General features: G+C 58.6%; 88 protein-coding genes, 3 tRNA genes and 1 other RNA gene (1 of these 92 running past the window's edge). 31 read left to right on the forward strand and 61 right to left on the reverse strand.

Features of this window, described 5'->3' with window-relative positions; genetic code table 11:
• Positions 1-330 precede the first annotated feature (330 nt).
• Entirely contained in the window at positions 331-1,914 is a 1,584-nt protein-coding gene (locus LCH64_RS26030; RefSeq protein ID WP_027610807.1) for a peptide chain release factor 3, read from the reverse strand.
• Between the two features lie 358 nt (positions 1,915-2,272).
• On the opposite strand from LCH64_RS26030, the gene LCH64_RS26035 reads away from it, so the two are divergent.
• From LCH64_RS26035 to LCH64_RS26055, 5 genes are all read left to right on the forward strand, one after another.
• Positions 2,273-2,962: an ABC transporter permease gene (locus LCH64_RS26035; RefSeq protein WP_177327464.1), complete on the forward strand. Its 690-nt coding sequence runs from the start codon at positions 2,273-2,275 to the stop codon at positions 2,960-2,962.
• 21 nt (positions 2,963-2,983) lie between these two features.
• Positions 2,984-3,877, forward strand: coding sequence for a glycine betaine ABC transporter substrate-binding protein (locus LCH64_RS26040; RefSeq protein ID WP_003221596.1), 894 nt, complete (start codon positions 2,984-2,986; stop codon positions 3,875-3,877).
• Between the two features lie 12 nt (positions 3,878-3,889).
• A complete protein-coding gene (locus LCH64_RS26045) occupies positions 3,890-4,543 on the forward strand; it encodes an ABC transporter permease (protein ID WP_007965673.1) in 654 nt (217 codons plus the stop codon).
• Positions 4,540-5,697, forward strand: coding sequence for an ABC transporter ATP-binding protein (locus tag LCH64_RS26050; RefSeq protein WP_003221591.1), 1,158 nt, complete (start codon positions 4,540-4,542; stop codon positions 5,695-5,697). The genes LCH64_RS26045 and LCH64_RS26050 overlap by 4 nt, the downstream gene beginning before the upstream one ends.
• Before the next feature lie 653 nt (positions 5,698-6,350).
• Positions 6,351-7,514, forward strand: a complete 1,164-nt coding sequence (locus LCH64_RS26055; RefSeq protein WP_003221589.1) for a type III PLP-dependent enzyme — start codon at positions 6,351-6,353, stop codon at positions 7,512-7,514.
• Between the two features lie 42 nt (positions 7,515-7,556).
• Here the strand turns inward: LCH64_RS26055 and LCH64_RS26060 are convergent, their stop codons facing one another.
• Together LCH64_RS26060 and LCH64_RS26065 are read right to left on the reverse strand one after the other, a co-directional pair.
• Complete coding sequence (locus LCH64_RS26060) at positions 7,557-8,471, reverse strand: hypothetical protein (protein ID WP_226501723.1); 915 nt, start codon at positions 8,469-8,471, stop codon at positions 7,557-7,559.
• A gap of 15 nt (positions 8,472-8,486) precedes the next feature.
• Positions 8,487-10,703: an alpha-xenorhabdolysin family binary toxin subunit A gene (locus LCH64_RS26065; RefSeq protein ID WP_226501724.1), complete on the reverse strand. Its 2,217-nt coding sequence runs from the start codon at positions 10,701-10,703 to the stop codon at positions 8,487-8,489.
• Positions 10,704-11,010: 307 nt separating this feature from the next.
• On the opposite strand from LCH64_RS26065, the gene LCH64_RS26070 reads away from it, so the two are divergent.
• Together LCH64_RS26070 and LCH64_RS26075 are read left to right on the forward strand one after the other, a co-directional pair.
• Entirely contained in the window at positions 11,011-12,075 is a 1,065-nt protein-coding gene (locus tag LCH64_RS26070; RefSeq protein WP_226501725.1) for an alpha-xenorhabdolysin family binary toxin subunit A, read from the forward strand.
• A gap of 30 nt (positions 12,076-12,105) precedes the next feature.
• Complete coding sequence (locus LCH64_RS26075) at positions 12,106-13,107, forward strand: alpha-xenorhabdolysin family binary toxin subunit B (protein WP_226501726.1); 1,002 nt, start codon at positions 12,106-12,108, stop codon at positions 13,105-13,107.
• A gap of 17 nt (positions 13,108-13,124) precedes the next feature.
• On the opposite strand, the gene LCH64_RS26080 is transcribed toward LCH64_RS26075, so the two are convergent.
• Entirely contained in the window at positions 13,125-13,901 is a 777-nt protein-coding gene (locus tag LCH64_RS26080) for a tetratricopeptide repeat protein (protein WP_226501727.1), read from the reverse strand.
• Positions 13,898-14,578: a Fe2+-dependent dioxygenase gene (locus LCH64_RS26085; RefSeq protein ID WP_226501728.1), complete on the reverse strand. Its 681-nt coding sequence runs from the start codon at positions 14,576-14,578 to the stop codon at positions 13,898-13,900. The genes LCH64_RS26080 and LCH64_RS26085 overlap by 4 nt, the downstream gene beginning before the upstream one ends.
• Before the next feature lie 207 nt (positions 14,579-14,785).
• On the opposite strand from LCH64_RS26085, the gene LCH64_RS26090 reads away from it, so the two are divergent.
• Positions 14,786-17,044 carry a TonB-dependent siderophore receptor gene (locus LCH64_RS26090; RefSeq protein ID WP_201135818.1) on the forward strand — a complete coding sequence of 753 codons (2,259 nt, stop codon included), beginning with the start codon at positions 14,786-14,788 and terminating at the stop codon, positions 17,042-17,044.
• Positions 17,045-17,296: 252 nt separating this feature from the next.
• Positions 17,297-19,825 carry a sulfite reductase flavoprotein subunit alpha gene (locus LCH64_RS26095; protein ID WP_226501729.1) on the forward strand — a complete coding sequence of 843 codons (2,529 nt, stop codon included), beginning with the start codon at positions 17,297-17,299 and terminating at the stop codon, positions 19,823-19,825.
• A 117-nt stretch (positions 19,826-19,942) separates the two neighbouring features.
• Here LCH64_RS26095 and LCH64_RS26100 read toward each other — a convergent pair whose 3' ends face one another.
• The 4 genes from LCH64_RS26100 to ptsP form a co-directional block, all read right to left on the reverse strand.
• The gene (locus LCH64_RS26100; RefSeq protein WP_226501730.1) at positions 19,943-21,484 is read right to left on the reverse strand and encodes an alkaline phosphatase D family protein; all 1,542 of its coding nucleotides are present in this window, start codon (positions 21,482-21,484) and stop codon (positions 19,943-19,945) included.
• Positions 21,485-21,655: 171 nt separating this feature from the next.
• A complete protein-coding gene (locus tag LCH64_RS26105; RefSeq protein WP_226501731.1) occupies positions 21,656-23,389 on the reverse strand; it encodes a PTS fructose-like transporter subunit IIB in 1,734 nt (577 codons plus the stop codon).
• An 11-nt stretch (positions 23,390-23,400) separates the two neighbouring features.
• Positions 23,401-24,342: a 1-phosphofructokinase gene (gene pfkB, locus LCH64_RS26110; RefSeq protein WP_226501732.1), complete on the reverse strand. Its 942-nt coding sequence runs from the start codon at positions 24,340-24,342 to the stop codon at positions 23,401-23,403.
• The gene (gene ptsP / locus LCH64_RS26115) at positions 24,342-27,203 is read right to left on the reverse strand and encodes a phosphoenolpyruvate--protein phosphotransferase (protein WP_226501733.1); all 2,862 of its coding nucleotides are present in this window, start codon (positions 27,201-27,203) and stop codon (positions 24,342-24,344) included. Before ptsP ends, pfkB begins: the two co-directional genes overlap by 1 nt.
• 306 nt (positions 27,204-27,509) lie before the next feature.
• Between ptsP and cra the strand changes: the two genes are divergently transcribed.
• Both cra and LCH64_RS26125 read left to right on the forward strand, forming a co-directional pair.
• On the forward strand, positions 27,510-28,505 hold the full coding sequence (cra, locus tag LCH64_RS26120; RefSeq protein ID WP_226501734.1) for a catabolite repressor/activator: 996 nt from the start codon (positions 27,510-27,512) through the stop codon (positions 28,503-28,505).
• Between the two features lie 3 nt (positions 28,506-28,508).
• Positions 28,509-29,285 carry a TatD family hydrolase gene (locus LCH64_RS26125; protein ID WP_226501735.1) on the forward strand — a complete coding sequence of 259 codons (777 nt, stop codon included), beginning with the start codon at positions 28,509-28,511 and terminating at the stop codon, positions 29,283-29,285.
• Here LCH64_RS26125 and LCH64_RS26130 read toward each other — a convergent pair whose 3' ends face one another.
• The 5 genes from LCH64_RS26130 to LCH64_RS26150 all read right to left on the reverse strand — a co-directional run bounded on the left by LCH64_RS26130 (position 29,286) and on the right by LCH64_RS26150 (position 35,773).
• Entirely contained in the window at positions 29,286-29,675 is a 390-nt protein-coding gene (locus tag LCH64_RS26130) for a hypothetical protein (RefSeq protein ID WP_135294939.1), read from the reverse strand.
• A gap of 158 nt (positions 29,676-29,833) precedes the next feature.
• Positions 29,834-31,864 (reverse strand): methyl-accepting chemotaxis protein, encoded by a 2,031-nt coding sequence (locus tag LCH64_RS26135; protein WP_226501736.1) that lies wholly within the window; start codon positions 31,862-31,864, stop codon positions 29,834-29,836.
• A 261-nt stretch (positions 31,865-32,125) separates the two neighbouring features.
• On the reverse strand, positions 32,126-32,965 hold the full coding sequence (ampE, locus tag LCH64_RS26140) for a regulatory signaling modulator protein AmpE (protein WP_103486509.1): 840 nt from the start codon (positions 32,963-32,965) through the stop codon (positions 32,126-32,128).
• On the reverse strand, positions 32,962-33,522 hold the full coding sequence (ampD, locus tag LCH64_RS26145) for a 1,6-anhydro-N-acetylmuramyl-L-alanine amidase AmpD (protein ID WP_201135826.1): 561 nt from the start codon (positions 33,520-33,522) through the stop codon (positions 32,962-32,964). The genes ampE and ampD overlap by 4 nt, the downstream gene beginning before the upstream one ends.
• Positions 33,523-33,586: 64 nt before the next feature.
• Positions 33,587-35,773, reverse strand: coding sequence for a DUF1631 domain-containing protein (locus tag LCH64_RS26150; RefSeq protein WP_226501737.1), 2,187 nt, complete (start codon positions 35,771-35,773; stop codon positions 33,587-33,589).
• Between the two features lie 293 nt (positions 35,774-36,066).
• Between LCH64_RS26150 and nadC the strand changes: the two genes are divergently transcribed.
• Positions 36,067-36,915 carry a carboxylating nicotinate-nucleotide diphosphorylase gene (gene nadC / locus LCH64_RS26155; RefSeq protein WP_003221558.1) on the forward strand — a complete coding sequence of 283 codons (849 nt, stop codon included), beginning with the start codon at positions 36,067-36,069 and terminating at the stop codon, positions 36,913-36,915.
• A 51-nt stretch (positions 36,916-36,966) separates the two neighbouring features.
• Here the strand turns inward: nadC and LCH64_RS26160 are convergent, their stop codons facing one another.
• From LCH64_RS26160 to rlmE, 17 genes are all read right to left on the reverse strand, one after another.
• Positions 36,967-37,266: a DUF6388 family protein gene (locus LCH64_RS26160; protein ID WP_003221556.1), complete on the reverse strand. Its 300-nt coding sequence runs from the start codon at positions 37,264-37,266 to the stop codon at positions 36,967-36,969.
• 225 nt (positions 37,267-37,491) lie between these two features.
• A tRNA-Thr gene (locus LCH64_RS26165) sits at positions 37,492-37,567 on the reverse strand.
• A gap of 139 nt (positions 37,568-37,706) precedes the next feature.
• The gene (gene pnp / locus LCH64_RS26170; protein WP_003221554.1) at positions 37,707-39,812 is read right to left on the reverse strand and encodes a polyribonucleotide nucleotidyltransferase; all 2,106 of its coding nucleotides are present in this window, start codon (positions 39,810-39,812) and stop codon (positions 37,707-37,709) included.
• A 193-nt stretch (positions 39,813-40,005) separates the two neighbouring features.
• Positions 40,006-40,275, reverse strand: a complete 270-nt coding sequence (gene rpsO / locus LCH64_RS26175) for a 30S ribosomal protein S15 (RefSeq protein ID WP_003221553.1) — start codon at positions 40,273-40,275, stop codon at positions 40,006-40,008.
• A 115-nt stretch (positions 40,276-40,390) separates the two neighbouring features.
• On the reverse strand, positions 40,391-41,308 hold the full coding sequence (gene truB, locus LCH64_RS26180; RefSeq protein ID WP_226501738.1) for a tRNA pseudouridine(55) synthase TruB: 918 nt from the start codon (positions 41,306-41,308) through the stop codon (positions 40,391-40,393).
• Positions 41,309-41,312: 4 nt separating this feature from the next.
• Complete coding sequence (gene rbfA, locus LCH64_RS26185; RefSeq protein ID WP_003221549.1) at positions 41,313-41,711, reverse strand: 30S ribosome-binding factor RbfA; 399 nt, start codon at positions 41,709-41,711, stop codon at positions 41,313-41,315.
• Positions 41,712-41,871: 160 nt separating this feature from the next.
• Positions 41,872-44,391 carry a translation initiation factor IF-2 gene (gene infB, locus LCH64_RS26190; RefSeq protein WP_003221547.1) on the reverse strand — a complete coding sequence of 840 codons (2,520 nt, stop codon included), beginning with the start codon at positions 44,389-44,391 and terminating at the stop codon, positions 41,872-41,874.
• A 27-nt stretch (positions 44,392-44,418) separates the two neighbouring features.
• The gene (gene nusA, locus LCH64_RS26195; protein WP_003221546.1) at positions 44,419-45,900 is read right to left on the reverse strand and encodes a transcription termination factor NusA; all 1,482 of its coding nucleotides are present in this window, start codon (positions 45,898-45,900) and stop codon (positions 44,419-44,421) included.
• A 47-nt stretch (positions 45,901-45,947) separates the two neighbouring features.
• The gene (rimP, locus tag LCH64_RS26200) at positions 45,948-46,406 is read right to left on the reverse strand and encodes a ribosome maturation factor RimP (RefSeq protein ID WP_007973115.1); all 459 of its coding nucleotides are present in this window, start codon (positions 46,404-46,406) and stop codon (positions 45,948-45,950) included.
• 138 nt (positions 46,407-46,544) lie between these two features.
• Positions 46,545-46,621 (reverse strand) — tRNA-Met (locus LCH64_RS26205).
• Positions 46,622-46,718: 97 nt separating this feature from the next.
• A tRNA-Leu gene (locus tag LCH64_RS26210) sits at positions 46,719-46,804 on the reverse strand.
• A gap of 22 nt (positions 46,805-46,826) precedes the next feature.
• Positions 46,827-47,213: a preprotein translocase subunit SecG gene (gene secG, locus LCH64_RS26215; protein WP_045122288.1), complete on the reverse strand. Its 387-nt coding sequence runs from the start codon at positions 47,211-47,213 to the stop codon at positions 46,827-46,829.
• A 4-nt stretch (positions 47,214-47,217) separates the two neighbouring features.
• The gene (tpiA, locus tag LCH64_RS26220) at positions 47,218-47,973 is read right to left on the reverse strand and encodes a triose-phosphate isomerase (RefSeq protein ID WP_226501739.1); all 756 of its coding nucleotides are present in this window, start codon (positions 47,971-47,973) and stop codon (positions 47,218-47,220) included.
• 65 nt (positions 47,974-48,038) lie between these two features.
• Positions 48,039-49,376 carry a phosphoglucosamine mutase gene (gene glmM / locus LCH64_RS26225; protein ID WP_226501740.1) on the reverse strand — a complete coding sequence of 446 codons (1,338 nt, stop codon included), beginning with the start codon at positions 49,374-49,376 and terminating at the stop codon, positions 48,039-48,041.
• 16 nt (positions 49,377-49,392) lie between these two features.
• Positions 49,393-50,244 (reverse strand): dihydropteroate synthase, encoded by an 852-nt coding sequence (gene folP, locus LCH64_RS26230; protein ID WP_045122287.1) that lies wholly within the window; start codon positions 50,242-50,244, stop codon positions 49,393-49,395.
• 8 nt (positions 50,245-50,252) lie between these two features.
• Positions 50,253-52,160, reverse strand: a complete 1,908-nt coding sequence (gene ftsH, locus LCH64_RS26235; RefSeq protein WP_027610779.1) for an ATP-dependent zinc metalloprotease FtsH — start codon at positions 52,158-52,160, stop codon at positions 50,253-50,255.
• Between the two features lie 202 nt (positions 52,161-52,362).
• Positions 52,363-52,992, reverse strand: coding sequence for a 23S rRNA (uridine(2552)-2'-O)-methyltransferase RlmE (gene rlmE / locus LCH64_RS26240; protein ID WP_003221536.1), 630 nt, complete (start codon positions 52,990-52,992; stop codon positions 52,363-52,365).
• 101 nt (positions 52,993-53,093) lie between these two features.
• Between rlmE and LCH64_RS26245 the strand changes: the two genes are divergently transcribed.
• Positions 53,094-53,402 (forward strand): YhbY family RNA-binding protein, encoded by a 309-nt coding sequence (locus LCH64_RS26245; protein WP_003221534.1) that lies wholly within the window; start codon positions 53,094-53,096, stop codon positions 53,400-53,402.
• A gap of 9 nt (positions 53,403-53,411) precedes the next feature.
• On the opposite strand, the gene LCH64_RS26250 is transcribed toward LCH64_RS26245, so the two are convergent.
• From LCH64_RS26250 to grpE, 8 genes are all read right to left on the reverse strand, one after another.
• Positions 53,412-53,816: a hypothetical protein gene (locus LCH64_RS26250; protein WP_003221532.1), complete on the reverse strand. Its 405-nt coding sequence runs from the start codon at positions 53,814-53,816 to the stop codon at positions 53,412-53,414.
• A 28-nt stretch (positions 53,817-53,844) separates the two neighbouring features.
• Positions 53,845-54,321 (reverse strand): transcription elongation factor GreA, encoded by a 477-nt coding sequence (greA, locus tag LCH64_RS26255; protein ID WP_003221530.1) that lies wholly within the window; start codon positions 54,319-54,321, stop codon positions 53,845-53,847.
• Entirely contained in the window at positions 54,318-57,539 is a 3,222-nt protein-coding gene (carB, locus tag LCH64_RS26260; RefSeq protein ID WP_007961429.1) for a carbamoyl-phosphate synthase large subunit, read from the reverse strand. Before carB ends, greA begins: the two co-directional genes overlap by 4 nt.
• A gap of 126 nt (positions 57,540-57,665) precedes the next feature.
• Positions 57,666-58,802, reverse strand: a complete 1,137-nt coding sequence (gene carA, locus LCH64_RS26265) for a glutamine-hydrolyzing carbamoyl-phosphate synthase small subunit (RefSeq protein ID WP_003221524.1) — start codon at positions 58,800-58,802, stop codon at positions 57,666-57,668.
• Between the two features lie 257 nt (positions 58,803-59,059).
• Positions 59,060-59,866, reverse strand: a complete 807-nt coding sequence (gene dapB, locus LCH64_RS26270) for a 4-hydroxy-tetrahydrodipicolinate reductase (RefSeq protein WP_003221523.1) — start codon at positions 59,864-59,866, stop codon at positions 59,060-59,062.
• 9 nt (positions 59,867-59,875) lie between these two features.
• Positions 59,876-61,000 carry a molecular chaperone DnaJ gene (gene dnaJ / locus LCH64_RS26275; protein ID WP_003221522.1) on the reverse strand — a complete coding sequence of 375 codons (1,125 nt, stop codon included), beginning with the start codon at positions 60,998-61,000 and terminating at the stop codon, positions 59,876-59,878.
• Between the two features lie 297 nt (positions 61,001-61,297).
• The gene (dnaK, locus tag LCH64_RS26280) at positions 61,298-63,214 is read right to left on the reverse strand and encodes a molecular chaperone DnaK (protein ID WP_003221521.1); all 1,917 of its coding nucleotides are present in this window, start codon (positions 63,212-63,214) and stop codon (positions 61,298-61,300) included.
• Positions 63,215-63,316: 102 nt separating this feature from the next.
• A complete protein-coding gene (gene grpE / locus LCH64_RS26285) occupies positions 63,317-63,883 on the reverse strand; it encodes a nucleotide exchange factor GrpE (RefSeq protein ID WP_007961425.1) in 567 nt (188 codons plus the stop codon).
• A 240-nt stretch (positions 63,884-64,123) separates the two neighbouring features.
• Here grpE and recN point away from each other — a divergent pair, with 240 nt between their 5' ends.
• Positions 64,124-65,797 carry a DNA repair protein RecN gene (gene recN / locus LCH64_RS26290; protein ID WP_226501741.1) on the forward strand — a complete coding sequence of 558 codons (1,674 nt, stop codon included), beginning with the start codon at positions 64,124-64,126 and terminating at the stop codon, positions 65,795-65,797.
• A gap of 75 nt (positions 65,798-65,872) precedes the next feature.
• Here recN and fur read toward each other — a convergent pair whose 3' ends face one another.
• Entirely contained in the window at positions 65,873-66,277 is a 405-nt protein-coding gene (gene fur, locus LCH64_RS26295) for a ferric iron uptake transcriptional regulator (RefSeq protein WP_003221515.1), read from the reverse strand.
• A gap of 97 nt (positions 66,278-66,374) precedes the next feature.
• Between fur and LCH64_RS26300 the strand changes: the two genes are divergently transcribed.
• Entirely contained in the window at positions 66,375-66,902 is a 528-nt protein-coding gene (locus LCH64_RS26300; RefSeq protein WP_003221514.1) for an outer membrane protein assembly factor BamE, read from the forward strand.
• A 61-nt stretch (positions 66,903-66,963) separates the two neighbouring features.
• Here LCH64_RS26300 and LCH64_RS26305 read toward each other — a convergent pair whose 3' ends face one another.
• From LCH64_RS26305 to LCH64_RS26315, 3 genes are read right to left on the reverse strand one after another with little or no spacing between them, the layout of a single operon-like run.
• Positions 66,964-67,278 carry an RnfH family protein gene (locus tag LCH64_RS26305; RefSeq protein WP_226501742.1) on the reverse strand — a complete coding sequence of 105 codons (315 nt, stop codon included), beginning with the start codon at positions 67,276-67,278 and terminating at the stop codon, positions 66,964-66,966.
• The gene (locus LCH64_RS26310; RefSeq protein ID WP_003221509.1) at positions 67,271-67,705 is read right to left on the reverse strand and encodes a type II toxin-antitoxin system RatA family toxin; all 435 of its coding nucleotides are present in this window, start codon (positions 67,703-67,705) and stop codon (positions 67,271-67,273) included. Before LCH64_RS26310 ends, LCH64_RS26305 begins: the two co-directional genes overlap by 8 nt.
• Positions 67,706-67,712: 7 nt before the next feature.
• Positions 67,713-69,116 carry a sodium-dependent transporter gene (locus LCH64_RS26315; RefSeq protein WP_226501743.1) on the reverse strand — a complete coding sequence of 468 codons (1,404 nt, stop codon included), beginning with the start codon at positions 69,114-69,116 and terminating at the stop codon, positions 67,713-67,715.
• Between the two features lie 119 nt (positions 69,117-69,235).
• Here LCH64_RS26315 and smpB point away from each other — a divergent pair, with 119 nt between their 5' ends.
• Positions 69,236-69,718: an SsrA-binding protein SmpB gene (gene smpB, locus LCH64_RS26320; protein WP_003221505.1), complete on the forward strand. Its 483-nt coding sequence runs from the start codon at positions 69,236-69,238 to the stop codon at positions 69,716-69,718.
• A gap of 144 nt (positions 69,719-69,862) precedes the next feature.
• Here smpB and LCH64_RS26325 read toward each other — a convergent pair whose 3' ends face one another.
• A complete protein-coding gene (locus LCH64_RS26325) occupies positions 69,863-70,630 on the reverse strand; it encodes a GntR family transcriptional regulator (protein WP_045122286.1) in 768 nt (255 codons plus the stop codon).
• 261 nt (positions 70,631-70,891) lie between these two features.
• On the opposite strand from LCH64_RS26325, the gene LCH64_RS26330 reads away from it, so the two are divergent.
• The 10 genes from LCH64_RS26330 (at position 70,892) to LCH64_RS26375 (ending at position 84,920) form a co-directional block, all read left to right on the forward strand.
• A complete protein-coding gene (locus LCH64_RS26330; RefSeq protein WP_103484338.1) occupies positions 70,892-72,586 on the forward strand; it encodes a lactate permease LctP family transporter in 1,695 nt (564 codons plus the stop codon).
• Positions 72,587-72,747: 161 nt separating this feature from the next.
• A complete protein-coding gene (locus LCH64_RS26335) occupies positions 72,748-73,572 on the forward strand; it encodes a (Fe-S)-binding protein (protein ID WP_226501744.1) in 825 nt (274 codons plus the stop codon).
• Positions 73,569-75,023 (forward strand): LutB/LldF family L-lactate oxidation iron-sulfur protein, encoded by a 1,455-nt coding sequence (locus LCH64_RS26340; protein WP_003221499.1) that lies wholly within the window; start codon positions 73,569-73,571, stop codon positions 75,021-75,023. The genes LCH64_RS26335 and LCH64_RS26340 overlap by 4 nt, the downstream gene beginning before the upstream one ends.
• On the forward strand, positions 75,023-75,694 hold the full coding sequence (locus LCH64_RS26345; protein WP_226501745.1) for a lactate utilization protein: 672 nt from the start codon (positions 75,023-75,025) through the stop codon (positions 75,692-75,694). The genes LCH64_RS26340 and LCH64_RS26345 overlap by 1 nt, the downstream gene beginning before the upstream one ends.
• Entirely contained in the window at positions 75,691-78,501 is a 2,811-nt protein-coding gene (locus tag LCH64_RS26350; RefSeq protein WP_226501746.1) for an FAD-binding and (Fe-S)-binding domain-containing protein, read from the forward strand. The genes LCH64_RS26345 and LCH64_RS26350 overlap by 4 nt, the downstream gene beginning before the upstream one ends.
• 129 nt (positions 78,502-78,630) lie before the next feature.
• Complete coding sequence (locus LCH64_RS26355) at positions 78,631-78,909, forward strand: hypothetical protein (RefSeq protein WP_103484340.1); 279 nt, start codon at positions 78,631-78,633, stop codon at positions 78,907-78,909.
• Positions 78,910-79,005: 96 nt separating this feature from the next.
• Positions 79,006-79,395: a transfer-messenger RNA gene (gene ssrA, locus LCH64_RS26360) on the forward strand.
• Between the two features lie 444 nt (positions 79,396-79,839).
• Positions 79,840-80,763 carry a DUF4007 family protein gene (locus LCH64_RS26365; RefSeq protein WP_097090464.1) on the forward strand — a complete coding sequence of 308 codons (924 nt, stop codon included), beginning with the start codon at positions 79,840-79,842 and terminating at the stop codon, positions 80,761-80,763.
• Entirely contained in the window at positions 80,723-84,085 is a 3,363-nt protein-coding gene (locus LCH64_RS26370; protein WP_226501747.1) for an ATP-binding protein, read from the forward strand. The genes LCH64_RS26365 and LCH64_RS26370 overlap by 41 nt, the downstream gene beginning before the upstream one ends.
• Positions 84,078-84,920, forward strand: a complete 843-nt coding sequence (locus LCH64_RS26375) for a phosphoadenosine phosphosulfate reductase family protein (protein ID WP_097090462.1) — start codon at positions 84,078-84,080, stop codon at positions 84,918-84,920. Before LCH64_RS26370 ends, LCH64_RS26375 begins: the two co-directional genes overlap by 8 nt.
• Before the next feature lie 370 nt (positions 84,921-85,290).
• Here LCH64_RS26375 and LCH64_RS26380 read toward each other — a convergent pair whose 3' ends face one another.
• The 7 genes from LCH64_RS26380 to LCH64_RS26410 form a co-directional block, all read right to left on the reverse strand.
• On the reverse strand, positions 85,291-85,671 hold the full coding sequence (locus LCH64_RS26380) for a nucleoside 2-deoxyribosyltransferase domain-containing protein (RefSeq protein WP_226501748.1): 381 nt from the start codon (positions 85,669-85,671) through the stop codon (positions 85,291-85,293).
• Positions 85,655-86,347 (reverse strand): hypothetical protein, encoded by a 693-nt coding sequence (locus LCH64_RS26385; protein ID WP_097090461.1) that lies wholly within the window; start codon positions 86,345-86,347, stop codon positions 85,655-85,657. The genes LCH64_RS26380 and LCH64_RS26385 overlap by 17 nt, the downstream gene beginning before the upstream one ends.
• Positions 86,337-91,766, reverse strand: coding sequence for an FtsK/SpoIIIE domain-containing protein (locus tag LCH64_RS26390; protein WP_226501749.1), 5,430 nt, complete (start codon positions 91,764-91,766; stop codon positions 86,337-86,339). Before LCH64_RS26390 ends, LCH64_RS26385 begins: the two co-directional genes overlap by 11 nt.
• Positions 91,760-93,313, reverse strand: a complete 1,554-nt coding sequence (locus tag LCH64_RS26395) for a hypothetical protein (protein ID WP_226501750.1) — start codon at positions 93,311-93,313, stop codon at positions 91,760-91,762. Before LCH64_RS26395 ends, LCH64_RS26390 begins: the two co-directional genes overlap by 7 nt.
• Entirely contained in the window at positions 93,310-95,385 is a 2,076-nt protein-coding gene (locus tag LCH64_RS26400; protein ID WP_226501751.1) for an AAA family ATPase, read from the reverse strand. Before LCH64_RS26400 ends, LCH64_RS26395 begins: the two co-directional genes overlap by 4 nt.
• 692 nt (positions 95,386-96,077) lie before the next feature.
• A complete protein-coding gene (locus LCH64_RS26405) occupies positions 96,078-96,707 on the reverse strand; it encodes a hypothetical protein (RefSeq protein ID WP_226501752.1) in 630 nt (209 codons plus the stop codon).
• 81 nt (positions 96,708-96,788) lie between these two features.
• On the reverse strand, positions 96,789-97,829 hold the full coding sequence (locus LCH64_RS26410) for a DMT family transporter (RefSeq protein WP_226501753.1): 1,041 nt from the start codon (positions 97,827-97,829) through the stop codon (positions 96,789-96,791).
• A gap of 205 nt (positions 97,830-98,034) precedes the next feature.
• Between LCH64_RS26410 and LCH64_RS26415 the strand changes: the two genes are divergently transcribed.
• Together LCH64_RS26415 and LCH64_RS26420 are read left to right on the forward strand one after the other, a co-directional pair.
• Positions 98,035-98,469 carry a hypothetical protein gene (locus LCH64_RS26415; RefSeq protein WP_226501754.1) on the forward strand — a complete coding sequence of 145 codons (435 nt, stop codon included), beginning with the start codon at positions 98,035-98,037 and terminating at the stop codon, positions 98,467-98,469.
• A 95-nt stretch (positions 98,470-98,564) separates the two neighbouring features.
• Positions 98,565-99,971 (forward strand): DUF2252 domain-containing protein, encoded by a 1,407-nt coding sequence (locus tag LCH64_RS26420; RefSeq protein ID WP_226501755.1) that lies wholly within the window; start codon positions 98,565-98,567, stop codon positions 99,969-99,971.
• Positions 99,972-100,061: 90 nt separating this feature from the next.
• Here the strand turns inward: LCH64_RS26420 and LCH64_RS26425 are convergent, their stop codons facing one another.
• Positions 100,062-100,634 carry a GNAT family N-acetyltransferase gene (locus LCH64_RS26425; RefSeq protein WP_226501756.1) on the reverse strand — a complete coding sequence of 191 codons (573 nt, stop codon included), beginning with the start codon at positions 100,632-100,634 and terminating at the stop codon, positions 100,062-100,064.
• 142 nt (positions 100,635-100,776) lie between these two features.
• Between LCH64_RS26425 and rimJ the strand changes: the two genes are divergently transcribed.
• Entirely contained in the window at positions 100,777-101,364 is a 588-nt protein-coding gene (gene rimJ, locus LCH64_RS26430) for a ribosomal protein S5-alanine N-acetyltransferase (protein WP_103484355.1), read from the forward strand.
• Between the two features lie 30 nt (positions 101,365-101,394).
• On the forward strand, positions 101,395-102,873 hold the full coding sequence (locus LCH64_RS26435) for a glycosyltransferase family 39 protein (protein ID WP_226501757.1): 1,479 nt from the start codon (positions 101,395-101,397) through the stop codon (positions 102,871-102,873).
• Positions 102,874-102,949: 76 nt separating this feature from the next.
• Here the strand turns inward: LCH64_RS26435 and LCH64_RS26440 are convergent, their stop codons facing one another.
• Entirely contained in the window at positions 102,950-103,618 is a 669-nt protein-coding gene (locus LCH64_RS26440; RefSeq protein WP_226501758.1) for a histidine phosphatase family protein, read from the reverse strand.
• 255 nt (positions 103,619-103,873) lie between these two features.
• Here LCH64_RS26440 and LCH64_RS26445 point away from each other — a divergent pair, with 255 nt between their 5' ends.
• Positions 103,874-105,793, forward strand: coding sequence for a methyl-accepting chemotaxis protein (locus tag LCH64_RS26445; RefSeq protein ID WP_226501759.1), 1,920 nt, complete (start codon positions 103,874-103,876; stop codon positions 105,791-105,793).
• Positions 105,794-105,946: 153 nt separating this feature from the next.
• On the opposite strand, the gene LCH64_RS26450 is transcribed toward LCH64_RS26445, so the two are convergent.
• The 8 genes from LCH64_RS26450 to LCH64_RS26485 form a co-directional block, all read right to left on the reverse strand.
• Positions 105,947-106,372: a type II toxin-antitoxin system VapC family toxin gene (locus LCH64_RS26450; RefSeq protein ID WP_226501760.1), complete on the reverse strand. Its 426-nt coding sequence runs from the start codon at positions 106,370-106,372 to the stop codon at positions 105,947-105,949.
• Complete coding sequence (locus LCH64_RS26455) at positions 106,369-106,614, reverse strand: hypothetical protein (protein ID WP_003221476.1); 246 nt, start codon at positions 106,612-106,614, stop codon at positions 106,369-106,371. The genes LCH64_RS26450 and LCH64_RS26455 overlap by 4 nt, the downstream gene beginning before the upstream one ends.
• Positions 106,615-107,019: 405 nt before the next feature.
• The gene (locus tag LCH64_RS26460) at positions 107,020-108,393 is read right to left on the reverse strand and encodes a DUF1329 domain-containing protein (RefSeq protein WP_103485474.1); all 1,374 of its coding nucleotides are present in this window, start codon (positions 108,391-108,393) and stop codon (positions 107,020-107,022) included.
• Between the two features lie 164 nt (positions 108,394-108,557).
• Entirely contained in the window at positions 108,558-110,516 is a 1,959-nt protein-coding gene (locus LCH64_RS26465; protein WP_226501761.1) for a DUF1302 domain-containing protein, read from the reverse strand.
• Between the two features lie 48 nt (positions 110,517-110,564).
• Entirely contained in the window at positions 110,565-111,854 is a 1,290-nt protein-coding gene (locus LCH64_RS26470) for a phospholipase (protein ID WP_226501762.1), read from the reverse strand.
• 232 nt (positions 111,855-112,086) lie between these two features.
• On the reverse strand, positions 112,087-113,655 hold the full coding sequence (locus LCH64_RS26475) for an FGGY-family carbohydrate kinase (protein ID WP_226501763.1): 1,569 nt from the start codon (positions 113,653-113,655) through the stop codon (positions 112,087-112,089).
• 20 nt (positions 113,656-113,675) lie between these two features.
• Positions 113,676-115,271 (reverse strand): glycerol-3-phosphate dehydrogenase/oxidase, encoded by a 1,596-nt coding sequence (locus LCH64_RS26480; protein ID WP_226501764.1) that lies wholly within the window; start codon positions 115,269-115,271, stop codon positions 113,676-113,678.
• A gap of 5 nt (positions 115,272-115,276) precedes the next feature.
• A protein-coding gene (locus LCH64_RS26485) for an FAD-binding oxidoreductase (RefSeq protein WP_226501765.1) crosses the window boundary here: on the reverse strand, positions 115,277-115,343 show its end. Its footprint extends 1,529 nt past the window's final position; only the last 67 of its 1,596 coding nucleotides appear in the window; its start codon lies off the right edge, out of view; it ends in the stop codon at positions 115,277-115,279.

Genomic DNA, 115,343 nt, shown 5'->3' on the forward strand with positions numbered 1-115,343 from the left:
GAGCGCAGCGACCGTTTGGCGCAGCCAAACACAGCGAGAGGAGGTGCAGCGAAGCAAACCGGAGGCGCTGCCCCCGGATCGGTCCCGCAGCGAAGGAACCCCGAGCCCCAGCGAGCGGGCCGAACGCAGGAGCAAGCCTTTTTGGTTACTTTTTCGGCGTCTGGAAAAAGTGACCCGCCGTAAGGGCGGAACCCTAATCCGCCATCACCGAAAAACGGATATACACCCAAACCACCCGAAGCCTGGTCGGCCCGAAGGCCGCCAAGACAAAGCCCAAAAAAAGCCCCCAAGGCCTACACCTCAGGGGCTCCAGACAACTCAGCTCAACGCTTAATGATGCTCACGCGTCGCACGGAATTTCACATCCGGCCACCGCTCTTCCATCAACGCCAGGTTAACCCGCGTCGGCGCCAGATAGGTCAGGTGCCCACCGCCATCCAATGCCAGGTTCTCCACAGCCTTGTTGGAAAACTCCTCAAGCTTCTTCTTGTCACTGCATTCAATCCAGCGCGCGGAATACACAGTGATCGGCTCATAAGAGCACTCAACCTTGTATTCCTCCTTCAAGCGGCTGGCGACCACATCAAACTGCAGCACACCCACGGCGCCAAGAATGATGTCGTTGCTGCGCTCCGGGAAGAACACCTGCGTCGCGCCCTCTTCAGCCAGCTGTTGCAGGCCCTGACGCAACTGCTTGGACTTCAACGGATCACGCAAACGCACACGACGGAACAGTTCCGGGGCGAAGTGCGGGATGCCGGTGAAACCGAGGACTTCACCTTCGCTGAAGGTGTCGCCGATCTGGATGGTGCCGTGGTTATGCAGACCGATGATGTCGCCGGCGTACGCCTCTTCCAGCTGTTCACGCTCGGAGGAGAAGAACGTCAGGGCGTCGCCGATGCGCACGTCCTTGCCGGTACGCACGTGGCGCATCTTCATGCCTTTCTCGTACTTGCCGGAGCAGATACGCATGAAGGCGATGCGGTCACGGTGTTTCGGGTCCATGTTCGCCTGGATCTTGAAGATGAAGCCCGAGAACTTCTCTTCCACCGGCTCGACGGTGCGCTCGTTGGCGACACGGGCCAGCGGACGCGGGGCCCAGTCAACGACGGCGTCGAGCACGTGGTCGACCCCGAAGTTGCCCAATGCAGTACCGAAGAACACCGGGGTCAGTTGACCGTCGAGGAACTCCTGCTGGTTGAACTCGTGGCAGGCGCCCTGCACCAGCTCCAGTTGTTCGAGGAAGCGATCGTACTCGTCGCCCAGGTGCGCGCGCGCCTCGTCGGAGTCGAGTTTCTCGATGATCTTGGTTTCGGTGCGTTCGTGACCGTGACCGGCGGTGTAGACAATGATGTAGTCGTCGGCGAGGTGATAAACGCCCTTAAAGTCGCGGTAGCAACCGATCGGCCAGGTGATCGGCGCAGCCTTGATCTTCAGAACGGCTTCGATCTCGTCGAGCAGTTCGATCGGGTCGCGGATGTCACGGTCGAGTTTGTTGATGAAGCTGACGATCGGCGTGTCACGCAGACGGCAGACGTCCATCAGCGCGATGGTCCGTGGCTCAACGCCTTTACCGCCGTCGAGCACCATCAGCGCCGAGTCGACCGCCGTCAGGGTGCGGTAGGTGTCTTCGGAGAAGTCTTCGTGGCCCGGGGTGTCGAGCAGGTTGATCATGTGTTCGCGATACGGGAACTGCATGACCGACGTGGTAATGGAAATACCCCGTTGCTTCTCCATCTCCATCCAGTCGGATGTCGCATGGCGATCGGATTTACGGGATTTCACCGTGCCGGCCACTGCAATCGCCTTGCCCATCAACAGGAGCTTTTCGGTGATCGTGGTTTTACCGGCATCGGGGTGGGAAATAATGGCGAAAGTGCGGCGTTTCGCGACTTCGGCGGCCTGGTTGGTCATGGGAAATCGCCTGGCGGTGATTCAAAAAAGGGCCGCGATTATAGCCCAACTCGATGCAATAACCGAACCGTTGAGCACATTAAGGGTGGCCAAATGCTGCCCCGGATGGGAACCTTTTAAAGCACGGAGACGTCCATCCCCTGTTACGACATTTCGTCAGGGGCTGAAAAATCAGCAAGTTAGCCTGACGAGGCTGCGCTCATGGCTCGCTTTCAGGCCGCTTTTTGCCGGTGCTGAGGGAGCTGCTTCTCGCGAACGTTTATTTCCCGGCAGCCAGGCATGGCATGCCACTCGGGACGGCGTTCGCCGACTATAAAAAAGGAGTCCGCCTGTGGCTATCCGCTATGGCAAAGGGCTGATGGGAGGTGCGGTGGTTATCGCGCTCCTGGCCCTGCTGGTCCACTGGATCGGCATCAACACGATCGAACATTACCGCGACGATTTGTTGTTTTACCTGCAAGCTCATCTGATTCTCGTCCTCGCTTCAATGCTGGCCGCCCTTGTCGTGGGCATCCCCGCCGGTATCTTCCTCAGTCGCCCGACCATGGTCGGCCGCGCTGAACGCTTCATGCAGATCTTCAATATCGGCAACACCGTGCCACCGCTGGCCGTACTGGCGATTGCCCTGGGGATTCTCGGCATCGGCAGTGGCCCGGCAATCTTCGCTTTGTTCCTCGCCTCTCTGTTGCCGATTGTGCGCAACACCTACGAAGGCCTGAAAAACGTCCAGGGTTCGCTGAAAGAAGCCGCCGTCGGCATCGGCATGACCCCGCGTCAGGTGCTGTGGAAAGTTGAATTGCCCAACGCCGTGCCGATCATCATCGGTGGCGTGCGCGTGGCACTGGCGATCAACGTCGGCACCGCGCCGCTGGCATTCCTGATCGGCGCCAACAGCCTCGGCAGCCTGATCTTTCCCGGCATCGCCCTGAACAATCAGCCGCAACTGCTGCTCGGCGCCGCGTGCACCGCGCTGCTGGCCCTGCTGCTCGATGGCGTGGTCACCCTCGCCAGCCGTCTCTGGCTGGAACGCGGTTTGCGCCCGTCTTAAGGCTCTTGCGAAGGAATATTTATGAAACGATTTAGCTTGATCTTGAGCTGCCTCCTGCTGTTTGCAGGATTGGCCCAAGCCGCCGAAAAACCGGTAATTCGCCTCGGCGCCCGGGTGTTCACCGAGCAGACCCTGCTCGCGGAAATCACCGCGCAATACCTGCGCAGCAAAGGCTACGACGCGCAGATCACCGGCGGTCTGGGCAGCAACCTCGCCCGCAGCGCTCACGAAAGCGGGCAACTGGACATGCTCTGGGAATACACCGGCGTGTCGCTGGTGGCCTACAACCATGTCACCGAAAAACTCGACAGCGAACAGTCCTACGCCCGGGTCAAAGAACTCGACGCGAAAAAAGGCCTGGTCTGGCTGACCCCGTCGAAATTCAGCAACACCTACGCCCTCGCCCTGCCGAAAAAAGTCGCCGAGGAGTACCCGCAGATCAACACCATCAGCGACCTGAACAAGGTGCTGCGCGATGAAGCCAAGACCAATCACCTGGTGGCGCTGGACACCGAGTTTGCCAACCGCTCCGACGGTCTCGACGGCATGGTCAAGCTCTACGACATGAACCTCACCCGCAACAACATCCGCCAGATGGACGCGGGGCTGGTCTACACCGCGCTGCGCAACGGCCAGGTGTTTGCCGGTCTGGTCTACACCACCGACGGTCGCCTGAATGCCTTCGGCCTGAAGTTGCTGGAAGACGACAAGCACTACTTCCCCGACTACACCGCCGCGCCGGTGGTGCGTCAGGCCTACCTCGATGCGCACCCGCAACTGGCCGAGCAACTCAAGCCGCTGGCAGAACTGTTCGATGACGAAACCATGCGCCAGCTCAACGCGCGGGTCGACGTCGATCACGAAAGCCCATCGAAAGTGGCCGCCGACTTTCTGCGCCAGCACCCACTCAACTAAGGAGGAAAAGTCATGGAATTTCTGAACGCCTTTTCCCACCTCGACTGGCAGCAGGTGATGCACCTGACCTGGCAGCACATCACCCTGGTCGGCATCGCCGTGACACTGGCGATCCTCATTGGTGTGCCGCTGGGCATTCTGATGACGCGCTTCCCGAGCCTCGCCGGTCCCTTGCAGGCCAGCGCCACGGTGCTGCTGACCGTGCCGTCGATTGCGCTGTTCGGTCTGCTGCTGCCGTTCTACTCCAAGTTCGGCCAGGGCCTTGGGCCGATGCCGGCGATCACCGCGGTGTTCCTTTATTCACTGCTACCGATCATGCGCAACACCTACCTCGCCCTGACCGGCGTCGAGCCAGGCATCCGTGAAGCCGCACGCGGTATCGGCATGACCTTCGGCCAGCGCCTGCGCATGGTCGAGTTGCCGATTGCGGTGCCGGTGATCCTCGCCGGGGTGCGCACTGCGGTGGTGATGAACATCGGTGTGATGACCATCGCCGCGACCATCGGCGCCGGTGGCCTTGGCGTGCTGATCCTCGCCTCCATCAGCCGCAGCGACATGTCGATGCTGATCGTCGGCGCGCTGCTGGTCAGTCTTCTGGCGATCTTCGCCGACCTTCTCCTGCAGTGGCTGCAACGTACGCTGACTCCAAAAGGACTCCTCAAATGATCGAACTTCAAAACCTCAGCAAGACCTTCCAGAGCAACGGCAAAGATGTCAAAGCCGTGGACTCGGTGAGCCTGACCGTCAATGAAGGCGAAATCTGTGTGTTCCTCGGGCCATCTGGTTGCGGCAAAAGCACCACGCTGAAAATGATCAACCGCCTGATCAAGCCGACCTCGGGCAAGATCCTGATCAACGGCGAAGACACCACCGACCTCGACGAAGTGACCCTGCGCCGCAACATCGGCTACGTGATCCAGCAGATCGGCCTGTTCCCCAACATGACCATCGAAGAGAACATCGTCGTGGTACCGAAACTGCTCGGCTGGGACAAACAGAAATGCCACGACCGCGCCCGCGAACTGATGAGCATGATCAAACTGGAACCCAAACAGTATCTGCACCGCTATCCGCGTGAACTGTCCGGTGGCCAGCAACAGCGCATCGGTGTGATCCGCGCATTGGCCGCTGATGCGCCGCTGTTGCTGATGGACGAGCCGTTCGGTGCGGTCGACCCGATCAACCGCGAGATGATCCAGAACGAGTTTTTCGAGATGCAGCGGGCGCTGAACAAGACCGTGATCATGGTCAGCCACGACATCGACGAAGCGATCAAGCTCGGTGACAAGATCGCGATTTTCCGCGCCGGCAAACTGCTGCAGATCGACCATCCGGACACCCTGCTCGCGCACCCGGCGGACGACTTTGTCAGCAACTTCGTTGGCCAGGACAGCACCCTCAAGCGTCTGCTGCTGGTGAAGGCTGAAGACGCAGCGGACAACGCGCCATCGGTCAGTCCGGAAACCCCGGTGGCCGATGCGCTGGAATTGATGGACGAGCATGACCGCCGCTACGTGGTGGTCACCTGTGCCGAGAACAAGGCGCTGGGTTACGTCCGTCGTCGCGACCTGCACCGCCAGACCGGCACCTGCGCGCAGTATCTGCGCGAGTTCAACGCCACCGCGGCGTACGACGAGCATCTGCGCATCCTGCTGTCGCGCATGTACGAGTTCAACCGTTCGTGGCTGCCGGTGATGGATGCCGAGCGGGTGTTCCTGGGAGAGGTGACGCAGGAGTCGATTGCGGCTTACCTGAGTTCGGGGCGTTCGCGCGGGATGAAGACCAATATCGTCTCGCCGGCTGAGGCCGTGGTCGCCTGATCGATTAAAAGGTCGCACATCTAACCTGTGGCGAGGGAGCTTGCTCCCGCTGGGTCGCGCAGCGGCCCCTCTTTTCAAAAAAAGCGGGGGACTGCTTCGCAGTCCAGCGGGAGCAAGCTCCCTCGCCACAGTTTTTTCTTGTTTGCAAAGGCTGGAAAAAAATATCAACACCGAGGTGGGTTCTGGTACTGCAAAACCTTCCGTCACACCGATCAAAATCCCTCTCAACCCGCCCTCTCGCCGCCAACGTCGCCGATGTTGCGCCTATCGTACTTACCCACGACTTAGCCGACAAAAGCATCGAACGTGCAGGTATTTTTAACACATGAAAATTCTCGGGGAACATCTGTCCGTCATCTCGGTCGGCTACAAAGAGTGATATCCGCGACGCACGTCAGAAGCGTGCAAAAACGCGACATTTTTAGTTGATCTCAGGCCCCTCACGCCCTAAAGTTCGCGCCGAACGTCCATGCTGGAAACGATCCATCCGGCTCAAGTACTGACGACGAGACAGCAAGGCCAAGGGCAGTTACGCCCGTGGCCTTTTTGCTTTCGGCGACATGCCTTGGGAAGTAGGCGAACCAAAGTGGGGATACGGAGGACGTTCATTTACACCCATGTTTTTACCCGTTTGCCCATAGGAGCACTCCAGCATGTCGATCCAGGTCGAAGACTATTTCGCGCGCGAAACCTTTCAGAAAATGAAGGCGTTCGCCGACAAACAGGAAACCCCGTTCGTGGTGATCGACACCGCGATGATCAGCCAGGCCTACGATGACCTGCGCGCCGGTTTCGAATTCGCCAAGGTCTACTACGCGGTCAAGGCCAACCCGGCCGTCGAGATCATCGACCTGCTCAAAGAGAAAGGCTCGAGCTTCGACATCGCCTCCATCTATGAGCTGGACAAAGTGCTGAGCCGTGGCGTCAGCCCGGACCAGATCAGCTACGGCAACACCATCAAGAAATCCAAGGACATCCGCTACTTCTTCGAGAAGGGCGTGCGCCTGTACGCCACCGACTCCGAAGCCGACCTGCGCAACATCGCCAAGGCCGCGCCGGGTTCGAAAGTCTATGTGCGTATCCTCACCGAAGGCTCGACCACCGCTGACTGGCCACTGTCGCGCAAGTTCGGCTGCCAGACCGACATGGCCATGGACCTGCTGATCCTCGCCCGTGACCTGGGCCTTGTGCCTTACGGCATCTCGTTCCACGTGGGCTCGCAGCAGCGTGATATCAGCGTCTGGGACGCGGCCATCGCCAAGGTCAAAGTGATCTTCGAACGCCTGAAAGAAGAAGACGGCATTCATCTGAAGCTGATCAACATGGGCGGCGGCTTCCCGGCCAACTACATCACCCGCACCAACAGCCTGGAAACCTACGCCGAAGAAATCATCCGTTTCCTCAAGGAAGACTTCGGTGACGATCTGCCGGAAATCATTCTGGAACCGGGCCGTTCGCTGATTGCCAACGCCGGTATTCTGGTCAGCGAAGTGGTACTGGTTGCGCGTAAATCCCGCACCGCCGTCGAGCGCTGGGTGTATACCGATGTGGGCAAGTTCTCCGGCCTGATCGAAACCATGGACGAAGCGATCAAGTTCCCGATCTGGACCGAGAAGAAAGGCGAGATGGAAGAAGTGGTCATCGCCGGCCCAACCTGCGACAGCGCCGACATCATGTACGAGAACTACAAGTACGGCCTGCCGCTGAACCTGGCCATCGGTGATCGCCTGTACTGGCTGTCGACCGGTGCGTACACCACCAGCTACAGCGCCGTCGAATTCAATGGCTTCCCGCCGCTGAAATCGTTCTACGTGTAATCGACACCTCAGAATAAAAAAGGCCCATTGAATGGGCCTTTTTTATTTTTTCAGCCAGTTTTCGAAGTGCGTCAACATCTGCAAAATCTCATCAGCGCCTTCCAGAGCCGATTCGATCTTGAAATTCAGCAGCCCCATGGTGGTCATATTTTCGGTTTGTGTGAGGGCAGTGCCCAAGCCTCTCGCACGCTCAGATACGTTTCTGAGGAACACGCCCATCTGAATATTCAGCGGTACGAACTCATTGAAGAGCTTAGCAATATCGGCCTGATACTCGGCAGCCCTGATCGTGGGGTCTGAAGAAGAGTAAGCAATGTCCCAGGGAGGCGTTGTCGCAGAATTCCTGAACAACTCTTGCGCGACAGTCGGTTGTGGATGACAGGCACACGACTGCCAACCCATTATCTTGATAAATGCCGCGTTCAATCCAAATGATGCCTCGCCCAGCATGTCAATCTGGCCCTCAATCGGATTGATTACTCCGCTCAAGCTCCAGAAACAATTACCCAACTGGTGAACCAATCCTCTGGGGCTGGTAGGTGGAGACCTTCCCCAGTCCGTCGAGCGATACAGACTGTAACTTGTTACGTCAACCTGACTGACAGGTGCGCGTTTCGATGTTCTCTGTGTTATTTCCAAAGATTCACGTCCAAACGTATCCAGGTCACTCAAATACCGACTGGTCAAACTCCGCAGGTCTCTAATTCGCTCCCAGCTCTCTTGTAGATACTGTTCATAAAAGTTAACGCGGTTCAGGCGCGTATCCCAGGACAGTTCTGCGCGTTGATGGCCACTTTTTCGTCGCGCCTCAAATACAACTGGCGTGTTGTCGTAGGTCGGTATCAACAGACCCAGCCAACGGACATACCGATTCAGCACCTCGCGCTGCGGCGCCGAAAACTCATAACTCACTGAATTCATATTTCCTGTGCAGGAAGTGGGCGAGCGATCGCCCACTTCCTCACCTCCTTGTTATTGGGAAATGGATTTCAGAACGTTTACGGCTTCGGCAATCCGGGCAATTGCAGAGTCTGCCCGGCCGTCCACCGGCACCGAAGTGTCCTGGGTAAACTCAGTAGAGAGCAGATCAAAGTAGTTGATCAGGCTGGCAAACTCATTGGCGTACTTCGAACGTTCGTCGTCCTGCTCGTCCAGCGTAGTGACCAGTTCAATACGCCCAACAATCCGAGTGCCATCGTTGAGGTGCTTTCGCAACTGAGCGCGCATTTCAGCTGCTTTGTCGCTGAGTCGACGGTACGCAGCCAGCATGTTGAGATAAGAAATCGCCTCACCAATACCAGAAATCAATTTTTTCAGGGTATCAATAGCTAACATGGCGATTTGAACTTGCGGAGGCGCCAGACCCAACGCCTTCAGATTTTCAAGCGATAACTGGGCTTCCTGGCCAATTTTTTCGATACCCGCCTTGGTGATCAGATCAATCGCATCGGAAATAGACTTTATCTCAGCAGTGAAGGCTGCAATTTTCTCTTCGGATTGGGTCTTGAGTTCCTCGTTACTGACACGCTCTTCTTCCAGCTTGACGATCCACTCCGCCGACGCCTTGCGGTCATAGACTGCGCCAATGCTCTTGTGGATACTTTTCAAGTCTCGAGTTTGCGCAGAGACTTTAGCGAAAATATCTTTCAGCTCCACCTCCATGTCCTCGCGCACCTCTTCCGCATCCTCCGGAGAACTCAATTCTTCCTGATAGGATTTTAAATTCCTCTCGGACAGCACCAGACTGATGCTTAGTCTCTGCGCCTTGTCGCGCAATTCAAAAGTTTCCTTGTTCAACGCCAGTGCCACACCGTTCATGGCCCCGACAGTGCCGGGCATGTAATCGAACTGCTCAAAGAGCATTTGCGCAGTAGTGCTCAGTTGCTGCACGGACGCATTGTGTTCGCGCAGTTTTTGCATATTGAACGCTGGTTCTGCAGCATTGATCGAAAAATTTTGCATTGCAGCTCTACTCCGAATCGCGACATTATTGTTTTGGTATTCTTTATCGGCTTCCGCAAACACCGCCAACAACTGATCGGCCTTGGATTGTATTTGCTCCCACGGAGCGATGATTTGAACTATCTGACGCTTGAAAGCGCGCAACGATACGGACTCGTCGATTTCATTGACTTTAATAATGGAGGCAACGACATAATCACCGAGCGCGTTCCAAACCAGCATGAGGTTTTGGGTTGCTACATCGGCCTCGATCGCAACGTAACTAAGGTTTTGCAGATCATCACGAACTTTATTCAGCGAACTCAGCGTCTGGTTCTTGCTGGCCATTTTTTGATTATCGGCCTGCTGCAGTTGCTTCAACGCATTACGTTCACGGCGTATTTTTTCAGCTTTGACACCCTGATAGATAGCCATGACCAGTCCACCAATGTTAAGACCCGCCGCATCTCTGATCGCATCTTGAACCAACTTTTCATATTGTTTGTTCAGCTCATCAATCTCAGCGGAACGCTGATCCATTTGACCTTGCAACTCTTTGATATCGGACGCGTACGTATTCCTGGAAACGAACTCCAGTCGCAGCTTGATTTCCGGCAGAACAGACTCTCGCATATCGGTGCCGAAACGATCCAGTTCCCCGCGTACGTGTTCGGCTTTTTGATGACAAAGCCTGATTGCTGACAGCAAGTCATTCAAATAACTTCGAATATCGGCGATATCGCCAGGGGCAAGATCAAGATCTGGTAGCCCTGGCATTTGCCGTTGAAGTTTCAGATATTGTTCAACCGTAGTAATATCATGCTCTTCCAGATATTTAGAAGCCCTCAGATCGTTATACACTTCAACAATGGCATCACCCGTTCCGATGATGCTGCCAGCAAATATCTTCAGATCATTTCCCGTCAGCATTATTTTCTCGCGCAGAGGCGACCAGCGTCGAGCATGCTGATAGGTCGTGGTAAAAGTTCGCAAAAAATCCCGAGCAGTGCGTCCCACACCACCGTCATCACCGGAGCCATAGTTAAGATAGGCAATGACGTCGTCCAATTGAATCGGCAGGGACAAGCCTAGCGCCTCATACCTCCTCAAATTGTTTATTTGCTCTTTGGTCACATGGAGACCGGTGTCCCGATTGTATTCTTCGCCCTCACCCAACGAAGCGTTCACAAAAAGCAATGGGGCTTTTGCGGCGGCCTCAACCATCTTGTCATTTAAATTCTGTTCCATCGGAGACTCCTTGTCTTCTTCGGATATTAATATTGATTATTCACTTACAGCGTTGGCGCGCTCATCCGGAGCGCAATCAAATCAACGCCACCCCTCAACTTAGATCGACAAAAGCAGCGCATGCAACCAATCAAATATTAAAACTAAATACACAAACATCGTCTTGCGACAGACAACCAGCCACCCATGCAAAAAATTACAAAAAACGACAAATCATAACCAACAACAAGTCACAATCAATACATGTACTCAACAGCGAATCCGGATTTAACCTAAGGACTCAAACAACACTTCAAAGGAATTGAAAGTGCAACCCATCTCAAAACCGCTCATCACCAAAGATGACATTCGAAAAATAAAAAACTACATTTCCGCCGCCAAGGCATTGCCGCGCGATATCGAAGATGTCGAAAGGCAATTGAAAACAAAACGCACCGGCATCATCGGTCTGGAGTTAACCGACATTGTCGAACTCAATCACACGATGATTAACAATGCCAATTCCTGGACAGATATCGAATATTCGATGAGGCGCGTGGCCGGTAGCCTCGCTACCTTTTCGGAAGACCTGGAAAGTTTCGGTCAGGACATTATCGACGCGATCGTGACCATGCCGGGCTACATCAACTTCATTGGCACTATCGACTCGCTGAGTGAAGAAGAGATAAACAGTCTGCCGCCGCTGGAAATCGGTCGGGAAGAAAAGAACCGATTCGGTTCCATCCAGGAATCACTGGCGTTCATTGCACGGTCGATCGAGGACAAAAAGCTCAGCAGCCGGGACGTCAATGAGCGCCTGAAATACTTCAAGGCGGAGCTCAACGACAAGGTCGCCGTCAGAATTGGCGAAAAACTGAAACTGGCCGGCGATGCGCAAATCAACCGACAGCTTACCGAGTTGAATGCCGCCATTGATCTTGCCGAGCAGCGTATTGCCGAGAAGACCAGAGAGTCCAATGCTGATTTTTTCGACTACATCTTCGGCACCATCGTGGTTTACACCGGTGGCGGACCCGCCTGGCATCGGCACGTCAATCTGGAGCAGGCAATCCACTTGCGTCCGCTGATTGAGCAACGAGACTTGCTGGCCGAGCAGGTCAAGCAAAAAAACATTCTTGCCGGCACGCTCATGGAGTTTCAGTCGAGCTTGAGCAGTATGTCGATCTATGTCGAGGGCGCCGTCAATAGCACCTCACAACTTGAGCAGCTGTGGAGCGAAATTACTCAGTACATCAACGCCTCGCAAAACACAGTAATGGGCATGCATGAATTCCTGACCCTCAGAACTTTTGTCGCGAGTTTCAATGTTGTTCTCAAGAACTGGAAAACCGTTCAGAACAACTCGAACCTGCTTATCAGCGCTTTCGACTAACGCCATCCATCCAAGCGAGAATAATTTCCCATGACAACCATTGCTTACGCCCTGCCCGATCTTGGCCGCCTCAACGAAAGCCGCGAGGCGATTCGTTACCAGGCGATCATCGGCTCCGCCAATCTGTACATCAAAGCCCTGAGCGATGAATTGCTCAGCTTGAATACCGCCGTCAGCGATCTGGATCTCGTGGCTGCCAACGCCATCACCACGGCAATCTCTGCACTGGAGACAGACGAACTGAGCGAGAACCTGCAGGCCCTGGCCAGCCTCGGCGAGGCTGAATCCACCCCTCAGGCTGCAAACGCACGCAAGCTTTATTCGCAGGCTGTTACAGGACTGATCAGGCTGTGTATCGATCAAATAACCACGCTGCACTTGTCACTGCACAACGGTGTATTCGGTGTGCAGAGCATCGCCATCAGCAACAACCGTTTCCGACTCGAGGAACTGGCCACCGCCAAAGTCGATCTGGACCGTGAATACACCGCCGAGAAAATCCCGCTGGCTCAATTGAAAGACGATGAGGCGGTTCTGAATCTGGCCATTGCGGAGTTTGAAAAACTGACAGTCATCGACCGAATCAAACCGCTGTTCGAGCAACTCAAGGCGATGTTCAGCGGCAAACCCAAAAGCCCTGAAGCCCTGGCGTTGGAAGCTGGACTGCTCGTCGCCACCAAGTTTCTCGACGAAGGCAATGAGTTGATCAAATACAAGGACCTGCTCAGAGCGCGACAGATCCTGCAGACGCGCCTCGACCAGCGCGAGGAGCGTGTGGCCTCGCTGGCCAAACAGCTGCGGGACAACGATGACAAGAGCCGTCAGCTGACTGACACTCAGAAGGTTCTGCCCCACCGGCAAACCTATGTCAGCGAAACCGGCAAATTGACCGAAGCGCTGTCAGCGTTTCTCAGTGCTGTCACTGCTTCACCCAACGACAATATCCTGCTGCGCGGCGAGCGAGTGCTCGAGCACAGCCAGGCCCTGCGCAATTATCTGTATCCGCTGCAGGGACGCTGGTTGCGTGGCTGATTGATCGCGCCTGCCTTTCACGCCTGATGAAGGGCAGGCGCTCCGCCAGCGAGGACCGACAGACGCTGACGGTACGCCTCGCCCATGGCGCGCATCTGCGGATGCGCGGAGGTCAGCAGCGACTCGCTGCTGACCTGTAAGAATTTCACGTTGCCGATCACCAGGGCTTTCTCAAGCCATTGCAATGCGTCATCGAGGCGCCCTGCTTCCGCCAGGATCGCGGCATGACTGAACTGCCCACGAAAATCCCCGCCCTCGGCCGAACGTCGATACCAGTCGTGCGCTGCTGCCGGATCGGCCTGGCAGGCCTGGCCCTCTTCCAGATAACGTCCCAGCAGGTTCATCGATTTGGCGTGGCCGGCTTCGGCGGCGCGTTGATACAGCGCCAGCGCCTGAGCATGATCCACCGCCACACCACGCCCGGTCGCGAGCAGATTGGCCAGGTTGTACATCGCCCAGTCCAGGCCGGCATCCGCGGCCATTCGATAATGCTGCGCGGCAACCGCAGCATCCGCCACACAGCCCCAACCATGCTCATGGCAGCGACCGAGCATGTTGCGCGCCATTAAATGCCCCTGGCCGGCAGCGATAGCAAACCAGCGCAGCGCCAACGGTTGATCCTGAGCGATGCCACGGCCGTCGAGCAGGATCTGCCCGAGCAATGCCTGCGCTTCGACAATGCCCTGACCGGCCGCGAGCAGAATCGCCTGCGCGGCACGGGCCGGACTTTCTTCGAGCATGGCGCTGAGCTGTGCACCGTCGAGCACTTCCTCGCGCCGCAGTTGAAAACTCATACCTCGACCCAGCGCCGCAGCAGATTGTGATAGGTGCCGGTGAGGCGGATCAGCGACGGGTGATCGGGCATGTCTTGAGTCAACTGCTGGATCGCCCCGTCCATCTCGAACAGCAAGGCGCGCTGGCTGTCTTCGCGTACCAGACTTTGCGTCCAGAAGAACGACGCATAACGCGTACCGCGCGTGACGGCATTGACCTTGTGCAGGCTGGTGCCGGGGTACAGCACCATGTCGCCGGCAGGCAGTTTCACCCGCTGGGTGCCGAAGGTGTCCTGGATCTCCAGCTCGCCACCGTCGTAGTCCTCGGGCTCGCTGAAAAACAGCGTGGCCGAGAGATCGGTGCGCACCCGTTCGATGCTGCCCTGGGGCTGGCGTACAGCGTTGTCGATGTGAAAATCGAAACTGCCGCCCGCCGTGTAGCAGTTGAGTAACGGCGGAAATACTTTGTGCGGCAGCGCGGCAGACATGAACAGTGGGTTTTTCCACAGCCGTTCGAGCATCGCTGCGCCGATTTCTTTGGCCAGTGGGTGGCCTTCCGGCAATTGCAGATTGTGCTTGGCCTTGGCCGACTGATAACCGGCGGTGATCTTGCCATCAGCCCAATCCGCCTGCTCCAGCGCCTCGCGGATGCGCTGCACTTCGTCTTTGGCGAACAGGCCGGGAATGTGCAGCAGCATGACGAACGTACCTGATGGCAAAGGGGTGCCAATGGTATTGATTCTTATTGACCGTGTAAAACCCGTGTGACGAATGAATCGGCAAAAACCGTAAGGCCAAATTGTAAAGAATGTAAATTCGTCGCGAATAACAATATTTCGCAATTGATACGAATACCTGTTTACCCTATATTCCGCCGCCTCAAATCCTTGGGGAGGGGAATAAAAATGTCACGTCAACACGCACAATTGCCGGTCAGTTCACCACGTCTGCTGGCGTCGGCCATTGGTGTCGCCATTACTGCCGGCTCCGCTGGGCACATGGTATTTGCAGCCCAGCAAACCGATGAAAAAGCCTCTGGCAATGCGATTGCACTGGATGCCACCAGCGTTGTTGGCGAGCAGCAGGACACCTCCTACAAAACCGATGCATCGCAATCGAAGAAATACACTGCACCGCTGCGCGAAACGCCAAAAAGCGTGACCGTCATCCCGCAGCAGGTTATCCGTGACACCGGCGCCACCAGCCTGGTCGACGCGCTGCGTACGACGCCCGGCATCACCTTCGGTGCCGGCGAAGGCGGCAACCCGGCCGGTGACCGCCCAATCATTCGTGGCTTCAATGCCGAAAGCGACGTGTTCATCGACGGCATGCGCGACCCGGCCTCGCAAAGTCGCGAAATCTTCGACGTGGAATCGGTCGAAGTCAGCAAGGGCCCAGGCTCGGCCTTCACCGGCGCCGGCTCCACCGGTGGCAGCCTGAACCTGGTGAGCAAGACCGCCAAACTGGGCAGTTTCTACAACGGTGGTTTCACCTGGGGTTCAGACCAGACCAAACGCACCACGCTCGACCTGAACCAGCAGATGACCGACACCTCGGCCTTCCGCCTGAACCTGATGAAGCATGAAGCCAACGTTGCCGGACGTGATGGCGTGGACGTCAGCCGCTGGGGCGTGGCGCCGACCTTCTCGTTCGGCCTGGGTACCGACACCCGGGTAATCGTCGGTTACTATCACAACGAAACCGACGACATCCCGGACTACGGCATCCCGCTGACCTCCAGTTCGAATCGCAGCAAATACCACGTCGACAAACCGGCCAACGTCAACCGCGACAACTTCTACGGCCTCACCAGCCGTGACTATCGCCAGACCAGCGACGACAGCGGCACCTTCAAGATCGAACACGACCTGAACGATGACCTGACCGTCTCCAACAGCTTCCGCATGTCGCGCTCGACCTTGGACTACATCGTCAGCAACCCGGACGACAGCAAGGGTAACGTGGCCAACGGCAGTGTCTATCGTGGCGCCAAGAGCCGCAACTCGACGTCCAGCGGCTGGGTCAACCAGACCGACCTGAGCGCCAAATTCAACACGGCCGGCATCGAACACAGCCTGGTCACCGGGCTGGAGTTCTCCTATCAGGACACCCACAACCGGCCGTACGTCCTGACCTCGTCCGCCAGCGGCACCACGTGCAACGCTGCGCTGTTCCGCTCCGGCGACTGCACCAACCTGTACAAGCCCACCCCTGGGGATAACTGGGCGGGCAAAATCACTGACAGTGCCGCATACACCGATACCGACACCAAAACCGCAGCGGCCTACGTGTTCGACACCCTGAAGTTCAACGAGCAATGGTCGTTGAACCTGGGCCTGCGCTACGACAACTATCAGACCGAATCCAGCGGTTACAGCACCGGCGGGCGCGGCGCGGTAGCGGGCAACTTCTCTCGCGAGAACACCAGCGACCTGCTCAACTACCAGATCGGCGTGGTCTACAACCCGCTGCCTAATGGCAGTGTCTACGCGGCCTACTCCACCTCCAGCAACCCGGCCGGCGAAACCAGCGGCAACGGCAGCCTGGAACTGGCGGCGAACAACAGCGACCTGGACCCGGAAAAAAACCGCAACTACGAGATCGGCACCAAGTGGGACTTCTTCGGTGACGACCTGTCGCTGACCGCTGCGCTGTTCCGCACCGAGAAAACCAACGCACGCATCGACGATCCGGACGGCGCCACCACCCAGGTGCTCGACGGCGAGCAGGTCGTCAATGGTCTGGAACTGACCTACAGCGGCAAGCTGACACGCAACTGGAAAGTCTTCGGCGGCTACACCTACATGGACAGCGAAGTGGTCAAAACCACGCTGGCCGCCGACAAAGGCAACCACATGCCGAGCACACCGCGAAACAACTTCACGCTGTGGTCGACCTATGACCTGATCCCGGAAAAACTGACCATTGGCGGCGGCGCGACCTTCGTCGACTCGCAGTTCGGCAACGTCGCCAACTCGGTGGAGATCCCGTCCTACTGGCGCTACGACGCCATGGCCAGCTATGCACTGACCAAGAACGTCGACCTGCAACTCAACGTGCAGAACCTGACCGACAAGCGTTATTTCGACCAGGTGTTCCAGACCCACTACGCCCACGTGGCGGCGGGTCGGACAGCATTGCTGAGTGCCAACTTCCACTTCTGACCAACGCTGTAAGTGTGGGAGAACCTGTAGGAGTGAGCCTGCTCGCGATGAGGTCGTGTCTGCCAGCGAATGGATTGACTGATCCACCGCTATCGCGAGCAGGCTCACTCCTGCAAAGGTATGCGCCGCAAGATCATGGCCCCGTTCATTCCATTGAACGGGGCCTTTGTGCGTAAAGAAGAACGCTTCTCGACAACCCACGGCATAATGCGCGCCGTGATGATAATTTTTCGAACGAACAAGGCGAGCGACGTGTTGAAGAAAACCCTGTTCCAGTTGCACTGGTTTTTCGGCATCACTGCCGGGCTGGTGCTGGCCCTGATGGGCATTACCGGTGCCGCCTATTCGTTCCAGGACGAAATCCTGCGGGCGCTGAACCCGTCGGTGTTGCAGGTGGAAAAACAGGTCGCCGGCGTCCTGCCTCCAGTCGACCTGGTGGAACACATCGAAGCGACTTCCGGCAAGAAAGTCTCGATGCTCTGGGTCGAGACCGACAGCGGCAACGCCGCGCGCGTCTACTTCACCCCGCCCAAAGGCGAACGTCGTGGCGAGATGCGCTACTTCGATCCCTACACCGGCGAGTTCATGGGCGACGCGGTTGGCCAGGACTTCTTCGGCCTGATGCTGCAGCTGCACCGTTTCCTCGCCATGGGCGATACCGGACGCAACATCACCGGCGCCTGCACCCTGATCCTGTTGTTCTTCTGCCTGTCCGGGCTGTACCTGCGCTGGCCGCGACAGTGGAACAGCTGGCGCGTGTGGCTGACCCTCGACTGGAAGAAAAAGGGCCGCAGCTTCAACTGGGACCTGCACTCGGTGGCCGGCACCTGGTGTTTGCTGGTGTATCTGCTGCTGGCGTTGACCGGGTTGTCCTGGTCCTACGAGTGGTACAACAAGGGCCTGACCAAACTGCTTTCCGATGCGCCGCAAAACGAGCGCGTGCGCGGTGGTCGCGTCCCGGCGCCGGAAGGTCCGGCACCGACCGCCGATTACGCGGCGATGTGGAGCAGCATCTACAGCGCCGCCGGCCCGGGCCTGTCGGCCTACAACATCCGCATGCCGCCAGTGGCCGGGCAACCGGCGACCGTGTTCTATCTGCTCGACAGCTCGCCGCATGATCGCGCGCTGAACCAGATCACCCTCGACCCGGCCACCGGCGTGGTCAAACGCGTCGATCGCTACGCCGACAAGAGCTTCAATGCGCAGCTGTTGACCAGCATTTACGCGCTGCACGTCGGCAGCTATTTCGGCCTCGTCGGACGAATCATCGTCACCCTCGCCGCCGTGTGCATGCCGCTGTTTTTCATCACTGGCTGGCTGCTGTATCTGGATCGCCGACGCAAGAAAAAGCAGATTCAGGACGCGCGCAAAGGTCTTGAACAACCAACCGGCAATGCCCCTGGATGGCTGATCGGTTTTGCCAGCCAAAGTGGTTTTGCCGAACAACTGGCCTGGCAGACCGCCGGGCAACTGCAAGCCGCCGGGTTGCCGGTGAAGGTGCAGCCGCTGGCGAATGTCAGCGCAGAGGATCTGCGCGAGTCGAACCACGCGCTGTTCGTGGTCAGCACCTTCGGCGACGGCGAAGCACCGGACAGCGCGCGCGGTTTCGAGCGCAAAGTGCTGCGCGAAGCCACGACCCTCGACGGCCTGAATTATGCGGTGCTGGGCCTCGGCGACCGCCAGTATGCGCACTTCTGCGGCTTCGCCCGGCGCCTGCATCAGTGGCTAGGCGAACACGGCGGCAAGACCCTGTTCGCCCCGGTCGAAGTCGACAACGGCGATCCGTACGCCCTGCGTCACTGGCAGACTCAACTTGGCCTGATCACTGGTCAAGCGCCGGTCGACACCTGGCAAGCGCCGAGCTACGACAACTGGACACTGCTGCGCCGCGAACTGATGAACCCGGACAGCAGCGGTTCGCCGGTGTACCTGTTGGGCCTGAAGGCGCCGAGCACCAGCAGCTGGCTGGCCGGCGATCTGGTGGAAGTGTTGCCGCGCAACTGTGCGTGGGCGATTGAGCATTTCCTCGACGGCCTCGGCATTCGTGGCGAAACACCCGTGAAGATCAACGGCCTCGAAGAACCGCTGGAAGTCGCCCTCGCCAGCCGCCAGTTGCCGGAACATCGTGCGCATCTGGTCGGCCTGCATGCGCAGGCGCTGGTGGATGCGATGGTGCCGCTGGCGATGCGCGAATACTCGATCGCCTCGATTGCCGCCGACGGCGTGCTGGAACTGATCGTACGTCAGGAACAACACGCCGATGGCAGCCTGGGCATTGCTTCCGGCTGGCTGACCGAACACGCCCCGGTGGGCGGCGCCATCAGCCTGCGCGTGCGGCGCAACAGCGGGTTCCATCTGCCGAATGAACCGCTGCCGATGATTCTGCTGGGCAACGGCACCGGCCTCGCCGGGTTGCGCAGCCTGCTCAAGGCACGCATCGCCGACGGTCAGCAGCGCCACTGGCTGCTGTTTGGCGAGCGCAATCGCCAGCATGATTTCCTCTGCCGGGCGGAGCTGGAAGAGTGGTTGATCAATGGCGATCTGGCGCGCCTGGACCTGGCGTTTTCACGGGATCAGGCGCAGAAGATTTACGTTCAGGATCGCCTGCGCGAATCCGCTGACGAGCTGAAAAAGTGGCTGGCTGACGGTGCGGTGATCTACATCTGCGGCAGCCTGCAGGGTATGGCCTCTGGCGTCGATCAAGTGCTCAACGACGTGTTGGGTGCAGCCGAAGTCGAGCGCCTGATCGAACAGGGCCGTTACCGCCGCGACGTGTACTGACACCCATCATTCCCCTGTGGGAGCAGGCTTGCTCGCGAAGGCGCCGTGCCAGTCGATATCGACTTCGCTGACACACCGTCTTCGCGAGCAAGCCCGCTCCCACAGGTTCCGCAGCGTCTAGACGGGCTGCAACTTCTGCTCAAACACCGCCACCCCATTCAAATCCCGCAACACCACACTCATCTCCCCGCTCTGCCCTTCGATATTCACCTCGCCAAAGAACTGAAACCCGGCAAACGGTGAGGCGTTCTGCGTCGGCGGGGCCTTCTGGAATACCACTTCCGGGCCGAAGGTCTTGTCCAGCGGATTAGGCCCGAAACTCCCGGCATTCAGCGGCCCGGCGACAAACTCCCAGAACGGCTCGAAATCCTGAAACGCCGCACGGTCAGGGTGGTAGTGATGCGCCGCGCAGTAATGCACATCGGCGGTCAGAAACACGAAATTGCGTACCTGTTGCGCGCGCAGGAAACCCAGCAACTCAGCGACTTCCAGCTCACGTCCTTGCGCCGGGCCGGGATCGCCGTTGGCCACCGCCTCCCAGCGCGCCACGCCCGGGCTGACTTCACCGTCGGGCACACCGAGGCCGATCGGCATGTCGGCGGCGATCACCTTCCACTGCGCCTTGGAGTGCTTCAAGCCGCGCTTGAGCCAGTCCAGTTGTTCGCGCCCGAGGAACGGCTTGGCCGCGCCGAGGTTGTCGTCGTTAGCCCCGCGATAACTGCGCATGTCGAGCACGAACACGTCGAGCATCGGCCCGTAGCTGAGCTTGCGATAGATCCGTCCGCCGCCATCGGCCGCCTGCAAACGCATCGGCGAATATTCCAGCCAGGCCTTGCGCGCACGGCCGACCAGGGTGTGGATATCTTTTTCCTGATAGCGCTCGTCGAGTTGCTTGCCCGGCGACCAGTTGTTGACCACTTCGTGGTCGTCCCACTGCCAGATCTGCGGGACTTCGGCGTTGAAGCGGCGGATGTTTTCGTCCATCAGGTTGTAGCGATAGTTGCCGCGATAATCGTCGAGGGTCTGCGCGACTTTGCTCTTGGCTTCGGTGGTGAGGTTGCGCCAGATCCGCCCGCCTTCGGTGGTCAGTTGCGCCGGCACCGGGCCGTCGGCGTAGATCGTGTCGCCACTGTGGATAAAGAAGTCCGGCAAGCGCAGACGCATGGATTCGTAGATGCGCATGCCACCGATGTCCGGGTTGATGCCGAAGCCCTGGCCGACGGTGTCACCGCTCCACACAAAACGAATATTGCGCCTCGCCGTCGGTGCACTGCGCAAATGGCCGAGCCACGGCTCGCTGGCGACGCCGGTTTGTGCGTCCTTGAAATACACCCGATAGAAAATCGCCTGATCGGCGGGCAACCCGGTGAGTTCGACCCGGGCAGTAAAGTCGGTGCGCGCATCGGCCAGTGCCGAGACCAGCCGCCGTGGGTGGCGAAACTGGCTGCGAGTGTCCCACTCGACCACCATCCGCGCCGGGCGGTCGCTGCGGCTCCAGATCATCGCGCGGTCGCCCTGCAGGTCGCCGGACTGCACGCCGTCGGTGAGTTGTGGCCGATCCTTGACCGACGCGATCACTGCCGGCGCCAGCCCGGGCATCAGCAGCCCGGCGCCGACCACTTGCATGACCCGACGGCGCCCGAGGTTGAAATCGCTCATGCTGTTCTCCCTGAAAAAAGGAAAACTTAAGCACGCGATGATGAATCCGGCATGACAACACATCCCCCTGTGGGAGCGGGCTTGCTCGCGAAAGCGGTGTGTCAGTTAAAGAAATATCGACTGACACGACGCCTTCGCGAGCAAGCCCGCTCCCACAGGGGTGTTGCAGTGTCAGACGTTGACGGGTTCGACCGCCAGTTCCGCGGCTTCCGGGCGTTTGACCGTTGCGTAAACCACCGCCGTCAACAGACTCCCCGCGACAATCGCCAGCAGATACAGCAACGCATGATTGATCGCATTCGGGATCGCCAGCACAAACAAGCCACCGTGCGGCGCCATCAGTTTGCAGCCGAAGTACATCGACAACGCGCCAGTCAACGCACCACCGGCGATGCTCGCCGGAATCACTCGCAGCGGGTCTTTCGCGGCAAACGGAATCGCCCCTTCGGAGATGAAGCACAGCCCCAGCACCAGCGCCGCCTTACCGGCCTCGCGCTCGGTCTGGGCGAACTTGCGGCGGGCGATGAAGGTGGCGATGCCCAGGCCGATTGGCGGCACCATGCCGGCGGCCATGGTCGCGGCCATCGGCGCATAACTCTGCGAGGCCAGCAGGCCCACCGAGAACGCATACGCGGCTTTGTTGATCGGTCCGCCGAGGTCGACGCACATCATGCCGCCGAGCAACACCCCGAGCAGAATCGCGTTGGTGGTGCCCATGCTGTCGAGAAAATGTGTCAGCGCCGCAAGCATGCCGGCAACCGGTTTACCGACCACGTAGATCATCACCAGCCCGGTGAACAGGCTGGCGAACAACGGAATGATCAGAATCGGTTTCAACGCTTCAAGACTTTGCGGCAAGGCGACATAGCGACTGATGGCCTTGGCCGCATAACCGGCGATGAAACCGGCGACGATCCCGCCGATAAACCCGGCCCCCAGCGTACTGGCGAGCAAGCCACCAATCATCCCCGGCGCCAGACCTGGGCGGTCGGCGATCGAGTAGGCGATGTAACCGGCGAGCAGCGGCACCATCAGCTTGAACGCGGTCTCGCCGCCAATCTGCATCAGCGCCGCCGCCAGCGTGCCCTCTTCCTTGAACGCAGTGATGCCGAAGACGAACGACAGCGCGATCATCAGACCACCGGCCACCACCATCGGCAGCATGAACGAAACACCGGTCAGCAGGTGTTTGTAAACGCCGGTTTTCTCTTGCTTGGCCGGCGCCTTGCCGTCGCTCGCAGTGCTCTCCACCTGAGCTTCGGCAAGGGCTTTTTTCAGGGTCGCTTCGGATTGCTTCAAGGCAATCCCGGTGCCACAGCGATAGATTTTCTTGCCGGCAAAACGCTCGGTGGCGACTTCGATGTCCGCCGCCAGCAACACCACGTCAGCCTCGGCAATCGCCGTCGCGCTGAGCGGGGTTTTCGCGCCGACCGAACCCTGGGTTTCGACGTGCAATTCATAGCCCAGACGCTTGGCCGTTTGCTGCAACGCTTCGGCCGCCATGAAGGTGTGGGCGACGCCGGTCGGGCACGCGGTGATGGCGACGATGCGCGGCGCACGTGGCGCAGCGGCAACCGGGGCGGCATCGCTGGCGACGTAAACTTCAGACTCCTCAGCCCCTCGACGCAACACCGCTTCGACATCTTGCAGGGCTTGCGCCGGAGCGATGCGGAACACGCGCTTGCCGACGAAACGGCGCATGTCGATGTCACCGGTGACCACCAGCAACACCCACTCCGCCGCCGCAATGGTGGCGGCCGACAATTCGCGCTCGGGGTGCGCCGCATCGACCACTTCAACGCTGGTGCTCCAGCCCTGACGCTGGGCCGCTGCATCGAGCAGGCGGGCGCACAGCACACTGGTGACCATGCCGTTCGGGCAGGCCGTGACAATGGCTAATTTCATGACAAACCCTCTTATTGTTCTGTCAGGGGACGCACGCGTACGCCCTGTTCGAGCTGCGCCAGTTGCGCCGCATCGTTGATGCCGAAACCGATCTGCGTCACCGCCATCGCGGCAATCGCCGTTGCCGTGCGCAGGGTCTGCTCGGGAGTATCGGCACTGAGCAAACCGTGCAGCATGCCGGCCAGCAACGAGTCACCGGCACCCACCGTACTGGCGACCGTGACCTTCGGCGGCATGGCATGCAGCGCCGAGCCGACGCTGAACCAGTTCACCCCGTCGGCACCGTGGGAGATCACCACATGCTCGATACCTTTGGCGTGCAGGCACGCCGCCGCCTGAGCTTCGGCGGCGTGCGAGACCACATCACAATCGAGCGCATCGGCGAGTTCTTCGGTGTTCGGCTTGATCAGCCACGGGCGCGCTTCAATCGCCGCACGCAAGGCTTCACCGCTGCTGTCGAGGGCGACTTTCAGACCGAGACCGTTCAGACGTTCGATCAGTTCGCGCAACCACTGCGCGCTGACGCCACGCGGCAGACTGCCAGCGACCACCACCGCGTCATGCCCCGGGGCGATCTGCAGCAGACGCTCGAGCAACGCCTGCTGCGCCGCCGCGTCGACCACCGGTCCCGGCCCGTTAATGTCGGTGATGCGCCCGTCGTGCTCGGCGACCTTGATGTTGCTGCGCGTCTCCCCCGGCACGCGGATGAACGCGTCGACAAAACCGCGCTTGGCGAACAAAGTCTCGAAGGCTTGCAGATTGTCTTCGCCGAGAAAGCCGCTGACCGTCAGTTGATGCCCGAGGTCTGCGAGGACCTGAGCGACGTTCACACCTTTGCCGGCGGCGTGGGTGTGCATCTCGTCGCTGCGGTTGACCTGACCGGCCTCCAGGCGTGGCAGCTCGACCGTGAGGTCCAGCGCCGGGTTAAGGGTCAGGGTGAGAATCTTGGCCATTACAGGGCCTCCACTAATGCACGCACTTCGTTCGCGCTGCCCACGGTGAGGGCTTGTTGAGCAAGGGTTTGCGCTTGGGTCAGGCTCAGTTCGCGAATGCGCGCCTTGACCTCGGCGATGCTGCGGCCGGACACGCTCAGCTCATCGACGCCGAGGCCAACCAGCACCGGCACCGCCAGCGGATCTGCCGCCAGCTCGCCACACACGCCGACCCATTTGCCATGGGCATGCGCGGCGCGCACGGTGATGTCGATCAACTGCAGCACCGCCGGGTGCAGGCCGTCAGCCTGGGCCGAGAGGGTCGGGTGACCACGGTCGATGGCCAGGGTGTATTGCGTCAGGTCGTTGGTGCCGACACTGAAGAAGTCGACTTCCTTGGCCAGCACCGGCGCCAGCAATGCGGCGGACGGTACTTCAATCATGATCCCCAGTTGCAGATCGGCAACCGGGATTTCCAGGCGCAGGCGCTCGGTCATGTCGCGGGCCTGACGCCACTCTTCGACGCTGCCGACCATCGGGAACATGATCCGCAATGGACGGTTATCCGCCGAACGCAGCAAGGCGCGCAATTGCGCTTCCATGATCTGCGGACGCTGCAAGGTCAGGCGAATGCCGCGCACACCGAGGAACGGGTTCTCTTCCTTGGCGATCGGCCAATACGGCAATGGTTTGTCGCCGCCGACATCCAGCGTGCGCACTACCAGCGGCCGTCCGGCGAGGCCATCGAGAACGCGGCGGTATTCGGCTTCTTGAGTGGCTTCGTCTGGCGCTTGCGGGTGGGCCATGAAAATCAGTTCGGTGCGCAGCAGACCAATGCCTTCGGCGCCCTGCTCGACCGCAGCGCTGACCCCAGCGCTTTCGCCGATGTTGGCGAACACTTCCACGGCGTGGCCGTCAGTGGTGTGTGCCGGTTGATGGCGTTGTTCGGCGGCAGCCTTGAGACGTTGTTCGCGGGTATCGCGTTCTTCGGCGGCGCGTTGCAGGGTCGCGGCATCGGCGTCGACGTGCAGGCGACCGCGCTGGCCGTCGAGCAGCAACGGCGTGCCCGGTTCCAGCAGCAGCACCGCTGCGCCCGCACCGACCAGCGCCGGAATTCCGAGAGCACGGGCGACGATTGCACTGTGCGCGGTGGCGCCGCCGCGAGCGGTGAGAATCCCTGCAACTCGGGCCGGATCGAGCCGCGCCACGTCGGATGGGCCGACTTCGTCCATCACCAGAATGTACGGCTGCTCCGGCTCGTTCGGCGTCTGCACACCGCAAAGTTGCGCCAGCACCCGGCGCCCGATGTCACGCAGGTCTGCCGCCCGCTCGGCGAGCAACGCGTCCTGCAGCGATTCCTGTTGTTTGGCCGCTGCCTCAATCACCGCCATCCACGCTGCTTCAGCGCTTTCGCCTTGTTTGAGGCGGGTGTCGACTTCGTCGGTCAGTTCCGGGTCGTCGAGCATTTCCTGGTGGGTGATAAAGATCTCGCGGATGGCCTTGGCCTTGCTGCGTTCGATCAGGCCCTGGATGTCTCTGCGCACATCGCTCAGCGCTTGCTTGAGACGCTCGCGCTCGATGGCGGCGGACTCACCGCGCAACGGGTAATCGATAGCCTGCTGCACCTGAATGTGCGCCGGGCCGATGGCGATGCCCGGTGCGGCAGGGATCGCCTGCAACTGCGCGCCGGACGCTGGAGCGATCAGCACTTCGGCAATATCGGTGATGACTTCGCGTTGCTGGCTCACGGCCGGCAGCGGTTCGACTTCTTCGCCAAGGCCTTCTTCGATAGCGGCCAGCAGCGCCGGCAAGGCGTCGGCGGCGATGCTCGGCTCGGCGATGAACTCCAGCACCTGACCACGACGGGCGCCGAGACTCAGCAGCTTGCTCAGGCTTTTTACCGACACGGCGCTGTCCACGCTGTCGACGATGCGCATGCGGATTTCACCGTCGAAACTCTTCGCCAGTTGCGCAAGAATCTTCGCCGGACGTGCATGCAAACCGTGGGCGTTGGCCAGGGCAATACGCGCGCTCGGCCAATCGGCGGGCAGTTCGCCGCCGAGCACTTCGAGGACTTTGCGGCTGCTGGTGGCGCGGCCCAATTCATGACCGCGTCCTTCGATGAGCAGCGCGCACAAACGTTCGAGCAGCGCCTGATGCGCCTCACCCAGACTGGCCAGACAGAACAGACCGCTGAGCGGCTGCCCGAGGTAGCGCATCGGTTTGTCCGGGGTGACGAAGGCCAGGCCCGGACGTTTCACGGTTTGCTCGCTGTGCAGCCACCACAGGCCGTCACCCAGCGGCAGCGCTTCGACTTGCTGCAACACGCCGGCAAAACCATTGCTCACACAATCGGCCTGACGCAGCAGACGCGCGCCACGCCAGACCAGTTCTTCGAAATCGTCAGCCGACACGCCGAGGCCGATCATCTGCGCATCCAGCGCCAGTTCCTGTGGCGCGCCTTGCAGCAGTTTCAGCAGCGCTTCCGGCGAGCTGGCGCGACGCAGGGCCTGACCCAGATCGGTCTCGCCGAGGGCGCGGGTCAGCAGTTGCAGCAGGCGCAGGTGTTCGTCGGATTTGGCGGCGATGCCGATCGCCAGATAAACGATCTGGCCATCCCCCCAATCCACGCCCTCGGGAAACTGCATCAGCCGCACGCCGGTGGCGAATACCTGATCGCGGGTCTCCGGGGTGCCGTGGGGGATGGCGATACCCTGGCCGAGAAAGGTCGAGCCCTGGGCTTCCCGGGCCTGCAACCCAGCGAGGTAGCCATCGGCGACCAGGCCATCGGCCACCAGATGATGGGCAAGCAATTGCAGGGCGGCGGGTTTATCCACAGCCGATTGGCCCATGGATATCTGCTCTATAGTGAGCTCGAGCATGCGATCTCCTTTTTGGCACATGGATGCGCCAGGATATTGTTTTGAATGGTCACAGCTTAGGCGCTGGTCAGACTGCTTTTCAGCGGCAGTTTTGGCGGTTTCACGGCAGAACCGGCCAAAAGCGTCTAAAACGTAGAAAATACGCCTGCTGAAACGTTTAATCTAGATTGATCGGCACGTTACTCGATAATGTCTCATCCTTGAAGTCCAACTTGTCGGATGCGCTGCGACAATAGTCGTCTGCCCGAATCGGGTAGGATTGGCGAAAATGTCGCGGCAAGCTCGAAAAAACAAGGAAATCCCGGGTTGAAACTCAGTGATATCGCGCGGTTGGCCGGAGTGTCCGTGACCACCGCCAGCTACGTCATCAACGGCAAGGCCGAACAGCAACGCATCAGCAGCGCCACGGTCGAGCGCGTGCGTGCGGTCGTCGAAGAGCACGGCTTCACCCCCAACCCACAAGCGGCCGGGCTGCGCAGTCGGCACACGCGCACGTTGGGCTTTATTCTGCCGGATCTGGAAAACCCCAGTTACGCGCGGATCGCCAAACTGCTGGAGCAAGGTGCGCGGGCGCGTGGCTATCAGTTGCTGATCGCCAGCTCCGACGATGCGCCGGACAGCGAGCGCCAGTTGCTGCAACTGTTCAAGGCGCGCCGCTGCGATGCGCTGATCGTCGCCAGTTGCCTGCCGGCCGGTGACGACAGCTATCGCCAGTTGCAGGCCAAGGGCTTGCCGATCATCGCCATCGACCGGGTCATGGAACCCGAACACTTCTGCTCGGTGATCAGTGACGACCGCGAAGCCAGCCTGCACCTGACCCAGAGCCTGCTCGATCCGCAACCAAAACAGATCGTGCTGCTCGGTGCGCGTCCGGAGCTGAGCATCAGTCAGGAACGTGCGGCCGGCTTCAAGCAGGCACTGGTCGACTTCAAAGGCGAAGTGCTGATCGAGCACGCCGAGTCCTTCAGCCGTGAATGCGGCAAGCAATTGATGGAAGAACTCCTGCAACGTCTGGGGCATTTGCCGGATGCGCTGGTGACCACGTCCTACGTGCTGTTGCAGGGCGTGTTCGATGCGCTGCATGACTTCCCGCTCAAATCCCGCCCGCTACGTCTGGGCACCTTCGGTGATACGCAGTTGCTGGACTTCCTGCCGCTGCCGGTCAACGCCATGGCCCAGCAGCACCAGTTGATCGCCGACAAGGCGCTGGAACTGGCGCTGGCCGCCGTCGAGCAATCGGAATACAAGCCTGGCGTGCAGGCCATCGCCCGTACCTTCAAGCAGCGTATTCACCGGGACTGAGCCGTGGAGCTGATCGACAGCCACACCCACCTCGACTTCCCCGACTTCGACGCCGATCGCTCGGCGTTGCTCGCCGAAAGCCGCGCCCTCGGGGTGCGGCGGGTGGTGGTGCTGGGGGTTTATCAGGGCAATTGGCAACGGGTGTGGGATCTGGTGCAGCGCGATGCCGACCTGTACGCGGCATTCGGTCTGCATCCGGTGTATCTCGATCAGCATCAACCCGAAGATTTACGCACGCTCGGTGACTGGCTGACGCGGCTGCGCGGCCATCGACAACTGTGTGCGGTGGGCGAGATCGGTCTGGATTACTTCATCGAAACCCTCGACCGTGAACGCCAGCAGACGCTGTTCGAGGCGCAGCTGCAATTGGCGGCAGATTTTGAACTACCGGCGCTGATCCACGTGCGTCGCAGCCACGCAGCCGTAATCGCCACGCTCAAACGCTTCAAGCTCAAACGCGCCGGGATCATCCACGCCTTCGCCGGCAGCCGTGAAGAAGCTCGGGAATACATCAAGCTCGGTTTCAAACTGGGTCTGGGCGGCGCGCCGACCTGGCCGCAGGCGTTGCGCATGCATCGGGTCCTGGCGGATCTGCCGCTGGAGTCGATCGTGCTGGAAACCGACTCCCCGGACATGGCGCCGGCGATGTTTCCCGGAGTACGCAATACCCCCGCGCACTTGCCGGCGATCTGTGCGGCGCTCGCCGAGTTGATGAATATCAGTTCAGAACAACTGGCTGCCGCCAGCACCGCCAACAGTTGCGAAGTGTTCGGTTGGTAATCAGTCGCCGTGGGCCTTGGCCGCCTCGAGGATCAGGGTCATGTGCTGGCGATGATGAACAAAACGCAGCAGCGCGAAGTACACAAAAAGCACGATCAGTGATGCATTCAACTGTTCCGTCACGTTGAGCAGCCCGATCCATTCCATGACCAACGCCACCAGCAGCGCGGTGCACACCGTGACTGACGCGCTGAAGCGCAGCAATCCGAGAGAGTCGAGAGATTTGAAGCGTTTGATCTGCACCGGACAGCGCAACTCCAGGGTTTTCTGGCAGTGATTGCAGGTAAACGGTTCATTGATTGCGATGGCATTGAGTTGCCAGGGTTTAAGCACCTGCGTGGTCTGGCAATGAGCACAACGGCCCTGAACTCCCAGGGTTACAACGGACATTCGCGGCCTCCTCAGCGCAACTAACTGATCAGGGATACTGGCTCAATAATGACGAAAAGCCAGCCGCCGGAAGAAAACAGGAATTGGCTTACAAGCGTAAGCATCAAAGCATTACAAAATGTTCTGACATTACCGCCCTCGTAGGCATTCGCGCTCGATCAGACGCGGAACGCGCTGATCAGCTGTTTCAGTTCCACCACCTGCGCTGACAACGCCCGGCTGGCGTCCTCGGTCTGGTGCGCCCCCTGGGCCGTGCGCTCACCGGCGCGATTGATCTCGACGATGTTCTGATCGATGTCATGGGCCACCGCAGTCTGTTGCTCCACGGCAGCGGCGATCTGCTGGTTCTGATCGACGATCATGCCTACCGCACCGAGGATGTTTTCCAGCGCCTGCTGGACCTTTTCCGACTGCCCGACCGTGCCATTGGCCATCTGATGGCTAACGCCCATGACCTTCACCGCGGCGCCCACGCCGCCATGCAGCTTGCTGATCATCTGCTCGATTTCTTCGGTCGATTGCTGGGTGCGCTTGGCCAACGTTCGCACTTCATCCGCAACCACCGCGAAGCCACGGCCCTGCTCTCCGGCGCGGGCCGCTTCGATGGCGGCGTTGAGTGCCAGCAGGTTGGTCTGCTCGGCGATGCTCTTGATCACTTCCAGGACGCGACTGATCGACTGGCTGTCGCTGGCTAGCTGGTTGATCACCAGCACCGATTGATCGATCTCGCTGGCCAGCGCGGCAATGCTGCCCTGCTGCGACGCTACCAGTGTGCGACCGCTGACGGTTTCGTCGTTGACGCTGTGCGCGCTGCTCACCGCTGCCGCCGCGCTGCGTGCAACTTCCAGCGAGGTCGCCGACATCTGATTCATCGCAGTCGCCACTTGCTCGATCTGCGTGCGCTGCCCGGCCACCGCCTGATTACTTTGCGCAGACACGTTTTCCACCTGTCCGGCCTGACGCTCGACCTCTGCCACGGTGTGCCCGACCCGCTCGATCAGGTCATGGATCTTCCTCACGGTGCCGTTGAACACCTCACCCAACTCGCCCAGTTCATCACGGCTGTTGGCCTTGAAATTGACCGTCATGTCACCGGCCGCGACCTTGTCCATCATCGCGCCCAGGCGCTTGAGCGTGGTGCGGGTCGAGGCGTAGAACCCGCCATAGAGATAGAAAATCAGCACGAACACCACCGACAGCGCCACCGCCTGCAACACCATGTGCGTGCGATTTTGCGCCAGGCGTTGCTGCAATTGCGTATCGAGGAATTTCAGGGTCGCTTCGTTGAGCTGGTAGGTTTGATTCATCAGCCCGGTGACTTGGTCATAAAACGTCAGCCACGGCGTATCAAGGGATTCGGCCACCACGACTTTCGCTTCAAACAGCTCGCTGGCCTGCTTGAGCGAGGTTTTGCTGCTGTCGGCCGGCGCGCTGAGGCTTGCGCGTGCGGCTTTGCTGGAGTCGAGGGCATCGGCCAGTTTCAGCGCGTATTCGGCCTGGAGCTTTTCGATCTGCGCCAGCAACTCGTCGAAACGGGCGCTCGACGAACTGTTGAGAAAGCCCTGCCCCAGCGAATACGAACCGATGGCCCGGCCTTCGCCAAGCGTCTGAGTCACGGCCGGGGTGATGTTGGTGAGCAACTCGCTGAGCTGGCGGATGTCGCTCTGGTTGTCGCGGCTCAGACCAGCCTGACTGGCGATGATCTGGCTGAAAATCTGCGCGTTGCCGAGCAGCTTGCCAATCATTGCGCTTTTGCTTTGCAGGGAGCTTTCCGCCTGTTGAGCCTTGAACGCGCTGATCATTTCATCGCGTTTGCCGTCGAACACCTTGATCTGCTCAGGATCGTCAGTCATCGCCTGCAGACCTTGCAGGCGCGCCAGCACGGTTTGCTCCAGGCTGCCGATCTGCGACTCAAGATTGTCGGCCTTGCCGGACTGACCGAGGGTGACGTTGATCTGCACCAGATTGTTCAGGGTTTCCAGATCCCGGCGCAGGGTCAGGCTGCTGCCCAGCAGGTCGAGGCTCTGCAATTCGACCCGGGTGCCCTGGAATTCGCGAAAGGAATCGCGCACCAGATAGAAATTGGTCACCAGCATCGGAACCAGGAACAGCACGCTGATCAGACTGAACTTCATGCCGAAGCTCAGGCGGTTCATCAGCGAGACGGCGGGATAGAGCAAGCTCTTCACTGGAAGTCTCCCTTGGCTTTTCTTGTTTTTATTGGCAGGCGCGGGGCGACAGCAGATAGCCACTATCGGGCGCTGTCTCTGTATAGCTCAAATCGAGGGGAGGTTTTGTAACTTAAGGTTAACGACTACGCTGCGCCGGTCACTGACCTGTGGCGAGGGGATTTATCCCCGATGGGCTGCGGAGCGGCCCTAATGGTTCTGGGGCTGCTTCGCAGCCCGTCGGGGATAAATCCCCTCACCACACTGAGTTTTACTAAAGACTCAGTGAATCAACACTGTCCACAAGGCAAACCCGGCATACCACAACACCGCCGCGCGCAGCAGCAGTTCCCACAGGCAATCGAGGGTGTTGATGCCTTCCGGTCCGACCACCGGCGGCGGGATCTCGCCGGCTGCGAGCCCGACCTTGTTGATCAGTTGCGCGGCGCTGATGTTCCAGTTCAGCAGTTCGTGCAACATCACCCGGCTGACCGCAACAAAGTTGCCGACCAGGGCAAAACTGGCGGCGAGCAAGCGCACCGGCACCCAGTCGAAGGCATGACGTAACTGGCCGGCACGTTCGGCGAGGGCTGGGTTCTGGCTGTTTTCTTCAGCCAATGCGAGCAGCCGATAAGCCAGCGCCGCCACCGGACCGAGCACGAAATACCAGAAGATCACCGCGAAGAAACTTTGATACGCCTGCCACAACAGATGGCCCTGTACCTGATCCAGCAATTGCTCACCGCTGTCGGCACAGATATCCAGATCACGCTTGGCCACATGCGCGGCGGCTTGCAGGTCTTCGCGACGCCAGGCGTCACGAAACGGCCCGAGACCGCCGAGCAGATCACCGCGCCCCAGCGCGTAAATCACCACCAGCAAATGCACCGGCAGCGCCAGCAAGCCGTAAGCGACGGGTTCCAGTACCACCAGCAACAAGGCAAGCAGCGCCACCGGCAGCAACACCAGAATTGTCAGCACCAGCCATGGCCGCTTGGCCAGGCGCTCACTGGCTTCGAGTTTGTGCAGTTCGCGGATCCATCCGCCATCGCGTTGAACCCGATGGCGCAGGGCCGAGAATTTCTCGATCCAGACCGCCAGCAGTAACACCAGAAAACTCATTGTCCTTCCTCTTGTGCCAGGGCTGCGCGGTAACGCGCCCAGTCGAATGCCGGGCCAGGATCGGTCTTGCGCCCGGGTGCGATGTCGCTGTGCCCGCAGATACGGGCGCCGGTGATAGCCGGAAATGCTGTTTGCAGCTGACGTGTCAGCGTGATCAACGCCTGATACTGCGCATCGGTAAAGGGCAGATCATCAGTGCCTTCGAGTTCGATGCCCACGGAAAAATCGTTACAGGTATCACGGCCTTCGAACATCGACACGCCAGCATGCCACGCCCGCTCAAGACAGGAGACAAACTGGGTGACGGTGCCGTCACGTTCAATCAGAAAATGCGCCGAGACGCGCAGGTCAGCAATCCCTGCAAAATAGGGATGCTCGGTGACATCCAGACGATTCTGGAAAAATTCCTGCACCTTGCCGGTGGCGAACTGCGCTGGCGGCAGGCTGATGTTGTGAATGACCAACAGAGAAATTTCGCCCGCAGGGCGTTCATTGAAGTTGGGCGATGGGCAGACCTGCACCCCGTGACACCACCCGCTAGCGGGATCCAACTGCATACCGATTCCTTCAACGCCGACTGTGTTGGCGCCCAGTATGCCGTGATCGGCCCCCGGCGCGCGATCACTTGCCGCGATTGAGTCGCCGCAGATTGCCGAGCACCGACTCCAGCGCCCGATCGAACAGCAAGGTGTCATCCAGCGCCCGCACCGCGCCACGGCGAAACTCAAGGGCCAGATCGACGCGGCTGCGCTCCAGCACTTTCATCCCGGTACGGTCGACAAACACGTATTTGCCGGTGGCTTCGATGATCGCTGCCAGCTTGCAGCGCAGGCTGTGCTCGTCGTCTTCCTGGAACGCGACCCAGTTGCCCAGGCGCAGTTGCTCCACCTGACGCAGCCCGGGGTCGTCATGCGCAAGGCCGCTGGCGTTCAGGCCGACCGCGCCCTCATCGGCGCTGCGCAGGGTAATGTGCTGCGACACTTCAACCAGCGCCGGCGCATCCGCCGGCGGCTGCTCGGTTGCAGGTTCAAGCACCCGCACATGCAGCGCTTCCAGTTCGCTGAAAAATTCGCTGGTGGCGAACGGATCAAACGCCGAGCTGCTCAGGCCGTCACGCAGTGATTTGAGCAAACCAGGCACCAGCGCCAACAATTGCAGACCGGCGTCCGCTTCGTCGTGACGCTGCACGCTCCAGATCAATTGCTCCATGGTCTGCACATCGGCCTGCCACTCAGCCGAGTGATCGCCATGCTTGAGACAGGTCAGCAGCAGCACCTTGCTCCAGGCATCGCGCACGAACGTCACCACCGACGGCGGCAGGACTTTACCCAGCAGCGCCAGGTTCAACGCCTGCTCGACCCGTTGCCGCGCCAGTTCGGTTTTCGCCCGGCCCTCTTCGGCATCGCGCAAACGCTGCTCCAGCAACTCGCTGCGCCGCCGCTCATCACTGGTGAAGGCCAGGAAGTCGGCGAGCAACTCGGAGAAAATCGCCGGATCGTCGACGAAGTCACTCAGCAGACGCTGCACCACTTGTTCGATGCGCAGATACAGGCTGTCGCGGGCCTCGCCATTGCAGTCGCCCCACCCCATGGCGGCATCGGCGATTTCGTTGAGCAGGCGCCGCGCCGGATGACTGCTGCGGCTGAAGAAACTTTTGTCGAGTACCGCCACCTTGAGCATCGGGATCTGCAAACGCGCGATCAGCGCCTTGAGCGAATCCGGCAGGTTACGGTCTTCAAGGATGCATTCGAAGACCATGGCGATCAGGTTGATCACGTCTTCATCGGCGCCGTCGACGATGCGCGATTTACCGCTCCTGACACTGACCCGCGTCAGCAACTGTTCAAGCTGATTGCGCAGATCGAAATCGTCTTGCGCCGCCAGCGCCGGGACGTATTGCTGCAAGTGCGAAAGCAGGCGCAGCAGATCGCGGGTGGTAATCGGTTGCGCGGTAGCACTCGGCTCCAGGGTCGGCGCGACGCTGCCGCGCACATGCAAAAGCAACTCCTGCAACGCCGCAAAGACTTCCTGCACGCCTTCGTCGGCGGGCTCGGGTTCGGCACCTTCTTCATTGTTGATACTGGCCGTCGCGCGCTCGATTGCGCGCCGCGCCGGTGCTGGCTTCAACTCAGGCAAGACGCCGGTGGCAATCAGCAATTGATTGGCTTCGGCGTACAGTTGCTCGGTATCGGCCAGCACGTAGCGTTCGAACAGTTTGAGCAGGATCAGTTTGACCTTGATCTCCACGCCCAGGTTACGTCCGGCCTGCAGGAAAAACTCGCAGAGCATCGCCGGGCCGAGCGGGTTGTGCTGGTTGTCGAAATCCTTGCCCAGCAACGCGTTGAGCCGCGCGGTCAGTTGATCGAGGGCAAAGCCGTCACGCTTGAGCACGCGGCCGACCATGGTCTCGACCGCCACACTGCGCTCCATGTCATCGGTACGCGGTGCCGAATCCTCGAACATCAGCGTGCCGGGCAATGTGGGTGGTGCGGCGTCGTATTGAATCAGCGCGACAAAGGCTTCGAAGAATTGCTCGAGAAAACCGCGCTCGATGTTTTTGCGCTTGAGGCGCAGGTCGCGCATGGCTTCGAAAAAGATGTTCTGTTCGACATCGTTGCGCGCCCGGTCGGCCATCTCGAACAGGGTGTCGTCGGCGTTATCGAACAACTCCTGCAAACCATGGCGCAGTTGCTGGGCCGCCTTGTCGCGGACCTGAAGCAGAATCACAGGCAGGCGGGCGAGCGGCGAATGATTCGCCTGATCGGTAGCAGCCTTGTGCAAAGGCACTACATTCCCGTCGTTGCGCATCCAAGCCTCCTGAAACGGTGATTCCACTGGTCAGTCAAAACGCAATGCCCGGTGGGAGCGAATTGCACGTCAAAGCTATGACGTCAAATGCAAGGCGGATTATCTTGCAAAACTTGTCCCCGGCGCTATAGCCGTCAGGGTTTCCCCTATGCCTGCAACACCTTTCAGTGACCACGGAAATCGGGCTTTGCTCAAAGAAAATCGACCAGATGCAGTCAGGCACGCGAGTTCTCGCCTTGGGTTGGCTCTCGCCATGCCCCTATAATCGGCGCACTTAGTCTGTGGAGCCCGTTATGCCGAATCTACGTCTCGCCGATTTGACCGCCGAAATCGAAGCCAACGTGCGCCGTGCGTTGCTCGAAGATGTCGGCAGCGGCGACATCACCGCGCAACTGATCCCGGCCGAACGTCTGGCCAAAGCCACCATCATCACTCGCGACGAAGCAGTTATCTGCGGTACGGCGTGGGTCGATACGGTGTTTCGCCAGCTCGATCCGCGGGTCGCGGTGCACTGGCAAGTGCGGGACGGCGAACGGGTCAAACCCAATCAGCCGCTGTTTCATCTGGAAGGCCCGGCCCGTTCGTTGCTGACGGGTGAGCGCAGTGCGCTGAACTTCCTGCAACTGCTGTCCGGCGTGGCCACGCGTGCGCAGTACCTGGCGGACTTCGTGGCGCAGACCCAGGTCAAGCTGCTGGATACTCGCAAGACCCTGCCAGGCCTGCGTCTGGCGCAGAAATACGCCGTGACCTGCGGCGGTTGCCACAACCACCGCATCGGCCTCTACGACGCGTTCCTGATCAAGGAAAACCACATCGCCGCCAGCGGCGGCATCGCGCAGGCCATCGCTGCTGCGCACAAGATCGCGCCGGGCAAACCGGTTGAGGTCGAAGTGGAGAGCCTGGAGGAGTTGAAGGAAGCGCTGGCAGCCGGCGCCGATATCATCATGCTCGACGAGTTGAGCCTGGACGACATGCGCGAAGCCGTACGCCTGAACGGCGGCAAGGCCAAACTGGAAGCCAGCGGCGGCATCAACGAAAGCACGCTGCTGCCGATCGCCGAAACCGGCGTGGATTACATCTCGATCGGGGCGATGACCAAGGACGTGAAGGCAGTGGACCTGTCGATGCGTCTGAGCCTCTAAGGCCGTCGCGCAATAAAAAACGCCAGCCTGGTTGAGGCTGGCGTTTTTGTTTCAGACCACCAAATTGTTCATCTCGCAGTACTCGTCCCACTCGACGCCCAACACTTCGGCCGCCTCCTTGTGCAGCTCCAGACGCTTGGCCTCGAACTCTTCAGGGGTGCTGGTGTACTTGAGCGTCAACTCCCACGGCTGCAAACCCTGAGCTTCGGCTTCGTCTTCGAATGCCCACTGGATCTGGTCTTTCTGATCATCAGGACTCAGGTCCTTGATCTCTTCTTTCAGATCCGGCACGTCCAGAATGTATTTTTCCAGCGCTTGTTCGTGACGTTGCTCTTGAGTTAATTCGGTCATGGCGTTCTCGCTGATCGTAAGAATGGAGGATGGATCTGGATCATCAAGGATCTCTCTGACGCGGATTGTCCGGCCTTCGGAACCATTCGGGATCATCTGAAAACTGCTGGGCGATGCTCATGCAGGCATCGAATATAGGACGTTTGCATGACGAATTACACGGCTCTTTACATCTCTCCCACAAAAACTTTGACCTGGAAGACATAAACCGGGGGACTGAGGGGATGGTGCCCGAGACAGGAATCGAACCTGCGACCTTCGCGTTACGAGTGCGCTGCTCTACCGGCTGAGCTACACGGGCGGTGGGCTAAACCTAGCACCGGTCTCGGGTTGCGGCAAATTTGAGCGGCGTCTCTGCTGATTATCATTTGTGGCAGACAAAAAAATGCCCCACCGTTTTCACGGCGGGGCATTTTTATTGCGCTAAGGCTGTGGGGCGATTAAACGCCCGAAGCCTTGGCTGCTGCCACGTCTTTGATGGACAGCTTGATACGGCCGCGGTTGTCCACGTCCAGTACCAGCACTTCCACTTCCTGGCCTTCTTTCAGGATGTCGGTGACTTTCTCTACGCGAGCGTCGCTCAGCATCGAGATGTGCACCAGACCGTCCTTGCCCGGCAGGATGTTGACGAATGCGCCGAAGTCGACGATGCGCTCAACCTTGCCGACGTAGATCTTGCCGATTTCAGCTTCTGCAGTGATGCTCAGAACGCGCTGACGAGCAGCTTCTGCGGCATCCTTGGTTTCGCCGAAGATCTTGATCGAACCGTCGTCTTCGATGTCGATCGAAGCCTTGGTTTCTTCGCAGATCGCACGGATGGTCGCGCCACCTTTACCGATAACGTCACGGATCTTGTCGGTGTCGATCTTCATCGCGATCATGGTCGGAGCGTTGGCCGACAGTTCGGTACGCGACTGGCCAATGATCTGGTTCATCTGGCCGAGGATGTTCAGGCGCGCTTCCAGGGCTTGGCCCAGAGCGATTTCCATGATCTCTTCGGTGATGCCCTTGATCTTGATGTCCATCTGCAGCGCAGTAACGCCTTTGGCGGTACCGGCGACTTTGAAGTCCATGTCGCCCAGGTGGTCTTCGTCACCCAGGATGTCGGTCAGGACGGCGAACTTCTCGCCTTCTTTAACCAGACCCATGGCGATACCGGCAACCGGCGCCTTCATTGGAACGCCAGCGTCCATCAGGGCCAGGGAAGCGCCGCAAACAGAAGCCATCGAGCTCGAACCGTTGGATTCGGTGATTTCCGAAACCACACGGATGGTGTACGGGAACACGTCAGCGGCTGGCAGCATGGCCGAAACCGAACGACGGGCCAGACGGCCGTGACCGATTTCACGACGACCAGCACCACCCATGCGACCACACTCGCCCACCGAGAACGGCGGGAAGTTGTAGTGCAGCATGAACGGGTCTTTTTTCTCGCCTTCCAGGGTGTCCAGCAGCTGTGCGTCACGGGCAGTACCCAGGGTCGCAACGACCAGAGCCTGAGTTTCACCACGGGTGAACAGGGCCGAACCGTGAGTCTTCGGCAGAACGCCGACTTCGATGTTCAGCGGACGTACGGTGCGGGTGTCGCGGCCGTCGATACGTGGCTTGCCGTTAACGATGTTTTCGCGAACGGTGCGGTATTCGATTTCGCCGAAAGCCGCTTTGACGTCAGCAGCCGAAGGCTGGCCTTCTTCGCCGGACAGCTTGGCCACAACCTGGTCTTTCAGCTCGCCCAGACGGGCGTAGCGGTCAGCCTTGACGGTGATGGTGTAAGCCTGGGAGATCGCTTCGCCGAACTCGGCACGGATCGCGCCCAGCAGTTCAGTGGCTTCTGGCGCCGGAGCCCAGGTCCAGGTTGGCTTGGCAGCTTCAGCGGCCAGTTCTTTGACGGCGTTGATCACCACCTGGAACTCGTCGTGAGCGAACAGTACCGCGCCCAGCATCTGGTCTTCGGTCAGCTCTTTGGCTTCCGATTCAACCATCAGTACGGCGTCCGCAGTACCGGCAACGACCATGTCCAGGCTCGAAGCAGCTTGCTGCTCGTAGGTCGGGTTCAGCAGGTAGCCGGTGCTTTCGTGGAACGCTACGCGAGCGGCGCCGATCGGGCCGTCGAACGGAATGCCCGAGATGGCCAGGGCAGCCGAGGTACCGATCATCGCAGCGATGTCCGGATCGGTCTTCTTGCTGGTGGAAACGACGGTGCAGACAACCTGCACTTCGTTCATGAAGCCTTCTGGGAACAGCGGACGGATCGGACGGTCGATCAGTCGGGAAGTCAGGGTTTCTTTCTCGGAAGGACGGCCTTCGCGCTTGAAGAAACCGCCAGGGATCTTACCGGCAGCGTAAGTTTTTTCCTGGTAGTGAACGGACAGAGGGAAGAAGCCCTTGCCTGGATCGGCTTGCTTGGCACCGACGACGGTCACCAATACGCTGACGTCGTCGTCAACGGTGACCAATACTGCGCCGGAGGCCTGACGGGCGATACGGCCAGTCTCGAGGGTAACGGTCGACTGACCGAACTGGAATTTTTTGATTACCGGGTTCACGGTGTCCTACCTTCTTTGTGGCTCTTGGGGGAACTGGTTTCTTGCGAAATTCTTGGGCAATGTCGGGAATCGGCCCGCTGACTGTCCGGGTAAAACGGTAGTGCAGATAAAACTTGAGGCTGGGAGCCTGCCAGCCACCAGCGGAAAACCGCTGATGCCTGACAGACAACCAACCTCATAGCGCAATCGCTGATTAGCGACGCAGACCCAGGCGGCCGATCAGAGCGCTGTAACGGCTCAGATCTTTGCCTTTCAGGTAGTCCAGCAGCTTGCGACGCTGGTTTACCATGCGGATCAGACCACGACGGGAGTGGTGGTCTTTACCGTTGGCCTTGAAGTGACCTTGCAGTTTGTTGATGTTGGCGGTCAGCAGTGCAACTTGCACTTCTGGCGAACCAGTATCACCAACAGCTTGCTGGTAGTCGGCAACGATTTGAGCTTTTTCTTGAACGTCGAGAGCCATGAGGCAATCCTTTTATCAGGAAACTGTTTCAAAAACAGTTTCAACAGGCCAGGGACAAATCCCTGTATCTATAAATGAGTAGTGACCGTGCCTGTTAACAGCCACACTCGTTCGGTCATTCTGACCGAATCAGTCGACGCGGCGCGATGCGCCCGTCTTCGCTCACTTCACCGATACCGATGAAGCGACCATTGTGATCCTGTACCCGTACCATGCCGAACTTCGGAGCATCCGGGGCGCGTACCGGCTGGCCGTTGAGCCAGTAGAACGCACTCGCTTCGGAGAAGTGCAGCAGCGGCCAATCCTGCAGGCCGCTGTCCGATGGCATCAGGAAGCGGTCGACCGCTTCGTTGCCGCCTTCGGCATGTACCGCTTCCAGCTCTTCGAGGGTCACGGTCTGCGCCAGGGTGAAAGGCCCGGCCTGGGTACGACGCAGTTCCGCGACGTACGCACCACAACCGAGTTGCTCACCGATATCCTCCACCAGGGTACGGATATAGGTGCCCTTGCTGCAATCCACCGCAAGACGCGCAGTATCGCCTTCGAAGGCCAGCAATTCCAAGCGCGCAATAGTAACAGAACGCGGTTCGCGCTCCACTACTTCGCCTGCACGGGCCAGCTTGTACAGCGGCTGACCGTCACGCTTGAGTGCCGAGTACATCGGCGGTATCTGACTGATTTGCCCACGAAATTTCGGCAGAACCGCTTCGACATCGGCGCGACCAACGGTCACCGGACGCTCCTGCAAAACCTCACCCTCGGCGTCCGCCGTGGTGGTGGTCTTGCCCAGTTGCGCCAGGGTCTCGTAACCCTTGTCGGAATCGAGCAGGTATTGCGAAAACTTCGTTGCCTCGCCAAAGCACAGCGGCAAGACACCGGTGGCCAGCGGGTCGAGACTGCCGGTGTGACCGGCCTTCTCGGCGTTGAGCAACCAGCGAACCTTCTGCAACGCGGCGTTGGAGGTGAACCCCAGCGGCTTGTCGAGCAGGATGATACCGCTGACATTACGACGGATACGTTTGACCTGAGTCACCGAATTACTCCTTGGTGTCTTCAGGTGCAGCGGCCAGGTGCTGATTGTCCTCAGCCACGGCGCGCTCGATCAGGGCCGACAGATGCGCGCCACGCACGACGCTTTCGTCGTAGTGGAAGTGCAATTGCGGCACGCTGCGCAGCTTCATTTCACGGGCCAGCTGCATGCGCAGGAAACCTGCGGCAGCGTTGAGCACCTTGATGCTTTGCGCGATGTCTTCGGCGTTGTCCTGCCCCATCACGGTGATGAAGATCTTCGCGTGACCGACGTCACGGCTGACTTCAACAGCGGTAATGGTGACCAGGCCGACGCGCGGGTCTTTGACTTCACGACGGATCAGTTGGGCCAGCTCACGCTGCATCTGATCGCCGATACGTTGGGTACGGCTGTATTCTTTTGCCATGATTTTGTTACCTGTTACTGCCCCGCGGTGAAACCCGCAAGGTCTGAAAGCGGCAAACGCCCGGCCTGACAAAAGCCAGACCGGGCGTTGCGTTTAGAGTCCTGACGCCGTGGCGCGCATCTGCATGCGGCGGCTCGGCGTGGCCCTTGAAGTGCGCGAGTCAGAGGCTGCGAGCAACCTGAACCTTCTCGAAGACTTCGATCTTGTCACCGACTTTGACGTCGTTGTAGCTCTTCACGCCGATACCGCATTCCATGCCGGCACGTACTTCGGAAGCGTCATCCTTGAAGCGGCGCAGGGATTCCAGCTCGCCTTCGAAGATAACGATGTCTTCACGCAGTACACGGATCGGACGGTTACGGTGCACAACACCTTCGATCACCATGCAACCAGCGATCGCGCCAAACTTCGGCGAACGGAACACGTCGCGCACTTCGGCCACGCCCAGGATGTTCTCGCGAACATCGCTGCCGAGCATGCCGGTCAGGGCTTTCTTGACGTCTTCGATGATGTCGTAGATCACGTTGTAGTAACGCATGTCCAGACCTTCCTGCTCGACGATCTTCCGTGCGCCAGCATCGGCACGCACGTTGAAGCCGAACAGTACAGCGTTGGAAGCCAGTGCCAGGTTGGCGTCGGACTCGGTGATACCACCGACACCGCCACCGACTACGCGCACTTGCACTTCGTCGTTGCCCAGGCCGTTCAGAGCGCCCTGCAAAGCTTCCAGCGAACCACGGACGTCGGATTTGAGGACGATGTTGAGCGTCTTCTTCTCTTCCTGACCCATGTTTTCGAAGATGTTTTCCAGCTTGCCGGCGTGAGCGCGAGCCAGTTTGACTTCGCGGAACTTGCCTTGACGGAACAGAGCCACTTCACGGGCTTTCTTCTCGTCGGCAACCACGCTCATCTCGTCGCCAGCGTCTGGTGTACCGTCAAGACCCAGGATCTCGACCGGAATGGCCGGACCTGCTTCCTTGATCGGCTTGCCGTTCTCGTCGAGCATGGCGCGCACGCGGCCATAGTTCGAGCCGACCAGCACCATGTCGCCTTGACGCAGCGTACCGTCCTGAACCAGCACGGTGGCCACCGGGCCACGGCCCTTGTCCAGACGCGATTCAACGACAACACCACGGCCAGGAGCCGATGGAGTGGCGGTCAGTTCGAGAACTTCGGCCTGCAGCAGAACGGCTTCGAGCAGTTCGTCAACGCCGGTACCCATTTTCGCCGAAACCGGTACGAATGGAGTGTCGCCGCCCCACTCTTCGGAAGTCACGCCGTGAACCGACAGTTCGCTGCGGATGCGATCGAGGTCAGCACCAGGCTTGTCGATCTTGTTCACCGCAACCACCAGAGGAACGCCAGCCGCCTGAGCGTGCTGAACAGCCTCGATGGTTTGCGGCATCACGCCGTCGTCCGCCGCCACCACCAGGATCACGATGTCGGTCGCCTTGGCACCACGGGCACGCATTGCGGTAAACGCAGCGTGACCCGGGGTGTCGAGGAACGTCACCATGCCACGGTCGGTTTCAACGTGGTATGCACCGATGTGCTGGGTAATGCCGCCGGCTTCGCCCGCTGCAACCTTGGCACGACGGATGTAGTCGAGCAGGGAAGTCTTACCGTGGTCAACGTGGCCCATTACGGTCACGACCGGTGCACGGGAAACTGCCTCACCTTCAAACTTCAGGGACTCGGCCAGGGAATCTTCCAGGGCGGTGTCGCTGACCAGGGTCACTTTGTGGCCCAGCTCTTCAGCAACCAGTTGAGCAGTTTCCTGATCGAGTACCTGGTTGATGGTCGCTGGAGTGCCCAGTTTGAACATGAACTTGATGATTTCAGCAGCCTTGACCGACATCTGCTGGGCGAGATCGCCAACAGTGATGGTCTCGCCGATCTTCACTTCACGCACGACAGGACCGGTAGGGTTCTGGAAACCGTGAGCGTTGCGTTTCTTCAGCTTGGCCTTGCCGCGACCACCACGACGGAAGCCATCGCTTTCTTCGTCGGTAGTGCGTGGCGCCACACGTGGAGCCGGCGCTTTTTCTTTGACCGATGCGCGATGCGGAGCGTTTTTGCGCTCGCCATCGCCACCACCGCCGCGACGATTGTTATCGTCGGCACGTGGCTTGTCCGGACGACGCTGTTCGTCACGCTTGCGAGTGTCGGCAGCTGGCGCAGCAGCAACCGGCGCGGCTTCGCGCACGGGTTCGGCTACTGGCGCAGGTGCAGCAACAGCTTCGGCAGACGCGGACGGCGCAGCAGCAGGCTGGCGACGCGCTTCTTCTTCAGCGCGCTGCTTGGCTTCTTCTTCAGCCTTCTGACGGGCAGCATTTTCTACTGCGCGACGCTCATCCAGTTCACGCTTGCGCTCGGCTTCGATTTCTTCCGGGCTACGCTGTACGAAAACTTTCTTCTTGCGAACTTCTACGCTGATGCTCTTGCTACCAGCCACACGCAGGGTGCTGGTGGTTTTACGCTGCAGCGTGATCTTGCGTGGTTCTTCCACTTTCGCCTTGTGACTGCTCTTCAAGTGAGTCAGCAGGGATTGCTTCTCACTGTCAGTCACATGTTCTTCGGCGGCGGTGTGCGGCAGACCTGCCTCACGCATCTGCTGCAACAGGCGCTCTACCGGTGTTTTGACCTCATCGGCCAGTTGTTTCACCGTGACTTGCGTCATGCACTTCTCTCCTCAGGCCGCGCCTAATTACTCGAACCAGTGGGCTCGGGCGGCCATGATCAACTTGCCGGCACGATCATCGTCAATGCCGTCGATGTCGAGCAGGTCGTCAATAGACTGCTCGGCCAGGTCTTCGCGGGTAATTACGCCGCGCACCGCCAGTTCCATCGCCAAATCCTTGTCCATACCCTCAAGCGAGAGCAGGTCTTCGGCCGGATGGGCGTCTGCCAGCTTTTCCTCAGTAGCGATGGCTTTGGTCAACAAACGATCCTTGGCACGAGCGCGAAGCTCGTTGACGATATCTTCGTCAAAGCCGTCGATGTTGAGCATTTCTTCCAACGGTACGTAGGCAATCTCTTCCAGGCTGGTGAAGCCTTCATCTACCAGCACCTGAGCCAGTTCTTCGTCGACTTCCAGCTCGTCGATGAAGTTGCGCAGGATGTCGCCGGTTTCTGCTTGCTGCTTAGCCTGGATGTCCGATTCGGTCATCACGTTCAGGGTCCAGCCAGTCAACTGGCTCGCCAGACGCACGTTCTGACCACCCCGACCGATGGCCTGAGCCAGATTGTCTGCGCCAACGGCGATGTCCATTGCATGGGCATCTTCGTCAACGATAATCGCCGCCACTTCTGCCGGCGACATGGCATTGATCACGAACTGCGCCGGGTTATCGTCCCACAGGACGATATCGACACGCTCGCCACCCAACTCGCCCGACACGGCCTGGACGCGCGAACCGCGCATACCGATGCACGCGCCCTGCGGGTCGATGCGTTTGTCCTTGGAACGGACAGCGATCTTGGCACGCGAACCCGGATCACGGGACGCTGCCATTACTTCGATCAGGCCTTCAGCGATTTCCGGCACTTCGATGCGGAACAACTCGATCAGCATTTCCGGCGCGGTGCGCGACAGGATCAGCTGCGGGCCGCGGTTCTCGGTGCGGATTTCCTTGAGCAGTGCACGCAGACGCACACCGACACGGAAGGTTTCGCGAGAAATGATGTCTTCACGGGCCAGCAACGCTTCGGCGTTGTTGCCCAGATCGACGATCACGTTGTCGCGGGTGACTTTCTTCACGGTGCCGGAGATGATTTCTCCCAGGCGCTCGCGATAGGCGTCGACCACTTGAGCGCGCTCGGCTTCACGCACTTTCTGCACAATGACTTGCTTGGCAGTCTGTGCAGCAATGCGGCCGAACTCGATGGATTCGATCTTTTCTTCGACGACGTCGCCGACCTTGGCGCCCGGATGCGTTTCGGCAACCTTGCTTGGCCAGGTTTCGATCGCAGGATCGTCGAGGTCATTCTCTTCGACGACTGTCCAGCGACGGAAAGTCTCATAGGAACCGGTGTGGCGATTGATCTCCACACGCAGGTCAACTTCGTCTTCAAAACGCTTTTTGGTAGCAGTGGCCAGAGCCAGCTCCAGCGCTTCAAAAATCACGCTTGCCGGTACGCCCTTTTCATTGGATACCGACTCAACAACCAGCAGTACTTCTTTGCTCATCGTACGCCTCGCCTTTCGCAAGCCATTGGATCCGCGGGATCCGCGTCTCAGTCAAAACTGGGAATAATGTTGGCCTTGTCGATCATATCGATCGGCAACAGGAACTCATGGTCTTCTACCTGCACCACGACGTCCTGTTCTTCTACACCGCGCAGAAGGCCCTGAAAGTTGCGTCGACCTTCGAAAGGCGAGCGCAGCTTGATCTTCACTTGTTCACCGGCAAATTTTGCAAACTGCTCAAGAGTGAACAGTGGGCGTTCCATGCCAGGCGAGGAAACTTCGAGGGTGTATTCAACGGAAATCGGATCTTCAACATCCAGGACACCGCTGATCTGACGGCTGACAATGGCGCAATCGTCCACCAGCACGCCACCCTCTTTATCGATATAAACACGCAACATCGAGTGACGACCTTGAGCCGAAAACTCGATACCCCAGCATTCATAGCCTAGGGCCACGACCACCGGGGCCAACAAGGCCTGCAACTCTTCTAGCTTGCTCGACACCTGAACCCCCTCGTGCATGTAAATGCATGCGCTGCAAAATAAAAAAATGGGCGAAACGCCCATCCTTGAAACGCCGTCGAACAGCGGCGCAGAAAGTGTCCAGCTAACAAAAAGCCCCTGAAAAGGGGCTCCTTAAACTGGTTGCGGGGGCCGGATTTGAACCGACGACCTTCGGGTTATGAGCCCGACGAGCTACCAGACTGCTCCACCCCGCGACAAAGCTGGGGCGGAAGTATACGACCGATCCCTTATAGGGTCAATGTAACCTTCCACCTGCAAGAAAGCCCGCAACAGCGGGCTCTCCTGACTAATTGGTACCGAGAAGGGGACTCGAACCCCTACACCCTATGGGCACAACCACCTCAAGGTTGCGTGTCTACCAATTCCACCACCTCGGCAAAACTACGTTTGAAACCCTTCTTACTTCTGCTCTTGAGCTGGAGGTACGTCAGTCGCTGGAGTAGCCGACTTTTGCTCTTGAAGCACCGGGACATCATCAGAAGCCGGTTTTTGTTGCTTAGGTACTTCCAACACTGCTGGATCTGGCAAACCTGCTTGAGTCAGCTGATGAGCTTTCTCTTTAGCAAAGTAACCTAACCCCAAGCTGGTTATGAAGAAACCGGCGGCAAGTATAGCAGTAAACTTACTAAGAAAGGTAGAGGAACCTTGGCTTCCGAACACAGTATTTGAAGCACCTGCTCCGAAAGACGCGCCAGCGTCCGCACCCTTACCCTGCTGCAGCAAAACCAGAGCAACTACGCCCAATGCACCCAGCAGATGAAAAACGACTACGACTGTTTCCAGCATTTTTTCAGTTTCCCGCGGCGCGACAGATCGCACCGAACTCATCTGCATTCAGGGAAGCTCCACCAATGAGCCCCCCATCGATATCCGGCATGCCGAACAGTTCGACCGCATTGGCCGCCTTCACGCTGCCGCCGTATAGAAGCCGCACACCTCGTGCGACTTCAGAATTCTCTGCCGCCAACTGCTCGCGAATGGCTTTGTGCACATCCTGAGCCTGTTGCGGCGTTGCAGTCAGTCCGGTACCAATGGCCCAGACAGGCTCGTAAGCAATGACTGCATTGGCAAAGGCACCAACACCCAGCTCCTCGATGATGCTGCCCAGCTGACGCCCGACAACCTCAAGAGTTTTTCCGGCTTCGCGCTGTTCGAGGGTCTCCCCTACACACAACACCGGAATCAAGCCACATGCCTGTGCCGCTGCGAACTTGCGATTCAGCATCCCGTCTCGCTCGCCCATTATCTGGCGGCGTTCGGAGTGCCCGACAAGCACCAGGGAACAACCTGCATCCACCAACTGACTCGGTGCAATTTCACCGGTCAATGCACCTTGCAAGGATTCCACCGCAGAATTCTGCGCACCGACCGAAATCGATTTACCTTTCAAGCCATCAATCACTTGATTGATATGCAAGCAAGGCGGGAATACCGCGACATCAACACCGCTTGGCAAGGCCAGATGACGAAGGCCGTTGATCAGCTCAGCGACGCTGGCGCGGGTACCGTGCATCTTCCAGTTACCAGCTACCATAGGGCGACGCATGCTGTACCTCGTCGGTCAAAGTGGGCGCAGATGTTACCCAACACAATCATGGCTGGCAAGCCGAATCAGGCAGAAACTTCACTTACCAGTTTTGCCAGTTCTTCTGCATAGCTGCGAACCTGAGTTTCATCCTCGCCTTCGACCATCACACGCACCAGCGGCTCTGTGCCGGACTTGCGCAGAAGCACACGACCTCGACCCGCCATCGCCTGAGTTACACGCGCGCTGGCTTCCTTGACAGCCGGATGCTCAAGCGGGCTTTCGCCACCAGCGAAACGCACATTGATCAGCACCTGAGGGCACTTGCGCAAGACCTGACGCGTTTGCGCAAGACCTTCATTGCGGGCTTTCAATGCCATCAACACCTGCAACGCCGCAATGATCGCATCACCTGTTGTGGTGTGATTGAAGCAGACGATGTGGCCCGAATTCTCACCACCTACCAGCCAGTTGCGCTCCAGCAGCTCGGCGATCACATAGCGATCACCGACATTCGCTCGAATGAACGGAATCGAGAGATCCGCCAACGCGAGCTCAAGACCCAGATTGCTCATCAGAGTACCGACCACGCCACCCTGCAACTTGCCACGCTCGTGCAGATCGCGCGCAATAATGAACAGCAGCTCGTCACCATCGACGATGGCGCCAGTGTGATCGACCATCAACACCCGATCACCGTCGCCATCGAAGGCGATACCCAGATCAGCGTGCTCAGCCAATACAGCAGCCTGCAACGACCCCATATGGGTCGAACCGCAATTGTCATTAATGTTCAGGCCATTGGGCTGAGCTGAAAGCACTACAACTTCCGCACCCAGCTCTCGAAAGACGCTTGGAGCAACCTTGTAGGTCGCACCGTTTGCGCAGTCGATCACGATTTTCAGGCCGGAAAAACTGGTGCCGGTGGGCACACTGCTTTTGCAGAACTCGATGTAACGACCCGACGCGTCGTTAATGCGCGACACCTTGCCGATCTTGCTCGACTCAACCACAGCCATCGGGGTATCGAGCAACTCTTCAATCATCAACTCCAGCTCATCAGGCAACTTGGTGCCCTTGCCGGAGAAGAACTTGATACCGTTATCGTCATGCGGGTTGTGCGAAGCGCTGATCACGATCCCGGCTTCGGCCTGGAAAGTACGCGACAGGTAGGCGATAGCCGGCGTCGGCATCGGCCCCAGCAGCATCACATCGGCACCTGCCGAAGTCAGGCCCGCTTCAAGAGCCGACTCGAACATGTAGCCGGAAATTCGCGTGTCCTTGCCGACCAGTACCTTGCAGGCGCCCATCTTGCGAAAAGCCATGCCAGCCGCCCAGCCGAGCTTGAGCATGAAGTCCGGAGTGATCGGATATTCACCGACACGACCACGAATACCGTCAGTACCAAAGTATTTCTTGCTCATAAGTGCTCCATCATTCTTATTCGGCTGATTCCACGGCCGCGAGCATACGCACCACGTCTACCGTTTCCGCCACATCATGGACGCGCAATATACGCGCTCCTTTCACCGACGCCAGTGCCGCGAGTGCCAGACCACCATGCAGACGCTCGCCCACCGGACGATTCAGCGCCTGACCAATCATGCTTTTGCGTGAGACACCGACCAATAGCGGACGCCCAAGCGCATGCAGGGCTTCCATATGCTTGAACAAGCTTAGATTGTGCTGCAGGGTTTTGGCGAAACCGAAACCGGGATCAAGAATGATCCGCTCGGCAGGAATACCCGCCGCCGCACATTGGGCCATGCGCTCGGCCAGAAACTCACCCACTTCCCGGGTAACGTCCTGATAGTGCGGATTGTCCTGCATGTCACCTGGCTCACCGAGCATGTGCATCAGACATACCGGCAACCCGGTCGCCGCAGCGGCATCCAGCGCACCATCACGGCGCAGCGAGCGCACGTCATTGATCAACCCGGCACCGAGCCGCGCAGTTTCGCGCATCACTGCAGGTGTCGAAGTATCGACCGAGATCACCACATCCAGCTCGCGATTGATCAGCTCCACGATCGGAGCTACGCGCTCCAGCTCTTCCAGCGGCGAAACCGCTCGAGCACCGGGCCGGGTCGACTCACCGCCGACATCAATCAGCGTCGCGCCAGCAGCCACCATGGCTTCGGCGTGACGCAAGGCCACGTCGAGCTGACTGTAGCGGCCGCCATCGGAAAAGGAATCGGGAGTGACATTGAGAATGCCCATGACATGCGTCCGGGCCAAATCAAGAACCCGGTTGCCGCAAGGCAACCGGGTCAGGGACTGTGCAGAAGTCATTTCAAACCTTAAACGTCAGCAGCCGGACCGCCGATCGGTGTTTCCGGACGCTCATCCTGGATCACTGGAGGCGGAGGCGTACCCGTGCCACCTGTCCAGTCACGCGGTTCACGAGGCGTACGACCCGCCATGATGTCGTCGATCTGCTCGGCATCGATGGTTTCGTATTTCATCAGCGCATCGGCCATGGCATCCAGCTTGTCACGGTTGTCCGTGAGGATCTGCTTGGCCGTGCCGTAGCACTGATCGATGATGCTACGCACTTCGGAGTCGATCAGCTTGGCGGTCTCACCGGAGAAACTGGCATTCTGACCACCACCACCGCGACCGAGGAACACTTCGCCCTCTTCTTCGGCGTACATCAGCGGACCGAGTTTTTCCGACAGACCCCACTTGGTCACCATGTTCCGCGCAATCTGACTGGCACGCATGATGTCGTTGGAGGCGCCGGTGGTCACACCGTCGAAACCAAGAGTCATTTCTTCGGCGATACGGCCGCCGTACAGCGAGCAGATCTGACTGATCAGCGCACGCTTGGACAGACTGTAGCGATCTTCTTCCGGCAGGAACATGGTCACACCCAGCGCACGACCACGCGGAATGATCGAGACCTTGTAGACCGGATCATGCTCAGGCACGACGCGACCAACAATGGCGTGGCCAGCTTCGTGATAAGCGGTGTTCTGTTTTTCTTTCTCGGACATGACCATCGATTTGCGCTCGGCGCCCATCATGATCTTGTCCTTGGCCAGTTCGAATTCTTTCATTTCAACGATGCGCTTGCCGCTGCGTGCAGCGAACAGCGAAGCCTCGTTGACCAGGTTGGCCAGGTCCGCACCGGAGAAGCCCGGGGTACCGCGTGCGATAACGGCCGGAGCAACGTCGTCGCCCATTGGCACTTTGCGCATGTGAACCTTGAGGATCTGCTCGCGACCACGGATATCCGGCAAACCTACAACCACCTGACGGTCGAAACGGCCCGGACGCAGCAGCGCAGGGTCGAGTACGTCAGGACGGTTGGTTGCCGCAATCACGATGATGCCGTCATTCATTTCGAAGCCATCCATCTCCACCAGCAACTGGTTGAGAGTCTGCTCGCGCTCGTCGTGACCACCGCCCATGCCGGCGCCACGGTGGCGACCGACGGCGTCGATTTCGTCGATGAAGATGATGCACGGTGCGTGTTTCTTGGCCTGCTCGAACATGTCACGAACGCGGCTTGCACCGACACCCACGAACATTTCAACGAAGTCGGAACCGGAAATAGTGAAGAACGGTACCTTCGCTTCGCCGGCAATCGCCTTGGCCAGCAAGGTTTTACCGGTACCCGGAGGGCCGACCATCAGCACACCGCGAGGAATACGACCGCCCAGGCGCTGGAACTTGCCCGGATCACGCAGGAACTCAACCAGCTCGCCGACTTCTTCCTTGGCTTCGTCGCAACCCGCAACGTCAGCCAGGGTGGTTTTCACCTGATCTTCGGAGAGCAGGCGCGCCTTGCTCTTGCCGAAGCTCATCGGTCCACCCTTGCCCCCGGCGCCACCCTGCATCTGGCGCATGAAGAACATGAACACCGCAATGATCACCAGGATCGGGAAGCTGGCCACCAGGAGTTGAGTCCAGATGCTTTGCTGTTCAGGCTGCTTGCCTTCAACCACAACGTGATTGTCGACCAGATCGCCGATCAGGCCATTGTCCTGGATCGCCGGACGAATGGTCTTGAAGCTGTCACCATCGTTGCGTTTGCCGGTAATCACATAGCCGTCGACGGCTACGCGCTCGACCTTGCCATCCTTGACCTGCTGGATGAAGTCGGAATAGTTGAGGGTCTGCGGCTCGTTAGGGCTGGAGAAGTTGTTCATCACCGTCACGAGGACTGCCGCGATGATCAACCACAGGATCAGATTCTTTGCCATATCGTTCAATTAACTACCCTCTGAAGCAAGCTCCGCTACTGGCGCGCGCTTCGCATGATATTCACCGGCCTAACTTACTACATTACCTACAACTCTGGCAGGCGCCGTCTGTAACCCTTTGTGAAACACTTTCTACACAATATTCGCTTATGCACGCGGGGCAAAATACGAAAAACCTATCACCCCGGCCAAAAAACTCGTTTTACTCGTTGCCGCCGCGGTAGCCCCAAGCCAGCATATATTGCTCGCGGGAGCTGCCACGGGACGAATCCGGCTTGATCATCTGGATCTTGTCGAATTTCTTGCGAGCATCCTTCAGGTAAACATCGAAACCTTCGCCCTGAAAAATCTTGATCACGAAATTACCGCCCGGCTTGAGTATCCGCTCCGCCAGATCAAGCGCCAGCTCACAAAGGAACATGGCTTTGGGCATGTCTACTTCAGGCGTACCACTCATATTGGGGGCCATATCGGAAATCACAAGGTCCACCTGCGAATTACCCACGGCTTCAAGGATCCGCGCGAGCACTTCGTCCTCGGTGAAGTCACCCTGGATGAAAGTCACGTCCGGGATGCTGTCCATTTCCAGAATGTCCGACGCAATCAGACGGCCCTGACCGCCGATCAACCGGCTGGTGACCTGCGACCAGCCGCCGGGCGCCGCGCCCAGGTCGACAACGCTCATGCCGGAACGGATCAGCTTGTATTTCTCCTGGATCTCCAGAAGCTTGTAACTCGCACGCGAGCGGTAGCCATCCTTCTGCGCCTGCTTCACATAAGGATCGTTGACATGTCGTTTCAGCCAACCAAGGCTTGTCTTGGAACGCGCCATTGGGCACCTCGATAATAAGGGTCGTGATTAATTGGGCGGATCCACGAACCCTCGGGTAAAATGGCCGCCATTTTACAGAATCCAGACGAAAGGGTCAGATTATGCCGCTCACTCCAGAGCAGAAGAAACAGTACAAATCCATTGGCCACCATCTGAAACCAGTTTTGACTGTGGCTGACAACGGTTTGACTGAAGGTGTGTTAGCCGAACTCGAACGCGCATTGGCGGATCATGAGCTGATCAAGATCAAGCTCAACATCCTCGACCGCGAGTCGCGCCTGGCGCACATTGCAGAACTGTGCAAGGTCGGCAAAGCGGACCTGGTTCAGGTCATCGGCAAGATGGCACTGGTTTATCGCAAGAACTTCAGCGTCAACAAGCAGCTGTCGAACGTTCATCGCTTCAAGTGATGACAAGGGTCAAGGGTGTGCTTCGCGCACCCTCCCACTCCATCCCGGAACCGGTTGCAACACCAGCACCAGACCGGAAAAGCCCAACACCAGAAAACTGAACTCCTGCCAGCGCTGCGCTTGCGGCCAGCCGACACGCACGGCGACAAACATCGCACACGCATACAACGCCATCAGCAACACCTGTCCACGAAAGTCCCGCCATAGACTGGCAAGGCCCTCGGCCTGTACCAGCACCAAAGCCTGAAAGATCACGCATGCGGCGGCAAAACTCACCACCGGCACTTCGAACGCATCGGCAATCTCATCGATCAGCAATGGTGCCAGGCCAATCTTGCCCAACACCGCTCGCAAACCGAGATGAATCAGCCAGAAGCCGCCGACCCACAACATCTGGGTCAACTGCCAAAGCATGGCGCCCGCACGTAGCGGGCGCTTGCCTTCAGATGTGACGGACTTCGACAATCTCGTACTCGATAACGCCGCTTGGCGTTTTCACTGCGACCACATCGCCCTCTTCCTTGCCGATCAAGGCGCGGGCCAGAGGCGAGCCAACCGAAATCTTGCCGAGTTTGAAGTCAGCCTCATCCTCACCGACGATGTGGTAAGTGACGCTCTCATCCGTCTCGACGTTGGCGATCTCGACGGTAGTACCGAAGATCACTTTGCCGGTGTGCGGAATGGTCGTCACATCAATGATGACCTGATTCTGGATCCGGCCTTCGATATCACGGATCCGCGCCTCGACCATGCCTTGCTGTTCGCGGGCGGCATGGTATTCAGCGTTTTCCTTCAGGTCACCCAACTCGCGAGCCGTACCGATGTCCTGGCTGAGTTTCGGACGAACGACCTTGGTCAGATGAGCGTGTTCTTCTTCCAGGGCTTTCGCGCCCTGGACGGTCATTGGGTATTTGATCATGCCTTCAATCCTGCGTGTAAATCCTGCAAGCGGCGCACGGTCTTCTCGGGACCGAACTTCAGCGCTTCACAGATAGCCTCGCCCGCAGCAATGGTGGTGGTGCAGTAGATCTTGTGCTGCAGGGCATTACGACGAATGGAGTAGGAATCAGCGATCGACTGACGGCCTTCGGTGGTGTTGATGATCAGGGTGACTTCGTCATTCTTGATCATGTCGACCACGTGCGGACGACCCTCGGTCACCTTGTTCACACGGCGCACTTTCAGGCCTGCGGCTTCGATCAGCTTGGCAGTACCGGCAGTGGCGACCACTTCGAAGCCCAAGTTGATCAGATCACGGGCCACGCCTGCAACCAGCGGCTTGTCATCGTCACGCACGCTGATGAACGCGGTACCGCCGGTCGGCAGTACTTCGCTCGCGCCCATCTGGGCCTTGGCGAATGCTTCACCGAAGGTGTCGCCGACGCCCATCACTTCACCGGTGGACTTCATCTCCGGGCCGAGGATCGGGTCAACGCCAGGGAATTTGGCGAACGGGAACACCGCCTCTTTCACGCTGTAGAAGTTCGGGATGATTTCCTTGGTGAAGCCGATTTCCTTCAGGGTCTTACCGGCCATGACGCGAGCAGCGATCATTGCCAGGGAAACACCGATGCACTTGGACACGAACGGTACGGTACGCGAAGCGCGCGGGTTGACTTCGATGACGTAGATGTCTTCGCCCTGCAGCGCCAGTTGCACGTTCATCAGGCCGACAACGCCCAGTTCCAGGGCCATTTTCTTGACCTGTTCGCGCATCTCGTCCTGGATGTGCGCCGGCAGCGAGTATGGCGGCAGCGAGCACGCGGAGTCACCGGAGTGAACGCCCGCCTGTTCGATGTGCTGCATGATCGCGCCGATCACCACGTCTTTGCCGTCGCAGACCGCATCCACGTCCATCTCGATGGCGCAGTTGAGGAAGTGGTCGAGCAGCACCGGGCTGTCGTTGGAGACTTGCACCGCATCACGCAGGTAGCGCTTGAGTTCGTCTTCCTTGTAAACGATTTCCATCGCGCGGCCGCCCAGTACGTAGGACGGGCGCACCACCAGCGGATAACCGATTTTCGCGGCAGCACGAACAGCTTCGTCTTCGCTGCGCACGGTGGCGTTTGGCGGCTGACGCAGGTTCAGGCGCTCGACCATTTGCTGGAAGCGCTCACGGTCTTCGGCACGGTCGATGGCGTCAGGGCTGGTGCCGATGATCGGCACGCCAGCGGCTTCCAGAGCACGCGCCAGTTTCAGCGGCGTCTGGCCGCCGTACTGGACGATCACGCCTTTCGGCTTCTCGACGCGGCAGATTTCCAGCACGTCTTCCAGGGTTACTGGCTCGAAGTACAGACGGTCGGAAGTGTCGTAGTCGGTGGAAACGGTTTCCGGGTTGCAGTTGACCATGATGGTTTCGTAGCCGTCTTCGCGCAGTGCGAGGGCCGCGTGTACGCAGCAGTAGTCGAACTCGATGCCCTGGCCGATACGGTTCGGACCGCCACCCAGAATCATGATCTTGTCGCGACCGGACGGCGCGGCTTCGCACTCTTCCTCGTAAGTCGAGTAGAGGTAAGCGGTGTCGGTGGCGAACTCGGCGGCGCAGGTGTCAACGCGCTTGTAGACCGGGAACACTTCCAGTTTTTGACGGTGAGTACGCAGATTCTTCTCGGTCACACCCAGCAGTTTTGCCAGACGCTGATCGGAGAAGCCTTTGCGCTTGAGTTTGAACATCAGGTCGCGGTCGATGGCGGACAGACCGAGGGTCTTGACCTTCTCTTCGTCCTTGATCAGATCTTCGATCTGCACCAGGAACCACGGGTCGATCATGTTCATGCCGAAGATGTCTTCGACGGTCATGCCGGCGCGGAAGGCGTCCGCCACGTACCAGATACGCTCGGCGCCCGGCACGGTCAGCTCGCGCTTGAGGATGCTCATGCTTTCCGGATTGCTCAGGTCGAGCTTCTCGTCCAGACCGCAAACGCCTACTTCCAGACCGCGCAGGGCTTTCTGCAGGGATTCCTGGAAGGTACGGCCGATGGCCATGACTTCACCGACCGACTTCATTTGAGTGGTCAGGCGTGCGTCAGCGTTGGCGAATTTCTCGAAAGCGAAACGTGGCAGCTTGGTCACGACGTAGTCGATCGACGGCTCGAAGGACGCCGGGGTCTTGCCGCCGGTGATGTCGTTCGACAGTTCGTCGAGGGTGTAGCCCACCGCCAGTTTGGCCGCGACTTTGGCGATCGGGAAACCGGTGGCTTTCGAAGCCAGTGCCGAGGAACGCGATACACGCGGGTTCATCTCGATCACGACCATGCGGCCGGTGTCCGGGCAGATGCCGAACTGTACGTTGGAACCGCCGGTCTCGACGCCGATCTCACGCAGTACCGCCAGCGAGGCGTTACGCAGGATCTGGTATTCCTTGTCGGTCAGGGTCTGGGCCGGAGCCACGGTGATCGAGTCACCGGTGTGCACGCCCATCGGGTCGAAGTTCTCGATCGAGCAGACGATGATGCAGTTGTCCTTTTTGTCGCGGACAACTTCCATTTCGTATTCTTTCCAGCCGATCAGCGATTCGTCGATCAGCAGCTCTTTGGTCGGCGACAGGTCCAGACCGCGAGCGCAGATTTCTTCGAATTCTTCACGGTTGTAAGCGATGCCGCCACCGGTGCCGCCCATGGTGAAGGACGGACGGATGATGCACGGGAAGCCCAGACGCTCGAGGACGGCGTTGGCTTCTTCCATGCTGTGGGCGATACCGGAACGCGGGCATTCCAGGCCGATCGACTTCATGGCCTTGTCGAAACGCGAACGGTCTTCAGCCTTGTCGATGGTGTCGGCGTTGGCGCCGATCATTTCCACGCCGAACTTTTCCAGGACGCCTTCGCGCTCCAGGTCCAGGGCGCAGTTCAGTGCAGTCTGGCCGCCCATGGTTGGCAGCACTGCATCCGGACGCTCTTTTTCGATGATCTTGGCCACGGTCTGCCACTTGATCGGCTCGATGTACGTGGCGTCAGCCATGTCCGGGTCGGTCATGATGGTGGCCGGGTTGGAGTTCACCAGGATGACGCGGTAACCCTCCTCGCGCAGGGCTTTGCAGGCCTGGGCGCCGGAGTAGTCGAATTCGCAGGCCTGGCCGATAACGATCGGGCCAGCGCCGAGAATCAGGATGCTTTTAATGTCTGTACGTTTTGGCATGGGTTTGTCACTCAAATCCGCAGGTCAGTCGGCAAGCCGTCTTGATCGATTTCTGAAGCCCTGAGGGGCGCCACCGGTGTCGGGGCCGCCCTCGAGGGCTTCTCGCTACAGTCTCAAGGCGAACGCTTAGCGTCGCTTGGCCATCTCGTTGATGAAGCGGTCGAACAGGGGCGCCACATCGTTCGGGCCCGGGCTCGCTTCAGGGTGGCCCTGGAAGCTGAACGCGCTCTTGTCGGTGCGCTCGATACCTTGCAGGGTGCCGTCGAACAGCGATTTGTGGATCGCACGCACGTTGGCTGGCAGGGTCGCTTCGTCAACCGCGAAACCGTGGTTCTGGCTGGTGATCATCACGACGCCAGTGTCCAGATCCTGCACCGGGTGGTTGGCACCGTGGTGGCCATGGCCCATTTTCAGGGTCTTGGCGCCGGAGGCCAGAGCCAGCAGCTGGTGACCGAGGCAGATACCGAAGACCGGAATTTCGGTTTCCAGCACTTCCTTGATCGCCTTGATCGCGTAGTCGCAAGGCTCCGGGTCACCAGGGCCGTTAGACAGGAACACGCCGTCCGGCTTGAGTGCCAGCACGTCGGCAGCCGGGGTCTGCGCCGGTACCACGGTCACGCGGCAGCCGCGCTCGACCAGCATGCGCAGGATGTTCAGTTTGACGCCGTAGTCGTAGGCAACCACGTGGTATGGCAGCTCGGAGGCATCGATGGTCGCGTGGCTGTCGGTCTTCAAGTCCCAGACAGTGGAGCGCCATTCGTACTTTTCCTTGGTGCTGACGACTTTCGCCAGATCCATACCCTTCAGGCCCGGGAAGCCTTGCGCGGCGGCAATTGCAGCTTCTTCGGAGATGTTGTCGCCGGCCATGATGCAGCCGTTCTGTGCGCCTTTTTCACGCAGGATGCGGGTCAGGCGACGAGTATCGATACCAGCGATTGCCACAACGTTGTTGGCTTTCAGGTAGTCGGACAGGGACATCGTGTTACGCCAGTTGCTCGCTACCAGCGGCAGGTCACGGATCACCAGGCCAGCGGACCATACGCGGTCAGACTCGGCGTCTTCCGGCGTGGTGCCGGTGTTGCCGATGTGCGGGTAAGTCAGGGTAACGATCTGCTGGGCGTAGGAAGGATCGGTAAGGATTTCCTGATAGCCGGTCATTGCGGTGTTGAACACCACCTCACCAACGGTTTGACCGTCGGCTCCAATGGCTTCGCCGCGAAAAATGCTGCCATCAGCAAGGGCGAGTATGGCTGGCTTAGTCAAGAAGACCTCCCGTAAATAACGCATGAAAGGGCAATCGCAGGTTGTAAAAAAGCGGAGTGACGTATGGACACGTCACCCCGCTTCTTCACTGAATTATTCTGCGCGCTTTTAGTGGACACACTAAAGCTGTAGCTTACAGAAAAAGGCTTTTTTGGTCCACCGCTAAAGAGCCTAAAAGGCCGGAGAATGCGACAGGCCGTCGCGCGGTGTAGAAAAACCAGCGCAAACCGGGCGTTTGCGCTGGGTGAAACAGTCAATCAATGCAGGTCGAGCACGTCCTGCATGTCGTAAAGACCCGGCTCGCGACCATCCAGCCACAACGCCGCACGCACCGCACCCTTGGCGAATGTCATGCGGCTGGAAGCCTTGTGCGTGATCTCCAGGCGCTCGCCTTCGCAGGCGAACAGCACGGTGTGATCTCCGACCACATCACCACCGCGCACGGTAGCGAAACCGATGGTTTCCCGCTCGCGTGCACCGGTATGGCCTTCACGACCATAGACCGCGACCTTCTGCAGATCACGATCCAGCGCATCGGCAATCACCTCACCCATGCGCAGGGCAGTACCCGAAGGCGCATCGATCTTGTGCCGGTGATGCGCCTCGATGATCTCGATGTCCGCATCATCGCCCAGCACCCGAGCGGTCATTTCGAGCAGCTTCAGCGACAGGTTGACCCCGACACTGAAGTTGGCCGCGAACACGATCGGAATATCCTTGCCCGCCTCGGCCAGCAATTGCTTCTGCGCAGCGTCGAGCCCAGTGGTGCCGATGACCATGGCCTTGCCAGCCTTGCGACAGAACGCAAGGTTTTTCAGCATGACTTCCGGCAAAGTAAAGTCGATCAGCACATCGAACTCTTCAGCCACCGATTCGAGGTTGCCGGACAACGGCACACCGATGCGACCCAGCGAAGCCAGCTCACCGGCGTCCACTCCGATCAGCGTACTGCCGGGACGAACGATCGCCGCGGTCAGGCCGGTCAGTGGCGCGCGCTGTTGCACGGCCTCGACCAGAATCTTGCCCATGCGCCCGGCGGCGCCCATCACAGCTATACGTCGCATGCCAACTCCTTACAGATCGCCGAAGAAGCGCTTCACACCATCGAACCAACCGGTGGTTTTCGGCGAGTGACTGTTGTCGTCCGCCAGCGAGCTGCGGAACTCTTCGAGCAATTCGCGCTGACGGCGATTCAGATTGACTGGCGTCTCGACAGCCACACGGCACATCAAATCGCCCGCACCACCGCCACGCACTGGCGCCACGCCTTTGCCGCGCACGCGGAACTGCTTGCCGGTCTGAGTACCTTCAGGGATTTTCAGTTTGACGCGACCGTCGAGGGTCGGGATTTCCAGTTCGCCACCGAGCGCCGCATCAACGAAACTGATCGGCACTTCGCAGAACAGGTGTTTGCCATCGCGCTGGAAGATGTCGTGCTCGCGCACGTTGATCACCACGTACAGGTCGCCAGTCGGGCCACCTTGAGTACCCGCTTCGCCTTCGCCGGACAGACGAATGCGGTCGCCGGTATCGACGCCAGCCGGCACTTTCACCGACAGGGTCTTGTACTCTTCGACGCGACCATCGCCGTGGCAAGAATCGCACGGATCGGAAATGATCTTGCCCTGGCCATGGCAACGCGGGCAGGTCTGCTGCACCGAGAAGAAGCCCTGTTGCATGCGCACCTGGCCGATGCCGCCGCAGGTCGGGCAGGTCGATGGCGACGAGCCTTTCTTCGCGCCGGAACCATCGCATGGCTTGCAATTGACCAGTGTCGGAACGCGGATATTCACGGTAGTGCCGCGCACCGCTTCTTCCAGATTCAGCTCCAGGGTGTAGCGCAGATCGCTGCCACGCTGGGCGCCGCCACGGGAACCGCCACGACCGCCACCGAAGAAGTCACTGAAGACATCGCCAAAGATGTCCGAGAAATTCTGCCCGCCGAAACCGGCGCCACCGCCACCCATGCTCGGGTCGACACCGGCATGACCGTACTGGTCGTACGCCGCGCGCTTGCTCGAATCGGACAATACTTCGTAGGCCTCGTTGGCCTCTTTGAACAGTTCTTCCGACGCTTTGTCATCGGGATTACGGTCCGGGTGATGCTTCATCGCCAGACGACGATAGGCCTTCTTCAGGTCTGCATCGCTTGAACCACGCTCGACACCCAATACTTCGTAATAGTCACGCTTTGCCATAATTCTTTTGCACTCTTGAGGACGTCCGGCAAACCCCTCCTGAGGATGGCCAAACTCGTTGAGCCCCAATACAGGCCCGGACCCAACTCACGTCAATTCAACGATCCTGGTCTTTGCTTCGTTTGGTACTTGCAGCGCGAAAAGCAGGAGCATTCCCGGCCATACCAGCAGCAAGCGAACCTTGTCGCATGCTGTAAAAATTCGTGTATTCCAGATACGCCAACGCGGGAGCAAGCTCCCGCGCGGCGACATCCTACCAGTCACCGCCGCAAGGCAGTCAACCGGGCGACCAACAACTTACTTGTGGTCTTTGACTTCTTCGAACTCGGCATCAACGACATCGTCAGCCTTTTCAGCTTTCTCGTCGTGCGGCGCCGCGCCTTCAGCAGGCTGAGCCTGTTCGGCGTACATCTTCTGAGCAACCGGAGCCGAGACTTTCGACAGCTCTTCGATCTTCGCTTCGATGGCAGCCTTGTCGTCGCCTTTCACAGCGGCTTCCAGTGCAACCACAGCGGCTTCGATCGCGGTCTTCTCTTCAGCGCTGACCTTATCGCCCGCTTCGGTAACCATTTTGCGAGTCGAGTGAACCAGTGCGTCACCCTTGTTACGGGATTCAGCCAGCTCAGCGAACTTGCGGTCTTCCTCGGCGTTCAGCTCGGCATCGCGAACCATCTTCTGAATTTCTTCATCCGACAGACCGGAGTTGGCCTTGATGGTGATCTTCTGCTCTTTGCCGGTCGCCTTGTCTTTCGCGCCAACGTGCAGGATGCCGTTAGCGTCGATGTCGAAGGTCACTTCGATCTGCGGCACGCCACGTGGAGCTGGTGGAATGTCGGCCAGGTCGAACTTGCCCAGCGATTTGTTCTGTGCAGCTTGCTTACGCTCACCTTGCAGGACGTGAATGGTCACGGCGCCCTGGTTGTCGTCGGCAGTCGAGAACACTTGCGATTTCTTGGTAGGAATCGTGGTGTTTTTCTCGATCAGCGCGGTCATCACGCCACCCATGGTTTCGATACCCAGGGTCAGCGGGCTGACGTCGAGCAGCAGAACGTCTTTCACGTCACCGGCCAGAACGGCGCCCTGAATCGCAGCACCCATGGCAACCGCTTCGTCCGGGTTCACGTCTTTACGTGCTTCTTTACCGAAGAAATCGGTCACCAGCTTCTGTACCAGCGGCATACGGGTCTGACCGCCGACCAGAATCACGTCGTTGATCGCGCCAACGTCGATACCGGCGTCTTTCATGGCGATACGGCAAGGTTCGATGGTGCGCTGAACCAGGTCTTCAACCAGTGCTTCGAGCTTGGCACGCGAAATCTTCACGTTCAGGTGCTTAGGACCGGTAGCGTCTGCAGTGATGTACGGCAGGTTGACGTCGGTCGACTGAGCGGACGACAGCTCGATCTTGGCTTTCTCAGCGGCTTCTTTCAGGCGCTGCATGGCCAGCGGGTCACCTTTGAGGTTCATGCCGCTTTCTTTCTTGAATTCGTCAACGAGGTAGTCGATCAGACGAATGTCGAAGTCTTCACCGCCGAGGAAGGTGTCACCGTTGGTGGCCAACACTTCGAACTGGTGCTCGCCGTCAACTTCAGCGATCTCGATCACGGATACGTCGAAAGTACCGCCACCCAGGTCGTAAACGATCACGGTGTGATCGCCCTTGGCCTTGTCCATACCGTAAGCCAGAGCCGCTGCGGTTGGTTCGTTGATGATACGTTTAACGTCCAGACCGGCGATGCGGCCGGCGTCTTTGGTCGCCTGACGCTGGCTGTCGTTGAAGTAGGCCGGAACGGTGATCACCGCTTCGGTCACTGGCTCGCCGAGGTAGTCTTCGGCGGTCTTCTTCATCTTCTTCAGGATTTCAGCCGAGATTTGTGGCGGCGCCATTTTCTGGCCGTTCACTTCAACCCAGGCGTCGCCATTGTCAGCCTTGGCGATTTTGTACGGGACCATCTTGATGTCTTTCTGTACGACTTCTTCGTCGAACTTGCGACCGATCAGACGCTTCACCGCGTACAGGGTGTTGTGCGGGTTGGTCACTGCCTGACGCTTGGCCGACTGACCAACGAGGATTTCACCATCGTTGGCGTAAGCGATGATCGACGGCGTGGTACGCGCGCCTTCGGCGTTTTCGATAACTTTGGCTACGCCGTTTTCCAGCACGGAGACGCAGGAGTTGGTAGTCCCCAGGTCGATACCGATAATTTTGCCCATGTTCACTCTCCCGAAACTTTGGATTTTGTTGCCGCAGCAGTGGTGGCTAACTGCGGTAATACTTAAACGCTTGACTTCTAAATGGGGGCCTTGCGGCTAATTTCAAGCCTTCTCGTCAATCGAAGGCGAAATTGGCGCCGGCGCCTTGCTGACCACAACCATGGCCGGACGCAACAGGCGACCATTGAGCTGGTAGCCCTTCTGGAACACCTTCAGAACGCTGTTCGGTTCGACGTCGGCGCTTTCCTGCATGGCCATCGCCTGATGGTGAACAGCGTTGAACGGTTCGCCATGCGGATCGATCGCTTCAAGCTGATAACGCTTGAGGGTGTCGTGGAACATTTTCAGGGTCAGCTCGATGCCTTCGCGCATCGGACGGATGCTTTCGTCGTCCGGACTCGACAGCTCGAGGCCGCGCTCCAGGCTGTCGACGATCGGCAGCAGGTCACCGGCGAATTTTTCCAGCGCAAACTTGTGCGCCTTCTCGACATCCTGCTCGGCACGACGGCGTACGTTCTGCAGATCGGCAGCTACGCGCAGCGACTGATCCTGCGCGGCGGCCAACTGCTCTTCGAGCACTTGTACACGGGTCGCCAGGTCGTCACCCGAAGTTTCGGGCGCCTGATTGGCTTCTGGATTTTGCGTATCTACTGTCTGTTCGTCAGCCATAGAATTCTCCTTTCAATTACGTCCGCGAGCTGTACTCGCGCTTCTGCCCCGATATATGGGGCCGCAAAATCAGGCTTCAAGGGCCTGCAATGATTAACCCTACAAAAAAGTGCTGCATTGTCATTCCCGCTCGGACTAAGCATTTGATCGGATCAAGCAAATCGAGCTAAGCGAGGGCATTGTCAGCCTGAAACAAAACACTGTATAAATAACCAGACCTAAAGCCTGGGAGCGGCCTTTATGCTGGTGCACCTGTCCGTACATAACTACGCCATCGTTGAACATCTCGATCTCGAACTTGATCGCGGGATGAGCGTGATCACAGGGGAAACCGGCGCCGGCAAGTCGATCATGCTCGACGCCCTGGGCCTGACCCTGGGCGATCGCGCCGACAGCGGCGTGGTTCGCCCGGGCGCCGACAAGGCCGACATTCTGGCCACCTTCGATCTGGTCGACATTCCCGAGGCCCATGCCTGGCTGGCCGAGCGCGATCTCGAAAACGACGGCCCATGCATCCTGCGCCGGGTGATCACCGCCGAAGGCCGCTCGCGTGGCTATATCAATGGCACGCCCTGCCCGCTCGGCGATCTCAAGGCTCTCGGCGAACTGCTGATCGATATCCACAGCCAGCACGAACATCAATCGCTGCTGAAAACCGATACCCATCGCCGCCTGCTCGATGAATACGCCGGTGCCACCGATCTGGCCCGCCAGGTTCAACTGGCTGCGCAGCGCTGGCGCCAGACTCGCCAGGAGCTGGAGCGCCTCTCCAACTCCGGCGACGAACAACGCGCGCGCCACCAACTGCTCAGCTACCAGCTCGAAGAACTGGAAAACCTCGGCCTCGGCGAAAACGAGCTGGACCAGCTGGAGCAGGAACACAAGAACCTGACCAATGCCGAAACCCTGCTCGGCATTTGCCGACAAGTGGTCGAACAATGCAGCGAAAGTGATTCAGGCAATGTCCTGAACGCACTGACCGCCAGCCTCAATCGCCTGTCGAGCGTGAACAACTCGATTGGTGCACTGGGCGAAGCCAGCAGCCTACTGACCAGCGCGCAAATCCAGGTCGAAGAAGCCGTGGGCGAACTCAATCGCTTCCTCGACAACTTCGATGCCGATCCGGCGCGCCTGCAATATCTGGAAGAACGCCTCGACGCGATTTACACCCTGGCCCGCAAGCACCGGATCCAGCCAACCGAAGTCGCCGAGCTGCAGCAAAAGTTGCTGGATGAGATCGAAACCCTCAACGCCAACGACGAATCCATCGAGCGTCTGGGTGAAGAGCTGGCTTCCTACGCACGCCACTATCAAGAGAAAGCCCGCGAGCTGAGCGACTTGCGCCATCAAGCCGCCGGCAGCCTCGCCAGCGCCGTGGAACAGGAAATCCAGCGCCTGGGCATGCCCGGCGGTCGCTTCACCATCGAATTGCGCGCCAACAGCAGCGACGAATTGCTGCCCAACGGCCTGGAGCAAGTCGAGCTGCTGGTCAGTGCCAACCCCGGTCAGCCGCTGAAAGCGCTGGCCAAAGTGGCCTCCGGTGGCGAGCTGTCGCGGATCAGCCTGGCGATTCAGGTGATTACCGCGCAGACCTCACGCGTACCAACCCTGGTATTCGACGAAGTGGACGTGGGTATCGGCGGGCCGACAGCCGAAATCGTCGGCCAGTTGTTGCGACGTCTTGGCGATCGCGGGCAGGTGCTGACCGTGACGCACTTGCCGCAAGTGGCAGCGCAGGGTCATCAGCATTTGTTCGTGCACAAGGTACGGGGCGAACAAGCGACTCACACCGCCGTGTCCAAGCTGAGCAAGAACGACCGTATAGAAGAAGTGGCACGGATGCTGGGCGGCATCGACCTGACCAAAGAGTCTTTGGCTCACGCGAAAAAAATGGTGGTCACCGCAAAAGTTTAAGAGCAGCAGAAAGCACGAAGGCGACCCTTGGGTCGCCTTCGTTCGTTTCGCGAACCTGAAATTCGCGCGACATGCTTACTTTTTCTTGCGTACGTACAGCACCAGATTGTGATCTACCAGATCAACACCGTGCTCCTCGGCAATTGCCTTCTGGAGCTTTTCGATTTCCGGGCTGACGAATTCGACGACTTCACCGGTTTCCACGTTGACCATATGGTCGTGGTGGCCACCGTCGGCCAATTCGAATACCGCGTGGCCACCGTCGAAGTTGTGACGGACCACGAGGCCAGCGGCTTCGAACTGGGTCAGAACACGGTAAACCGTGGCCAGACCGACATCCTCGCCCGCTTCCATCAACGCCTTGTAGACGTCCTCGGCACTCATGTGACGCTGCTCGGTAGAGTCGAGCATTTGCAGGATCTTGACCCGTGGCAGGGTCACTTTGAGGCCGGCTTTGCGTAGTTCGCTATTTTCAACCATGGTCAGCTTTCTCGCGATGCTGCTTCGCAGCTTCTCTTAATGCGGGTATGATCGGCGTTTACGTTGTCCCAGCCAAGATAGTGGAAGTCGCCCACCGATGCAAAACACCAAGCTCTTGCTAACCAGTTTCACCTTTGTGGGACTGCTCGCACTCGCCGGTTGTTCATTCCCCGGGGTTTACAAAATCGACATCCAGCAGGGCAATGTCGTCACGCAGGACATGATAGACCAGTTACGCCCGGGAATGACCCGTCGGCAAGTACGGTTTATCATGGGTAACCCTCTGCTGACCGACACGTTCCATGCCGATCGCTGGGATTATCTGTACAGCCTGCAACCTGGTGGCGGTGAACGCCAGCAGGAACGCATGAGTGTTATTTTCAACTCTAACGACCAGCTTGTCAGCCTGTCCGGTGACTTCATGCCGGGCGTGAGCCGTGACGAAGCCATTCTCGGCAAGGACAGTGGCACCAGCGTGACCGCCCCTGCTGAAAACGCCGAGAAGCCGAAGCCGGAACAACCAGCCAAACCTGGCTCCTTGCTGGATTCGATCCAGAAGGACGTGGATGGTGTTGAAACCGTTCCGGTTCCGACGCCTGAGCCGCTGGACACCTCGCCGCAGTAATGTGCGAGGCAATAAAAAACCCGGAATTTCCGGGTTTTTTATTGCCTGCGATTTGCTCGTCCTACTGATTTCGCGCCTTGGCTTCGGCAGCCTTGGCCGCCCGCAAGCGCCGAACCTCTTTCGGATCCGCCAGTAACGGCCGGTAGATCTCGATGCGATCCCCCGCCTGAATCAAGCGAACCTGGGGATCAGCCACCACCTTGCCGAAGATCCCCTGCGGACATTCGTTCAGGTCCAGCTCAGGAAATTCATCGCCGATACCTGACTTGAGCACCGCCTCACGCACTGTCATCCCTTCAGGGACGCTCAAAGTGCGCAGGATCTGACGATCCACGGCGGCATACACCACCTCGATCTCGATCACCGACTCAACCATGCATCTGCTTGGCACGCTGGCAGAAAGCATCCACCAGCGTATTGGCCGCCTGATTGAACAGCGGGCCGAGTGTCGCGCGCACCAGCGGCCCGGCATAGTCGAAAGACAGGTCGAGACTGATCTTGCAGGCCTTCTCGTTCAACGCCTTGAACACCCAGACGCCATGCAACTGATTGAAGGGGCCTTCTTCCAGGTTCATCTCGATCGACTGCCCCGGCACCAGCGTATTGCGCGTCACGAAGTGCTGACTGAGACCGCCCTTGGCCACGCCAACGCTGGCGCGCATGTGCTCGGGCGAGCTCTCCAGCACCTCGGCGGACGAGCACCATGGCAAGAATTCCGGGTAACGCGCGACGTCGTTGACCAGGTCGTAGAGGAATTGCGCCGGGTAAGGCAGCAACGCCGAACGTTGAATATGTGTCGTCATGTAAGCGTTACTTCCAGAGCTGAGCGGCAAACACTACAAGAATGCCGATAGGCGCCACGTAGCGCATCAAGAACAAGGACAGGGCAAACAGCGCCGGGTTACGAATCGACAACTCGTCACGCACCGCATCACGCCCCATCACCCAACCGGCAAACAGCACAAAACACAGGCCACCAAGCGGCAACATGATCCGCGAGGTGAAGAAATCGATCACGCCGAAGAAGTCCAGACCGCCCGCCGCACCCCATTGGTAGAGATGGAACAGCCCGCCTTCGTTCACGAAAAATTTGGCTTCCTTCCAGATATTGAAGGAGAAAACCGTCCCCAGGCCAACGAACCAGCAGATGAAGGCCAGCCAAAAAGTCACCCAGCCACGGCTGATTTTCGTGCGTTCAACCAGATAGGCAACCATCGGTTCGAGCAAGGAAATCGCCGAACTCCAGGCAGCAATCGCCACCAGGACAAAGAACACCACGCCCATCAACTGGCCGAAAACCACGTTACCGAAGGCAAATGGCAGGCTGACGAACATCAGCCCCGGACCTTCGCTAGGGTTCAAACCGCCGGCGAACACAATCGGAAACAATGCCAGACCGGCCACCAGCGAAACGAAGGTGTCGAGCAGCGCGACACCGACTACGGTGCCGGACAGCGAGGCTTCCTTGGTCATGTAAGCGCCGTAGATCATGATCGAACCGACGCCAACGCTCAGTGAAAAGAACGCGTGCCCCATGGCGGGCAGCAAGCCGTCGAGGACTTTTTCCGGGTGGAAATCGAACATGAAATGCACGCCTTCCATGAAATGCCCGGTGGTCATGCTGTAACCCAGCAGCACCAGCACCATCACAAACAGCAGCGGCATCATGATCCGCAGGCTGCGTTCAAGCCCGGCAACCACGCCTTTGGCGATCACCACGGCCGACAACAGCATGAAAACTGTATGCCAAAGTGTCAGGCGCCAGGGATCGGAGATGACATTGCCGAAATAAGCGCCGACCTGCTCTGCCGTAGCGCCCTGAAAGTCCCCGCGTCCCATGTCGATGATGTAATCCAGCGACCAGCCGCCGACCACACTATAGAAAGACAGGATCAGTAGCGCCGTGATCATCCCGGCAAATGCGCCCCACGACCACTTGCCCGAGTGCCCGGCTTCCAGCGCCAGTACCTTCAGGGCGTTCGCCGGACTCTGACGCGCACGCCGGCCGATCAGGGTCTCAGCCAGCATGACCGGAATCCCGATCAACGCGATGCACGCCAGGAACATCAGCACGAAGGCGCCGCCACCGTAGACCCCGACCATGTAGGGGAATTTCCAGATGCTGCCCAGTCCCACGGCCGAACCGGTCGCGGCGAATATGAAAACCCAGCGGCTAGCCCAACTGCCGTGGACAGAAACCTTGTCTGTCGACATCGAATATCACGCCCAAGCGTTAGAAAAAGAGGCCGCATTGTCCGGGATTCACTCAACCTGCTCAAGCACGCAGCATCACCGTAGCCGAGGACCGTTTATCTCCATATAATGCCGCCCCTATGGCTAAACAGAAGAAACACCCAACAGGGACCATCGCGCAGAACAAAAAGGCGCGACACGATTACTTCATCGAACATCGGTTCGAGGCTGGTCTGGTCCTGGCCGGCTGGGAAGTAAAAAGTCTGCGGGCAAGCAAGCTGCAACTGGTCGACAGTTACGTCCTGCTCAAGGACGGCGAAGCCTGGTTGCTCGGCAGTCACATCACACCGTTGATGACCGCCAGCACCCACGTCATCGCCGATCCGACCCGCACCCGTAAACTGCTGCTCAACAAACGCGAGCTGGAAAAACTCGCCGCTGCCGTGCAACAGAAAGGCTACGCCTGCGTGTGCCTGTCCTTCTACTGGAGCAAGCACATGGTCAAGTGCGAGATCGCTCTGGGCAAGGGCAAGAAGGAATACGACAAGCGTGACACCGAGCGCGAACGCGACGCCGGTCGTGAGTTGCAGCGCGCCGTGCGCAACAAGGGCAAAGAAGAATAATTTCTTCTGCCTGATACTGTGGCGAGGGAGCTTGCTCCCGCTGGGGCGCGTAGCGGCCCCCGCTTTACAGACAATGGCCAGAGCTGAGGGCGCCTGCTGCGCAAGCAAGCGATAGCAAGCCCCCTTGCCACAACTGAATTGCCGTCACATCCCCTTGCGCCGCTCCGCCCGGGCCATGCGCTGAACCTCCTGCCGCACCTCTTCCAGCACTTCCTGCACATACAGAATGTGTCGACTGGAAACCTCGCGCGCCTGCTCCGCACGCCCCTCGATAATCGCCAGATACAGTTCCCGATGCTGAGCGATCAGCATGTCGCGGGTTTCCGTGCGCTGCTTGTACATGCCGCCGATGTTGGTCACCACGTTGCGCTTGAGCAGATCGAACAGCCCGCGAATGGTGTGCAGCAGCACCGCGTTGTGGCTGGCTTCGGCGATCGCCAGATGAAACTTCGCATCCGCCGCCCCCTCTTCCGCCCGGCTCACTTCGTCATGTCGCGTGTAGCAATCCTGCAGCTCGTTGAACGCTGCAGTAAGACGCTCACGATCCACATCTGTGGCACGCAATGCGGCGTAATAGGCACACGATGCCTCCAGAGTGTGCCGAAACTCCAGCAAGTCGCGCTGCGCTTCGGGGTTGCTTTCAAGCAGCAATAGCAGGGGATCGCTGAAGGTCGAGCCAAGCGTATCCACCACGTAGTTACCGCCACCCTGGCGACTGACCAGCAAGCCCTTGGCCGCCAGTTTCTGAATCGCTTCGCGCAGCGACGGGCGCGATACGCCGAACTGCTCGGCCAACGTTCGCTCGGCCGGAAGCCGCTCACCGGACTTCAGCGTGCCCTCGAGGATCATCCCCTCGAGTCGCTCGACAATATCGTCAGACAAACGGCGCTGACGAATCTGATCAAACCCCATAACTCAACTCTCCACGATCCCGACCGCACGCCGGGCTCTCTATTCTGGCCGATCGGCGCCGCGCCGACACCTGTCAGTGCGCAATCGTCCGACCGGATCAGATGCCCTCTGCACCGCTTATTCGACAAAAGTTTCAGGGCGACAAATTGACACACCGACATCAAGGCTTTTACCCTAGCCAACAGCGATTGTAAATTGGTATTACCAATTAACCAAGAACGCTGACAGTGCCTGACCAACAACAATTAGGGGCCACCCCATATGCAAACCTGGCAACAGCTCTATACCCCGCTCGGCAGTCTCGGCGTCTCCGCACTCGCGGCCGTCATCCCCATCGTTTTCTTCTTTCTGGCTCTGGCGGTGTTCCGCCTCAAGGGGCATGTGGCCGGCAGCATCACGCTTGCGCTGTCGATCGCCGTGGCGATTTTCGCCTTCCACATGCCGGTCGACATGGCCTTCGCCGCTGCTGGATACGGCTTTGCCTACGGTCTGTGGCCGATTGCCTGGATCATTGTCGCGGCAGTGTTTCTCTACAAACTGACGGTCAAGAGCGGTCAGTTCGAAGTCATTCGCAGTTCGGTACTGTCGATCACTGACGACCAGCGCCTGCAGGTGCTACTGATCGGTTTCTGCTTCGGCGCATTCCTGGAAGGTGCCGCCGGTTTCGGTGCGCCGGTAGCGATTACCGCTGCGCTGCTGGTCGGTCTCGGGTTCAACCCGCTGTACGCCGCCGGCCTGTGCCTGATTGCCAATACCGCGCCGGTAGCGTTCGGCGCGCTGGGAATTCCGATCATCGTGGCCGGCCAGGTGACCGGCATCGACGCGTTCAAGATCGGCGCCATGACCGGCCGCCAACTGCCACTGCTGTCGCTGTTCGTGCCGTTCTGGCTGGTGTTCATGATGGACGGCCTGCGCGGCGTGCGCGAAACCTGGCCCGCTGCGCTGGTTGCCGGCCTGAGCTTTGCCGTGACGCAGTACTTCACCTCGAACTTCATCGGCCCGGAACTGCCGGACATCACCTCTGCCCTGGCCAGCCTGATCGCCCTGACCTTGTTCCTAAAAGTCTGGCAACCAAAACGCACCGCCGGTGCACAGATCGCCGGTGCAACTTCGAGCGCAGCGATTACCGCCAGCGTCGGAGGTTTCGGCCAGAAGCGCACCACCGTGGCTTCGCCTTACAGTCTTGGGGAAATTTTCAAGGCGTGGTCGCCGTTCCTGATCCTCACCGTGCTGGTGACCATCTGGACCCTCAAACCCTTCAAAGCCATGTTCGCCGCCGGCGGATCGATGTACGCCTGGGTATTCAACTTCGCCATCCCGCACCTTGATCAACTGGTGATCAAGACCGCGCCGATCGTCGCCACCCCCACCGCGATTCCTGCGGTGTTCAAACTCGATCCGATTTCCGCAACCGGTACAGCAATTTTCTTCTCGGCGCTGGTCTCGATGCTGGTGCTGAAGATCAACTTCAAAACTGGTCTGACCACTTTGAAAGAGACCTTCTACGAACTGCGCTGGCCAATCCTGTCGATCGGCATGGTGCTGGCCTTCGCCTTCGTCACCAACTACTCGGGCATGTCTTCGACCATGGCTCTGGTATTGGCCGCGACCGGCGCAGCCTTCCCGTTCTTCTCACCGTTCCTCGGCTGGCTCGGTGTGTTTCTGACCGGCTCCGATACTTCGTCGAACGCCCTGTTCAGTTCGCTGCAAGCGACCACCGCGCACCAGATCGGCGTCAATGACACCCTGCTGGTAGCCGCCAATACCAGCGGCGGCGTGACCGGCAAAATGATCTCGCCACAATCGATCGCCGTGGCCTGCGCCGCGACCGGCCTGGTGGGCAAGGAATCGGATCTGTTCCGCTTCACCCTCAAGCACAGCCTATTCTTTGCGACGATTGTCGGCCTGATTACCCTGGCCCAGGCCTACTGGTTTACCGGCATGCTGGTGCACTAAAGCTGGAAGAAGCCTACAAGCAATACGGAAAAAACCGACGCCGGCTGGTGATTCCGGGGTCAGCAATTCACAACCCGGTCTGTAAGGCTGCTGAAAGCAATGCTGTCTATATTCAGCAGCCGCCACAGACGGATAACCGGGCCCACCCGGAGACACGCCTGATGAGCGAGCTTTTTTACAACGCTGTGCCCAACGCCACCCGCGTTGCACCGCCACTGCCCGAACCTCGGCAATACCCCAGCGAGAAACCGTCGCGGGTCTACCTGTTCGGCACCTGCGTGGTCGACCTGTTCTACCCCGAAGCAGGGATGGACGCGATCCACTTGCTGGAGCGCGAAGGCATCCGCGTCGAGTACCCGCAGGGGCAGAGCTGCTGCGGGCAACCGGCCTACACCTCGGGTTACACCGAGCAGGCGCGGACGGTCGCGCGCTCGCAACTGGCGTTGTTTGCCGGGGATTATCCGGTGGTGGTGCCATCGGGTTCCTGCGCGGGCATGCTGCGCGAACATTACGCCGACTTGTTCAAGGACGAGCCGGAAACGTTGAAACAGGTGCAGGCCCTCGCGGCCCGCACCTATGAACTGGCCGAGTTCCTGCTGTTCGTCTGCAAGGTGCAGCTCAAGGACAGCGGCGAACCGGTCAAAGTCGCGCTGCACACCTCGTGTTCGGCACGCCGCGAGATGAACACCCACCTGCACGGCCGCGAGTTGTTGGCGCAGTTGAGCAACGTGGAACGGGTCAACCACGATCACGAAAGCGAATGCTGTGGCTTCGGTGGGACATTCAGCGTCCGTATGCCAGACATTTCCGGCGCGATGGTGGCTGACAAGACCCGAGCGTTGAAGGAATCCGGCGCGCATCAGGTCTTGAGTGCCGACTGCGGCTGCTTGATGAACATCAACGGCTCGCTGGAAAAACAGCAGGAAGCACTGCGCGGGCAACACCTGGCGAGCTTTCTCTGGCAACGAACCGGAGGTGCGAAATGAGCACCTCGACGATTATTCCTACGGTTGCCGTAGAAGAAGACTTCCGCACCCGGGCGCACAACGCCTTGGGCGATCAGCAGCTACGGAACAACTTCCGCACTGCGATGGATTCACTGATGACCAAGCGGGCAGCGGCTTTCAGCGATGCCCACGAAAGAGAACACTTGCGCGCCCTGGGCAACTCGATCAGGGCGCGTGCGCTCTCCAAGTTGCCCGACCTGCTCGAGCAACTGGAACAGAACCTGACCCGCAACGGTGTGACAGTGCACTGGGCGGAAACGGTGGACGAAGCCAATGGCATCGTCCTTTCGATCATCCGCGCTCACGAGGCGCGGCAAGTGATCAAGGGCAAATCGATGGTCAGCGAAGAGATGGAGATGAACCATTTCCTCGAGGCTCAAGGTGTTGAATGCCTGGAGTCCGACATGGGGGAATACATCGTCCAGCTCGACCACGAGAAGCCTTCACACATCATTATGCCGGCGATCCACAAGAATGCCGGTCAGGTCGCGTCCTTGTTCCACGACAAACTTGGCGTGGAGTACACCAAGGACGTTGACCAACTCATTCAGATCGGTCGCAGAGTCCTGCGGCAGAAATTCTTCGAAGCAGACATCGGCGTTTCCGGCGTCAACTTCGCCGTGGCCGAGACCGGCACCCTGCTGCTGGTGGAAAACGAAGGCAACGGGCGCATGACCACCACCGTGCCGCCCGTGCACATCGCCGTCACCGGCATCGAAAAGGTTGTGGAAAACCTGCGCGACGTGGTGCCGCTGCTATCGCTGCTGACCCGCTCGGCGCTGGGCATTCCGATCACCACTTACGTCAACATGATCTCCGGCCCGCGCAAGGAACATGAACTCGACGGCCCACAGGAAGTGCACCTGGTCCTGCTCGACAACGGTCGCAGCCAGGCCTTTGCCGACAGCGAGCTGCGCCAGACCCTGAACTGCATCCGCTGCGGCGCCTGCATGAACCATTGCCCGGTCTACACCCGCGTCGGTGGTCACACCTATGGCGAGGTGTACCCGGGACCGATCGGCAAAATCATCACTCCGCACATGGTCGGTCTGGCGAAAGTCCCGGATCATCCGAGCGCTTCGTCGCTGTGCGGCGCCTGCGGCGAAGTGTGCCCGGTAAAAATTCCGATCCCCGCTCTGCTGCGACGCCTACGCGAAGAGAACGTCAAAGCCCCGGACAGCCCGCATCAAGTGATGCGCGGCCAGGGCAGCAAGTATTCGCGCAAGGAACGCTTCATCTGGAACGCCTGGGCGAAACTCAACAGCTCGCCGACGCTGTATCGGTTGTTCGGTTTCTTCGCCACGCGCCTGCGCGCCCTGACCCCGAGCAATGTCGGCCCGTGGACGCAAAACCACAGCGCACCAAAACCCGCCGCCCGCTCACTGCACGACATGGCCCGCGAGCATCTGGCCAAACAGGGAGACCGCTGATGAGCGCCAAGCAAAATGTCCTCGCCAAGCTGCGGAAAAGTCTGACCGGCGCCACACCGATTGCCGACGACTTCGACGTCGATCTGGTGACGCAGCCTTACACCTACAGCGCCGAGCAACGCATCCCGCAACTGCGCAAACTGATGGAAGCGGTGCACACCGAAATCCATCTGACCAGCGGCGCAGACTGGCCGGCGCTGCTCGCGCAATTGCTGCGTGACCGTCAGCTACCGAGCCTGCTGATCGCACCGACTACACCCCACGGGCAGTGCATCACACAACACTGGGCGAACAATCCTGATCTGCCGACGCTGAAGTCCTACAACCGGCCGATGGAAGAATGGAAAGCCGAGCTGTTCAACGACACCCCGGCCAGCCTCACCGGCACCCTCGGCGCCATCGCCGCGACCGGTAGCCTGATCCTTTGGCCAACCCGTGAAGAACCGCGACTGATGAGCCTGGTGCCGCCGGTGCATTTCGCCCTGCTCAAGGCCAGCGAAATCCGCGACAACTTCTATCAAGTGCAACAGGAATTCGAGTGGGCCCAAGGCATGCCGACCAACGCGCTGCTGGTGTCCGGCCCGTCGAAAACTGCCGACATCGAACAAGTGCTGGCCTACGGCGCCCACGGCCCGAAAGACCTTGTGGTGCTGATCCTGGAGGACCAATGACGCTTCCGGTGAATTTCCTGCGCGATGCGCAGCAACTGATTCCAGCGGAGCGCCGCTTCGACGATCCGCTGTCGACCTTGGCCTTCGGCACCGACGCCAGTTTTTATCGGCTGATTCCCAAACTGGTGATCCGCGTCGAGTCCGAAGACGAAGTGGTGGCGCTGTTGAAACTGGCCCAGCGCGATCAAGTCCCGGTGACCTTCCGCGCCGCTGGCACCAGTTTGTCCGGGCAGGCGATCAGCGATTCGGTGCTGATTGTGCTGGGGGATAACTGGAACGCTCGCGAGATTCGCGGCCAGGGCATGCAGATTCGCCTGCAACCCGGGGTGATCGGCGCGCAGGCCAACGCGTGGCTGGCACCGTTCGGGCGCAAGATCGGCCCGGATCCGGCATCGATCAACGCCTGCAAAATCGGCGGCATCGTCGCCAACAACGCCAGCGGCATGTGCTGCGGCACCGCGCAAAATACCTATCACACCCTGGCCGGGATTCGTCTGGTTCTTGCCGACGGCACGCGCCTCGATACCGAAGACGCCGCCAGTGTCGCCGCGTTTCGCGCCAGCCACGGCGATCTGCTGGAGCGCCTGGCGACATTGGGCCGTGAGACCCGCGCCAATGCCGAACTGGCCGCGAGAATCCGCCACAAATACCGTCTGAAAAATACCACCGGCCTGTCACTCAACGCCCTGGTGGATTTCGACGAACCTGTGGATATCTTGAGCCACCTGCTGGTCGGCTCCGAAGGCACGCTCGGCTTCATCAGTGCGGTGACCTACGACACGGTGATCGACCACCCGAACAAGGCCTCGGCACTGATCGTGTTCCCGGATGTGGAAACCTGCTGCAACGCGGTCACCGTGCTGAAAAGCCAACCGGTGTCGGCGGTAGAACTGCTGGACCGGCGCAGTCTGCGTTCGGTGCAGGACAAACCGGGCATGCCGGATTTCGTACAACACCTGTCGAACAATGCCTGCGCGCTGCTGATCGAATCCCGCGCCGCCTCTTCCACTTTGCTGCAGGAACAGCTGGCACAGATCATGGCTTCGCTGGCCAGTTTCCCGGTGGGAAAACAGGTCGACTTTACCGAAGACCCGGCCGAGAACGCCAAGCTCTGGGCGATCCGCAAGGACACCTTCCCTGCCGTCGGCGCGGTGCGCAAAACCGGCACCACGGTGATCATCGAAGACGTGACCTTCCCGGTCGAGCAACTGGCCATCGGCGTCAATCGCCTGATCGAACTGTTCGACAAACACGCCTACGACGAAGCGATCCTTTTCGGACACGCTCTGGAGGGGAATCTGCACTTCGTTTTCACCCAAGGCTTCAACAGTCCGGAAGAAGTCGCACGCTATCAGGCGTTCATGGACGACGTGGCGCAACTGGTGGCGGTGGAATTCGGCGGTTCGCTCAAGGCCGAACACGGCACCGGGCGCAACATGGCACCGTTCGTTGAGCTGGAATGGGGCAGCGATGCCTATCAGTTGATGTGGCAGCTCAAACGTCTGCTCGACCCCAACGGCATCCTCAACCCCGACGTGGTGCTCAGCGAAGATCCGCAGATCCACCTCAAACACCTGAAGCCGCTGCCGGCGGCTGACGAGATTGTCGATAAATGCATCGAGTGCGGCTTCTGCGAACCGGTCTGCCCGTCGAAAGGTCTGACCCTCAGCCCGCGCCAGCGCATCGTGATCTGGCGTGACATTGAAGCGAAGAAACGCGCCGGCGTTGACACCACCGAGCTGGAACAAGCCTACGAGTACCAAGGCATTGAAACATGTGCCGCGACAGGCTTGTGCGCGCAGCGTTGCCCCGTAGGCATCAATACCGGCGAACTGGTGAAAAAGCTCCGCGCCCGTAACGCCACGCATCAGAAAACCGCTGACTGGATCGAAGGAAATTTCGCCAAGACCCTGCAAGGCGCACGCTTCACCCTGCACGTGGCCAACGGCGCACGAATGCTGCTCGGCGCACCGCGTCTGGCCAAGCTTTCGGCGACGCTGACGCGCTTGTCCAAAGGGCAGGTGCCGCTGTGGACCAATGCGATGCCGCAACCGGAAAAAGCCATTCGCTTCAGCCCGAGCGTGTCGGACGAACGGCCGCGCGTGGTCTATCTGGCCGCCTGCGTTTCACGGGTGATGGGCCCGGCAGCCGGCGACAAGGAGCAAATGTCGCTGTACGACAAGACCCGTGGCCTGCTGGAAAAGGCCGGTTACCAAGTAGTCTTCCCGGACAATCAGGACAACCTCTGCTGCGGTCAGCCGTTTGCCTCCAAAGGCTACGCCGAACAGGCCGAACACAAACGCCAGGAACTCATCAGCGCGCTCCTCCATGCCAGCCGTGGCGGGCTAGATCCGATCTACTGCGACACCAGCCCGTGCACCTTGCGTCTGGTGCAGGACGTGGGAAATGTTCGCCTGGATCTGTACGACCCGGTGCGCTTCATCCGTACGCATCTTCTTGATCGTCTGGAGTTCACCCCGCAGGACGCACCGATTGCGGTGCACGTGACCTGCAGCACACAACATCTGGGCGAAAGCCAGGCGTTGATCGATCTCGCGCGCAAATGCAGCAAGACCGTAGTGATCCCGGAAGGCATTCATTGTTGCGGGTTTGCCGGCGACAAGGGCTTCACCACACCGGAGCTGAACAGCCATTCGCTGCGCACCCTCAAGGACGCGGTGCAGCATTGCAGCGAGGGGGTTTCCACCAGTCGCACCTGCGAGATCGGCCTGACGCAACACGGCGGCATCGACTATCACGGACTGGTCTATCTGGTGGATCGGGTAACCCGGGCCAAGGCCTGCTGAAGAAAAATAGAACCCTTGCGCGCGACCGTAGTCCACAGAACAGACCCCGAAAATCGGGGCTTTTCTTCCACTCGGTTGCCCGTCCTGACGGCCAGCGAAGTCTGGATCCCTCAGTTCAAGGAGATACACATGAAACGTTCTGTACTGTTAGGTCTGTTCGTTACTGCCTCGATGCTGGCCTCCACCTCGTTCGCCGCCGACAAGCCTGCCGACCTGTGCGATGCCAATATCCAGACCATCGACAATGCCAAAGGGCAGCTGTCTACGAATCCAGAACTGACTCAGCGCGCTGAAACCAGTGTTGCCAAAGCCAAAGCGCTCAAAGCCCAAGGTAAAATCGACGACTGCATTGCGGAAACCTCGCAAACCATCGTGGAACTGCGTAAATCCACCGGCACCAACAACTGATTCACGCCCCGGCCAACCTTCGGGTTGGCCTCGGGGGCCGATTGGCGTACACTGCGCAGGCTTATTGCCTCACCTGATGTACGAGGCAATGAGTTCGGGGCCGATTAGGATTCGACGCCGGTGACGAAACTTTAGGTGCATGCCGACTTGGTAACAGAAGTCGTAAATCCACTGTTGCAACTTCTTATAGTTGCCAATGACGACCAATACGGTGCTGCTCTCGCTGCTTAATTGCAGCTGACATGCACTCCTGGTGCCTTCGGGCCCAGCAATCATCAGGGGATGTCTGTAAACCCGAAATGATTGTCATATAGAACAGAATCGCCGTGCAGTACGTTGTGGACGAAGCGGCTAAAACTTACACAACTCGCCCAAAGCACCCTGCCCGTCGGGTCGCTGAGGGTTAACTTAATAGACACGGCTACGCATGTAGTACCGACAGCGGAGCACTGGCGGACGGGGGTTCAAATCCCCCCGGCTCCACCAAACTCAACGAAAAAAGACGTCCATGGACGTCTTTTTTTGCACCTGGAATCCAGCAAATACAGGAATTAGCGGCCATTAAGGTCTCTGTACATTTTTCGAGCTCCAGAAGATCTGGTATTCCATCCGGTGCTAATCACTGGAATACCTAATCAGTGCAGTAGGCAAATCTCATGCCTGCTCATACCCTCCGCCTCTTTGATCGAAAGCACAAGGGAGTCAGACTGATTTCACCTGACTGTAGGGCCGAACACCGATAAGACAAGCTCCCTTATCAAAATGAAATCCGCTACAGCAGTAGACGCAGTCCTCCATGAGACACACGCTATTAGAGGTTTCTTTCCTGATCCATCGCCAAAGGTCACCAAAAACTGTACATTGATACAGTAGTGTCAAATATGAACGTGCAACTGGAGCTCCTCACCAGTTCGGGTTAAGCTGCAACTCATGAAAATTACCTCATCAAAAATCAGCCGCGTCTCCTCTGTCCACTTCTCTGGACACGAAACGTTCCCATTGCGTCAGATGTGGCTCAAAAAAGCTTTCGACCAAGCGAGCGGCGACGGCCTGATTCCAAAGACAACCTTTACTACTGAAAGCTCTATTGCCGCTTTCGGAGTAGGTAAGAACATGGTTGCTTCCATTCGGCATTGGGCCTTGGCATCCGGCGTCATGAATGATGAAGGCGATACATTTCGCGTAACGAGACTCGCCATGGAGATACTCCAAAGTGGAGGCCTTGATCCTTACGCGGAGGATCCTGCTACAGCATGGCTTGTTCATTGGCAGCTAGCCGGGCGGCGCTACCGTTCAACAACATGGTATTGGCTATTCAACCATGTAACCGCGCCAACCTTTACACGCCAAGAGCTCGAAGAGCCTCTGACCGAGTACGCTCGCAGCCTCGACCCTAAGCACCGCCTTTCAAGCGCGACCATATCGCGAGATTTGGAGACATGTTTGCGCAGCTATGCCCCCAGAACCGCAGCCGGTTCGCCCGAAGATTTTGCCGAGCCCTTACTCGCTGAATTAGGTCTGCTCCAAGAGGTTCACAAAGGCCAGTATGCTTTCCGTCGAGGCCCTAAAGCGTCCCTTCATGACGGTATTTTCACCTATGCGCTCATCGACTTCTGGAATAGAACCGCAGGGAGTCAAAGCTCGCTGGCCTTTGAGACTATTGCGTACGCAGAGGGTTCTCCCGGCCGCGTCTTCAAACTGGACGAAGAATCAATCGCTCAAAGACTGATTTCGTTGGCCGACTTAACCGGAGGCAAGCTTGCTTGGACCGACTCCGCCGGCCTTCGCCAAGTGCACAGAAAAGCGCTATCCAATGAAGATCAAAAAGAAATGGCCAGGCGCGCATATGAGTGAGAGAAAAGAGTTAATGCTCTCGGATATTGTTCACATCTCGCATCAATATCAACGATCAATCCGAATAGACGCAGACATTGGTCGTTCAGACGCATTGGATGGGTATATCATCCATGCAACTGCAGCATCCGTTGTAGCTGGAATGTGCAGGCAGCTTGCAAGCACAAATCAACGAAGCTTTACATGGACCGGACCGTTCGGTGGCGGCAAGTCATCACTAGCTGTCGCCCTCGCGAGCGCGCTCCATCCTGATGAGAGCCTGCGTACCAAAGCTCGTACCGCCCTAAAACTTGACTCGAAATCAGATTTCGACCAAGCCTTTCCTGTCCAAGACGGGTGGCTAGTTGTCCCTGTCGTTGGCCGGCGTGGCAGTGTTGTAAAAGAGCTGGACGCAGCGATCCGAAAAAGTCGAGGAATGAACGTTGACGGTCGAGGCAAGCCAACGATCCAAAGTGTTATCTCTGATCTAATTGTCGAAACCAAGAGCCGCCCAAACGATGGCGTCCTGGTATTTATCGATGAAATGGGTAAGTTTCTAGAGGCATCCGCTCTAGGTTCTGGCGACGACGTCTACTTCTTCCAAGAGCTTGCTGAAGCATCTGCTCGCGCCGATGGCAGACTGGTTGTAGTAGGTGTTCTACACCAGTCATTCGCACAATACTCCAACCGACTGGGCATCGACACTCGTGACGACTGGGGCAAGGTTCAGGGACGATACCTAGACCTTCCTTTCGTAGCTGCAAGCGACGAGGTCGTTGAGCTTATCGGCAGCGCGATCGAAGCCAAAAGCCGCCCGGAGTGGGGGCAAAAAGCATCTGATGCGATAGCCGACGCGATCCGATCTCGCCGCCCTGCAGTTGGGAAGGATTTTTCTGCCGCACTAGAACGTTGCTGGCCGCTACACCCAGCCATGGCCGCATTACTGGGCCCGATTTCTAAGCGTCAGTTTGGACAGAATGAGCGTAGTACCTTTGGTTTCCTATCATCGGTGGAGCCCCATGGCTTCCGCGCTTACCTAGAGTCCACCCCTTCTGAACAGTCGTCCTTGTATCGCCCTAGTGACTATTGGGACTACCTGCGCGCAAATCTAGAGCCTGCAATTCTAGCCTCACCCGATGGGCACCGCTGGTCCCAAGCGGTTGAGGCTGTAGAGCGTGCAGAGGCAAAGTCAGGTGACCCACTGCTTGTGGCGATAATCAAAAATATCGCCGTGATTGATCTATTCCGTAACGGCTCAGGACTTTCTGCAGATCTACCTGTCATCGCGGCCCTATTCCACGATGTACCTCGCGAGCAGATTGAGGATGCTCTGAATAAACTCTCAGCACTCAAGGTTGCCTTATACAAAACTTACACCGGCTCTTGGTCAGTATTCGAGGGTAGCGACTTTGATATCGATGCGGCTATTTCTCAAGCGCTGGCCGCATCTGCTGGAGTCGATTACGCAAAACTCTCTCAACTGATGGGCATACATCCTGTAGTAGCCAAACGGCACTACCATGAAACGGGCGCTATGCGCTGGATGGAGCTCTCACTGCAAAGCATTGAGCAGGCCGAAAAAATCGCAAAGGCCTACACTCCGCAACGGGGAGAGTTTGGTCAATTCATACTAGCGCTTCCAGGACGTGATATCTCAGCACGCGAAGCTGGCAAGCGAGCTCAAGCATGCGCGTATTTAGAGCCCTGGCCGGTACTGGTAGGCATCCCAGCTAACCACGCCCGCATCGCAGAACTTTCGGCTGAATTAGTCGCTCTAGAACAGGTAAAAGAGCGCCACGAGCTCGGAGGTGATTCCGTAGCTCGCCGCGAAGTCTTTGCGCGCTTGGCCGCGACCAAATCTGATCTCGAAGACCAGCTACAAGCAGCTGTTTCACTTTGCAAATGGCACGATGGAGGCGACATGGTCATCGAGCCCGGAACAAAACTCTCGCCGAAGGCTTCTGAGCTCGCCGATGAGCTCTATTATTCCTGCCCACCGGTCTGGAGCGAATTAGTAAATCGCGACAGCCTCTCTAGCAACAGCGTAAAAGCCCGACGCGATTTGCTACACGCAATGATCGACGCCGAAGGCATCGAGCAGTTGGGCATCGAAGGTTTCCCAGCAGAACGCGGCCTGTTCGAAACGCTGCTTGTAGCGTCTGGTGTATACCGCAAAGAAGGTGAAGTTTGGCAGTTCTGCCCCCCACTAGAAGAAGTGCACGAAGGACTTTACGAGCTTTGGAAAGTCACGCAAAAGCTCCTCATCGACGCCAATACACGAGTAAGCGTGGAGTCGATCTACAACCGCTGGCATCTGCCTCCATTTGGCATGAAACAGGGTATTTTGCCCGTGTTTCTCACTGCTTTCTTGTTGGCACATAAAGCCAACATCGCCGCTTACAAAGACAGCATGTTTATTCCGCGACTGAGCGATGCGGATATTGACGAGTGCCTGCAAGATCCTAAGCGATTCACTCTCCGCTGGATCACGATTGATGAAGACAAAGTCCAAATCCTGGAGGGCATTTCCCACCTCTTAGAGGAAGTCGGAGAGAAAGCCGGCTCTGCAGATCCGCTTGAAGCCGCACGCGGACTAGTAGCATTGATTTTCAGCCTGCCAGATTGGGGACGGCGCACACAACGCTTAGGTGAAACAGCCAAAGCAATACGCGACATGCTGCTAAAAGCCAACGACCCACACAAAGTTCTGTTCGTCGATCTAGCGTCGCTTCTTGGAGCTGATGACGGCGGAGCCTATGTAGAAGCACTGCGTGCCCCTCTGCATGAAATCGCAAGGGCCTATCCAAAGATGCTCTCCGAGGTAGAAGCCAAGATGCTTCAAGCTCTCGATGCGTCTCTCGACAACTTGGATTCGCTCCGCGACAGAGCGAAGGCTGTGGCAGGAGTTTCCGGTAACTTTAGGCTCGATGCATTCTCTACACGACTCGCGTCTTACGATGGCAGCCGTTCCGCACTGGAGGGCATTTTGAGCTTGGCCGCTGAAAAACCACCACGCGACTGGGTCGACCGCCACATCGATGCGGCTGTGCTTGAGCTTGTCCAATTCGCCCGGCGCTTTCGCGAGGCAGAGGCGTTCGTCACAGTCAAAGATCGTCCCGCACATAGCGAAGCAATCGCAGTTGTTATAGGTGCAGGTGCGGAAACCACGACGATATCCAGATCATTCTCGATATCGGAGCGCCACCGTAAAACAGTCGAAGCCAAGGCTGCTGAGCTTACCTCGATGCTGCAAGATCAAGGTTTTGAAACTGACATTTTGCTGGCCATTCTTGCTAAAACTGGAATGAACCTGGCTGGTGAGAAGGAGCAGATGGATGATTGAACGACACGTGCTAGGCTTATCCGGCGGGAAAGACAGCGCCGCCTTGGCCGTCTGGATGCGTGACCACCATCCTGAGCTAGACATCGACTATTTCTTTACTGACACCGGTGAAGAGCTTCCCGAGGTCTACGAGTTTCTAGGACGACTCGAAGGCTATTTGGGCAAACCCATCGAACGACTCAATCCTCGCCGTGACTTTCGCTTTTGGCTGCGTGAATTCAATCATTTCCTCCCCAGTGCGCAGACTCGCTGGTGCACACGTCAACTCAAATTGGCCCCGTTCGAACAGTGGGTCAAACCATGGCTCTCAGCAGGAGATAAAGTTTCCTCCTATGTAGCGATCCGAGCTGATGAGGAGTATCGCGAAGGGTATTCAGCAAAAGCCGAAAACATGATTGTGAAATTTCCATTTCGTGAGGCGGGCATTGATAAAGCCGGCGTCGTAGACATACTAGAGTCTTCTGGACTCGGTTATCCGAAGTATTACGAATGGCGCTCTCGCAGTGGCTGCACATTCTGCTTCTTCCAGCAGAAAATCGAATGGGTTCGACTCAAGGAGCGACACCCTGAGGACTACGAAAAAGCCAAGGCGCTAGAAAAGGACGCACTAGAACACGGCTCGCCTTTCACTTGGTCTAAGGGCGAATCACTTTGGGATCTAGAAAAGCCAGCGCGCATTATCGAGATCAAAGCAGAATATGAGGTTCGTCGTGCACGACTTCGCAAGAATATTCCGACGAACCCACTTCGCCCCGTGAAAAACTGTCCAGAAGACATCGACGACGTGTACGGAGACGACGAGGGAAACAGCTCTTGCTTAATTTGTCACAAGTAAAAGTCAGAGCACATCCGAAAAAATCTCAAGATCAGAGACACAAATAGCGTTTGTACTCAGTGCCAATTACCGAACTTTCATCCACCGCAACCAATACAGAAATTTTCTTGACAGAACTCGGCACTGACTGCCCCACACTTTTGATAAACAGCTCTAGCTAATACCGGCTCATTAACGACATAGCAGTCAACGGCAAAGCTCGCCCCTCCTAGCATGAGTTCACACGACTTACGCTACAACAGAAAATTGAGGAGTGGGCAGAGTTTTCCCTCATAAAACCCCACCCAAAAAACCTAGCGATACATCTCAAGATTCTGCCCGACGCCGTGCACAGGAAAACTTCCCAACCATGAATCTTTAGTCCGGCACCCTATGTACGCGCAATATATTCAATAGCCTCATCCAAGCCTCTGAACACTCGAGTTGAGCACTGTCGAACCATTTCAAAATAGCGCTTAACTGAAGGATCTTCAATCTGGTCGACTAAGTATATTGTTTTACCTAGAGCCTTTGCGTACCCAATTTCCAATGCCAGTGCGTAACCTGCAGGATTGGATGCCTCCATGTTCGCCAATATAATTTCAGAATCACGGACAGCCGCCAAGTCCCAGCGCGTGTATTCAACAGGGTCATCAATGCAATGGGCGCCAGGATCCAAAATAACAAAATTTTTGAGCCTAGCTTTCACAATCTCTTGCCAACCAGAATGAAACCCTCCAGCAAGGTAGATTTTTCTATGGATTACCGGCACTGGGGCCTCTCTTAAACTTAATTTCTGCAAAAGCTACCGAGAATGGTGTACTCATAGCTCGGGCATAAAAGACATTGGCCTGCTTAAAAAGAAAAACAGCCGCACTGAAGAGCAGAATAGCTTGCACTCCCCAAGGAGCGACCCGCTCATATCCGTATAAGAGCTCCTGAAAAAAAGATAAGCAGATTAGATAATCAACGCCAATAAGAACTAAAGCTGTTCCAACCCCGCTGCATAACAGCGAGATAAACATAAATCTTCGCCCAAGTGAAGCCGCCTCATCCGAAATCGACAAAGCAACACTTCGAAGATCATGAAACTGCCAAACAGCTTGACCGGCACCTTGCAATTCGTCTACAAGCTCATTAAACAACTTGTAAGACTGTCTCGTCCGAGCTTTTGATTCGTCAAAATCGCTTATTACCTTTACAAATTTAAGTAATGGCTTCATCGCAGTTTCATTCACTGCCAATAGCAGGTGCCCCACAGCAAAGAGCAAACCTGCCATTGTCAATGCCACACCAGCACCGTCACTTAACTTGGCTAACAACTTAATATAGTCAGGTCCTAGGTGCATTATTACCAACCCGATTGCCAAAACTAAGCCCGGAACCCATGCGCCGATTAGATCATTAAAAAACCTCGTAATCGTCTCAACGGCATCATCAACCTTCACTAGTCTCTCCTAGTTCAGCATTATCGGAGTATATTGCTGCCACCGCGATTTCGATATCTTGATCTGAAAGAAACGGAGCTTGGGCGAATACTAAGCCCTGTTCCCCGTTGAGCTTAGCTGCCATATGCCCCCTACCTAGCAAAAGCTCTGCGCCTGGCCTATCAAGAGCTATTTTAGAGGTGGCTTCGCTGGAAACCTTTAAGATCAAACGATTACCTAAATTCTCGCGAAGCTGCATAGGCATCACATCTTTATCCGGACGCTGGGCCGCGAATATCAAATGTATCCCTGCCGCACGAGCCTTCACTCCGAGCCGTTGAACTGCGGCACCGACCGCTGCCTTGTAAGCATCGTCGAGCATCCAATCAGCAAACTCGTCATGAACCAGGAAAACCATCGGCAAACGGTCTGCGGCTGAAACTTTCGAATTATAGGTCGGTAAGTCGCGAGCCCTTGCTTTAGCAAAGGCGCGGTAGCGATCCTCCATTTCTTGAACCAGGGCGCCCAAGACCTCGGCAGCCTTTTCCTTGGTGGTAACAATTTCATCTCGCATATGTGGTAAATCGGCCAATGGCGCGTAGTCCACTCCCATCTTGGGATCTATCAAGATAATTTGAGCCAAGTTTTTGGGGTTGGTCGCCGCAATATCCAATATAAGGGCCTGAATCAGAACCGATTTGCCACTACCCGTAGCTCCAGCCACCAAAGAATGTGGCTCATGCGATGAAAGCCCACTGAACTCAGTTCCCAGATTCAAATACAGCAACGCGCCATTAATCTCCTGAAGTCCCAACAAGAATGAGGTGTTGATTCCCGCAACGTTTCTATTGAGCTCTCGACGTGACCAAAGCTCCCAAAGCGACACAGCCTGCCGCCTTCCTCCTGCGACCGTCACCACGATCTCTCCTGGCTTAGGTTGGACGGTTACTAGATTGATAGCGTGAGTAGTGAGCAGCTGTGTTCTTTTATTTTCGATATCTTCGACACGTAAGCGATCAGAACCCGCCAGACGAACGAGGCAGCCATTTGGAGTCAAGCGAGTGCCGAGGATCGCCGCCTGAAGACCGTAGCTGTTTAGCGCAGATTTGAGCTTCTTAGTGATCTCTTCGGACCACTCCTCCCGCTCAGCATCGGCCTGCGCACTGCCGGAGAATTTGGACGCAACTAGATCAGATAGCCCGCCACCAGAGTTGGTAGTCGCAGCGACAAGCTGGTCCGAATCTGAATCACCATTAGCTACAGAGACAAGAGTCAGTTCCTCCATTACAACCGAAGGCTCGGCCACTGGGTAAGTCGGCGAAGCCTTCTCGCCGTTTTTGTCTAATGACGAGACTTCTTCAACAAAGGTATCGATCAGTCCACTCGATAGCTGCGCCATTGCGGCCATCCAGGGTACTCGCGGGGCGGGCATTTTAAAGTGGTGTCCGCCCCAAGGCTGCAGGGGCCCAATCCCTGATCGAACTTCGTGGCCACCAGAGCCTTTGGCATAGGCTTCAGCGAGCTTTCGCAGATCCGGTCGATCGAATACCTCTTGCCAAGCCATTACGCCTTCTGTCTCATCCAAAAGCTCTTGCTCAGTAGAAGAGGCAGCTCCCGCGTCCGAGGTGTGGACGTAAACATGCGAATAGCCACGCAACGAAATCTCTACATCACCCTCTCGCAGTTTGGCTCGAGCACGCTCCATTAAGCCCGTCATACCAGGCGGGATGTCGGCATCTAATAACATGTCTGCCAAACGGGCCAACCAAACATCCCGATCAAGACGACCCGGATCACCAAAAAGAGCTTCACGGAACATGCCCAATGTTGCCAACAATTGATCCTTGGAGCCTCGTCGAGCCTGAGCGAGCCCATCGACACTGACATATTTCGACTCAACAATTGAAATGACGACACGAACGGTTTCCTCGTGTTCCTCAACGTTTAGCGCCAAAATATCCGCGATACGGCTTTCAGGCTGGGATAGCCAACTTGCGTAATCGTCGAGCAGAAAATAGGCGGTTAAGACCTGCTCACCGTTCGACGAGGCCTGGAACTCCTCTGCGAGCAGGTGACGACTTAGCACAAGACCAAGCATCTCTCCTGCAGAAACGCCTCGCTTGGCCGCCCGCAGTACGATATCTCCAGAGACTGACAGCGCATCGCGCTTCGCCTTGTCGGCAGTTGCCTGAAGCTCGTCGGATCCGAGCTGGAGATTCAACTCTTCCAATCGCCGGCGAACCAGCACACCCAACAACCGGAGTTCCGAGGTTGAGCTCACAATCATATTGCGGCCGTTAGTCGAGTTTCGACGGTAGCGCACCACTGTGATGTTGTTGTGCTGGAGCTGTCGCTTGTCGAGTAGTTCGTCGTAGGTAGCCACCCATTCGGCCAACTCGTGCGCATCCTTGATCATTGCAGCCAACGCTGGGCTTTGTAGAGAAATACGACGCGCAGGCAAGAATCGCTCCTCAGGCATAGCATCCGTCTGCCGGCAAACCGCTGCGACCGCCGACACATATGCCCAGCCTGAAGCCGTTTGCCATGGACAGGTCAGGAATGTGGTTGACTTCAGCTCGTTCTCGCCCGACACGCTCCGATAAGACCAGCGCGAGGGTGCATGATCCAAATTTGGTCGGTCATTGGTCCACTGTACGGGAAGCCATTCTGTTTGGGCCTCCCGTGCGACTACGTCATGCAGGAAGGCCACATCGAAAGCCTTAAAGCCTTGCGCACTCTCACACGGAGTCGCCGAGAGGGGAGTCACAGAAATACGCAACTTGGAGATGAAGTTATCACTGGTCTCGCTGACCACTGGCAGATCAGGATCGTCTCCGGCCTTGTTGACCAGTTCGCCATACACTCGTCGCAGCTTTCCTGGATCTGAGTGGCGAACAGAAACGCTACATTGGAGCTTGCCATCCTCTTGGATTGAGGAGAGTTCCCGCACTGTGGCCAGCGGTAGCTCGGCTGCATCGGCATTATAAAGCACAACGCTAAGGTTGCTTGCCTCGTGGGGCTGCAGCCCCACATAGCGTTCCAAAAGCTCACGCGCCTGTTTTGCTGCAGCCGTCGGATCGACATCGGTCATAGCTCCTGCAGCCCCACGCGTGGGCGACTCCAAAAGGCTATAGCCGTTGATTGTGCTGCTTTCCGATACCAGCTCCAGAGCTCCATTCCGATTGAGAACTGCGATCTCTGGATAGAACGGATGAGCGATCTCGTCAGTGAGCTCCCGCATAAAAATTTCGCGGTCGCCATAGAGAATGCTACCGCTGGAAAGCAAATGAGTGGCGAAACCAGCTACGCGTCGCGTCTTTACCGCAAGTGCCTTCATTCGTTCTGGATGCCACGGGGGAATGATTATTGCGAGGTTATCGCCTGCAATCCGAACCGTGCCCACAGATAGTATTTCAGAGACCAGGCGCGAACGACATACATCGCCACGGGCATGTGCCATCAGAGTGTTCAACAGTTCCGCGTAAGACTCCGCTTGACGCATAACGGCATCGCCATGCAGCCCGGTCGTGACGAAGTCCTCCATCGCTTTGATGTAGTCTTCCTCGAACTTATCCCAAGAAGCCTTTACCTCATTTTGCTGATGAGCCGTGAGTCTACCCTCCTGGGCGAGCTCTTTGATCCGAGTCTTGATCACATGGCGCAGGCTTTGGAGCTTACTGACTGCAGGGACCAGTGACCCTGCATCAGTCGAGTACGTCGCCTCCAACGTCCCAGTGTCGAGTAACGAGACGTTTTGCACCCCCCCCTTCTTGCTCACTAACTTACGGGGTACTTCGGTACAACCTACTGCCCCCTTTTCCAAGAGGCGACGCATGTCGGCGGCCAAAGAAAGACCAATCACAGTTGGCTTGTAGCTCCAAAGGAGCTGCGTCTTAGCCAGCACCGTCTCTTTATCGTTGGCAACCTGAATTAAGGCCACGTCAAATTTGATCTGCAGGGCTAAGCGCGATAACGACAGATTCGGACGAACCTTGTTCTTCTTATCGTTGCGAAGTTTCTTTTCCTCGGCGAAGAAGGCTTCATAGTCGAAGAGGGGGTCGGGTAAATTTGCATTCCCCATCCGCTCAACCTTCCACTCGACTTTGGAGCCCATAAGCTCCTTTAAACCGCGGTACATAGCCGAGAAGTAGCAGCCGGCATCGTAGTTGAATCGCTCACGCCACTCCTTTCGGCCCTTAGTCACAGTGAAGCGTAGGATCCGCTCTCCTTCTGGATCGCGCAGACCAGCATGCAAACTGTTGACCACACGAGCGAAGCCCTCGAAGAAGTCATTGCAGTCAATGGGCTTGCCATAGAGAGCCTTTTCCCAGCGCGAGCAAAGCTTGGTGTCTTGCTCCAAGAGTCTTCGTTGCTTAACGAAAAACTCTTCATCCTCTTCAGTGAAATCTGAGCGTCGCTCACGGCCTTTCAAGTCCTCCAATAGCTTGCGGCTCTCAGCATCAAGTGAGTCCTCCTGATCGCACTCATGATCGAAGAAACGGATCGTCGACTCTGCTAAACCAAGTTGCTGCTCTTTGGGTTTGTCGAAGGCAAGGTATACGCCATCGCTTTCCCACTCGAATTGGGCAAGGACATCGGATGCTTCTGGATCTCCAGCAGGGGCGGCGGCGAAAGCATAGAGAGCTTGACGGGCACCCTCCGAAATTTCTGAAGCATTAGCATCGACTCGCTCGGTAATCTCCTCCGGGTCAAGAGCTTGGCCATTCTGGCGGAGTTTTTTGAGCAGCGGCGCACGCTGAGAAAAGAGTTTGATAAAAGCCTTGTGCCAGGGCTTGCGCGATTCCGCGAAAGTCTTCGCATTCGAGAAATAGGTGCTGTCTCTAGGGAGTCCTGAGCATGGCAAGGCGAAACCAACCGCATCACGGATGGGCAGCCCGTACGTGGCTATAGCCTCAACGATGGCAGAGCAAAATTCGCCAAGCTGCACTAACGAAAGCTCCGAGGATGCTAATAACCCGCTAAGAGCGGCATGGAACACCGCTCGGTCGTCGGGGACTGGTGAAATACCACCAGAGTGGAGCGTGGCCTCGACCCACGGCTCAGGATCAGCTCGCATTTCCTTAGCGCCTATGGCCATGACGTGACCCAAGGTGTCCGCAAGGTTGTGTTCATTACCATTGGCCGTAAGAATTGCAGCCTTGACGGTCAGAGCGTTGTTGCGCACGTAGCCTGCGTTATGTGGTATCAGAATGCCAGGCGGCAGGCCTTGACCTCCTACCAAGGCCTCCGGGATCATGAGATCCACTTGGGCGACCAAGTCCGGATTGGCAAGGATAGCTCGCGCTACTGCTGCAATCTGACTGGCTGAAAGCTTATCCAGCCTGAAGAGCGCGGCCAAATCACCGGATTGAAGAGGATTGGATATACGTTGGGCAAGAATGTCCGCGCCAACGCGTCCAATAATGCGATCGGTCAGCATGCGGCTTCTCCCTGAAACGCGAACGGGTTTTCGACAAACGAGCAGGAGTCGGAGAGCCTGCGAACCAAGCCCAAACTGACGAGACGGGCTTCAAGATTGGTTCGGTTCTCGTTGAGCTCTTCTTGGTCAACTAGCTTGGCGCCGACTAGACGCGCCCCCTCGGCATCACCTATTACCAAGCCATAGCGGTGCTTGGCTTCAGCGAGAAACTCATCGAACTGCATACGGTCTGTAACGATGGAGATCACTATCGACTTGAGCAATCTATCGTTCGGCGCGTAGCGAGTACGTCTCGAGAGCCGGCGTGAGCTGAGCCCGATAGCACGCGACCATGACGCGTGAATCTTGCCGACATGCTGCGCATGACGCGCCAAGGCATTCTCAACTAGTTTGGCAACTAATTCTTCTGGGCTCTTATCGATGGAGTCTTCATCGTCACCGGCATCAGTCGGCGGCCACTGAAAGCGATCACGCATGAGTTTCACACGCTCAGCATCCGGAAACTCCACGGATTCAGCAGCAGCCCACCCAACATCCGACCGGATTGACTCGATATGAGCTCGCACTGCCTTTGCTGGCAGCCCCTGATTGAATTGATAACTATCGCCAGAAAGCGCTCGCACCTTCGTGCGCTCCTTGGAGACGATTTCGCAAACAATTTCGACCGGATCGTCATCGCCAGCTACCCTCTTCGCACGCTCTAAGAAGTAGAGCAGCATGTTCAGACCGGTGATCGTAATCAAATGCTCCAAGGCATCGTAGATCGGCATATCCGTGTTCAAGATCGACAACCAGTCGTCGCAAATTTGGTCGAATCGTTCATTGGCAGCCTCGGGCAGATAGCCCGCACGCCTTGGTTCTTCGGCACTCTGAGGCATACCTTGCAGAGCCCTTACTAATCGGTTCATCGGCGCCTGATGGTCAAATAGACGCCTGGCGAGGATGCCACCGAGCTCCTCTCCACGCTTGGCCCGTGAGAGGATGAGATAAAGCAACTCACCAGTACGAGCGAAGAAGCGACGATCGTTGCTCATCCCCCCTTTCGCATTGATCGCTAAGTCCTCATAAAGAGCATCAGGACCGAAAGGAAAGACAAACTTAGAACTCCAACGCTTGTTACTGCGAGACTCAAATGACGAGGAACGCAGCAGTTCAATTGCCTTTGCAAAATCATCAAAGCTAGTGAACGAGCGACGGAGATAGGTCATGTCTTCATCACCATTACCTGTTGCTCCCAGCCTAAAACGCTCAAACCACTGCTTCCACTTCTCCTCATCAGACGCGGCGCTCTCCGCAATCGATTCAACGTAAGGATTGTTGAACAGAAGCCCACGCAAGCGAATTTGCCGCTGCGGCCTGAACATGACTGAGCCGCCCAGCTCTTGATGAGGCCTGAGCGGATGTTCCATATTCGATCCGAATACTCCCAAGAACTCCAGAACAGTCAGGTGAGGAAGCTGCTCGTCATAAAGTCGATGTCCCCAAATGTTCTCATCGACGCAAAAGTCGACGCTTTTAATCTCAGGCCTCTTGATGATTACACTCATTCCGAGACCCTCACAGTCACTGGACGCGAAAAACCGCGACCACCTGGCTCTATATCGATGAAGTTAAGTGTCAGTACAGAGGCCTCACCTCCGACTTCGTCATCATCACCAGCCACGCTGGCCTTTTTGACAATCTCAGCTTTACGCAAAAGCTTCGCCTTGAATGCCAGCAGATCTTCGAGACATTCGTTGGAGAAGCTCGCGGGCAAAGCACCCTCAGCCACCCGCGAGAGGAACTCATGACGAATAGGGGTCAAGTCAAAAGCAACTGAATTGCTCAAGCCCACAGCAAGCGAAATGTCGAGACGAGGGCGGCCGGTCTCCTCGACAAGCCTAATCGCCATGCCAACGCCGCCTTGTCGACGGGAAAGCGTCTCGTAATCGCAAAGCACGCTTACTCGGCTTTGAGTAAAACCTCCCGAGCTTGCGATGAAAATGCGATCTTCGTTTTCGAGGAGAAGACCTGTTAATACTCGGTTAAGACCCTTAGCGATTCGTCCACGAATCGTCTCGCTTACTGGTTTCTGCGCTTTGAGCGCATCGATAATTTCCAAGTAGTCTCCAGCAAAGCAGAAGGCTGTCATCGACCAATGCGGATAGCCTCCTTCCCCATCCGGAAGTGTGAAGAAAAGCCTGCGTCGCTGGTCTTCAAGCATTGTAAGGAACTCGGAAGCCCCCCCTTCCAAACGGGAGCCCTCATACCCTTCTAAATAAGCGTCCTGGGCAGCGCGAAACGCGGCCGTGGCCCCGTAGATCGGATCGCTTGCGACCAAGCGGCCGAAGTCGGCTTGCAGCCGCGAGTCATCCTTGCCATAAACCAGAAGCCCATCAGCAGCATTGGTGGACTCATCGCCTACTCCAAAGCTGGACATCGCCTTGAAGATGGGACGATCAGACGTTCTTCGTTTAAGGAGGTTGGCCCCGAAGGCATTGGAATAGACACTAGCTTTACCAAGATCCCCTCCTCCCTGAATCTTCGCGACATCTGCGCAAGTCAGCAGGTTGTCTTTTGCCTGCTTGGCATCGGAACAACCAAGGATCATATTCGAACACAGCGCAAGTAAGTCACGTATAGGGAGGTGCAGCCCATTGTGCCTGGCAATTTCTACCAGATCGCCCAAGCGGCGTGAGAGCTGTCCACCATCTGAATCACCCAAAAGTCTGCGGCGATTCTCATTAATGGGACAAACTTTATCTTCAGTCTGAAGTGCACAGCGATTGCAGTTGTCCCATTCGGGATGCCCTGCCACAGCCATGGCCACTTCGTCTAACGTTTTGCGGCTAGTAGAGCGGCTGAGATCGAACACCGCTAGGCGTTCAGGAGCCGGGCCGGCCTGTAGAAAGCGCTCTTGCAGCGGCTTGCGAAGTGGGTGATCCCGCTCTTGGCGTCGGCCTAAATCACGGAGACGATCAAGAATTTGACCATGGTTTGCGGCAAGGATCACGACCTCAGAGTCCTCGCCCTCTAGCACCGACCTTTCGAGTCGCTGCAATGGCAAATCGCTCTCCTCGCCATTGAGCTCAGAAAGATCCTTGATAAAGATAGCCAAGCGTCCATCTGCCAGCTGCAATTCTTTCACGTTGCCTTTGGCGGCCCAGGCATCGGGATCACCGCCAATACGCTCCCACAAGGCACGGCAGTGGTACGTCTTACCATCACCAGCAGTTCCGGCGACCAAGATAGACCCCGGCCTCTTGGATTCAATGTGTCGAACCATGTCCTCTAAAGAAGGTGCTGATAGGCTAATTGGCTTGACCCTTGCCTGTACCAATGCCCTCGAAACATACTCGTCGAACATCGCTAGATTGGTCGATGACGGCCCATAGCTACGTAAAAAATGAACCCAGGCACTTGATGGTGGGGCCTCAACGTCAGCACGCCGCACGGAACCGCCACGACCTTTACCAGCCTGCAGAATCCGCTGATCAATCAGTGCGTCACGTGTTTCCCAATAAACCTCATCAGTTATATGGGGGAACAGACTTCTGAGCCGCTCTAGCAGCGACTGATTGCCAATACTAGAACCATCGGCGGGAACGGCGGCCAGCAAGGCCTCAACCAATTCATTCATTCAACACACTCCCTTGCAGCCCGCGGCACATGGGCCTACCAAAATAAAATATGGCGGCAAATAAACTGAAAGGACTCAGAGGGAAACCGACGCTAAGAGCGGGGAAAAACCTGCGCCTATTGAGAACCATCCCTGAACCATTGCGACCAATCAACTTACGATGCCGATCACCTTATCCACTGGCAAAGCATGGGTAAAGCCAAAGCCACAGCTTTTTGCCATCATAAATAGCTTAAGAAGCACGTTGGCGGGGCATTGGTGTTTAAGCCACATCGCATTCACCTGTTGAGACCACATTTGTACACGCCAGCATTCGCTAGCAGATTCCTTAGATTCTGCTCGAAAGCGAGATTTAAAGTACTACTGTGGAATTGAGGCTTGATCGACTCAAGGACAGAAATTTAAAAAATTCGACGCCGGCATTCCAAAAACTATTCCAATAAAAAAGCAAAAACAAAATAATCATATTAGATGAAACGCTTAAGAAACCAGTTCAATTCCCCCCGGCTCCACCAACTCTCAACGACAAAGCCCGCCTAGTGCGGGCTTTGTCGCATCTGGACATCAGCCAAACCGGGCACACAAACCCACAGCCTGCAGGCGATCAAAATCGACAACCTTGGCAATGCTCTGCCTACTCACAAAAAAGGACGACACGATGTCTTCCTTTTTCCTACCTGCATTCATCAAAATCAATGAGCCGCGCTGAGCAGATCCGGACGGCTGGATTTGAGCATTGCCTCATTGACCTTGCCTTGAATCGAGCAGGTAAACATCCCCTTGCTGCCAGTCGTCAGCTCTTGCGGAGCAGGCTCGATCAGGAACACGCGCTCGGCACTGTCGACAACTAGCTTGCCCGCCGTTGCGGATGGGTCTTCCGGCTGCCAGTTGGATTTGCCGTGGGACCAGATTTCCGCGCGTGCGTAGAGTCCCTGCGACATGTCCATACGCGGCCCGCCCGCTTTTTCCAACTGGGTGTGGAGTTCATTCGGCGTCTGTTTGGCGTAGAACCCCCAATTGATGATGCGAGTGCCCATCAGGTCTGTATCTTCGGCGTAGAAGCCAGTCAACGACATGCCGTCAATTTCGACCGGCTTGGCGAACATCCAGCGTTGCCCCATATCGCTCTTGGTGCCGCCGGACAATTTGATCTGGCCATTTTCTACAGTGTTCGGCACCAGACCCTTGAACGAAGGTGATTGCACGACTGCCAGGGAGTGATCGTCACAAGCGGCAAACGACGCCACCGGCGAAGGTGCAGCGGCAACGCTGAAAGCAGAAAAAAGGGCCGCAATGGGCAACAACAGGAAAATTGGTTTCATGGAATGACTCGAATGAAAGACTGAAGAAATCGGCACAGACGATATCACAATGATATCAATCAACAGACTTCAGAGTTTCAATCAATGCCCATGCCGATGATGCACATCCGGAAAATGCGCATGCCTATGCCGTATCGGTGTGTGCACATGCCGATGACTATGCGGCTCCGTCCCATCCCACTCAAACCCACGCGTATGTTGATGATGCTCATCGTGTGTATGCCGATGATCATGCTCAAGCGGTTCGTGCTGATGTTCATGAACATGATTTTCCATCAGATGAATCCATACCCCCACGGCCATTAACGCCGCTGCGAGCAGGAACATCAGCGATATCGATTCGCCCAGCAGCAGAATCGAGATGCCTGCGCCGAGAAACGGTGCGATGGAAAAGTAGGCGCCGGTGCGTGCGCTGCCGAGGCCGCGCAGGGCGAGGACGAACATTACCAGGCTGACGCCGTAGCCGAGAAAGCCGACCAGCATGATCGGCACCAGCGAGGTGGCGGCGGGTAGTTGGGTGCCGATGAACAGGGCCAGTGTGCAGTTGACCAGCCCCGCCACCAGGCCTTTGCTGCCTGCGATGAACAGTGCGTCCGAGACCGAGACTTTACGGGTGAGGTTGTTGTCGATGGCCCAGCAGAAGCAGGCGAAAGCGACGGCCAACGGGCCGGTCCAGTCTTGCGCCGAGACGGGCTCTTGTGGCCAGGACAGCACGACGCCACCGGCGACGATGGCGAGCATGCCGATCACGATTCGTCGGTCGGCATTTTCCTTGAACACCACCCACGCCAGCAGCGCCGTGAGCACTGATTCGAGGTTGAGCATCAGTGACGCGCTCGCGCCGGACGTTCGGGTCAGACCGAACATCAGCGCCACCGGTGCCAGCACTCCGCCGAAGCCGATGGCGCCGAGCAGCCATGGCCATTCACCGGCTCCGAGACCGGAAGGTTTCCAGCCACGATCGCGGGCAAAACGCAGGACGGTCAAGCCCAGACCGCTACCGAGATAGAGCAATCCGGCGAGCAGAATCGGCGAAATCTGTACCCCCAGCAGTTTGGCAAGGGGTGTACTGGCGCCAAACAGCGCCGCTGCAATCAACGCGTAGAGAACGCTCACATTCATGCCGGGATCACTCGCTGGGGCCGATGGAATACAGGCACCTATCATGGCAAAAATTAGGTGGGAATTATGTGAACAGCTGATTCGTGTCAGCGAACATCATCTCTGGCACGCGCTCAAATCCAGCAACATTTAATCCGTGCAATCTCTGGGCGGTCGCTCGACGCAGGCTCTATGCTGCGAACATCGAGATGCATTGGAGTTGAAGATGAAGAACTGGATTGCCGTAGCGCTGGCCGCGCTGATTTCCTTGTCCGTCCATGCGGCCGACGCCCCCACTGTGCATGTCGAACCGATCGCGTTCACAACCAGTGTCGACAGTGTCCAGCGCAAACAGTCGATCAAGGGTAACCAGACCGCGCAGTACAGATTCAACGCCAAGGCCGGCCAGATACTGACCGTCGACTTCAAACCGTCCAACACCTCCGCTTACTTCAACATCCTCGCCAAGGGCGCCGATTACGCGCTGTTCAACGGCTCGATCATGGGCAATCACTTCCTCGGTCCATTGCCCAGCGATGGCGAGTACACGGTTCAGGTCTACCTCATGCGCAACGCCGCCCGGCGTAATGAAGTGGCTAAGTACGGTTTGTCTCTGAAGCTGGTTAATGACGATGCTGGATCTGGCACGAGGACGAAGTGACGGAGTTCAGAAGTGACATCGCTGATTGTCGCCGGCGGATAAACCCCTGAACCACTTCTACACTCACACCGCCCCCACCGCCACGACGAGCGCTCATGACCACCCTCCAAGACCGCATGAAGCAAGGCAAGGACGCCCGCAAACAATGCTCGCGCAGCGCCCACGCCACCACCGGAAAAATGAACCGCGATCCGATCCCACTGATCAAGGCCTCCAGTCAGGGCCGTGTCGCTTCGCTGGTGGAACTGCGTTACGGACGAATGCTGGTGTCGCCCTTCTCGTTCTTCCGTGGCAATGCACTGGTGCAGGCGCACGATCTGTCGGACACCGAGAACATGGGGCTGGTCGGGCCAATCTGCGGTGACGCGCATTTGATGAATTTCGGCGGTTTTGCCACGCCCGAGCGCAATCTGTTGTTCAGCGTCAACGATTTCGACGAGGCTCACCCAGGGCCGTGGGAGTGGGATCTGAAGCGTCTGGCGGCCAGTTTTGTGATCGCCACCCGTGATTTGCGCCATGGTGATTCGGTTCAGGAAGAGGTCTGTCGGCAGATGGTGGGTGCCTATCAGGCGACCATGCTGGAGTGCGCCGAGCAGAGTGCGCTGGAAACCTGGTACGACTCGATCAAGTACGAAGACTTGCTCGATCAGGCGCGCAAGAGTGCGCTGGAGCATGTACAGCGTGCCGTCGATAAAGCCGAACGGCGCACCCACGCCGAGTTGCTGCCGAAGATCAGCGAGCGCGACGCCAACGGGCGGCTGGTTATTCGCGACGACTTGCCGGAAATTTTTCACCTGCACAACAACACCACGCTGCTCGACGCCGATGATGACTGGCTGCGGCTGTCAGACTGGCGTCCGCTGTCCGAAGCGTTCATGCGCGATTATCGAACCACGCTGCAGGCTGACCGCCGGGAGTTGCTCTCGCGGTTTCAGGTGCAGGATCTGGCGTTCAAAGTGGTCGGCGTGGGCAGTGTCGGCACCCGCTGTCTCGTGGCGCTGCTGACTGACGAACGGGAATCGCCGCTGTTCCTGCAATTCAAGGAAGCGCGGCGCTCGGTGCTGGCCGACTATGTGAAAGCCAAATGCCGGACGCGCCATGAAGGTCAGCGAGTGGTCGAGGGTCAGCGCCTGATGCAATCGGCCAGCGACCTGTTTCTTGGCTGGACCACCGGCCCTACCGGGCGGTTTTTCTATGTCCGGCAATTGCGCGACATGAAGATCTCCGCCGAACTGGAAAACTTCGACGCCGAAACCTTCGCCGCCTATGCACGGGTCTGTGGTCGCGCGCTGGCACGGGCGCACGCCAAAGCCTCAGGCAATGCGGCGCTAATCAGTGGTTACATCGGCAAGGGCGATGCCTTGGCGGACGCACTGTTCAAATACGCACGCAGTTACACCGCGCAGAACGAACGCGACTTCGAACGCTTTCAGCAGGCCTGCCGCAAGGGCCGGCTGACGGCGCGTTCGGAAGCTGATTTCGCTGCGGATCACTTGCCCTGAAGCGTTGCAGAGCCGCCGCCACCGAGATGAATTTTTCTTCACTGCTCCGGTGCGATCAACACGGTACAGTCCGCTCGCTCATTCAAGAAACTACGGTTCGCCCGCGCTCTCCCGCGGGCTTTTTTTTGCCTGGCGTTTGGTGCCGGAGCGATACACCCAAGTGTCCTGCACGCCGTGCTGCTGCGATTGCCGCGCCTGTGGGTGAACCCTGATCAGCGCAAACCCCGCCGCTGCAGCCAGACGCTGACTGCGGGTGTTGGCCGACGATGTGGTCAGGTAAAAGGTGAACTCCGGCAGGCGCCTGACCAATTGCTGCAGTACTTCACGCATGTAGCCCTTGCCGGCAAACGCGCTGCTGGCCCAATAACCGACGACATAACGCTTGCGCCGGCGCGGCACGAGGCCGATGCAGCCAACGACGGCTTGTCCGTCTTCAGTCACGATGAATAAGCGCCGCTCACCAGTCTCGCTGGCGAAGTCATCCCGCGCTTGCAGCATGGACGACAGCGCCCGCTCCTCACTGGTGTGTTCAACCGCCCACTCGAGAAAAAGCGCATGCTCGCGGTAACTGACGTTCAGCGCCTCCCGCACCGGAGCGACCAGCGCGGGGTCCGGCGCCCGAACACGCAGTGCCAACCCATTTACCGTCAATGCAAATTCCATTGCTTGTTCCTCCAATCCCGGAAATGCCGCAGTCGATAACCCTGTGCACTCAACCAAAGAAATTTACAGGACGCCAGCGCGGTTTGTTTTTTTCCGCCCCGTGATCAATCCTGTCCCTCAACCCTGCCCACCGGAGCCGCCGATGTCACTGCTGAGCCTGCCCTGCCAACGCCTGACGCTTGCCATCCTCGCTCCGGAACAGGCCGAGCTGGAAAGTGACTTCTATGCACGCAACCAGCGCCACCTCGCGCCCTGGTCGCCGATTCGAACCACCGAATACTTCTCCAGCGAACAGATTCGTCGACGCCTTGAAGTCCAGGCCAGTGCTTTCGAGGCCGGGCTGGCGATGCATTTCGCCCTGCTGACACCGGATGGCCAGCAGATGATCGGCGCGTGCAATTTCAGCGGAATCATTCGCGGGGCGTTTCAGGCCTGTTATCTGGGTTATCACATCGACCACGCGCATCAGGGCCAGGGCTTGATGCAGGAGGGTCTGGAGGCCGGCATCGGCTACATGTTCGACACGCAGAACCTGCATCGGATCATGGCCAACTACATGCCCGGTAACGAGCGCAGTGCGCGGCTGCTGGAGCGCCTGGGTTTCGAGCGCGAGGGTTACGCCAAGGCTTATCTGAATATCGCCGGACGCTGGCAGGACCATGTGCTGACGGCGCTGGTTAATCCGTTGTTCGAAGCGCCGGAACAGCGCTGGTCGCGACAATTAGCGTGAGTTTCACAATTTGTTAAGCATTGGCGAAGTATGCTCAAGGCTCCTGCCCTTTCCGGTTGCCTGAAATCCATGCCGCGTGCCGCCACTTCACTATTTCTACTCGCCGCCCTGCTGTTTTTTTTCGCTCTGGGTAACCACCAGTTGCAAGGCTCCACCGAAGCCCGGGTCGCCGGGATCGCCATGGAGATGCATCTGGACGATGACTGGGTGACGCCGCGCCTGTTTGGCGAGCCGTTTCTGGAAAAACCACCGCTGAGCCTGTGGCTGGACGCTGGCGCCATGCGCGTATTCGGCGTTTCGCCGTGGGCGGTGCGGCTGGCGTCGGCGGTGGCCGGGTTGCTCAGCGTGATGCTGCTGTACGGCATGTTGCGCCGCTTCGGGCGCCCGAAAGCGGTCGCCTGGACGGCGGGGATTCTGCTGGCGACCATGGCCAGTTACTGGAGCAACGTGCGCGGGGTCGGCGAAGATGCGTTGCTGGCGCTCGGCGTGGCCACGGCGCTGCTGGCGTTCTTTCAGGCGCAACGCGCACCGAGCGCCGGTAGCTCGCTGCTGTTTATCGTCGGGATCGCTATCGCCACTTTGAGCAAGGGTGTGCTCGGCCTGGCGATGCCGGGGGTAGTGATTTTCGCCTACCTGCTGGCTGATAACCTGATCGACAAACGCTTGAAGATCGGCGCCTGGCTGCGTCCCGGCCTGCTCACGGCAGTGGGCCTGATTCCGTTGCTGATCTGGCTCGCCGTGCTGTATCAGCGCGGTGGTTCGCACGCCGTCGCTGAAGTGCTGCTGACCAACAGCGTCGGACGCTTCAGCGGCTCGTTCGTCGAGGCCGGGCATTACGAGCCGTTTTATTACTATCTGGCCAAAATGCCGGAAGCGTTTCTGCCTTGGAACATTCTGGTGTACCTGGGCCTGTGGCATTTCCGCAAGGAACTGAAGGCCAACCGTTACCTGCTGTTTTTCAGCCTGTGGATCGTTGCGCAGTTCATCATGCTGACCCTGGCCTCGAGCAAGCGCACGGTATACCTGATGTCGATGACCCCGGCGGCTGCGGTGATCGCCGCGGAGTACGCGCGCGTGTTGTTCGAGCGCTTGCAGGTGCGCGAAACCACCGACCGCTTCATCGGAAAAGTCGCCCGTCATCGTCAGGCGATTGCCGCAGGACTGCTTACGGTGGTGATCGCCAGCTACCTCGGCGCGGCCCAGTGGGCACTGCCCAACGCCGACAAGGAGTTGTCGTTCCTGCCACTGACCGAACACATTCAGGCCCTGCAAGCCAACGGTCATCAGGTCGCGTTGTTCCAGGCCAATGAACGGGTCGGCGGCGCCAGCGTGTTCTACACCCAAAGCGTGCTCAAGGGGCTGGACACCGACGCGCAACTGCACGACTTCCTCAGCGCGTCACCCTCGAACGTCGCGGTGATCTCGGCAGACCGCGAACCCGCCGCACCGCTCAAAGTGCTCAAGACCATGATGGTTGGGCGTCAGGCGTACTACTTCGTCGGCTACTGACGCCCCTCGCGCCAGACAATAAAAAACCCGCCGGACTGGCGGGTTTTGTTTGGGCTGACGCTTTGCGCACCTTAGTTCATCGGGTGGTCAATGAGTGCCAGTCGGAGGCCTCGATAAAGCCAAGCATGCGCGGGGCGGCCTTGTTCGCGGCGGAAACGAACAGCGAAGAGCCGTAACCAGGGTCAGACACCGGTACATCCAGATCCTTTTCCAGCTCCGCCATGCATTCACTGTGAGTCACCAGAATCAGATTGCGTCCCGGGATCTTGTGCGCCAGCGCTTCCTGCAAGATGCGCCCCTTGCAACTGATCAGCCAGTCTTCGCTGGCCGCGCGGTTGAACATGTAACCGGCGGTCTGCACGGTGCGCAGCATCGGGCTGTTATAGATATCGACGCGGTTCAGGCCCAGATGCTCGAACTGTGCGCCGACACCGACGGCGACACTGCGCGAGCGGTCGGTGATGCCATCATCGCCGCTCAGGCATGGCGCCGGGGAGTGATCGCAGCGCTCGACGTGACGCACCAGCACGATCATGTCGCCCTTGGCCCATCCGGCCGCCAGCGCGCGGGCGCCGGACACATTGCCATGCGCCAGGTCCGGCACCGCAGCCGGGGCGAGCAGCCACAGGGTCAGCGGAATCACCAGCAGCGACGCGGCGAGCACCACCCAGGTATTGCGATAACGGGCCAGTCCGCTCAGGGAGATCGAGCGTTTGACGCCGAACAGACTCAGTCTCAATTCCACATCGGGCCGCCTCGTCGGCATGCATCACAGTCAATTCGATGCGGCAAGGGTAAAGAGGCGTGCGTAAGTGGCCGGTGAAACGTATGTGAAAAAAGTCTTGAAGTGCCCTTGTTACAAATTCCGTAGGACAAAATCCTTTCAGCTCTCGTGTTTGCGGCCGATACAAACCTGCTAACACCCTTGCTGGCTCAAAAAAACAACAATCTTCCAGCCTGACCGACGATCAAGTAGCTCTACGTTCCTGGAGGAATTGTGATGAATAGCTGGTTCGGCAACATCAGCGTGAACATGAAATTGGGCTTGGGCTTCGGCCTGGTCCTGGCCCTGACCTGCGTCCTCGCCCTGACGGGCTGGACCAGCCTCGGCGGCCTGATTGACCGCAGCAACTGGATGAGCGACATCACCCAGCTCAATGCGGGTCTGACCAAGCTGCGTGTGGTGCGCCTGCAATACATGCTGACCAACGGCGACGAAACCGCCGCGCAAAATGTACAAACCACCCTCGAAAGCTTCGCCGCGCAACAACAGGCGCTGATCAACAAGTTCAAGAGCCCGGAAAACGTCAAACTGCTCAAGGAGCAGGCGGCGACCATCGCCGAGTACCAGACCTCGCTGAACAAGATGCGCAACGCGTACCGCACCGGCAACAGTGCTCGTGACGTGATGGGCACCAACGCCGACACCGCTTACAACATGATCGAAGCGATCAGCAAGCGCGTTCAGCAGTTACCCCTGAGCGACGAGCGCTTCGCGCAGTTCCAGGCCATCACCGAAGCCAAGGAAGCGTTCATCCTCGCGCGCTATGAAGTGCGCGGCTACACCGCCACCACTAATGCCGAAACCGAGCAGAAAGCCGTCGCCCAACTGAACGTGGCCATCGACAGCCTCAAGCAGTTGAACACGCACTTCTCGGGTACCCAGCAAGACACGCTCCGTCAGCTGGAAACCGCCCTGACCAATTACCGCAGCGCGTTGCAGGCGTATAAAAGCGCCAACAGCGAAGCGGTGCAGGCGCGTAAAGAGATGACCGATCAGGGCACCGCCATCGTCAACACCAGCGAGCAGCTGTACCAGATCCAGCTCGACCGTCGCGACATCGAAAGCGCCCAGGCCCGTACCTTCCAGTTGATCAGCACCCTGCTGGCGCTGTTGGTCGGTGTGATTGCCGCGGTGATCATCACCCGTCAGATCACCCGTCCGCTGCAAGAGACCCTGGCCGTGGTCGAGCGCATTGCCAGCGGCGACCTGACCCAGAACGTCACCGTCACTCGTCGCGACGAACTTGGCGTACTGCAACAAGGCATCGCGCGCATGGGCGTGACCCTGCGCGACCTGATCAGCGGCATCCGCGACGGCGTCACTCAGATCGCCAGCGCCGCCGAAGAACTCTCGGCCGTGACCGAACAAACCAGCGCCGGTGTGAACAGCCAGAAGGTCGAGACCGATCAGGTGGCCACCGCCATGCACGAGATGACCGCCACCGTGCAGGAAGTCGCGCGCAACGCCGAAGAAGCCTCGCAAGCCGCTGCCGCCGCTGACGGCGAAGCCCGTGAAGGCGACAAAGTGGTGAATGAAGCCATCGCGCAGATCGAGCGTTTGGCCAGCGAAGTGGTGCGTTCCACCGAAGCCATGAGCGTGCTGCAACAGGAAAGCGACAAGATCGGCAGCGTCATGGACGTGATCAAGGCCGTGGCCGAACAGACCAACCTGCTGGCGCTCAACGCAGCCATTGAAGCGGCGCGCGCCGGTGAGGCCGGTCGAGGGTTTGCCGTGGTTGCCGACGAAGTCCGTGGCCTGGCCCAGCGCACGCAGAAGTCCACCGAGGAAATCGAAGGCCTGGTCGCCGGTCTGCAGAACGGCACCCAGCAAGTCGCGGCCGTGATGAACAACAGCCGCGCCCTGACCGACAGCAGCGTGGCCCTGACCCGCAAGGCTGGCGACTCCCTGGAAAACATCACCCGCACGGTGTCGAACATCCAGTCGATGAACCAGCAGATCGCCGCCGCTGCCGAACAGCAAAGCGCCGTGGCCGAAGAAATCAGCCGCAGCATCATCAATGTACGCGACGTGTCGGAACAGACCGCCGCGGCCAGCGATGAAACCGCAGCGTCCAGCGTTGAACTGGCACGCCTGGGTGGTCAGTTGCAGCAGATGGTGAGCCACTTCCGCGTCTGACACTCGTACAGCGCTGACGCAACAACCGAATCGCGAGCAGGCTCACTCCTACCAGTACGGCGTTGAACACAGATTATGTGAACAACGCCAATCCCTTGTAGGAGTGAGCCTGCTCGCGATGGCGTCAGCCCTGGCACCCCATGCTCACTGGATCTACGCCCCCGCCTCCCACGGATTAATCACTTCCACTCCTGAGAACTGAAAGTCCTTCACGTTACGCGTGGCGACTGCCGCACCATGAGCCCGGCAGATTGCGGCTATCTGAGCATCAGCCATCGACGCCGCTCGCCCCTTTGCCTCGCAATCTGTTACGAGTGACGCGTACTCGACGGCGGCATGCGCATCGAATGGCAAAATGCGTCCAGCGAAGTCCTCCTCGAACATTGCCATCGCATGGGCTTGGAGATTCTGTTTGCGCTTGCCTGAGGGAAGTCGGGCGATGCCGTGGAGTATCTCTGCCACCGTTATCGCACTGATGGCCAGATCCATGGCGGGCTGCGCATCAACCCAGGCCAGCACTCTGGCTTCAGGTTCGATACGCATAAACTCTGAAAGCACGTTGGTATCGAGCACTATCATTCAGAGAAATCCACCCCGGTGGCTTTCTCTGAGCGCGCTGGCAGATCAAGTTCTGCTCCGCCAAGAGCACTGAATCTGTTGCGTATCCGGCTGCCAAGTCCACCGGCACGATCCACTGTTGCCAAGGCTCGACCAAGAATCAGGCGGGCCTCTTCTTCCATGGAATGTCCGTTATGAGCAGCGGTGATACGCAACTGTTCCTTGAGCTTCTCGTCAAGGTTTCGAATGGTGATGCTGGCCATGACGCCTCCTGCAATCAATGAAATCATTGATTGCAGGCTAGCACATCCTTTCTTGCTGAAACCTCGCAATCTTCCGAACGGCCATTCTCACTGCTGCAGATGGTCAACCATTTCCGCGTCTGACCTTCACCTCTGCGCTGAACGAAAGATCGATTCGCGAGCAGGCTCGCTCCTACAGGTAAGGCGTTGAACACAGCTCATGTGAACAACGCCAATCCCTTGTAGGAGCGAGCCTGCTCGCGATGGCGTCAGCCCGACCACCCTGATCTCCCAGACAACACGCCTTCGTGTAGGAGCTGCCGCAGGCTGCGATCTTTTGATCTTGTTTTAAAAAATCAAAGTCAAAAGATCGCAGCCTGCGGCAACTCCTACAGGGATTGCGTTCGATCAGCAGTCCGGTGCCCCTTAGCGCGTCCCGCGCTGGCGCAACGCCGACGGCATGAAATACGCGTCTTCCGGCACCGGTTGCGAGAAGTCCACGGTGGAGGCTTCTTCGTTGTCGAGGTTCTGCACGTAGTAACGCCGGGCCTGCAGGTCGTGGAACACGTCCAGTGCGCTCCAGGTGGTCGGCAGGTCGTAGAAGTTTTTCAGGTAGGCCATCGACACCCGCCACAACTCCCCTCGCCCATCGTATTGATCAACCAGCGCCGCGCCCCAGCTGTCCTCGTCGAGAAACAGCACGCGCTTGGAATAGATATGCCGCGCGCCCGGCTTGAGGTTGCCTTCGACCACCCACACACGGTGCAGCTCATAGCGGGTGAATTGCGGGTTGAGGTGGCCCGGGGTCAGCAGTTGTGCGTACTTCACGTCGGGGCTGCCGACCTTGTAGTTGTTGTAGGGAATGTAGATTTCCTGCTTGCCCTTGAGCTTCCAGTCGTAGCGGTCCGGCGAGCCGTTGAACAGGTCGGTATCGTCCGCCGTGCGCAGGCCATCGGACGAGGCGATCGGCGTGTCATATGCCAGGTTCGGCGCGCGGCGCACGCGGCGTTGGCCGGCGTCGTAGACCCAGGCCTGGCGCGGGTCCTTGAGCTGATCGAGCATCTCGTGCACCAACGCCGCACCACCGGCCAGCCGCGCCGGACTTTTCACGAAAGCGAGGTAGTAGAACAGGATGTTTTTCAGGTCGGCGTACTGCCCGCCCGGACGGTAGAAGTTGAACAGCGCTTCCTGCTGCGAGGTGACGAGGGCAAAGCTGCCGTTGCGCTGCACCGGGGCTTCGGACGCGCGACGTACCACGTAGATTCCGCGATAACGGGTGATGTGGTTCCACAGCACTTCGATGCCGTCCTTGGGCACCGGGAACGGCACGCCACCGTAGGCATCGGCGAATCCGCTGCCGCCCTCCAGCAGCTTGGCCGAGGTCGCGTTCTTCAGGGTGTTGTCATACAGCCACTGCGGCGCCGAACCCGAGCGACGCGACGGGTAGACCGGCATCTGGAACGTGTCCGGGTAGCTGTTGAACAGCGCAATCTGACCGGGGCTGAGGTGGGCCTTGTACTGGTCGAGGTTGGCCTTGGTAATGGTGAACAACGGCTTGTCCGCCGCATATGGGTCCGGGTGATGTTGGCCCGGTTTGTAGCCGGCGGGCGCCTGGGTGATGCCGCCGGTCCAGGCCGGAATGGTGCCGGCGGCGTTGCCGGCGCGCTCGGCGCCCATGGGCGTGAGGGTGGTTTTCAGTTGTTCGGCTTGTTGCGGGGTGATGGCGGCGAGGACGCTGCCGGCGGTGAGGCCCAGAACCAGCGCCAGCGTGGTTTTGCTGAATCGTGATGTGTAAAACATGATCGATCTCCGAGATGGGGGTGAGGTCTGAAAATCACCGCAAGTCCTTTGTAGGAGTGAGCCTGCTCGCGATAGCGGTGTGTCAGACAACATCTACTGCGACTGAAAATCCGCTATCGCGAGCAGGCTCACTCCTACAAGGGGGTGCGCCTGTGTTCTGGATATCAAAGGAAATACTTGAGGTTGAACCCGACGTTGTCGCGGTCGCGAATCCCGTTGTTCTGTCCGCCGCCCCAGAAGTTGGTGTATTGCACCTCGGCTTCGAGCTTGTTCTGGTAGTTGGCCTTGATCCCCAGGGTGTAGGCCTTGCGCCCGTCGATGGTGTTGCCGGCCTGATAGCTGTTGCCCTTGAAGTCGTCCTTGTAGACGACGTAAGGCGAGACGTTGACCCCGGCGTACACGTCGTTCCAGGTGCCGTTGAACATCACCGTGTAGCTGTAGGAATTGCGGTTGACCTGATCGTCACGATCACCGCCGGACACATAAGAGGTGTTGCCGGTACCGGCGTAATAGCGCGTGCTGCCGTCGTAGGCGGTGTATTGCAGACTGCTGCCGCGCAGGTGCTCGGAAGCCAGTTCGAAGATGCCGAACATCGAGTCGAACGACAGCGTCGGGCCGAAGTTGTAGATGCTGCCCAATGAGGTGTTGAACGCCTCCACGCGTTCGGCGTTATTGATCTCGCTGTCGAGGGTGACCATCTGCCCGCCGACGTTGATCGCCTTGCCGGTCACCGCTACGGCGGCACCGTTGGCCAGGTCGCCGATCAAGTCGTTAGTCGCGGCGATGCCGATTGGCAGGTTCGGCCGGTAGGCAATCTCACCGAACACCGAGGCCTGGCCCAAAGTGGTGTTGAAGCTGAAACCGTACATGCGGATGTCTTCGGCATAGCGCCGATGCGCCTGAATATTGCCCATCACGTCGGCTGTCGCCAGACCATTCGCCAGCGCCCCGGCCTGACTGCCAGCGACGCTGGAGAGCATGTTGGTCAGGGCATTCATGTCGATGCCTTTGTAGCCACCGAGGTCAGCGGCAATGGTCGGTTCCTTGGCGTGGTAATTGACCAGGTACAGGCCGAACTCGGTGCTGTTGAGTTCCTCGGCGATGTAGCGGAAGGCGAAGCCGAACTGGCCGTCGTTGCGCGCGTTGTAGTCCTTGCCGATCGACGCCACTTTCAGCGTGTTGCCGTAGGCCGGGGTCACACCGTTGGCGTACAGGCCGGTGCTTTTCAGCGCCGGGCCGAGCAACGGGTTGTTGCCCAGTGCGCTGTATAGCCCGATGACGTTGCCGAAGCCCGGCACCGGGGTGTCGAGCGCCGTGCCGCTGAAGTTGTTGTAACCGGTGTTGCCGCCATCAGCGAAGAGGTCGGTCTGCGAGTAGAAAGTCCCGACCGGATCGATGCGGGTCTCCTTCCAGTTGGTCTGGTAGAAGCTCTCCAGGGTCAGCGAATCGCTGAGGCCAATGTTGAAGCTCACGGCCTCCACCGGCATCAGCACTTCCTTGACCTCGGCCCCCGGCAAACGGTATTTCGCCGCGTCCACCGGGTTGGTGGTGTTGATCCCGCCGCGATAGAAAATCCCCTCGCCCCAGTTGAACACCTGACGACCGACCCGCGCGGTGACCGGCATCTGCGCCACGTCCCAGTTGCCGTAGACATAGGCGTCGAGCATCTCGATCCGGCTGCCGGCGATGTCGCGGGTCTGGCTGGTGAAACGGTCGTCCTGCGGGTAGCTCTGGCTCGGCTGCGCCGGGTTGTTGTTGCGGTAGTAATCGTTGCGTTTGTCCATCAACTGGGTGTCGTAGAACGCCGTGCCGCGCAGGAACATTCCGTAGTTCTGATAGTTGGCCTCCAGCTCCGAAGTGATCTTGTACACCTCGGAAACCAGCCCGGTGTCGAAGTTGCGATTGCCGTCGTTGGTGTTGACGTCATCGTTGTTCTTGTCGCGGCCCTGCACCCGCCACAAACGCCCATAGGACAGGGTCGTGTCGATCGAGCCGGTGACTTGATTGTCCAGCACGCTGAACTCGGCAGCCTGCACCGCGTCCACCGCGCAGAGTTGCAGCAGCCCTGCCAGGCCGACACCGGGCAGTGCCACGCCGGTGAGGCGCAATCGAGTGTTGATCATGGGTTCCTCCTTCCTTGTTCTTATTGTTTTTTTGCGTGGCCGCGATGGCTACGGTGCCAGTCCGGCACGGACATAAATCCGGCTGTGCGCGCCGAAATGCCCGAGCAGTTTGAACAGCTGCTGATTGAGTGCCGGATGCTCGAATGTCTCGCGCTGCACCTGATTGCCGCTGCTGAAATCACTGGTCAGCGGGGCCGTCTCCAGCCACTGGCCGATGGCTTCATCGAACGCCGCCGAGTCCTCGACCGACTCGGCGCTGACCACGTCGCGCAAGTAGTCCACCGAGTACGGCGGATACTGTTGGTCTTGAGCGACATCGGCGTAGGCCGCGAGCATCGGATGCGCCTGACCGGCGCGCAGCACGCGGCGCAACCAGGTCGATTGATATTTCTCGATTTCCATATGGCGGGTGGCGACGCGCTCGATCGAGGCTTTTTTATCATCGGCAAAACCGGCCAGCGCCTTGCCTTCCAGCAGCAACAGGCTCGGCAGTTCGACCCCGGGCAATGGCTTGGCGTGATACGGCTGGGTCAGGTCCTGCACGTGGTGCGCGCCCCATCCGAGAAAGCGGTAACCCCAGTAAGGATGGCCAGAGGCGAACGCCAAACGCGCCAACCCCAGGTACTGATAGGCGCGCCAGTCCGGCCAACTGCGCTGAAGAAATCCGGCAGCGGCATACACCACCGGGCTTTCATGGAAGAAGCCCATGTGGAACGGCGCCTGCGAGCTGTACTGAAAACGCGCATCGCCAAACGGCTGCGGGCCGAAGCCATACAGCGCGCCGACCTCGCCGGGGTTATCGCTGAACAGGTTGATGTCGTGACCGTAATCCGGCTCGTCGGCGGCGCTTGCCAATACCGCCAGCGCCGCGACTTTTTCGCCGTCCGCCACGCGAATGAAACGCTGACGATTCCATGGCGAAAGCGTCTGCTCGACCATCACCTGATCGGCACTGAGGTGTTCGCGTTCGGGCAGGTCTTGGCCCGGCAGCGGCTGAATGACCATCGCCAGATGAATGCGCGGATTGAGCCGCAACGCCGTGAGAAAATCGTGGCGCAGATTGTCGCCCGGCACCGCGGGCAGCTTCAGATTGTCGGGGCGCGGCGGGTACTGGGTGAAGTGTTCACGGGCGAAGTTTTCCTGTTGCTCCAGCAGCGCGACCACGGCCGGATACTGCTCGGCGAGAAAACGCTCCAGCGGCTCGACCTCGACCGGCGGCGCATTGCGCAGCGCCGGCAGTTCCTGCAACGCCAGATAGCTGCCCACCGTGTGATTCGACCAGCCCCACGCCGTCGGGGCCATTGCACAAAGCAGCAACAGGAGAAATGTCAGCTTCATTGCTTTTAATTCTTATTGGAGGTGCCGTGGGGGTTGAGCCTAACAACCGCCTACGGCGCTGACACTGTCCGATCTCACCAGAAAAAGTCTCCGATAGCGCCATGTGCGAATCACCACGCCCCCCTGTAGGAGTGAGCCTGCTCGCGATGGCGGTGTGTCAGTCAAACAGGTGCAAGCTGACACACCGCCTTCGCGAGCAAGCCCGCTCCCACAGGAGATCACCACCGTACTTTTAAGCGGGGTAACCGGTGATTTTGCGGATGCTCTGGTACAACGGTTTGAGCTGGCGATACATGCGCAGGTACACCTCGTTGTACAAACGCTCATAGACCTGCTGCGCCTCGGGCTGCGGTGTGAACACCGCGCCGACCCGGGTCATCGCAGCGATCGCCGTGGGGAAATCCGCATACAAGCCCAACCCCACCGCACAACAGATCGCCGCGCCCAGCCCGGACGCTTCGTACACATGCGGGCGCTCCGCCGGCAGACCAAAAATATTCGCCGTCAGCTGCATCGCCGCATCACTCTGCGAACCGCCACCCGCCACTCGCAGGCGCTTGATCGACACCTTCGAGCGCTTCTCGATGTTCTCCAGCCCCTGGCGCAGCGCATACGCCAGCCCTTCCAGAATCGCCCGGTAAATGTGCGCGCGGGTGTGCACGTCGCCGAAGCCGATCATCGCGCCTTTGGCTTCGACACCCGGCTCACGAATCCCCGGCGACCAGTACGGTTGCAGCATCAGCCCCATCGATCCCGGCGGCACCGCATTCACCAGCGCATCGAACAGTTGCTCGGGTTCAATGCCCTGCTCTTTTGCCTGCTGCATCTCGCGCAGGCCGAACTCGTTCTTGAACCAGCTGACCATCCAGTAACCGCGATAAATCATCACCTCGCAGTTGTACTGATCCGGCACCGCCGAGGGGTACGGCGGGATCAGCGGAACGATTTCCAGGTAGCGCGAGCGAGTGCTGGTGATCGTCGCGGTGGTGCCGTAGGACAGGCACACCGTGCTCGCATCGACCACGCCGGAACCGACCACTTCGCAGGCCTTGTCGGCGCCCGCGGCAATCAGCGGCAGCCCCTCGGGAATCCCCGTGTGGCGGCTCGCTTCAGCGCTGATGTAGCCAAGGGTTTCGCCGGGTTTGTGCAAGGTCGGCAATTGCTCCGGACGCACCGCCAGCGCCTGCCATTTCCAGTCGCTGGGTGCGGCCCATTTCAGGCGTTTGAAGTCGAACGGCAAATAGCCGACGCAACAACCCACCGAGTCGACAAAGCGCCCACACAAACGATGGGTGAGAAACCCCGAGAGCAGCAAAAACTTGTCGGTCGCTGCCCATACTTCAGGCTGGTGTCTGGCGATCCAGTTGGCCTCGGCCTGAGCGCGAAAATAATCCACGGTGGCCTGCGCGCCGACCAGTTTGAACAGCCAGCCCCACGGCCCCTTGATCCCGCCCTCGACTTCGCTCTGCCGCTGATCGAGCCACAGAATGGCCGGGCGCAGCGGCTTGCCCTGAGCATCGACGTTGATCACTGTGCCGCGCTGAGTGGTCAGCGACACCCCGGCAATCTGCGAGCGATCAATCCCGGTTTGCGCCCATACCTGCTGACAGGCTTCGCCGAGTTTTGCCCAATAATATTCCGGGTTCTGCTCGGCCCAGCCCGGTTGCGTCGAGTAATACGCCTGCAACTCGACCTTGCCTTTACCGAGCAGATTGCCCTGCAAATCGAAGAGCAATGCGCGCACGCTCTGGGTGCCGTTGTCGATCGCCAGCAGGTAACGCGTGTTCGGGTGGTTATCCATGGCGCTCTCTTCAAGGGGCCTCAAGGCGTGGCATCCGGCAGACCGTGATGGCGTTGCCACAACGTCCGGTAACGTTGCAGCTCTTGCTGCCAGTGTGCATCGTCCCAGCCCAGGCGTGGCTGGCAGCGTTGGCGGATGGCAGCGAAATGCTCTTCGCCACCGCGCGCCAGCAACAGGCCCAGTCGGGTGCGGCGCAGCAACAGATCATCGAGGTGCAGGACCATTTCCGCCTCACAGGCGAAGGCCAGTTCTGCCCACAAGGTGTCGGTGTTGCCGACCGTTTCGTGGCCCAACTCGGTGATCAGCTGCGCCAGTCGCGGCAGATCACGGCCGTGCCTGCCGGCCAGACGTCGCCACTGTTGCGGGCTGAGTCCGGGGATCGGCAGTGGCGCTACAGCGGCAAAAACCGCTGCGCCGTCATCTTCGAAATCGCGGCCAAGCATGTCGGCGCAGGCCTTGAGCACTTCGATGGCTTGCGGGCGAAACGTCGTCAGTTTGCCGCCGGCCAGGGTGACGCAACCCGGCTCCTGCCACAGCACATGTTCACGGGTTTCATTCGACGGTTTGCCTTGCTGCTCAGCCGCCGCGCTGCCGACCACCGGACGTACGCCGGACCAGGTCGACAGCACATCGCTCGCCGTCACTTCGGCACCTGGAAATTGTTGCGTGCAGGCCGCCAGCAGATAGTCGAGTTCGTCGGCGCTGATGCTCGCGCTCTGATCCAGATTCTCGCGATGATCGAGGTCGGTGGTGCCAACCACCGTCGCCCCTTCCCACGGAAAAACGAACACTGGCCGACGGTCGCGCGCATGCAGAAACGTCAACGCCTGCGCCACCGGCAAGCGCCAGCCCGGCAGCAGCAGATGGCTGCCGCGCAATGGCCGCAACTGTCGCGGAGCCTCGGGCAAACGCAGGCGCTCAGCCCACGCCCCGGTCGCCACCGCCAGCACGCCGCAACGCAATTGCAGCGATCCACCCGCTTCGCAGTCCTCGATCTGCACCCCACACACCCGACCGTTTTCGCGCAGCAAATGTTCGACGCGCACCCCGTTGAACACCGCCGCGCCATCGGCCCGCGCTTCGCTCAATACGCGCATCACCAGCCGTGCGTCATCGGTCAGCGCATCGACAAAACAGGTACCGCCGAGCAGGTGATTTTCCTTCACCCCCGGCGCCAGAAAACGCAGTTGCTGCGCATCATGAAAACGATGGCTGCGGCGTCCCGCCAACGCGTCGTACACCGACAACAAGCCACCGAACACACGCGGCCCGGGAAAGCCGCCGCGATAGTGCGGCATCATGAAACTCATCGGCTCCACCAGCCCCGGCGCTTCGTCGAGCAGACGCTGCCGCTCGCGCACTGAATCGCGGGTCAGGCGCCAATGGCCCTTGGCGATGTAACGCAAACCGCCATGGACCATTTTCGACGATCGGCTGGAGGTGCCCCAGGCGAAATCCCGTTGTTCCAGCAGCAGACAACGCCAGCCACGCCGCGCCGCTTCGCGCAGGATGCCGGCACCGCTGATGCCGCCGCCGACGACGATCAGATCCCAGGTTTCGTCGGCCAATGTCGGCAAGGTTTGCTGGCGCCATGCGGCGTTCCAGTCCGGATGCATGACCGTCACTCCTGCAACAGCGTGCCGGGGTTGAGGCGCCCGGCCGGATCGAAGTGCTTGCTCAGCGCCTGC

This window comes from Pseudomonas sp. MWU16-30322 (assembly GCF_020515535.1).
GTDB classification, from domain to species: Bacteria; Pseudomonadota; Gammaproteobacteria; order Pseudomonadales; family Pseudomonadaceae; genus Aquipseudomonas; species Aquipseudomonas fluorescens_H.

Coding starts and splice junctions, on each gene's coding strand:
- LCH64_RS26030 (WP_027610807.1), bottom strand. CDS start 1,914: ATGACCAACCAGGCCGCCGAAGTCGCGAAACGCCGCACTTTCGCCATT.
- LCH64_RS26035 (WP_177327464.1), top strand. CDS start 2,273: ATGGGAGGTGCGGTGGTTATCGCGCTCCTGGCCCTGCTGGTCCACTGG.
- LCH64_RS26040 (WP_003221596.1), top strand. CDS start 2,984: ATGAAACGATTTAGCTTGATCTTGAGCTGCCTCCTGCTGTTTGCAGGA.
- LCH64_RS26045 (WP_007965673.1), top strand. CDS start 3,890: ATGGAATTTCTGAACGCCTTTTCCCACCTCGACTGGCAGCAGGTGATG.
- LCH64_RS26050 (WP_003221591.1), top strand. CDS start 4,540: ATGATCGAACTTCAAAACCTCAGCAAGACCTTCCAGAGCAACGGCAAA.
- LCH64_RS26055 (WP_003221589.1), top strand. CDS start 6,351: ATGTCGATCCAGGTCGAAGACTATTTCGCGCGCGAAACCTTTCAGAAA.
- LCH64_RS26065 (WP_226501724.1), bottom strand. CDS start 10,703: ATGGAACAGAATTTAAATGACAAGATGGTTGAGGCCGCCGCAAAAGCC.
- LCH64_RS26075 (WP_226501726.1), top strand. CDS start 12,106: ATGACAACCATTGCTTACGCCCTGCCCGATCTTGGCCGCCTCAACGAA.
- LCH64_RS26080 (WP_226501727.1), bottom strand. CDS start 13,901: ATGAGTTTTCAACTGCGGCGCGAGGAAGTGCTCGACGGTGCACAGCTC.
- LCH64_RS26085 (WP_226501728.1), bottom strand. CDS start 14,578: ATGCTGCTGCACATTCCCGGCCTGTTCGCCAAAGACGAAGTGCAGCGC.
- LCH64_RS26090 (WP_201135818.1), top strand. CDS start 14,786: ATGTCACGTCAACACGCACAATTGCCGGTCAGTTCACCACGTCTGCTG.
- LCH64_RS26100 (WP_226501730.1), bottom strand. CDS start 21,484: ATGAGCGATTTCAACCTCGGGCGCCGTCGGGTCATGCAAGTGGTCGGC.
- LCH64_RS26105 (WP_226501731.1), bottom strand. CDS start 23,389: ATGAAATTAGCCATTGTCACGGCCTGCCCGAACGGCATGGTCACCAGT.
- pfkB (WP_226501732.1), bottom strand. CDS start 24,342: ATGGCCAAGATTCTCACCCTGACCCTTAACCCGGCGCTGGACCTCACG.
- ptsP (WP_226501733.1), bottom strand. CDS start 27,203: ATGCTCGAGCTCACTATAGAGCAGATATCCATGGGCCAATCGGCTGTG.
- LCH64_RS26130 (WP_135294939.1), bottom strand. CDS start 29,675: ATGTCCGTTGTAACCCTGGGAGTTCAGGGCCGTTGTGCTCATTGCCAG.
- ampE (WP_103486509.1), bottom strand. CDS start 32,965: ATGAGTTTTCTGGTGTTACTGCTGGCGGTCTGGATCGAGAAATTCTCG.
- ampD (WP_201135826.1), bottom strand. CDS start 33,522: ATGCAGTTGGATCCCGCTAGCGGGTGGTGTCACGGGGTGCAGGTCTGC.
- LCH64_RS26150 (WP_226501737.1), bottom strand. CDS start 35,773: ATGCGCAACGACGGGAATGTAGTGCCTTTGCACAAGGCTGCTACCGAT.
- nadC (WP_003221558.1), top strand. CDS start 36,067: ATGCCGAATCTACGTCTCGCCGATTTGACCGCCGAAATCGAAGCCAAC.
- LCH64_RS26160 (WP_003221556.1), bottom strand. CDS start 37,266: ATGACCGAATTAACTCAAGAGCAACGTCACGAACAAGCGCTGGAAAAA.
- rpsO (WP_003221553.1), bottom strand. CDS start 40,275: ATGGCTCTCGACGTTCAAGAAAAAGCTCAAATCGTTGCCGACTACCAG.
- rbfA (WP_003221549.1), bottom strand. CDS start 41,711: ATGGCAAAAGAATACAGCCGTACCCAACGTATCGGCGATCAGATGCAG.
- infB (WP_003221547.1), bottom strand. CDS start 44,391: ATGACGCAAGTCACGGTGAAACAACTGGCCGATGAGGTCAAAACACCG.
- nusA (WP_003221546.1), bottom strand. CDS start 45,900: ATGAGCAAAGAAGTACTGCTGGTTGTTGAGTCGGTATCCAATGAAAAG.
- secG (WP_045122288.1), bottom strand. CDS start 47,213: ATGCTGGAAACAGTCGTAGTCGTTTTTCATCTGCTGGGTGCATTGGGC.
- tpiA (WP_226501739.1), bottom strand. CDS start 47,973: ATGCGTCGCCCTATGGTAGCTGGTAACTGGAAGATGCACGGTACCCGC.
- glmM (WP_226501740.1), bottom strand. CDS start 49,376: ATGAGCAAGAAATACTTTGGTACTGACGGTATTCGTGGTCGTGTCGGT.
- folP (WP_045122287.1), bottom strand. CDS start 50,244: ATGACTTCTGCACAGTCCCTGACCCGGTTGCCTTGCGGCAACCGGGTT.
- ftsH (WP_027610779.1), bottom strand. CDS start 52,160: ATGGCAAAGAATCTGATCCTGTGGTTGATCATCGCGGCAGTCCTCGTG.
- rlmE (WP_003221536.1), bottom strand. CDS start 52,992: ATGGCGCGTTCCAAGACAAGCCTTGGTTGGCTGAAACGACATGTCAAC.
- LCH64_RS26245 (WP_003221534.1), top strand. CDS start 53,094: ATGCCGCTCACTCCAGAGCAGAAGAAACAGTACAAATCCATTGGCCAC.
- LCH64_RS26250 (WP_003221532.1), bottom strand. CDS start 53,816: ATGCTTTGGCAGTTGACCCAGATGTTGTGGGTCGGCGGCTTCTGGCTG.
- greA (WP_003221530.1), bottom strand. CDS start 54,321: ATGATCAAATACCCAATGACCGTCCAGGGCGCGAAAGCCCTGGAAGAA.
- carB (WP_007961429.1), bottom strand. CDS start 57,539: ATGCCAAAACGTACAGACATTAAAAGCATCCTGATTCTCGGCGCTGGC.
- dapB (WP_003221523.1), bottom strand. CDS start 59,866: ATGCGACGTATAGCTGTGATGGGCGCCGCCGGGCGCATGGGCAAGATT.
- dnaJ (WP_003221522.1), bottom strand. CDS start 61,000: ATGGCAAAGCGTGACTATTACGAAGTATTGGGTGTCGAGCGTGGTTCA.
- dnaK (WP_003221521.1), bottom strand. CDS start 63,214: ATGGGCAAAATTATCGGTATCGACCTGGGGACTACCAACTCCTGCGTC.
- grpE (WP_007961425.1), bottom strand. CDS start 63,883: ATGGCTGACGAACAGACAGTAGATACGCAAAATCCAGAAGCCAATCAG.
- recN (WP_226501741.1), top strand. CDS start 64,124: ATGCTGGTGCACCTGTCCGTACATAACTACGCCATCGTTGAACATCTC.
- fur (WP_003221515.1), bottom strand. CDS start 66,277: ATGGTTGAAAATAGCGAACTACGCAAAGCCGGCCTCAAAGTGACCCTG.
- LCH64_RS26300 (WP_003221514.1), top strand. CDS start 66,375: ATGCAAAACACCAAGCTCTTGCTAACCAGTTTCACCTTTGTGGGACTG.
- LCH64_RS26305 (WP_226501742.1), bottom strand. CDS start 67,278: ATGGTTGAGTCGGTGATCGAGATCGAGGTGGTGTATGCCGCCGTGGAT.
- LCH64_RS26310 (WP_003221509.1), bottom strand. CDS start 67,705: ATGACGACACATATTCAACGTTCGGCGTTGCTGCCTTACCCGGCGCAA.
- LCH64_RS26315 (WP_226501743.1), bottom strand. CDS start 69,116: ATGTCGACAGACAAGGTTTCTGTCCACGGCAGTTGGGCTAGCCGCTGG.
- smpB (WP_003221505.1), top strand. CDS start 69,236: ATGGCTAAACAGAAGAAACACCCAACAGGGACCATCGCGCAGAACAAA.
- LCH64_RS26325 (WP_045122286.1), bottom strand. CDS start 70,630: ATGGGGTTTGATCAGATTCGTCAGCGCCGTTTGTCTGACGATATTGTC.
- LCH64_RS26330 (WP_103484338.1), top strand. CDS start 70,892: ATGCAAACCTGGCAACAGCTCTATACCCCGCTCGGCAGTCTCGGCGTC.
- LCH64_RS26335 (WP_226501744.1), top strand. CDS start 72,748: ATGAGCGAGCTTTTTTACAACGCTGTGCCCAACGCCACCCGCGTTGCA.
- LCH64_RS26340 (WP_003221499.1), top strand. CDS start 73,569: ATGAGCACCTCGACGATTATTCCTACGGTTGCCGTAGAAGAAGACTTC.
- LCH64_RS26345 (WP_226501745.1), top strand. CDS start 75,023: ATGAGCGCCAAGCAAAATGTCCTCGCCAAGCTGCGGAAAAGTCTGACC.
- LCH64_RS26350 (WP_226501746.1), top strand. CDS start 75,691: ATGACGCTTCCGGTGAATTTCCTGCGCGATGCGCAGCAACTGATTCCA.
- LCH64_RS26355 (WP_103484340.1), top strand. CDS start 78,631: ATGAAACGTTCTGTACTGTTAGGTCTGTTCGTTACTGCCTCGATGCTG.
- LCH64_RS26365 (WP_097090464.1), top strand. CDS start 79,840: ATGAAAATTACCTCATCAAAAATCAGCCGCGTCTCCTCTGTCCACTTC.
- LCH64_RS26370 (WP_226501747.1), top strand. CDS start 80,723: ATGAAGATCAAAAAGAAATGGCCAGGCGCGCATATGAGTGAGAGAAAA.
- LCH64_RS26375 (WP_097090462.1), top strand. CDS start 84,078: ATGATTGAACGACACGTGCTAGGCTTATCCGGCGGGAAAGACAGCGCC.
- LCH64_RS26390 (WP_226501749.1), bottom strand. CDS start 91,766: ATGCTGACCGATCGCATTATTGGACGCGTTGGCGCGGACATTCTTGCC.
- LCH64_RS26395 (WP_226501750.1), bottom strand. CDS start 93,313: ATGAGTGTAATCATCAAGAGGCCTGAGATTAAAAGCGTCGACTTTTGC.
- LCH64_RS26400 (WP_226501751.1), bottom strand. CDS start 95,385: ATGAATGAATTGGTTGAGGCCTTGCTGGCCGCCGTTCCCGCCGATGGT.
- LCH64_RS26405 (WP_226501752.1), bottom strand. CDS start 96,707: ATGAAACCAATTTTCCTGTTGTTGCCCATTGCGGCCCTTTTTTCTGCT.
- LCH64_RS26410 (WP_226501753.1), bottom strand. CDS start 97,829: ATGAATGTGAGCGTTCTCTACGCGTTGATTGCAGCGGCGCTGTTTGGC.
- LCH64_RS26415 (WP_226501754.1), top strand. CDS start 98,035: ATGAAGAACTGGATTGCCGTAGCGCTGGCCGCGCTGATTTCCTTGTCC.
- LCH64_RS26420 (WP_226501755.1), top strand. CDS start 98,565: ATGACCACCCTCCAAGACCGCATGAAGCAAGGCAAGGACGCCCGCAAA.
- LCH64_RS26425 (WP_226501756.1), bottom strand. CDS start 100,634: ATGGAATTTGCATTGACGGTAAATGGGTTGGCACTGCGTGTTCGGGCG.
- rimJ (WP_103484355.1), top strand. CDS start 100,777: ATGTCACTGCTGAGCCTGCCCTGCCAACGCCTGACGCTTGCCATCCTC.
- LCH64_RS26435 (WP_226501757.1), top strand. CDS start 101,395: ATGCTCAAGGCTCCTGCCCTTTCCGGTTGCCTGAAATCCATGCCGCGT.
- LCH64_RS26445 (WP_226501759.1), top strand. CDS start 103,874: ATGAATAGCTGGTTCGGCAACATCAGCGTGAACATGAAATTGGGCTTG.
- LCH64_RS26450 (WP_226501760.1), bottom strand. CDS start 106,372: ATGATAGTGCTCGATACCAACGTGCTTTCAGAGTTTATGCGTATCGAA.
- LCH64_RS26455 (WP_003221476.1), bottom strand. CDS start 106,614: ATGGCCAGCATCACCATTCGAAACCTTGACGAGAAGCTCAAGGAACAG.
- LCH64_RS26460 (WP_103485474.1), bottom strand. CDS start 108,393: ATGTTTTACACATCACGATTCAGCAAAACCACGCTGGCGCTGGTTCTG.
- LCH64_RS26465 (WP_226501761.1), bottom strand. CDS start 110,516: ATGATCAACACTCGATTGCGCCTCACCGGCGTGGCACTGCCCGGTGTC.
- LCH64_RS26470 (WP_226501762.1), bottom strand. CDS start 111,854: ATGAAGCTGACATTTCTCCTGTTGCTGCTTTGTGCAATGGCCCCGACG.
- LCH64_RS26475 (WP_226501763.1), bottom strand. CDS start 113,655: ATGGATAACCACCCGAACACGCGTTACCTGCTGGCGATCGACAACGGC.
- LCH64_RS26480 (WP_226501764.1), bottom strand. CDS start 115,271: ATGCATCCGGACTGGAACGCCGCATGGCGCCAGCAAACCTTGCCGACA.